Source organism: Cyanobium sp. ATX-6F1, from assembly GCF_047395825.1.
Classification (GTDB): domain Bacteria; phylum Cyanobacteriota; class Cyanobacteriia; order PCC-6307; family Cyanobiaceae; genus ATX-6F1.
Genome location: NZ_JBCEBF010000003.1, coordinates 1 through 111,763, shown reverse-complemented (window position 1 = coordinate 111,763; position 111,763 = coordinate 1). Strand labels below are relative to the sequence as shown.

The following is a 111,763-nucleotide window of genomic DNA, read 5'->3' as shown; positions in this document are numbered from 1 at the left end:
CACGGCCATCTGGAAGGGGCCATCGCTGCGGCCCTTGAGCAGACCGTTGGCGATGCCCTGGGCGGGCAACTGGGTGCGGAACAGCACCATGCGGCTGCGTGCAGGCACCACCACTTCGGTCGGAACACGGGCGTCGAGCTTTCCGCGCAACATCATCACCGCCGTGGCATCTCCTGGCCCGGTGTTCCAGGGACGGGGACCCAGGGGCTTGACCCCCATCAGGTAGCTGGGGCGGTAGGGAGCCTCAAAGCTGTTGCTGACGGCGCCACGATCAAAGCGGATGCGTACCGGCGCGTAGCCGGAGTTGATCAGAATCGTGGCCAGGGTGAGCTCGGCGCGGTAACGCCCGGCACTGGCCTGGGCTCCCTCCTGGGGGGTGTATTTGTGGTGCACATGCAACCCGAAATCACCGTTGAAGGTGAAGGCGGCATTGGCGAGGGGCTGACCGGTTTCAGCGGTCAGCGCCGAGCCTGGGGCCGTGTTGACCAGGATTCCAGCTCCGAGGACCTCCTCGGGCTGATTGGAGTGCAACACCGGCACGTTGTTGAAGTTGCCCTGCAAGGGCCGAGCCGACTGCCCGGCCATCAGGGGCACATAGGCCCAGGCCATGGGCGCGTGCAGAAGGGCCCCGCCGATGAAGACCACGAAAAAGCAGCGCCTGAGACCCGTGGGACCAACAATTCTCAAAACTTGTCTGATCTAAGAAAAACTACTGGTGAGGCCCGCAGTCATCGCCCTGACCATGGCGTCACTCGGCAGGGGAGGAATGGCTGTTGGGGCCGGCTCGGGCCGATCTCACCAGCGATGGAATCGGAACGCATCCTCGGTTGGAAAACCGTTAGAAGCGTTCTGAGTTGCATCATTTTCCCATGTTCCCCCCTTTCCCTTGTCATTCCACCCCAGAAGAGGCACGGGAGGCGCGGCGGCGCCATCTGCAGCGCAAGCTCCAGGCCCTGAGCTTCTGGCGGGATGGGGTGGAGCGGCAGCTGGCGGCGCTCCAGGCGGCCATCAGCACGCTGGAGCAACAAATCGCCCGTGATTGATGGGGGCAGCTTCCGCCCCCAACAGCTGCCGCATCCTGTCTGAGACCCCTGCGCAGCAAGCGGTGGGCGGTCATCGGGCTCACCTCGAGCTCCCGGGCCACCTGACGCAGGCTGGCGCCACCGAGCACCACCCTCTTCACCACCTGACCCTGGCGGGATTCCAGCTGCGCCATCGCCGCCAACGCCGCGATCGGCGGCTCCAGCTCGATGGGAGCCTCCGGCTCGACCGCAATGGCCGGATCGTGCTCAAGCGCCTCGATCCGCCTGAAGCGACTGGCCTGCTCGAAGCGCTGCCATTGCAGAGGGCTGAGGCCAAGGGCAGCGCGCAGCTCGCGATCAGCGGGAGCCCGGCCCAGATCCTGGCTCAGCTGCCGGCTGGTGGCCCGCACCCTGTCCGCCAGTTCCTGCTGACGGCGGGGCAAGCGCACGGTGGGGGCGCAATCACGGAGGTAATGAAGGATCGCTCCACGGATGTGGTGGCGGGCAAAGGCCTCGAAGGGGATCTCCCGGGCGTTCTGGTACAGCTCCGCCGCCCGGATCAGCCCCAGCAGCCCCACCTGTTGCAGATCCTCCGCCTGCTCACGGCAGATCCCGGCGTAGTGAAAGGCAATCGGGCGAACGACGGCGCGGTACTGCTCCACGCGGCGGTTGCGCTCTCGCACCGCCTTGGGCAGCGATCGAACGCTGCCAGGGGAACGTGAGGGGGAAGGGGTCGGATCGAAGTCATAGAGCGAGTCGCTTTGGTCGAAGGCAGGGCTGGTGATGGCGCCCTTCTTTCAACAGAGGCCCGGCTCCCCCTGATCCGACAACCGTGAAATCACGGAATCTTCATCCAGCCGCTGGGGCCGCCACCTCCTGCAGCAGGCGCAGGGGGCCGTGGCGCTGCAGCCAGTCGAGATCGGAGTGACCGGTCAGCAGCAGGTACCCGGCGAATCCCAGAGCATTGACACTGAAGCCGGCCCCATGCTCCCGGCTGCGCCGGATCGTCAGGAACCAGTCATCGTCAAACAGCAGGTTGTAGGGGTGCAGGGGCTGGGGATCACGGGCAGGACGGCCGAGACCAAGACTGGCGCAATGGTGCGCGTACAGATCCGCCAGATCGTTGCCATCGCCGGGGCCGCGCCGATCCAACCGGTACGCCCATGGCCAGAGCGCGGCTCGCCCGTCGAGCTGGGCGAGCAGATCGGCGGCCAGCGGGCAGCTGGGCTCGCCGCTGGCCCGGGGCAGCAACTGCAGATGGCGATGGGGCTGACTGGCGCCGGCGGTCGGGGAGTTGTTGAAGAACCACAGGCCGCCCGTGTCGGCCCCCACCTCAGCCACCGCCTGCCAGTCACTGACGCTCAGCCAGCCGCTCTGGGGTAGCCAGCGCTGGGTGATCAGCAGAAGGTGGCCATCCTGGACAGGATATTTATTGAGCAGCAGCAGGTGGTCGGGCCCCAGGGGGCCCACTTCCAGGGGCCGATCCCAGGGGAGGAAGGGATTGGGACGGGGCCCCGGTTCACGCAGATGGCGCGGTGGCGCCCCTGCAGGCGCCTGAGGATGAACGGGGCACAGTTGGGAAGCTCCAACCGTTCGGTGCTCAGGGGGATCAGGGCACCGCTGCTGGCGGCCGTGCGGCTGACCTCCAGCGCCGCCCGCCAGAACCGTTCAGCCCGCACCCGCCCTGAGCCGGGCCAGGGAGGCCCCCTGGTAGTAACGGCCGAGGATGGCGTTGTAGCGAAGGCCCTGGGAGGCGAGTTGCTGGGCCCCCTCCTGGCTCATGCTGGCCCCCAGATGCCCGTGGGCCTCCAGAACGATCTGCTGGTTGGCCGCATAGAGGCTTTCCACGATGCCGCCCTGATAACTCAGGATCACGCCGGCGGTGCTGGCGGCGGCCCGCAGGGTGCGTTGATTGACCGATTCCAGACCGCGGTAGGCCTGCCAGCGGGTGGTGTTGCCCAGGTGCCAATGGGCACTGGCGGGGCGGGCCATGTGCGCCAGGGCATAGGAACGGGCGGCGACCGCCTGGGCCCGAAGCGCCTCGATGTTCCAGGAGCTGGGCATTTCCGAGCCCACCACCGAGGCGATGTAGCGCTCCAGCGACAGGTGATTGACCACGGTGTAGCTCCCACCTTGACGAACCACGCGCAGGCGACCGTCGTAGAGGCGACCCTGCACGCTCACCGGTTCGCCGCCAGGGGTCTCGAACCAGAGTTCAGCAGGCAGATCAGACCACCCAGACACCTCCAGGCCACTGCCGGCCCCTCCCTGACGTAGCACCTGGCCAGAGCGGTCGCGCAGCAGCCAAGGGCCCTGGGCCCCAAGCTGCAAACTGGCGGGCTGATTCAACAGCGCCACCCGGATCTCCAGATCGAGTGGTGAGCCGGCCTCGGGTTCCGCCAGGCTGAGCTGGCCTGAACCGCCGGCGGCAGCGGTGGCTTTGCGTGACTGCACCCCGCGCAGGGGATCAGGCTGGTCGCCCCCGGCGACGGGAGTGGAAGGGGAAGCGCGGGGCGGCGACGGCGGCGGTGCCTGAAGCATGGCGTCGATCAACGGAGCATCGACCATGGGGGTGCTGGGCACCAGCCCCTGGGCCATGAAGCCGATCCCCAGGGCCCCGAATCCAACCGGTGCCGTCAGCAGAATGGTTTTCAGCCGCGCCTGGCGCGAAAAACCGGAGCGCCATCGACGCCCGAGGGCAAGCCAGTGACGACGGCTCCTGAGCAAGACCAACGGTTCCTTTGGTAACAGGCGGATCATGCCGGAAAACGGGGCCCTTGGCCGATCAGGGTTCATTCACCTTTGAGGGCGCGATCCATCAGTGACCGCACACTCTCCTCGGGTCTGGCCCGCTCCTGGACCAGGTCCGCCACCTGCTCACAAATCGGAAGGTGCCAGAGCCGCTGGTCGGCCAGGCGGGTCACCGCCAGCGCCGTGGCGGCGCCTTCCACCGTGGCTCCCACCTTGGCCAGGGCCTGCTGGTGGGCAAGCCCATCCGCCCGCAGCGCTCCGTAGCGGTAGTTGCGACTGAGCGGACTGTTGGCCGTCGCGAGCAGATCACCCAGGCCCGCCAGGCCGTAGAGGGTGCTGATCTGTCCCCCCAGGCCTTCGATCACCACCCCCATCTCCGCCAGCCCCCGGGTCAGCAGGGAGGCCTTGGCATTGGCCCCGAGCCCCAGGCCATCACAGACCCCGGCAGCGACCGCCATCACGTTCTTGAGCGCACCCGCCACCTCCGTCCCAAGAGGATCGTTGTTGGTGTAGAGCCGCAGGCCATCGCCGCTCAATTGCCGTTGCAGGGCCGTGGCAAGGTCCCGATGGCGGGAGGCCAGCACGCTGGCGGCGGGCAAGCCTTGATCCAGCTCAGTGGCCAGATTCGGACCGCTGAGCACCACCAGCGGCAGTCCGGCAATCGCGTCCTCCCAGAGCTGGGAAGGGGTGCTGAGGCGCTCCGGGTCCAATCCTTTGCTGCAGCTCAACAGAGGCAGTCCCTGGGGCCATTGGGGGGCCAGCCGCAGGGCCAGATCGCCCACCCCCGCCATCGCCACCGCCGCCAGCACCAGCTCCTGCTGGGCCAACAGCAGGCCTGGATCCCCACCACCGCTGCGTGACCAGGCCTGCACCCGATGGCCCTGGCGCTCCAGCAGCGTCACCAAGGTTCGTCCCCAAGCCCCCTTGCCCAGCACCAAGACGCGCATACTCATGGCCGCGGTCGGTGCCGCTCACACGTCGGCGGCATTCTCCTCCAGCAGCTTCAGGGGAATCAGACCCAGGGTCGAGGCCTCGCTGGCCTTGAGCAGCACCGGTGGAGCCATGCCGTCTTCATGGGCTTCCAGCCAGCGGGCGGCGCAGACACACCAATGATCTCCAGGCTGGAGCCCCGGAAAGCGGTAGGCGGGCATCGGGGTGGAGAGATCGTTGCCCTGGGCCTTGCTGTAGCTCAGGAACGATTCGGTGATCACACAGCAGACCGTATGCAGGCCGTGGTCCCCCGGACCGGTGCTGCAACTGCCGTCCCGGGTCCACCCGGTCAGAGGCTCACAACTGCAGAGCTCCAGGGGCTGGCCGAGCACGTTCAGGGCCTGGGTTTGGGGAGTGGAAGAGCCCATGGATCGGGGGGTGCGACGGCGAGGCCGGCAGGAGTCTGGCGAAGGACTGGCACAAATTCGTGCCAAGAGGTTGACGGATTCGGGGGGGCAGGCGTTAGAGGTCATTCAGCAGTTGCCCCTTCATGAGCTGGGACTTCACGGAAGACGCGGCCTTTTTGGCACTTTGCGATGCCTTCAAGGAGAGCGGTGAAAGCTCCGCGATTGAGTTCCTGGCCACTGGGGAGGGGGCGTTCCATTTCCAGGAACTCACCCAGAATGCCGCCGGAGAGGGCCTCGACCTGAGCGATTCGAGCGATCTGGAGGACTTCCAGCAGGGGGTGATCGACACCCTCGAAGATCTCTGCAGCTAGGCCAGCCCCCCCCTCAGAGACGCTGTGACGGCCTCAGCCGTAGAAGAAGGCGATCTCCTTGGCTTTCAGGCCCTCCCAGCCCGCTGCCAGCAGCCTTGCGTCCAGGCTGGCCTGATCGAGGTGTTTGGCACCGGTACGCACGATCCGGTTGCGCATCGACTTGCGCACACCGCTGCGGGCCCGCTGGGCCTCCAGCGCCATCACCTCGTTGTAGAGCTCCAGCATCGCGGCAGGCAAGGGCGTGCCATCGAGATCAAGGCCGGAGGCAATCGCCTCATCAACTCCGGCGGGTCCTGCGATGGCCATGGGAGGGTTCAGACAAACACCGAACAAGCCTGCCATCCGAGCGCTCTGGGCTCTCAGGAAGCATGGAGGCCTGGCCCACGCCCGAAGCTGAGCCGCTCAGGCGCTCAGACGCTGAAGTAACGGGCACGGCTGTGGAGCGCCACCAAGGCCGTGGTGCTCTGCTCGGGCTCCAGCTGATCGCTCTCGTCCATCCGCAGGCCGACACGCTCAGCCCCCAGCCAAGCCAGCTGCTGGCGCGAATCAGCCACGTTGGGGCAGGCGGGATAGCCGAAGGAATAGCGGCTGCCGCGGTAGCGCTGGGCCAGCACATCCCGCAGGGCCACGGGCTCTTCGGCCCCGAAGCCGAGCTCCCGGCGGATGCGGGCGTGGGTCCACTCGGCCAGGGCTTCCGCCAGCTGCACCCCCAGGCCATGGAAGTAGAGGTAATCGCTGTAGCGATCGGCCGCGAACAGGTCGCGGGCGAGGGCCGTGGCCTTTTCGCCCATGGTGACCGCCTGCATCGGCAGCACGTCGACGGGCTGGCCATCCACCAGATCCCGGTAAAAATCAGCGATGCAGTAACGGTTGCCGCCCCGCTGCCGGGGTAGATCGAAGTGGCCAAGGGCCTGGGTGGGGTCAGCGGGATCGAACACCCGCAGGGCGTTGCCGGCGCGGCCAGCGGGGAAATAGCCGTAGGCCACCCGCGGGGTCAGCAGTTCCTCCTCCAGGCAGCGCTGGGTCCATTCCGCCAGCACCGGCTCAGCCTTCTCCGCCAGCAGGGCCTCGTAGTCCTCACGGCTCTGGTCCTTGGCCTTGCGCAGCTGCCACTGGCCGGCGAACAGGGCTTGGCGATCGAGGTAGGCAAAGACCTCCTCCAGGGGAATCTCCTGCTCCTGAAGCACCTGGCTGCCCCAGAACGGGGGTGTCAGGGCCGGCTCTTCGGGGACCACCGCGGATCGATCCTGCGTCGGCAACGGGTGGGCCTCGAACGCTTCGTCAGGGTCACTGAGCGCGGCCGTGGATGAGCTGGAGGCATCGCCGCCATCCCCGTTGGCATCGGACTCGTCGCTGGCGGCGGCCTCGAGCCCCAGACCGGTGGGGGCCCCAGCCAGAAATCCGCTCTTCGCCTCCCACTGGCCGGCCTCGCGGGCCTCAACGTAGGCCTCCATGAAGCGCAGGTCGGCGAACGCGTCTCGGCCGTAGATCACCTGGCCGTGGTACACCGAACGGCAATCCTTGTTGACGAATTTGGGTGTGAGGGCGGCACCCCCAGGATCACCGGCACATCGATGCCGGCCTCATTGAACGCCTTCAGATTGTCCTTCATGAAGGCTGTGGATTTGACCAACAGGCCACTCATGGCAATGCAATCAGCCTGATGAGTCTTCTGGGCTTCGATGATCACTTCCACCGGCTGTTTGATGCCAAGATTGATCACTTCATAGCCGTTGTTGGTGAGGATGATGTCCACCAGGTTCTTGCCGATGTCATGGACATCACCCTTGACCGTGGCGATCAGGAATTTGGCCTTGGCCCGGCGTTGGCTGGAGCCATCCGCTCCCTCGATGCGATCCATCAGCGGCTCGAGGAAGGCCACCGCCGACTTCATCGTCTCGGCGCTCTGGAGCACGAAGGGCAGCTGCATCTGACCGGAGCCGAACAGTTCCCCGACCACCTTCATGCCATCCAGCAGAAAGGTGTTGATGATGTGAAGCGGTTCGTAGCTCAGCAACCCCTCCTGGAGGGCAACCTCCAGGCCGATGCGCTCCCCATCGATGATGTGTTGCTTGAGGCGCTCCTCCACCGGCAGATCAGCCAGGCTGGGTCCTGAGGCGCGGGCCTCCCGGGCACTGACACCTTCGAACAGCTTCGTCAGCTCGGTGAGCGGGTCATAGACGCACACACCCCCTCGAAACGGCGGGCGTCGTTGATCAGATCGCGGCAGACCTGCTGGTGCTCGGGGCTGATCTTGGCCAGGGGCAGGATCTTCGCCGGGCTGATGATCGCCGCATCCATCCCGGCGGCACAACAATCGCTGAGGAACACCGAATTAAGCACGATTCGGGCGGCCGGCGAAAGCCCGAAACTCACATTGCTCACCCCCAGCACCACATGAACACCAGGCAAGCGCTCACGGATCAGTCGGATGGCCTCGATCGTGGCCGAGGCGTTCTTGCGGTCTTCCTCGATGCCCGTCGAAATGGGTAGGGCCAGGGGGTCATAGAAGAGTTCGTGGGCGGGAATGCCATATTCCAGGGCATCCCTGTAGGCCCGCTGGGCGATGGCGAACTTGCGCTCCGCCGTGCGTGCCATCCCTTCCTCATCGATGGTGCCCACCACCACCCCGGCGCCGTAGGCCTTGGCCAGTTCGAGAACCTTGAAGTAGCGCTCGTCGCCGTCTTCGTAGTTGGTGGAATTGAGCAGACATTTCCCACCGGCCACCTTCAGACCGACCTCCATCTTCTGCCACTCAGTTGAATCGAGCATCAGTGGCAGGTTCACATTGGTGACCAGGCGGCTCACCAACTCGTGCATGTCACGCTCGCCATCACGACCCACGTAGTCGACATTCACATCGAGCACATGGGCGTTCTCCTTCACCTGGCCCCGGGCCACCGCCACCAGGCCATCCCAGTCTTCGGCGTTGAGCAGCTCGCGCACCTTCTTGGAGCCGCTCGCATTCAGCCGCTCACCGATGATCAAAAAGGAGTTGTCCTGTAGATAAGGGGTGACGCCGTAGATCGAAGCCACGGCCGGTTCATAGGCCAGGGGAGGCCGCTGCTGCTGCTGGTCAGGGGTACGCACGCGCCGGGGATGGGGTTTCAAGCCCTTCGCCAACTCCGAGAGGGCCCCGATGTGGGCCGGGGTGGTGCCGCAGCAGCCACCGATCACCTGCACCCCCAGATCCTCGACGAAATGCAGCAGCTGCAGGCGCAACTCCAGGGGGTGAGGCGGTAATGGGCCACGCCACCCACGTTCTCCGGCAGACCGGCGTTGGGAATGCAGCTGATCACAAACGGACAGTGCTCGCTCAGGTAGCGCACGTGCTCCTTCATCTGCTCTGGGCCCGTAGCGCAGTTGAGACCGAGCACATCGATCGGGAACGGCTCGAGAATCGCCACCACGGCGGCGATGTCGGAGCCAACGAGCATGGTGCCCGTTGTCTCCATCGTCACCGAGACCATCAGCGGCCGACGGACACCGGTGGACGTGAAGGCCTCCTCGATCCCCTGCAGGGCCGCCTTGATCTGGAGCACGTCCTGGCAGGTCTCGACGATGAACAGATCGACATCACCGGCGATCAGCCCTTCGGCCTGCTCCCGGTAGGACGCCTTCATCGTGTCGAAGTCGATGTGGCCCAGGGTGGGCAACTTGGTGGTGGGGCCCATGGAACCGGCCACGAAACGCGGCTGATCGGGGGTGCTGTACTCCGCCGCCACCTCCCGGGCCAGTTCGGCCGCCCGTTTGTTCATGGCGAAGGCCTGATCCTGCAGGTCGTACTCCGCCAGCACGATCGAGGCGGCGCCGAAGGTGTCGGTCTCGATCACATCGCATCCCACCTCCAGGAACTGGCGGTGCACCGCCTGGACCACATCCGGACGGGTGAAAACCAGGTTCTCGTTGCAACCCTCCAGGGCCGGACCACCGAAATCCTCGGCGCTGAGATTCATCTGCTGGAGCGAGGTGCCCGTGGCGCCATCGAACACCAGCACCGGGTGCTCGGGGCTGTGCAGCCGCTCCAGGAAGCCCATCCGCCCCGTGGCGGGGGCCACACCCACGCTCGCTTCAACCATCAATCGCTCAGGCGCACACGGGTGACCCAGTGGTCATAGGCGGAATCGCGACCCTCCGTGATCGCGGTGAGACGATCTCGCAGGCGCTCCATCACCGGCCGATCGGTGGCCAGATCGGTGCTTTCGATGCGGCGCACGGGGGTGACGCGGGCGGCCGTGCCGGTGAGGAACACCTCGTCGGCCACGAACAGCTCGGTCTTGTCGACGGCCCGCTCCAGGGTGGGAATGCCCAGATCCCTCGCCAACTCCAACACGCTGGCGCGGGTGATGCCCTCGAGGATGTCCTGATCAACGCCCGGTGTGATCAGCACCCCGTCGCGCACCATGAACAGGTTCATGCCGCTGGCCTCGCTCACCTTGCCGCGGCTGTTGAGCAGCAGCGCTTCGTCGAAACCACTCTTGAAGGCTTCGGTCTTGGCCAGGGAACTGGTGATGTAGGCACCACTGATCTTGCCCCGCAGGGGCAGAGAGCGGTCCTCCTGACGGGTCCAGCTGCTGATGCGACAGCTCACCCCGTCGGGGGAGAGGTAATCCCCCAGTTCAATCCCATAGATCAGGAAATCGGTCTGGATGTCGTGGAGGCGGGGGGCGATGCCCAGATCGCTGGTGTAGACGAAGGGCCGCAGGTACACCGGTGTGGTGGGGCGGTTGGCCTGAAGAAACAGGCGGATCGACTCATGAATGCGTTGCTCACTGAGCTCGGTGAGCAGCAGCCGGGCGCTCTGGCTCAGGCGCCTGGCGTGGCGGTCGGCGCGGAACAGCAGGATCTCGTTCGCATCGGCCGGATTGGGCAGGGCACGCATGCCCCCGAAGGCCCCGGTGCCGTAGTGCAGGGCATGGGTGGCCACCGACAGGGTCGCTTCCGGAAAGGGAACGATCTGACCGCCGAACCAGGCAGAAGGGAAGGAACTGATGCATCGGGTGGCGGTGCGGGGCGGCGGCCCGGGGGCTCGACGTGCCCCGATCTTCTCACTGTCAGGCCCCAGGATGGGGTGATGCATCGGCTCGCGGCGGTCCCAGGCCTTGACGACAGCTCCGGCGGCCCCGCCTACGTGGAGCAGCCGCCGGCCCCGGTGGTGGTGCTCAGCAGCGCCGACACCGATCTGGCGACCCTCGCCGCGCTGCTGGAGCAGGAGCCGGATCTGCTGGGGGATGAGCTGCGCGGTCTCAACCTGGCGGCCCTGGAACACCCGGCGGTGATCGACCACTACATCGCCCGAACCCTGCGTCCGGCGCGGCTGGTGCTGGTGCGGCTGCTGGGGGGCGAGGGCACTGGAGCTACGGCCTTGAGCAGCTGCAGCTGTGGTCGGCCGAGCCGAATCACCAGCTGATCGTGGTGGCCGGCACCGCCGACCAGGCCGAGGAGCTGGCCGCCCTGGGCAACGTCGATCCAGCCCTGACGATCGCCCTGGGCCAGTGCCTGCGGGAAGGGGAAGCGCCAACTGGCGATCGATGCTGCTCAGCCTGCGCAGCCTGCTCTCAGGTGTGCGGCCCAGCCCCCCGAACCCGTTCCCCTGCCGGACCCCCTCGCCCATGACTGGCGCGACGACACCGGTGCGCGGGTAGGGGTGGTGCTCTACCGCGCCCTGCTGCAGGCGGACGACCTGGCCCTGGCGGAGGCCCTGCTCACTGCTCTACGGGGCCAGGGGCTCTGTCCGAGGGCTCTGTGGGTGAGTGGCCTGCGGGAGCTGGCGGTGCAGCGGGGGGTGGCCGATCTGCTGGGGCGTGAGCAGGTGCAGGCGGTGGTCTGCACCACCTCGTTTGCCTCGGTTCAGTTCGAAGAGGCCGGACTGGGGGCACCGCTGTGGGAGGCCCTGGCGGTGCCGGTGCTGCAGCTGCTCTGCAGCACCCAGAGCCGGGCCCGCTGGCAGGCCAGCAGCATTGGCCTGGGTCCCCTCGACCTCAGCCTCCAGGTGGCCCTACCAGAGCTCGATGGCCGCCTCACCACCCGGGTGGGGGCCTTCAAGGAGCTGGCACGAGCCGATGGACGTCTGGCCAGCGCCGCGATGCACTACGTCCCCGACCTCGAACGGCTCGACTGGGTGAGCCGACTGGTGAAGGGCTGGACCGATCTGCGGCAGACCCCCACCCATGAACGGCGCCTGGCGCTCGTTCTGGCCAATTACCCCACCCGCAACGGCCGCCTCGCCAACGGCGTGGGCCTCGACACCCCGACCAGTTGCGCCCGCATGCTGGGCTGGCTGCGCGCCAGTGGCCACGACCTGGGCACGGCTCCCCTGCCGGCCGATGGTGATGCCCTGATCCACCGGTTGCTGGAGGGGCGCACCAACGATCCGGAGAGCGGCCACCGGCCGCCCCTGAGCCATCTCGATCTGGAGCTCTACCGGCGCTGGTACAACACGCTGCCGGAGCAGGGACGGCAGCTGCTGGAGGCGCGCTGGGGGCCGCCGGAGGCGGACCCGTCACTGGAGCCGGGCGGCTTTCCGATCCGGGGGCTGCGTTTCGGCGAAGTGGTGGTGCTGGTGCAGCCGGAACGCGGCTACGACCGTGACCCCAGCCTCAGCTACCACGCCCCCGACCTGCCGCCCCCCACGCCTACCTGGCCCAATACCTCTGGCTGCGCCAGCAGGCCCGCTGCCAGGTGGTGGTGCACGTGGGCAAGCACGGCAACCTGGAGTGGCTGCCGGGCAAAGGCCTGGGCCTCTCAGCCTCCTGCTTCCCCGAGTGGGCCCTGGGGCCGATGCCCCACGTCTATCCGTTCATCGTCAACGATCCGGGGGAAGGCTCCCAGGCCAAGCGTCGCGCCCAGGCGGTGATCCTCGACCACCTCACCCCTCCCCTGGCTCGGGCGGGGCTCCACGGGCCGCTGCTGGAACTCGAAGCCCTGCTGGATGAGCACTGGGAGGCCCGCCAACTGGGCAGCGCGCGGCTGGTGGGTCTGCGGGAGCGCCTGGAGCGTTGCCTCCAGGCGCTCCACCTGCCCCTGGATCTGGAGATCGCCGACGGCTACCTCTGTGAACTCAAGGAAGCTCAGATCCGCACGGGCCTGCACATCTTCGGGGAACTGCCGGCGGCGGCCCCTGGCGGAGCTGCTGCTGGCCATGGCCAGGCCGCCCGTCCCCGGGGGAAGGCCTCACCCAGGCGCTGGCCCGGGACCAGCGCCTGGAGTTCGATCCCTGGGCCGATCAGGAAGAGAAGCTGCTCAGCGACTCTGACCAAACGCGCCTGGGAGGCGGCCCGCGCCGGGTGGGGGATGGGGTGGCGCTGTTGGAGCAGCAGGCGCTCGAACTGATGGAGAAATTGCTTGATCGGCGCGAGGGTCCTCTTCCCAGCGCCGGAGAGGCCACCACAGCCGTGCTGGAGAGGGTGCGCGACGGCTTACTGCCCAACCTGCTCGCCTGCGGCGAGGCCGAACGCAGTGCCTTCCTGGAGGCCCTGGCCGGGGAGCGCATCGCCGCCGGACCCTCAGGAGCGCCCACCCGCGGCCGCCCCGACCTGCTGCCCACGGGCCGCAACTTCTACAGCGTGGATCTGCGCGGGCTGCCCACCGAGGCCGCCTGGGACCTGGGACGCCGCAGCGCCGAATTGCTGATCGAGCTGCATCTGCAGGAGGAGGGCGACGACCTGCGTCAGCTCGCTCTTTCGGTCTGGGGCACGGCCACCATGCGCAACGGCGGCGAGGACATCGCCCAGGCCCTGGCCTTGATGGGGGTCCGGCCGGTGTGGGATGGTCCCACGCGCCGCCTGGTGGACCTGGAGCTGATTCCGCTCACCCTGCTGGGGCGCCCCCGGGTGGATGTGACCCTGCGCATCTCCGGTCTGTTCCGTGATGCCTTCCCCCAGCTGGTCACCTGGTTCAACCGGGCCACGGAGCTGGTGGCCTCCCTGGATGAATCTGAGTCGGACAACCCCCTGGCGGCGGCGGCCCGCTTGGAGGGCCAGGCCGCCCGGGTCTATGGCTCAGCGCCCGGGGCCTACGGAGCGGGGCTCCAGGGGCTGATCGACAGCGGCCAGTGGGAGAACCGCAGCGATCTGGGCGAGGCCTATCTGAACTGGAGCGGCTGGCGCTACGGGGGGACCGATTCAGCGGGCACCGAAGCGGTGGCGGACCGGGCGGGGCTGGAGCAGCGGCTGCGCAGCGTTCAGGTGGTACTTCACAACCAGGACAACCGTGAGCACGACCTGCTCGATTCCGACGACTACTACCAGTTCCAGGGGGCCTGAGCGCCGCCACTGAAGCGGTGCGCGGCAGCGCCCCGCCCTTTGGTTCGCCGACCATTCCAGGTCCCAGCGGCCGCGCGTACACCGGCTGGAAAAGGAACTGGACAAGGTGCTGCGCTCCCGGGTGCTGAACCCGCGCTGGATCGAGGGCATGACCCGCCATGGCTACAAGGGGGCTTCGAGCTGGCCGCCAGCCTCGATTATCTCTTTGCCTACGACGCCAGCACCGGCCGGGTGCCGGATTGGAGCTATGGCGCCATCTGCGACCAGTGGTTGAGCGACGAAACCGTGCTGGAGTTTCTGCGCAACTCCAACCCCTGGGCTCTGCGGGACATGGCCGAGCGCCTGCTGGAGTCCCACAACCGGAGGCTATGGGAGGGCGCCAGCTTGGGGCAACTGGCGCACCTGCGGGAACTGGTGCTCAGCAGCGAACGGATGGTGGAAGGCTGAGCCGTCGGGTTGCCGAGACCCTCAGGGGGATCAGAGGTTGAGATCCCTGGCCGCGTTCAGCCAGTCATCGGTGGAGCCGGGCTTGGACGTGGGCGCGGAGCTGGAGGGCTGGATCTCCTGACCCTCCCTCGTGGCCCGGCGGGGAGGGGGAGCGCCCACCTGGTTCGTGCCGGTGACGGCCGATCCCTTCATTCGCTTGGCGAGCTCGGAAGCGCTCAGTCGCTCGGCGAAGGTTTTCTTGACCGGCTTGGGAATGCCACCGGTGAGGTCGATGTTGACATCGGCCCTGGCGGTCCCGGGCAGACCATCACTGGCCATCTCCACCCGAGCAGCCATGGAGTCGACCTCCTGGATGAATTCCTTGCCGCCGGGGTTGTCGGCATTGCCGGGAAAGGTGCGGCGGATGGTGTTCGGTTTGCGCATGAACTCCACGTTGCCGAGGCTGCTGGAGGAGTCAGGGTCGAGGTAGTAGGAGGTTGTTTCCTTCTTGGTCTTCTCTTCGCTGCTCTTGCTCCAGGAACGGTTGCCCAGCAAACGGTCGAAGAGTCCCATCGATTGGTCAGGAAAGCGTGATCAAACCCTAGCGGCCGTCGAGGGCCGATCCATGGGTATCGGTACCGCAACTACGCAAAAGTCCGAGATCAGCCAACTGACGATCGATGGCGTTGCAGACCACGGGCGTGGGCGACCAGCGGCCCTCCATGCCGTAGTCGTACCAGGCCTCCGCCCCATCGAATCCGAGGGCGGCGGCAGCGGCGATCAGGCGCTGGTGGGGCAGCCGATAGCGGGCTGGGTGGGCCAGAAGGGCCAGGCCGCCGGCGGCGGTGATCGCTTCGCGCACGGCCTCAGCCCTAAGGGCCTGGCCCACCACGGCCGTCCCCTGGAGGTAGGGCTCCAGCGCGCCGTGGCCCGCCTCGAAACCCAGGGCGAGCACGTGCACGAGACAACCCCTCCAACAGACAGCTGATCTCCACCCCCGTCCACAGCACCGGCACCGCCTGACCGGACTGCCGATGCTGCTCCAACTGACGCTGAATCGGGCCATGGGCCCCAAGGCTGTGGTGGTCGGTGACGGCGAAATGCTCCAGCCCACGGTCGATCGCCTGGCGCGCCAGGGCTTCGGGTCGCAGGCTGCCGTCACTGCAGGTGGTGTGGCAGTGGAAGTTGAACCGCGCCGGGCAACTCTCGGCCGTGACCTGCTCGAGCACTGCCGCCAGGGGATGGGGAGCGCCCGGGCGCCGGGGGCCACTCAACGCAACCGTGGGGCGGGGCTCAACCACCGGCGGCCAGGGTTTCCCGCTCGGCCCTCAGGCGCCGCCAGCGGGCATAGAACTGGATCGAGGCGGCCATCGCCAGCACCAACGCCACCAGGAACCAGGTGGCCGCGCCCGTGGGGAACTGGCCCTTGAACACCACCAGCATCACCACCAGCACCAGCATCAAGGTGGGCAGCTCGTTGAGGGCGCGCAGTTGCTTGCCCCCAGCGGCAGGTCCCGGCCCTGAGCTGGCCCATAAGGCGATAACAGAAGGCGTGATAGGCCAGCAAGGCCACCACCAACGCAAGCTTGGCGTGCATCCAGCTCTGGTGCAGCCAGGCCGGCTGCACCACCAGCAACCCCACCGCCATCGCCACGGCCACCACCATGCCCGGGGTGGTGATGATGTTGGCCAGCCGCCGCTCCATCAGGGCGTACTGGGCCTTGAACGCACCCCTCACAGGGTCCTGCAGCTCCTCGGCCTCGACGTGATAGATGAACAGTCGCACCAGGTAGAACAGCCCCGCAAACCAGACCACCACGCCAACGATGTGGAGCGTTTTGAACCACAGGTAGGCCTCGGGGGAGGGCCAGCGGCATGGTCAGGGCATGTTGAACAGGCCATCAAGGTAAAGCTCCCGCACCACGGGCTGGGCTGCGCCCTGCTGCACCAGGAACTGGGCCAGGGCGGTCTGAAGCAGCTGATTGGTGTCAAGGCCAGGTCGCCTGTGCAGGAACCCCTCCATGGCGGCGAGCAGATCGGCGGGGAGATCCAGCACCAGCCCCCACTCCCCGCCGGCGCGGCCATTGGCACGATCAGCACTACCCGTGGTGGCAGGGGAGGCCATGGCCTGGACATCTGGTGGAAGGAGGCCAAAGATCCAGCCGAGAAGGCGTCCTGTCAAGGGGGCCACTCCCCTTGTTGAGCCGTGACATGCTCGGCCCAGAGACGGAGGCTGCCGCCATGGCCGAACACTGGGATCTGGTCGTGATCGGGGCGGGCTCCGGGGGGCTGGCCGCCAGCAAGCGGGCGGCGGCCCATGGGGCCCGGGTGGCCCTGATCGAAGGCGACCGCGTTGGCGGCACCTGCGTGATCCGTGGCTGCGTCCCCAAGAAGCTGCTGGTGTACGGATCGGCCTACCGCGAGACCCTGGCCAATGCCGCCAGCTTCGGCTGGGAATTGAGGAGGTGCGCTGCCACCCCGCCAAGCTGCTGGCCAGCGTGCGCGCCGAGGTGGACCGCCTCGATGCCCTGCATGTGGGTTTTCTGGAGAAGGCCGGGGTGGAACTGATGCGCGGCTTTGCCCACTTCGAAGACCCCCATCACCTGCTGGTGGCGGGCGCTGGCGGAGAGCAGCGCATCGAGGCCGAGCGGATCCTGATCGCCGTCGGCGGGCGGCCACGGCGGCCGCTGATTCCGGGGGCGGAGCTGGCCTGGGTCAGCGACGACCTGTTTCTGCAGGAGGACCTGCCAGCCTCGGTGCTGATCGTGGGCGCCGGCTTCATCGCCTGCGAATTCGCCTGCATCCTTGTGGGTCTCGGGGTCCAGGTGACCCAGCTGGTGCGCCGGGACCACCTGCTGGCGGGCTTCGATCGGGAGCTCAGTGATGCCGTGCGGGAGGGCATGGAGGAACTGGGGGTGGAGCTGCTCTTTGGACTGGAGCCCATGAGGATCGACGGCCAGCCGGGCGACCTGACCGTGGTCGACTCCGCCGGTGGTTCCCATCCGGCCGCCGCCGTGTTGATGGCCACCGGCCGCGACCCCAACACCCAAAGCCTGCAGCTGCAGGTCGCTGGCGTTCACCAGGAAGGGGCCCGCATCCCCGTCGACGCCGACCAGCGCACCAACGTGCCCCACATCTATGCGGTGGGGGATGTGACCGACCGCATCAATCTCACTCCGGTGGCGATCGATGAGGGGCGCGCCTTCGCTGATTCCGTCTTCGGTGGCAAGCCCCGGCGCACCGACCACCGCCTGGTGGCCAGCGCCGTGTTCTCGCAGCCGGAACTGGCCAGCGTTGGCCTGAGCGAGGAGGAGGCCAAGCGGCTCCACGGGGAGAGCGCGATACGCGTGCACCGGGCGCGGTTTCGCAGCCTGGCCCTGGCCCTGCCCAAGCGCGGCCCCCGCTGCCTGCTCAAGTTAGTGGTGGAGGCCGCCAGCGACCGCGTGCTGGGGGCCCACATGGTCGGGGAGCACAGCGCCGAGATCATCCAGATGGCGGCGATCGCCCTGGGAATGGGGGCCACCAAGGCCGATTTCGATCGCACCATGGGCCTGCACCCGAGCGTGGCCGAGGAATTCGTGACCATGGGCTGACTCCCTGCACTAGCTGGCCTCGGCCTCCTGCCCCGCCTCCTCTTCGGGGTGGAAGTAGCCCCGGATCTGAAGGGCCAGGGCCGGCCCCACTCCAGGTGCGGCGGCGATCTGCTCGAGGCTGGCGAGCTGAATCGCATCGATCGAGCGGAAGTGGGCCAGCAGGTCCTTGACCCGCCGTGGACCGAGCCCCGGGATCTCGCTCAACCGCGAGCGCTTCATGCGCTCACCGCGCTGCTGACGGTGATAGCTGACCGCGAAGCGGTGGGCCTCATCGCGCAGACGACGCAGCAGCAGCACCCCCAGCTGTTCGGCTTCGCTCTCCAGGGGCTGGCTGGCCCCGGGCAGGAACACCTCTTCCCGCTGTTTGGCCAGCGAGCAGACCACCAGCTCCTCGTGGAGGTCAAGCTCGCGCAGGGCCTCCATCACGGCGGAGAGCTGACCCTTGCCGCCGTCGATCATCACCAGATCGGGCCAGTCATTGAGGCCGCCGGTGTGGAGGGCGCTCTGGCTGGATCGCCGCAGTTCCGCCAGGTTGGCTCCCTCGGCCTTGGCCTGGGCCCAGCGGCGGAAGCGGCGCCGCATGATCTCGGCCATGGCCATGAAGTCGTCGCTGTGGCCGGCCGTGATGCTGGTGCTCTGGATCTTGTACTTGCGGTAGTGCTGGCGGGCCGGCAGCCCATCGATGAACACCACCTGTGACGCAACCGCATCGCTGCCCTGGATGTGGCTGATGTCGTAGCCCTCGATGCGCCGGGGCGGCACGGGCAACTCCAGCAACTGCGCCAGATCTTCCGTGGCCAGCTGATGCTGCTCGGCCGTGCGCTGGGCCCGGGCCAGCTCGAAGCCGGCGTTGCGCTCCACCAGCTCCACCAGGTCGGCCTTCTGCTGGCGTTTGGGGTGCTGCAGGCTCACCTTGCGGCCGCGCCGTTCCCCGAGCCAGTCAGCGATCAGCTGGTGCTGGGGGAGGGCATGCTGCACCAGCACCTCGGGCGGAATCTCCACCGGCTCCACCTGGCCGTAGTGCTCCTCGATCACCCGCTGCAGGATCTCCCCAACCGTGGCGATGCTGGCGTCGGCGGTGTAGCCCAGCCGGCCCACCAACTTGCCGGCGCGCATCTGAAACAGCTGCACAGCCGCCACGCGCTCATCGGAGGCCAGGGCAATCACATCCCGTGAGACGGAACTATCTCCCAGGCTCATCTTCTGGTCGGCCGTGAGGTTTTCAAGGCCCTGCAGCTGGTCACGCACCATGGCCGCCTGCTCGAAGTCAAGGCGCTCGGCGTAGCGCTCCATCTGGGCCGTGAGCAGCTCCAGCAACTCATCGTTGCGGCCCTGGAAGATCATCGCCACCTTGCGCAGCAGACGCTGATAGTCGTCGGGGCTGATCTTCTGCTGGCAGACCCCCGGGCAACGGCCGATGTCGTAGTTGAGGCAGGTGCGCTCCCGGTAGAGGGGCTGGGGTCGCTGGCGCATCGGAAACACACGCTTGACCAGGGCCAGGGTGCGGCGCAGCAGACCCACATCCACATAGGGTCCATAGAAACGGTCCAGGGGCTTGCGGAAACGCCGCTGGCGGGTGATGAAGATGCGGGGGTAGGGCTCGCTCCAGGTGATGCAGAGGTAGGGGTACTTTTTGTCGTCCTTCAGCAGCACGTTGAAGTGGGGCTGATGGGCCTTGATCAGATTCGACTCCAGGGCCAGCGCTTCCGCCTCGCTGTCGGTGACGATGAACTCGATCTCCACCACCTGCCGCACCATCAGAGCGATGCGCGGGCTGAGATCGTGGGAGTCGCGGAAGTAGCTGCGCACGCGGCTGCGCAGGCTCTTCGATTTACCGATGTAAAGGATGCGGTCGTCGCCATCGCGCATCAGATAGCAACCGGGTTCAGCCGGCAACTCCTTGAGCCTCAGCTCCAGCCGCTCGGGGTGCTGGAGCAGCGGCCGCAGCGTGCCGGCCACACTCAACCGCCGTAGGACCAGCCCGTGGCCGACAGCTCCAGGGCCTCGCCCTCGCGGTGCAACAGGGCGCTTTTCACCTCGCCCACGAACACCGTGTGATCACCGTGGGCCACCTGACCCACCAGCTCGCATTCCACGGCGCCGAGGGCGTCATCGAGGATTGGCATCCCCAGCTCCCCCAGTTGGAACGGGGCCGCCTCGAAGCGGCCGCCGATGCCCTGCTGGGGCTTGAAGAACACAGCCGCCAGGTCCTTCTGATCGGCCGCCAGCACATTCAAGGAAAAGCGGCCGGTGCGCTGGATGATGCCGTTGCTGGTGGAGTCGGAACGCACGGCCACCACCACCAGCGGCGGCTCGAAGGAGCCCTGGGTCACCCAGCTGGCGGTGAAGCCGTTGACCTGCTCCCCTTCGGCGACGCCGCAGATGAACAGCCCGTGGGGAATCTTGCGCAGCAGGGTTTTCTTGGCGGCGGCATCAAGGGCCATGGCTGCGGCAGCAGATCTCCCTCAACTCTAGGCAGAAGACCCCTGCGGCCTGTCTGCCGGGGCTCCATAGGATCAGCGCCATGAAGGTGCTCTATCCCGGAAGTTTCGATCCGCTCACCCTGGGGCACCTCGATCTGATCGAGCGCTCCGTGCGTCTGTTTGGTGGCGTGGTGGTGGCGGTGCTCCAGAACCCCGGCAAGACCCCAAGCTTCCCCCTCGACCAGCGGCTGGGGCAGATCCGCCTGGCCACCGCCCACCTGCGGGGGTGGAGGTGAGCAGCTTCGATGGCCTCACCGTGGAGTTCGCCCGCCGCTGCGACGCCATGGTGATTTTGCGGGGCCTGCGGGCGCTGAGCGACTTCGAGTTCGAGCTTCAGATCGCCCACACCAACCACAGCCTCGCCCCGGAGGTGGAAACCCTGTTCATGGCCACCTCAGCCCAGCACAGCTTCCTGAGCAGCTCGGTGGTCAAGGAGGTGGCGCGTTTCGGTGGCAACGTGCGCCACATGGTGCCGGCGGGAGTGGCGGATGATCTCGCCAGGCTCTTTAATCGAACAACCCCGAGCGCCTGAGATGACCGAGACCAGGTTGACCGTGCTGGATCAGCTTGATCAGCTCGAAGAGGTGGTGCTTGATGGCAACCGGATCCCCTTCAGTGGAGGGCGACTGGTGAACGAGCAGGAGGCGATCGAGGTGATCGATGCCCTGCGGGAAGCGCTGCCGGTGCAGCTCACCCAGGCCAATGAGCTGATCCGCCAGCGGGACACGTTCATCAGTCAGGCCCGCCAGCAGGCCGAAGAGATCCTCAGCCAGGCACGGCTGCAGCGGGAGCAGCTGATCAGTGCGGCCTCCGTGCGCCAGGAAGCCGAGCGCCAGGTGGGTGAGCTGCGGGAGCAGGCCCGCCAGCAATGCGAACAGTTGCTGCTCCAGACCCGCCAGCAGGTGGCCCAGGCCGAACAGGAACACCAGGCCCGGCTCGCCCAGATGGAGCAGCTGTTCAGTGCCCGGCGTCAGCAGCTGGAACAGGAGTCGCTGCAGCGGCGTCAGCAACTTGACCAGGATTACGTCGAAATCAAGCGCCAGCTGGTGGAACAGCACGAGCGCTCCCGCCAGCAGAGCCTGCAGGAACTTGACCAGGTTCGTCAGGAATGCCTGCGCGTTCAGCGTGAGAGCCAGGCGGAGGCGGAGCGCCTCCACGCCGATGCCCTGCAATTCCGTCAGCAGAGCCAGCAGCAGTGCGAGGCCTTGATCAGCCGCTCCCGCCAGGAGGCCGCCGCGGTGCAGGAGGGCGCCAACCGCTACGCCGAACAGGTGCTGGGGGAACTGGAAGGACGCCTCCAGGATCTCGGCAAGGTGGTTTCAGGTGGCCGCCGTGAACTGGTGCGGCTGCAGTCCGTCGATCCCGCCGCCGTTTCCGAGCCCGTGGTCGAGCCGCGCGGCACCAAGGGCAACACCGTGCCGATCAGCCGGGCCCGCCGGGCCGCCGAGCGTCTCCAGGCAGGCGGCTGGCAGAGGCTGACGTTCTGCACCTGGGTGAGGATCCGCCCGATGGTGGTGTTCGGCGCCGAGGCACCGTTGGAGATCATGCTCACGTAGCGGGGTCCATCAACGGTGTCGAGCACACCGGAGATGGAGCGCACCCCTGAAATCGTGCCGGTCTTGCCACGGAATCGGCCCTCGATCGGGGTGCCGATGAACAGGTGACGCAGGGTCCCCCGGCGCCCGGCAATCGCCATCGAGGCCTGGTAGTTGGCGCCATAGGGGTGCTGGGCCATGCGCACCAGCAGGGCCGCCAGCAACCGGCTGGTGACACGGTTGGCGCGGTCGAGGCCGCTGCCATCGGCCACGGAGACACCGGCCATGGGCAGACCCTGCTGGTACAGCCACTGCATCTCCAGCTGCCGGGCCGTGGCCAGGTTCCAGGTGCCGCTGGCGGAACGAAGCAGGACTTCGGCCGTGAAATTGTGGCTTTCGGTGTTGGCCAGGCTGAGCAGATCGTGCATGGGCGCCGAGGGCTCCTCGTGCAGCAGCACCATGTCGCCCGTGGCGCTGGCCTGGGCGGGCACGAGTGAAATCTGCACGGCCTTGCCCCCTGACGGGCCATCTCCTGCTGCAGCAGGCGCTGCAGCCGTCCGACCGGATTCGGGATCGCCATCTCGATCGCATTGCTGGTCAGGGCCAGGCGGGTGATCGGCGCCCCGTAGGCCTCGGCGCGATCACCCATCTGCCAACCCTGGGGCCACCAGTTGGGAGTGGGCTCCTCAGCCAGCTGCAGCCGCACCAGGGAAGGCGCCGGGCTGGAGCTACCGCCAGAACCGAGAGCAAGTTTGGCAAAACGCTGCAGCTGGGAGAGGCCGAGATCGGGGTCGCCCGATCCCGTGAGGCGCAGGGTGCCATCGCCCAGGCGCCAGAGCTGGGTCTTTAGGCGGAAATCGGGGCCCAGCCGATCGAGGGCATAGGCCGTGCTGATCAGTTTCTGATTGGAGGCGGGGATGCGCGGCCGCTGGCCGTTGAGATCGGCCAGAAGGCGACCGCCGCCATCGGCCACGGTCACACTCCAGACCGACGACTCCCCGCCGACGGTGGCCAGAAGACGCTGCTGGAGACCCGGGCAACTGGCCAGGCTCTGCAGCTGGGGAAGCCCCACCGGCGGTGGGGCGGGAGGCAGTGACGCCAGGGGAATGGCCTGGTCCTGGGCCCGCATCGGGGGGCAGGAAGGGTGATCAGCGCCGTGGCGAGGGTCGCGAGCAGGGCCGGCCGAGGGGAGGTCACCATCTTCAGGACCCCACCTTCAGGCTGGTCACCGTGCCGGAGACCCGGAACTGGTTGTCATCCAGTTCGATCGGGGTTCCCACCTTGATGCCCTGCCCCCGAACTCCACACCCTCCTTGGTGATCTGACCCTGGCCCTGGAGCAGGAAACGGGCATCAAGGGTGCTGAACACCCTCTGGTTGGGGTCATCCACCGTGATCACCCGACCAGCCGGGGTGATCGTGGAAATGCGGCGGGGCAGGGGGTGACATCCTTGACCGTGACGCTGCCGTGGGGCTGGTTGCGAATCACGATGTTGAGGCTGCCCTTCTGCTTGGCGGCGGCGATCAAGGCGGCGGGGTCGGCGGCTGGGATGCCCCGCACATCGACGGTCACCGTGATCGGCTTGAGCGCTCCGGTGGCCTTGGCGACCGCACCGCTGAGTTTGGGGCTCCAGATCACCCCCACCGCGGCGAGTACCACGGCGAGCGCAGCGCCGATGTCCACCAAACCGATGGAACGGCGGTTCGATTGCTGGGCAGCCATGGCGCTTGAGCAGACGCTGAAGTGTACGGAGACTCCCCCGACCACACCAGGGGGCCAGATGGCCCCCGCTCAGTTGCGCAGGCCCTCGATGAAACGATCGAGGGCCCCCAGGCCGGCGGCCACATCGAGGCCTTGACCCTCCGCGGCCAGGGCCTGATCGATCTCCTCCGGGTCGGGTTTGGTCTCGAATCGGCTGGCCAGCCGGAACCCGTCGGGGTCCTGGCGGTAGAGCTCCCAGGAGTCCGGGAAGCTGCGCCGCAGGGCGGAGGCGCCGCGGGGGATCAGGGCGTAGGCCGACTCCCACGTGGCCAGGAAGCCACGGCGGCGCTCCCGGGCCACACTGCCGATGCCGATGGCGGCATCCTCCAGACGGCCGTTGAGCAACACCACGGCGCCACGGTGCGCCTGACAGATCTCCTCCACCTCGCTGTACTCGGCCTGGGATGGGGCCGCCAGCACCAGCACCCCATCGTCAGCCGCTGCGTCACCGGTCTCGGCGGCCCGCCTCTGCAGGCGTTGGCGGTCACTGAGGCTGGTCAGCCGATCGGCCTGATCCGGAGCATCCCGGCGGGCCAGGGCAGCGGCGCCGGCATCGGTGAACACGAGGGTGGCCCTGGGTTCCACCCTATTGAGTGCATTCAGCAGCCGCAGAGCCACGGGCAGCAGCCGCAGTCCCTCGAAGCGCAGTTCCACGGTCCAGCGACCGCCGGCGCGGGCGCCCAGAGCCTGGACCAGGGCGGCCAGGGCCTGGGCCTCGGCGGCGCGCAGATCGGCGGGAAGCACCATGAAACGAGGCTCGACGGAATGGGGGCGCCAAGGCGATGCCCTGACGGGGACCTTACCCAGCGGCCACGGCCGCCTGGGCCCGCCCCAGGGCCAGCGCGAAACCCGACAGATCCTCGTCCCGCAGCCAGGGCCCGAGGCTGATGCGCAGGGCCGAGGCGGCCCGGGCCGGTTCCACACCCATGGCCATCAGCACGGGGCTGGCGCTCGCCAGACCACTGCTGCAGGCGGTGCCGCTGCTGACCGCATAACCCTCACGCCAGAGCTCCTCCACCAGGCGACGACCTGGCAGTGGCTCGCCTCCTGGAAATGACACCAACAGACTGATGTGATGGGGCAGCCGCTCGCTAGGGCAGCCGGAGAGCTCGAGGCCAGGGATCGCCAGCAGCTCCGCCAGCAGGCGATCCCGCAGCGGTTGGATCGGATCACCTCCATGGCTGGCCAGGCGAGCGTTCGCCAGGGCCATCGCCTCGGCAAAGCCCGCCGCCAGGGCCACGGCTTCGGTGCCGCCGCGCCGTCCGGCCTCCTGTCTGCCGCCATCGACGAGCGGTGCGAAGCGCAGGCCAGGGGAAGCGACGAGCGCGCCGATGCCCCGGGGGCCCTGGAACTTGTGGGCCGTGAAACTGAACAGATCCACCGGCAGTGTCTTGAGATTGATCGGCCGGTGACCCACCACCTGCACCGCATCGGTATGGAACAACACGCCCGCCGCGCGGCAGCGCTCACCGATGGCCTCGATCGGCTGCAGGGTGCCCACCTCGCTCTGACCCCAGATCACCGACACCAGCCGGGTGGGGGGCTCCAGAAGGGTTTCCAGGGCGCTCAGGTCAACCCGGCCGAAACGATCCACCGGCAAGAACGCCAGCTCCCATCCCTGGCGCTCCAGCCGCCGGGCGGCGGCGGCAACGGCGGGGTGCTCCACGGCCGAGATCACCAGCCGCCCAGGGTTCAGATGGGCCGTTGCCCCCAGCAGGGCGGCCTGGGCCGCTTCGGTGCCACCGGAGCAGAAGGTGAGCTCAGCTGGGTCGCAGCCGAGCCCAGTGGCGATGGCCAGCCGACTGCGCTCCAGGCGATCGGCAGCCGCCAGACCGAAACCATGCAGGCTCGATGGATTCGCCCAGGCCTCCTGGTGGGCCTTGGCGATCGCCTCCAGCACCGAGTCCGCCGGTGGCGCCGTGGCGCAGGCATCCAGATAGACACTGGCCCGATCAACCAAGGGGGCGCTCAAGGGCCTTCAAGGGGTGCCCCGCCGGGCCCCTGACGGGAGCGGCTGCGGGACTCCAGGGAGCTGCTGGCCAAGGCGACCAGATCATCGAGGGAACGCTCACTCAGCAGGGCGGCCACCCGCGAGCGGGCCTCGGCACTGGCGCAGGCCTCCGGGCGGACGCAGCCCTGCACGCAGACCACGGCACATTGAATGTCGGGTGGAGCAACGACCGAGGCCGGATCTTGGCAGGGAGCATCCGCGGCTGAGACGGGAGAAGGAGCAGCAGAGTCAACCGACGGGGGCTCCGGGAGTTCAGAGATCGCTGGGGCTTCCCACAGGGGCCGCATCTCGTGCTCTTCGGTGGCCAGTACGCCATCGAAGACCAGCTCCGCCGGACCGGTCATGAACAGGTGGTTGCTGGAGGGATCCCAGGAGATCTGCAATGGACCGCCGGGCAGATCAAGACGGGCGGCGGCCTCACACAGCCCGAGCCGATGCATCACCACGAGAGCGGCGCAGGCTCCGGTGCCACAGGCCAGGGTGGGACCCGCCCCCGCTCCCACACCCGCAGGCGCAGGTGGGTGGGGCTCAGCACCTGGACGAAATGAACGTTGGTGCGGGCCGGGAAACTGGGATGGTGCTCAAGCAGCGGACCGAAACGCTCCAGCGGGATGGCCGCCACATCGGCCACGGGCACGACCACGTGGGGATTGCCCATGCCGGCGGCCGCCGCCGCGAACCGCTCACCCTCCAGCTCAAATTCCCCCTGGGGCAGGCCGGCCGCTCCCACCGAGAGCAGGGTGGGCACCTCCGAGGGCACCAGGAACGGCTCGCCCATGTCGACGCGCACGCCGCCATCGCCCTGAAGCTCGGGCACGATCCGACCGGCCAGGGTCTCCACCTGCCAGGTACGCCCCGGGGCGTCACCGTCGCTGTCAGCCAGGAACCGGGCCAGGCAGCGGATGCCGTTGCCGCACATCTCAGGCTCGGTGCCATCGGCGTTGAAGATGCGCATGCGCAGCTCGCCGCCCTCCCTGGGCGGCAAGGCCAGGATGATCCCATCGCCTCCAACACCGAAGCGGCGATCACAGAGCTGCCGCACCAACTCAGGGGTGAGGCCGAAGCAGAAGGCGGGATCGGTTTCCGTGCGGCCATCCAGCAGCAGAAAATCGTTGCCCAATCCCTGGTATTTGCTGAACTGGAGCACCGAACTCGCCCTTTCTGCCAAGGGATGGCATCTTAGGAAGGTGCCGATTGAACCAGCCTTGGCCCTCCTGGACACCTCCCTACCGGGTGTAAGGCAACTGCAGAATTGGATTCGCGCCAAGACGGCGGTGCAGGTGCAGCTCCACGACGGCACCAAACTCGACGGCCTCCTGGATTGGCAGGACGTGGAATTTCTTGCCCTGCGCCTCCCCAACGACAGCGATCCGGTGCTGATCCAGCGCCTCTCCGTGACCGTGATCCGTTCCTTGGGCTGATCCCAGGGCCAACATGGGGCGCATCGGGTTGTGGCACCATCACGGGCGTGAGCTGTGGCCCAATCCTGGCGGCCTCGGCCGAGCGATGGCCGTGACCGACCCTTCCCGCTACCAGCCCCAGGCGATCGAGGAGCGCTGGCAGGCCCGCTGGCAGGAGCAGCGGCTGCACGCCACGCCGGAACCGGGAGAGAGCCCGTACTACGCCCTCTCGATGTTTCCCTACCCGTCGGGGAACCTGCACATGGGCCATGTGCGCAATTACGTGATCACCGATGTGATCGCCCGGGTGCAGCGGCTGCGGGGTCGCCAGGTGCTCCACCCGATGGGCTGGGATGCCTTCGGCCTGCCGGCGGAGAACGCCGCGATCGAACGGGGCATCGACCCGGGGGATTGGACCGACAGCAACATCGCCCAGATGCGCCGCCAGCTGCAGCGGCTGGGACTCTCGATTGACTGGGATCGGGAGCTGGCCACCTGCCACAGCACGTACTACCGCTGGACCCAGTGGCTGTTCCTGCAGTTCCTCGATGGGGGCCTGGCCTACCAGAAGGACGCCACGGTCAACTGGGATCCGATCGATCAGACCGTGCTCGCCAACGAGCAGGTGGACGGGGAGGGGCGCTCCTGGCGCTCCGGTGCCCTGGTGGAGAAACGCAAGCTGCGCCAGTGGTTCTTGAAGATCACCGACTACGCCGATGCCCTGCTCGACGACCTCAAACTGCTGGAGGGCTGGCCGGAGCGTGTGCGCACCATGCAGGCCAACTGGATCGGCCGCTCCGTGGGGGCCGAACTGCGTTTCCCCGTACTGGATGGGGAAGGTGCCGAAACCGGCGAGGCGATCACGGTGTTCACCACCCGCCCCGACACGGTGTTTGGCGTGAGCTACCTGGTGCTAGCGCCCGAGCATTCCCTGGTGGCAGCACTCACCATCCCTGAACAGGAGCCTGCCGTGGCCGCCTTCCAAGACCGTGTGAGCCGACAGAGCGAACAGGAGCGCACCGCCGAGGACAAGCCCAAACAGGGGATCCCCCTGGGGACCTCGGTGCGCAACCCCTTCAACGGCGAGACGATCCCCCTCTGGATCGCCGACTACGTGCTCGCCGACTACGGCACCGGGGCGGTGATGGGAGTGCCGGCCCACGACCAGCGGGATTTTGTGTTTTCCCGCCGCTACGAGCTGCCGGTGCGGCAGGTGATCGTGCCCGCCGGCGCGGATGAACACGCCTTCGAGGGCGGTGCCTGGACCGAAGCCGGTGTGCTGATCCACTCCGGTGCCTTCGATGGAGTGCCCTCAAAGGAGGCCAAGGCCGGGATCATCGCCCTGGCGGAACAGCAGGGCTGGGGCCAGGGCCGGGTGCAGTTCCGACTGCGCGACTGGCTGATCTCCCGTCAGCGCTACTGGGGCTGCCCGATCCCAGTGATCCACTGCGACCACTGCGGTGTGGTGCCCGTGCCCGAGGAGCAGCTGCCGGTGGAGCTTCCGCGGAACGTCGCCTTCAGCGGCAAGGGCGCCTCACCCCTGGCCCAGCTCAAGGACTGGGCCGAGGTGCCCTGCCCCAGCTGTGGGGCCCCTGCCCGGCGCGAAAGCGACACCATGGACACCTTCATCTGCTCGTCCTGGTACTACCTGCGCTACTGCGACCCCCACAACACGTCCCTGCCCTTCGGGCGTGAGGCCGCCGACCGCTGGCTGCCCGTGGATCAGTACGTGGGCGGCATCGAGCACGCCATCCTGCACCTGCTCTATTCCCGCTTCTTCACCAAGGTGCTGCGGGACCGGGGCCTGCTGGGCTTCGACGAGCCCTTCCTGCGCCTGCTCACCCAGGGCATGGTGCAGGGGATCACCTACAAGAATCCCCACACCGGCAAGTACATCCCTCCGGCGGAGGTGGCCGACCCCAGCGACCCCCGCGACCCGCTCACGGGCGAGGTGCTGGAAGTGTTCTACGAAAAGATGTCGAAGTCGAAGCACAACGGCGTCGATCCAGCCGTGGTGATCGACCGCTACGGCGCCGACACGGCCCGCATGTTCATTCTGTTCAAAGCCCCTCCCGAGAAGGATCTGGAGTGGGATGACGCCGACGTGGAGGGTCAGTTCCGCTTTCTGCAACGGCTCTGGCGGTTGGTGGAGGGGGCCGTGGAACGAGGCCTGAGCCTGGAGGCTGCACCCCGTCCGTCGGGTCCAGGCTTGCTCGGATCAGCCGATCTGACCCCCAGGAACAGGAGCTCCGCCGGGCGGTCCACACCGCCATTGCCGCCATCGACCACGACCTGGCTGATGGCGCCTACCAGCTGAACACCGCCGTCTCGGAGCTGATGAAGCTCAGCAATGCCATGGCGGGGGGCCTGGAAAGCGTGGGTGAACCCGTGGCCCAGGAAGCCCTCCACGCCCTGGTGGTGCTGCTGGCCCCCTTCGCCCCCCACCTGGCCGAGGAGCTGTGGTTGAAGCTGGGGGCGGCGGCAGCGTGCACCAGCAACGCTGGCCCAGCGCCGATGGCAGCGCCCTGGTGCGCGACAGCCTTGAACTGGTGATTCAGGTGAAGGGCAAGGTGCGCGGCAGCCTCACCGTGCCGGCCGATGCCGATGCCGCCACCCTGGAACGGCTGGCCCTCGGCAGCGACGTGGCCCTCAAGTGGCTGGAGGGCCAGCCCCCCGTCGGGTGATCGTGGTGCCCGGCAAACTCGTGAACCTGGTGCCCTGAGGGTCCAGGGACGTCTCCTGGTTCAGAGGTCGTAGCGGATCACCGTGCGGATGCTCTGGCCGGAGTGCATCAGCTCGAAGGCCTCATTGATCGCCCCCAGCCCCAGGGTGTGGGTGATGAACAGCTCCAGGGGGATCTCCCCCGCTGGGCCATCTCCACGTAACCCGGCAATTCCGTGCGCCCACGCACCCCACCGAAGGCCGAGCCGCGCCAGACACGTCCCGTCACCAGCTGGAACGGCCGCGTGGAGATCTCCTGGCCGGCGCCGGCCACGCCGATGATCGTGGATTCGCCCCATCCCTTGTGACAGCTCTCCAAGGCGGCGCGCATCACCTCGACGCTGCCGATGCACTCAAACGAGTAATCGACACCGCCATCGGTGAGATCGATCAACACCTGCTGGATCGGAGCGTCGTAATCGCGGGGATTGAGGCAATCGGTGGCCCCCAGCTGGCGGGCGATCGCGAACTTCTCGGGGTTGGTGTCGATGGCGATGATCCGTGAGGCCTGGGCCATCACCGCACCGATCACCACCGCCAGCCCGATGCCCCCCAGGCCGAACACGGCCACGGTGCTGCCGGGTTCCACCTTGGCGGTGTTGCGCACGGCGCCGATGCCGGTGGTGACCCCACAACCGAGCAGACAAACCTGGTCGAGGGGCGCCTGGGGATTGATCTTGGCCACGGCAATCTCCGGCACCACCGTGTATTCGGAGAAGGTGGACGTACCCATGTAATGGAAGATCGGCTGGCCGTTCTTCGAGAAGCGGCTGCTGCCATCGGGCATCAGCCCTTGGCCCTGGGTGGTGCGGATCGCCTGACAGAGATTGGTTTTTCCCGAAAGGCAGAACGTGCAGCGCCGGCATTCCGGCGTGTAGAGGGGGATCACGTGGTCGCCCACCGCCACCGAGCTCACCTCGGCTCCGATCGCCTCCACCACGGCGCCGCCCTCGTGGCCGAGGATCGCTGGAAACACTCCTTCGGGGTCGGCGCCGGAGAGGGTGAAGGCATCGGTGTGGCAGACCCCCGTGGCCACCACCCGCAGCAACACCTCACCGGGCGCCGGTGGGGCGACCTCGATGTCGGTGATCTCCAGGGGCTGGCCCGGGGCCCAGGCCACGGCGGCACGGGATCGAATCATCGCGACTCAGTTCCGTTGGAAGGTCAAGGTGGTGGGATTGGACCAATCACCCGTCGCGCCGTACCCCCGACCGGCGGCGCTCAGACGGCGCAGGATCCAGAACGGCTGCTCCGGACTGTGCAGATCCAGGCTGGCCGCGATCGCCTCCAGGTTGCGGGGCACCCCATCGGCCAGCAGCTCTTCCAGCTGGGCCTGGAGCGCCAGCACCTCGGCGGCGGCCTGCTTGCCGGCTTCCACCCCGGGCTGGTGGTAGGCGTTCACATCGATCAGTTCGCCGTAGAGCCCGACCGCCCGCTCGAACAGGGCGATCAGGGCCCCCAGGCTGCGTTCATCGAAGCGGCGCAGGGTCAGGGTGAGGCTCTGGCGACCGCCTTCGCTCAGGGCGGCGCGGGTCCCCTGGAAAAAGCCATCCAGGAAGTCGCCCGGGTGCTCGCCGCCGATCGGAGCGATGTCGGCGGGATCTTCGAGCACCTCGATGAAGGTGACAAAGAAGTTGTCGAGGCCATCACGCAACTGCTGCACATAGGCGTGCTGGTCGGTGGAGCCCTTGTTGCCGTAGACCGCCAGCCCCTGGTGCACCACCTCGCCCTGGCGGTTGAGGCGCTTGCCCAGCGATTCCATCACCAACTGCTGCAGGTAGCGACTGAACACCTCCAGCCGGTCGCGGTAGGGCAGCACCACCATGTCGCGGCGGCCCCGGCCCTCCCCGGCCGCGTACCAGGCGGCCGCCAGCAGGGCGGCGGGGTTGCGGCGCAGGTCGGGCACCCGGGTGGCCTCATCCATGCGGGCCGCACCCTCCAGGAAGGCGCGCAGATCAGCGCCGATCAGGGCCGCTGGCAGCAGCCCCACGACGCTGGTGATGCTGGTGCGGCCACCCACCCAGTCGAACAGATCGAAGCGCTCCAGCCAGCCCTCGGCGACCGCCTTGCGGTCCAGGGCGCTGCCGGCCATGGTCACCGCCACCGCCTGGGCGGCCCATTGGCCCCCGAGGGCCTCCAGCCGCGCCTGGGCCTGTTCCTGGCCGATGCGGGGCTCGGGGGTGCCGCCGGATTTGCTGACCACGATCACCAGGCTGGTGCGCAGCTTCTCCCCGAGGCCCGCGAGCACGCGGCTGAAGCCCTCAGGATCGACATTGTCGAAGAAGTGGAACGGCAGCCCCCGCCCCTGGCGTTGAAGCGCCCGGAGGATCAGCAGCGGCCCCAGGCCCGAGCCACCGATGCCGATCCAGAGCACGTCGGTGAACGCGGCCCCGCCTGGGGCCTGGAGACGGCCCTCAAGCACGGCCTGGCCAAAGGCTTCGATGCGATCGATCTCGCCAGTGATCTGGGCGGCCGTGGCCGCGTCGGGCGCCAGGGCGGGAGCGCGCAGCCAGTAGTGACCCACCTGGCGGCCTTCATCTGGGTTGGCGATGGAACCCGCCTCCAGGGCGGCCAGGGCTGCGAAGGCGCGGCCGAAGGCGGGCTCCAGGGCACCAAGATCGGATTCCCCCAAGGCCATGCGGCTGGGATCGAGCCAGAGGCCCAGGTCGTCGTGGTGCCAGAGCAGGGAGCAGAAGCGGTGCCAAGGCGTCAGCGGTGACGTGGAGGCGGTATCCGGGGGCAAGGTCATGTCGACGGAACGACGTCCTGATCGGCGCACCCCTGAACCTATCCACGGACCCCGCCCGTGAACGGCTCAAGCAAGAGCCGCTGGAACTGGACCCATGACCCCGGCACCCTGGTGGCTCGAGGAAAAGGCACAGGGAACGGGGACGCAGGTAGCAAGCTTTTTCAAAAGTTGTCTAGAGTTTCCTTGCAATTCATACGCCTTTGACCCAGCGACTCCCCATGGACCCTGCTCCGCTGGTGCGGCGACGGTTTTTGGTGGGCCTCAGCCTGGCCATCGGCCTGGCCATCGGCCTGGATGTGGCTCCCCGGGTCAATCGTTGGTCCAGCTCCGTGATCGTGAGCGAACCGGGTCTCAGCGCCAGCGTCGGCACCGACAACAGCCGCAGCCAGGCCCTGATCAACGAGGGCCAGCGGCCCGATCCCACGGCCTTCAGCCCCCAAGAGCTGCAGGAGCTCCAGCGCCGCTTCGGGGTGCATGGCCCCCAAACACCTCTGGCGCAACTGTTCACCAAGGGGCTTGATGAGCTCACCCCCTGCGCTCGATCACGGTGACCCGACTGGAGGAACTGCGGCCCACGATCCTGGTCGAGAGCCGCCGCCGGGGCGTCAACCCGATGCTGGTGGCGGCGATTCTCTTCGATGAGATGCAGCACGCCAAGCCCGGTGAAGACCTGCCCCTGGCCGCCCATTCCGGCCTGTTCAGCACCCATGGGCCCGCCCAGCTGGGGTTGAGCGAGATGGTGAAGCAGGGGCTCCTGAGCCCTCAGGCCAGCCAGGCAGAGATTCAGGCCGCCCGCGATCAGCTCCTGGATCCCCGGCGCAACGTGCAGTTGCTGGTGGGGCAGCTGGCCCGCCAGAAGAAACTGCTCGGCATCTCCACCGAGCGCCCGCTCAATGCCAGCACCCGCCCCCGGGACGCCAAGGCCATCGCCACGTTGGCCTACCTCCACAACGGCAAACTCGACTACTCCACCCGCATCCTGCGTTACATGCAGGACCCTGAACTGCACGCCCTGATCTATTCCGTCCGCAAGGCGCCGGTCTCAACCCTGATCTGAGCGGCTTTCAGCAGAGTCGGCCCAGGGCCGCCAGGCGCATCTGAAGGGCGCTCCAATCGAAGCTGCGGGGATCCTGGCGTTCCCCTCCGAGATCCACCGCCCGGTGGGTGGTGATCGACTGGGGGGAATGGGAAAGCGCTTCATCCAGTCGGCCAGCACCACGGCGGTCGCATCCAGCTGGGCGGCGGTGTAGCCGCTGTGCTCGGAGTCATCGTTTTCGCCATCCAAGGGCGTTTCCAGGCTGAGGTGCAGAGCGAAGTTGTTGACCGAGCCATTGAGCTTCGGGTTGGTGACCACCCACTGGCCGTTGAAGGCCGAGTTGCCCGCCCCGAAGGCCCGCCGGGAGGGGTCGAGCACCTGGACTACCTCGCCCTGGAGCCCGATCAGCGTGTGGTAGCTCACCTGATCCTCATCGCTGGGATGGGGGTGACGAAGGTGTTGATCGCCGAGGACAACCCATAAACGGTTTCATGCAGGACGATCAGCCGAGGGGTTGGATCGACCGGTTGGCCGAAGGCGTCCTGGTTGAAGCGCTCGCCGTAGTTGGTGGGATCGGTGTCCAGATGGAAGGTGCGTTGCTGAAGCACGGCACTCAACCGCTGCAACCGCTGCTTGAGGGCCGCATCGGTGCCGCGGCACTGGCGGCGCAGGGGGCTGCTCCAGGCCTGGACCGGTGGCGGGGTGGGGGCCCGGCGGGGAAGCCCCTCATTCGTGGAGGAACCCTGCACCCCGTCGCGCAGGAAGCTCAGCAGGCTGGAATCGCGACGCTCAGGGGGCGCTCGCCGATCGCCCGAGCCAGCCAGCCCAACCCCAGTAGGCAGGCCATCCCCCCAACCCGATCGCCAGCACCAGGGGCCGGGAGCTCCGCCTTCGGGCCCAGAGAAGTCGCTCCGGGGGTCTCAACATCGAACCGTCTCAGGGTCCGGCAGCCGGGCGGGCTCCGGCTCCAGGGCCAGCCAACGTCGGCGCCGCTCCTCGGCATCAGCCGGTGCCTGGGGATCGATCCTGAGCGTCCAGCGCTCGATCGCGGGCGCTGAACTGGTGAACGCCAGCTCCATCACCTGGCCACGCCGGGCCAGCAGCAACCGCTGGCCGCGATCCTTCCGCAGCAAGGGAGGAAGATCCTCCGCCTGGCGCAGCCGCACCCCATCGAGGGCCAACAGCTCGTCGCCCAGCTCGAGACCCGAGCGTTCCCCCGGTCCATGGCGCGGCAGCTTGCGCACCACCAGGACCTGGTGGGGATCGATCTGGCAGACGATGCCGCTCTCGGGGTGGCTGGCGGGTTCCGCCACCAGCTCCAGACCCATATCGGCGAGGTAAGCCGCAAAGGGCGGATCCTCCGTGGAGCCCAGCCAGGCGGGCAGCAAGGCCTCCAGGTCAGAAGAGCGCCGGGCAAAGGCGGCGATCAGGTCCGCCTCGCGATAGCCCCGCCCGACCCGCCCCAGCCGCCGCCAGAGATCCCGCACCACCACGAACAGGGCCGATCCGGCCCGTCGCAGGTGCAGATCGAGCACCAAGGCCAGCAGCGCCCCTTTCAGGTAGTAGCTGATCTGGTTGTCGTCGCTTGAGGCATCGCGTTTGTAGAGCTTCACCCAGGCCTGCTCGCTGCTCTGGCGCAGGCTCTGCACCCGTCGGCCAGGGGTGAGCAGGTAGCGGCTGAAATCGGCGCCGAGATCCTCCAGGGCCGCTGCCTCATCACTGAGCCCTGCGGCGAAGGGCAGCAATTGATCGACGTAGCTGGTGATCCCTTCGGCGAACCAGAGGCTGGGCACCACGACGCTCTGGTGGTAATCGATCGGCGTGAGTTCGGCGGGCCGCAGCCTGCGGACGTTCCACTGGTGCAGGTATTCATGGCCCACCAACTGCAGCAACTTGCGCAGGCCATCAGGCCGGCCCAGCGCCTTGCGACCGAACTGGAGCACCGTGCTGGCATCGTGCTCCAAGCCGCCATAGCCCTCATCGAGCAGATGCAGGACGAACAGATAGTTGTCGGCTGCCGGGGCTGGTTCACCCATGAACAGACAACAACGGCGGCAGATCGCCGCCACCTGCTCCAGCAGCTCGGAATGGAGCTCCAGCAGGGGACGGCCCGTCTCCCAGGTGACCCAGCGGTGGGGCACCCCGTGCACCTCGAAACGGTGCTCCCGGTGGGGGCCCGCCTCCACTGGCGCATCGACGAGGGCATCGAAATCAGCAGCGATCCAGCTGCCATCCGCCTCCCGGGGCAGGGGCACGAAGGCCTCCCAGCCTTCCGGCAGCTCCAGGCGCAGGCGGTGGGGGTTCCAGCGCTCGCCCTCCACCTCCAGGGCGAGCGCCGCCAGGGCCAGAAAGCCGTGCTGGCCATTGAGATGGCAGGTGCGCACACTGAGGTCGGTGGCCAGCGTCTCGGTGCGGATCTCAATGGGCTGATGCCCTGAAGGCTCCACTTCCCAGGCGGCCGGCGCCAGCTGGCGCAGCGGCAGGACTTGCCCCCTGCCACACCTCCAGCCGCTCCAGATGGCGCACGTAGTCGCGGATCAGGTACGACCCCGGCGTCCAGCCCGGCAACCGAAAGCGCAGCACCCGGTTGGGGGCAGCCAGGGAGAGGGTGGCCCGCACCAGAGGCTGGTGAGGAGCAGTCAGATTCAAGGTCAGCTCAGGCACCGGCGCCGGGCTCAGCGATCGAGGTGAACGCTGCCCGTCGGGAGCAGCAGGGCGGCATCCCGAAGCGCGGCGCGGGCGGCGTAGCTGCGGGTAAGGCGGCCCAGCAACGGCGCCACCTGATGGCTGCGGCTGAGTCGCTGCAGGTCACCCACCAGGGCCAGTTCACCGCTGGGTTGACGCCGCCAGCCCAGGGCCAGATCGGAGGAGAGCCGCACCTGCAACTCCACCGGCTCGGCTTCCACCGGCAAATCCAGGAAGCTTCCCCCCAGCGGGGCTCCAAGCCCAGATCAGCCAGACTCGCTGCCAGCACATCGGTGTCCCGAAGCACAGTGGGCAGGATGGAGAGATGGGACATGGATCCGATGCCCGTTCCGGCCGACCCTAGCGAGCCCATCCCGGGGATCCAGTGGCCGTTGCCACAGGCCTGGCCCCGTTTGAGGGCGCCCCTGCGGCTGGGGGTGATGGCCTCGGGGGCGGGAAGCAACTTCGAAGCCCTGGTCAACGCCACTCGCCAGGGGCCCCTCGACGCAAGCGTGGAGCTGCTGGTGGTCAACAACCCCGGTTGCGGCGCCCAGAACCGCGCCACGCGCCTGCAGGTGCCCTGGCAACTGCGCGACCATCGCCTCCACAGCAGCCGCGCCGACCTGGACCAGGCCCTCGTCAAGGCCTTTGAAGGTGCCCGCGTGGATTTGGTGGTGATGGCCGGCTGGATGCGGATCGTCACGCCCGCCCTGATTGACGCCTACCCCCAGCGCCTGGTGAACATCCACCCCTCCCTGCTGCCCAGCTTCCGCGGCCTGGATGCCGTCGGCCAGGCCCTGGCGGCCGGGGTCGCCCTGAGCGGCTGCAGCGCCCACCTGGTCACGGCGGAGGTGGATGCGGGGCCGATCCTGGCCCAGGCGGCCGTGCCCGTGCTCAGCGATGACGACCATGGGCGGCTGGCGGCCAGGATCCAACGGCAGGAGCACCGGATCCTGCCCCTGGCGGTCGCCCTGGCCGCCCAGCGGCTGGAGCGGACGGCCCGATTCGATCAGGGGTAGAAGGGCAGCAGCGGCAGGCCGGTGGTGGCGCCCAGGCCCGCCAGCAGATTCAGGCACTGCACGCCCTGGCCCGCCTGGCCCTTGATCAGGTTGTCGATGGCGCTCATCACGATCAACTGACCGTTGCGGGAATCCACCTGCACCGACAGCAGGGCGCGGTTGGTCTGGCGCACCCACTTGGTGGAGGGATAGGTGCCCACCGGCAGCACGTCCACGCAGGGGCTGTGGCGGTAAGCCGCCTTCAGCAAGGTGGTGCAGTCTTCGGCCGTGAGGCCAGGATCCCGCAGGCGGCCGTAGACCGTGGCCAGGAGCCCACGCACCATCGGCATCAGGTGGGGGGTGAACTGGAGCTGGATGGAACGCCCCAGGGCCTGACTGGCCGCCTGCTCAATCTCACTGGTGTGGCGATGGCCCAGCACGCCGTAGGGAACCACGGCCTCGGAGGCCTCCGCCAGGAGCAGATTTTCCTTGGCGGCGCGGCCACCGCCGGAGGTGCCTGTCTTGGCGTCGATCACGATGCCACTGGCCTCGATCAGACCTTGCTGCAGGAAGGGCAACAGGGCCAGCAGGCTGGCGGTGGGAAAGCAACCGGGAGCGGCCACCAGGCGGGCTTTGGCGATGCGTTCGGCCTCCCACTCCACCAGCCCATAGGCGGCCTCCTGACAGAGCGCCTCATCGGAGCGTGGAAATTGGCGGGCCTCACTGGCATACACCTCCTTCCACTGGGCCAGGGAGCGGTAGCGGTAGTCGGCGGAGAGGTCGACCACCTTGACGCCCCGCTCCAGCAGATCGGGCACGAGCGTGGAGGCCAGGCCATTGGGCAGGCTGAGCACCGCCAGGTCAGCGGCGGCGGCGATCGCCTCCGGATCGGGACGCTGGATCACCAGATCCTCGGCAAGGGGAAGGAACGGCACCAGCTCGCTCCAGCGCTTGCCCGAACTGCGCTCGCCCCCCAGGAACGTCACCGCCAGGGCGGGATGGTCCTGGAGCAGCCGCACGGTCTGAAGGCCCCCATACCCCGTGGCCCCGATGACCGCCACACCCCGCACGGCCGCGCTGGGATCGGGTGCGGATGGGCTCGCCATGCCAGTGGAACGGGAACGCCAGATCGTACCGGGCTCTATAAAAGTGGATTGAACCAGGGCCATCGGCCTGACCTGCCCTGAGCCAGCTCGCTGCGATCCGCTTCGATTCCATCGCCGATGGCCTTGCCGCCATCCGCAACGGCGACATGGTCGTGGTCGTCGACGATGAGAACCGGGAAAACGAGGGCGACCTGATCTGTGCCGCCCAGTTCGCGACACCAGCCCAGATCAATTTCATGGCCACCGAAGCCCGCGGCCTGATCTGCCTGGCGATGGAGGGCGAGCGGCTCGACGCCCTCGATCTGCCGCTGATGGTGGACCGCAACACCGACAGCAACCAGACCGCCTTCACCGTCAGCGTCGATGCCGGCCCTGAAAACGGCGTCAGCACAGGCATCTCAGCGGAGGATCGGGCGCGCACGATCCAGGTGGCGATCCACTCGGGCAGCCGCCCCGGCGACCTGCGCCGGCCCGGACACGTCTTTCCCCTGCGCGCCCGCCAGGGGTGTGCTCAAACGCGCCGGCCACACCGAGGCGGCCGTGGATCTGGCCCGCCTGGCGGGGCTCTATCCCTCCGGGGTGATCTGCGAGATCCAGAACCCCGACGGGTCCATGGCCCGCCTGCCCCAGCTGGCGGACTATGCCCGCCAGCACGGCCTGCGGCTGATCAGCATCGCCGACCTGATCCGCTACCGCCTCGACACCGAGCGCTTCGTCAGACGGTTGGCGGAAGCTCGCCTACCCAGCAGCTTCGGCAGCTTCCGGGCGATCGGCTTCCGCAACGAACTCGATGGCAGCGAGCACATCGCCATCGTCAAAGGCCAGCCCGAAACCGCCAGCGGCCCGGTGCTGGTCCGCGTGCACTCCGAGTGCCTCACCGGCGATGCCTTCGGCTCCCTGCGCTGCGACTGCCGTCCCCAGCTGGAGGCGGCCCTGCGCATGATCGAAGCGGCCGGCGAGGGGCTGGTGATCTACCTCCGCCAGGAGGGCCGCGGCATCGGCCTGATCAACAAGCTGCGCGCCTACAGCCTCCAGGACGGCGGCCTCGACACGGTGGAAGCCAACGAGCGCCTGGGCTTCGGCGCTGACCTGCGCAACTACGGCATCGGCGCCCAGATCCTCAGCGACCTGGGGGTGCAGCGGTTGCGCCTGATCACCAACAACCCCCGCAAGATCGCCGGCCTGGGCGGTTACGGCCTGCAGGTGGAAGACCGGGTGCCACTGGTGATCGAAGCGGGCGAATACAACGCCGGCTACCTCCAGACCAAGCAAGACAAGCTGGGCCATCTGCTGGACGCCCCCCGGGGCCCCTCGGTGGTGCTGGCCTGGCGGGGATCCGAAGCGCAGCGCACCGAGCTCTGGCAGAGCTTGCAGCAGTGGGCCCAGCAGCTCCAGCTGGGGATCCAACTGGAGGAACATCCGCGCCTGCTGGCCCTGTTGGACCAGCCCGAGCTCGCGGTGCTGCTGGGACCGCTGACAGGTTCGATGGAAGCCAAGGGAGTGAACGGAGCGATCGACGCCGCTGGAGACCTGCCCCTGGAGCGCCTGGGTGAAGGCCTCCAGACCCTGGCCCGCTGGCCCGGTACCCAGGCGGTCAGCCTGCTGCTGGCACCCGATGCCCAGCGCAGTGCCCACCCCAGCGTCACCCTGGAGGCCGAGCTGCGGCCCCTGGTTGAACTGCGGCAGGACCATCCCAGGCTGCGGCTGCAGCCAGGCTCCCTGCTGCGCTGGAGCTGAGGCCCAGAGGGCCAGAGCCAGAGGGTCAGCGCAGCGGTGTCACAGCAGCCGGATCAGGCACTGATCGTCACCTTGTTGATCTTGGTGCCCTTCTGAATCGCCAGCACCACATCCACGTTGGCCGCCTGGCCGAACACCGTGTGCACCCCATCGAGGTGGGGCTGGGCGTCATGGCAGAGGAAGAACTGACTGCCGCCGGTGTTCTTGCCGGCGTGGGCCATCGAGAGGGAGCCGGCCTGGTGCTTGCGGCTGTTGATCTCACAGGGAATCGTGTAGCCGGGGCCGCCGGTGCCCGGCGCGCCCTTGGCCCCGGCGCGGGTGTTGGGGCAGCCGCCCTGGGCCATGAACCCACCGATCACCCGGTGGAAGGCCAGGCCGTCGTAGTAGCCGTCGTTGGCCAACTTGACGAAGTTGGCCACGGTGCCGGGGGCGTCGGCGTCGAACAGCTCCAGTTCGACGGTGCCGGCATCGGTGTCCATCAGGGCTTTGGTCACGGGCAAGGGGGAGGGAAAGGCGGACTGTATCCGCTCGGGTAGAACGGTCGCGCACGATCACGATGGCAATGAGCAGCCCCACCGGCCTCGATCTGGCCACCGCCCGTCTCGGCGTGCTGGGCGGCAGCGGTCTCTATGCCATGGAGGGGCTCGAAGACATCCAGGAGCTGCAGGTGGAGACCCCCTTCGGCGCTCCCTCCGATGCCCTGCGCCTGGGTCGGATCGGCGATCTGGAGGTGGTGTTCCTGGCTCGCCATGGCCGCCACCACACCTTCACCCCCACGGAGGTGCCCTACCGGGCCAACATCTGGGCCCTGCGCTCGCTCGGGGTGCGCTGGATCGTCTCCTGCTCCGCCGTGGGCTCGCTGCTCGAGGAGGTGCGCCCCCTGGACATGGTGGTGCCCGATCAATTCATCGACCGCACCCACCAGCGGCCCCTGACGTTTTTCGGGGAGGGGGCCGTGGCCCACGTGGGCTTTGCCGATCCCTTCTGCCCCGCCCTCAGCCGCCTGCTGGCCGATGTGGCCGACAGCCTGATGCCCGAAGGGCGCCGTCTGCACCGGGGCGGCACCTACCTGTGCATGGAAGGCCCGGCCTTCTCCACCCGGGCTGAATCGCGCTTTTATCAGAGCCTCGACTGCGCGGTGATCGGCATGACCAACCACACCGAAGCGCGCCTGGCGCGGGAGGCGGAGATCGCCTACACCACCCTGGCCATGGCCACCGACTACGACTGCTGGCATGCCGATCACGACGCCGTGAGCGTGGAGATGGTGATCGACAACCTCCGGGCCAATGCGGCCCTGGCCCAGGACATCATCAAAACGGCGGCCGAGCGCATCGCCGCCCAACGCCCCCTGAGCAGCGCCCACCAGGCCCTGCGCCACGCCCTGATGACCCCCAAGGAGCAGGTGCCCGCCAGCACGCGGGCCAAGCTCGACCTGTTCACCACCCCCTACTGGGGAGCGGTGGCTACCGAGCAGCGTTGAGCCGAAGTGCCTCCCGCAACCGGCCGCCCGATTGCTCCAGTCGGGAAGCGGCCTCGGTGGCCGACACCCCCGCTGGGCCATCAGCAACGCCCGCTTCCACCGAACCCCCCGATTCCTCCAGCAACCTGGTGCCCTCTGGGCGCTCCACTCCGGCCAGATCCCGCAGGATGCGCAGGGCCCGGTCTTCCAGCTTGCTGTTGGTGACGGCCACATCGACCATGCGGTTGCCGTGCACCTTGCCCAGGCGCACCATCACTCCCGTGGAGAGGATATTGAGCGCCATTTTTGTGGCGGTGCCGGCCTTGAGCCGGGTGGAGCCGGTGAGCAGCTCGGGGCCCGTCAAGAGACGGATGTCGATGTCGCAGGGCATCGGTGCCTGGTCGGCCGGGACGCAGGCCAGGGCAATCGCCAGGGCGCCGAGCTCCTGCGCCAGCTCCAGGGCCCCGAGCACGTAGGGGGTGGTGCCCCCGGCAGCGATCCCCACCAGGGCATCTGCTTCCGAAAACCCGCGCTCAAGCAGATCGGCGCGGCCGGCCTCCCGCAGGTCTTCGAGGCCCTCGGAGCTGCGCAGCAGGGCCGCTGCCCCCGGCCAGCACCCCCTGCACGAGCTCCGGCGGCGAGCAGAACGTGGGCGGACACTCGGCCGCATCCAGCACCCCCAGGCGCCCCGAGGTGCCGGCACCGAGGTAGAACAAGCGGCCCCCATGGCCGAGGCGAGCGCTGATGGCATCGATCGCCTGGGTCAGCTGGGGGGCAGCGGCGGCCACCGCCTGCTGGGGCCGCCGGTCCTCGTCGCAGAACAGCTGCACCAGCGCAGCGGTGGCCAGCTGATCGAGTTCGGCGCTGGCGGGATTGGGCTGCTCGGTGAGCAAGGCGCCGCGATCGGACGCTGGGCTGGTGAGGGCGCTCACAGCAAGCCCTCCAGCCGGCGGCGGAAGTTTTCGAGTTCTGGATCGCCGGAACTGAGCGACTCCCCTGGGGAGCGAGGGTCCCCTTCCCCTGAACGATCGGCCTGCTCCTGCCAGCTCGAGACATCCATGTTGGCTTCAGGAGGGGCGATCAACAGCCGATCCTCCGCCGACTGGGGCAGAAAACCGCTGGGCACCACCCGCGCCTGGTAGCCCGATTCAGCGCAGAACAGCTCCATCTCCTCACGGTCGAGGGCCTCGACGGAGGGGGTGGGGAAATCCTGGGCTTCCAGCAGGCCGGCGTAACGCTCGGCGTCATCGCGATCCTCGAACAGGAGCACCACCGTGGTGCCGTTCAGCTCCAGGGAATGGATTCCCTCGTTTTCGCTGCCGGCGTCGAAGAGGAGCACATGAACCGGCATCGAGCGGAGATGAAGCGCGACTGACAGTTTCTCACTCCAGTTCATGGCCGAGCTGCTGAAGCCTGCGGTAGAGGGCTTCCTCGGCCTCGCTGAGCTCGTCGGGCACCATGATCCGGATCTCCACCAGTTGATCGCCCCGCTGCTGATCCAGCTCCAGGCCCCGGCCACGCAGGCGCAGCAAACGCCCACTGGAGGAGCCGGGCGGCACGCGCAGCTTCCACCGGCCCGGCCAGGGTGGGCACCACCACCGAACAACCCAGGGCGGCATCGGCCGGCATCAACTCCAGGGGGAAGGTCACCCGCAGGCCGTCGATGCGCAGGCCCTCGGCGGTGCGCACCCGGAGCTGCAGGAAATGATCACCGCCCCCGGGGGTCACCCCCGCAAGCCGCAGGCGCCAGCCATCCCCCGCCAGCGGAGGCGTCCAGACCTCCACGGTGGTGCCATCACTGAGCACCAGTTCGATCCGTTCGCCCGCCAGGGCCTGCTCCGGGGTGAGCTCCACCAGGGATTCCTGGTCGGAGGCTGCCTGCACCGGCGCTGGCGGCGCCGGGGAAGGGGTGACCGAGCCAGGGGCGGCCTGCTCCAGGTCTGGGGCCCCCTGCTCCCAGGCCGCTGCCGCCGTTGCGGGAGGTTCAGGCTCCGGCTCGCGGCGGCGGCCAAACAGGGTGTCCAGGTAGGTGTCGAAGTCGGGGAATCCCGTGGCGAAGGGGTCAGCGGCAGCGCCCGAGGCCGGATCGAAGCCCAGCTCAAAGGCCTGGCGCCGCTTCGGATCGGTGAGCACCGCATAGGCCTCATTGAGAAGCTTGAAACGCTCCTCGGCCACCGGATCGTTGCCGTTGAGATCCGGATGCCAGCGACGGGCCAACTGACGGAAGGCGCGTTTGAGGGTGGGGCCATCGGCACCGGGCTCCAGGCCCAGCACCGCCCAGTAATCCGAGCCGGCGGTGGTGCTGCTGCGGGTCACGCTGCTCAGACCTCCGACCAGGGGTCGTCGTCATAGGAGCGGCTGAGGGGCAGGGGCGCACTGGTGCGGCGCGCGGGGGCGTCGCGTTCGTAGCGGCGGGGCGCTGCCGGTGTGCGCTCCCGGCCGTAGGAGGGCTCCAACCAGGGGTCGCGGCCATAGCGGGGGAACCGCCAGGGCGATCCCAGTCATCCCACTCGTCGTCGGAGAACAGCTCGTCCTTGAGAGAGCCCAGTGTGTTCTTGAGGCCCTGCAGCGGATTGGATTCCTGCTTGCGTTCGTTGCTCAGGCGCCGATTGAGCCCATAGATCGCCTCCTGCAGCTGACTCACCGCCAGGTCCAGGTCCTGCAGGTCAGCGGCATCGCCTGGAGCGAGCAGATCATGAACCTCCCTCAGGGCCATCTCCACCGCCCGCTGCTGACGTTCGGCGCCGTAGGGCCCCAGCTCCAGGGCGGCGTCCCGGAGCCGCCGCTCCGCCTGGGCCACCAGGGTCTGGGCCCGGTTGCGGCGGTCGATCTCCACGCGCTTGCGGCGGTCTTCCCCGGCCTTGCGCTCCGCCTCCTCAAGCAGGGTGGCAATCTCCTCTTCGCTGAGGTTGGAGCCCCCTGAATCGAGACGCTCTGCTGCCGGCCGGTGGTGCGATCGGTGGCCGACACCTGCAGCAGACCATTGGCGTCGATGTCGAAGGAGACCTGCACCTGGGGAACGCCCCGAGGGGCCGGAGGGATGCCCGCCAGCCGGAATCGGCCGAGCGACTTGTTGCCCTCGGCCATCTGGCGCTCCCCTGGAGCACATGCACCTCCACGGAGCTCTGGTTGGCCTCCGAGGTGCTGAACAGATCCGATTTCCGCACCGGGATCGGGGTGTTGCGCGGAATCAGCACCTTCATCACCCCGCCGATGGTCTCCAATCCAAGCGAGAGAGGGGTGACATCGTTGAGCATCAGATCGCGGAGCTCGCCGGTGAGGATGCCGGCCTGAACGGCCGCGCCGATCGCCACCACCTCATCGGGGTTCACCGACTGGCAGGGCTCCAGGGGGATCAAGGTGCGCACCATCTCCTGCACCATCGGCATGCGCGTGCTGCCCCCACCAGCACCACATCGTCGATGTCCTCAGCGGCCAGGGCTGAATCCCGCAGAGCGCGTTGCACGGGCCGCAGCAAGCGGTCGAGCAGGTCGGGGCAGAGCCCCTCGAAGACCCGCCGCTCCAAGGTGGTCTCGATGTGCAGCGGACCCTCCGGGCCGGTGGTGATGAAGGGCAGGGAAATCGGGGTGCTGGTGACGCCGGAGAGCTCCTGCTTGGCCTTTTCGGCCGCCTCGGTGAGCCGCTGCAGGGCCTGGCGGTCCCGGCGCAGATCGATGCTGTGCTCGGCCAGAAACGCCTCCGCCAGCCAGTCGACGACGCGCCGGTCCCAGTCATTGCCCCCCAGCTGGGTGTCGCCGCTGGTGGCCTTGACATCAAAGACGCCATTGGCGATCCGCAGCACCGAGACATCGAAGGTGCCGCCCCCCAGGTCGAACACCAGCACCCGTTTGACCGTGCTGCGGTCGAAGCCATAGGCCAGGGCGGCGGCCGTGGGCTCGTTGAGGATGCGCTCGACGCTGATCCCCGCCAGCCGGCCGGCATCGCGGGTCGCCTGGCGCTGGGCGTCGTCGAAATAGGCCGGAACGGTGATCACCGCCGCCTCCACCGGCTCGCCGAGGTAGGTGGAGGCGTCATCGACGAGCTTGCGCAGCACGCTGGCCACCAGCTCCTCGGGGGCATACTCCCGCTCGGTGGCCGGGCAGACCACCCGCACATTGCCCTGGTCGTTGGCCCGCACGGTGTAGGGCACCGATAGGCTGCCCTCCTCCAGTTCGCTCCAGTTGCGGCCCACGAACCGCTTCAGATTGGCAAAGGTGTTGCGGGGGTTCAGCACCATCTGGCGGCGGGCCAGTTGGCCCACCAGCAGGTCCTGATCACGGCTGAAGCCCACCACCGAGGGGGTGGTGCGCCCCCCTCGGCATTGGCAATCACCTGCGGCCGGCCACCTTCAAGAACCGCCACCACCGAATTGGTGGTGCCCAGGTCGATGCCGACGATTCGCCCCATACAACCCGCCGCCCCAGGAATCCGCCAACGGAGCACCCAAGGTAACGGGGCCAGCGGCCGCCCCCAAGGGGAGGCCTTAATCGATTCTTAGTGACGGGCGATGCCTGCCACACCTAGGTTTCGGCTGAAAGCTGAGTTTGCATGACGATCAGTTCGAACGGGGACCTGTTCACGCTGAAGCGCAGGCCCCCCAGCGAAAAACTCCTCGATCTCGGCTTCCGCCAACTGGTGATCGTGCTGGCTTCCCTGGTGGCGATCGTGCTGCTGGGAATCCTGCTCACCGTGATGCATGGTTCCGAGGAAGCCATCAAGCAATTCGGTCTCGGCTTTCTGGTGAACTCCGCCTGGAACCCCGTCAAGGAGGAATACGGGGCGTTCACGGCCATCTACGGCACGATCGTCAGCTCCCTGCTCTCGCTGCTGATTGCCGTGCCCCTTGGGGTGGGAACGGCGATCTTCATCACCGAGAACCTGATTCCACTCAAACTCCGCACCCTGATCGGGCTGATGGTGGAGTTGCTGGCGGCGATTCCATCGGTGGTGCTCGGCCTCTGGGCCATCTTCGTGATGGAGCCCTTCCTGCGGCCCCTGCTGACCTGGCTCTATGACGCCCTTGGTTGGCTACCGATCTTCAGCACCCAGCCCCAGGGCCCTGGCATGGCACCGGCGGTCCTGATTCTGGTGGTGATGATCCTGCCGATCATCACGGCGATCTCCAGGGATTCTCTCAATCAGGTGCCTCCTGAGCTGCGTCAGGCGGCCTACGGCATCGGCACCACCCGCTGGGGGGCGATTCTTCAGGTGATCCTTCCAGCGGCGGTGTCGGGCATCACCGGTGGCGTGATGCTGGCCCTCGGGCGGGCCATGGGTGAAACCATGGCGGTGACGATGATCATCGGCAATTCCAACAACTTCAGCGTCTCGTTGCTGGCTCCGGGCAACACAATCGCCTCAATGTTGGCGAACCAGTTCGGTGAAGCCGACGGTTCCCAGGTCTCCTCCTTGATGTACGCGGCCCTGGTGCTGATGGTGCTCACCTTGGTGGTGAACATCTTTGCCCAGTGGGTCGTCAAACGCCTCAGCCTGAAGTACTGAACCAACCCATGGCCTACGCCTCCACCGAAAAGCTGTTCGACCGGCAGTCGCTGCACAAGCAGCCAGAACTCGGGCGCAACCGCTGGAACCTCTTTTCACCTTTCTCACCGGCCTGTTCTCCCTGATCGCCGTTTTGCCTCTGGTGCTGGTGCTTTTGTACGTGCTGATCAAAGGCGGCTCACTTATCAGCATTGGTCTGCTCACGCAGCTCCTCCCGCCCCCGGCACCGAGGGCGGCGGCATCGGCAACGCCATCCTCGGCACCTTCCTGGTCACCCTGGTGGCCTCGTTGATCGCCATTCCTGTCGGCGTCGGCGGTGGGATCTACCTGGCGGAGTACTCCAAGGGCGGCTGGTTCCAGAGCTTCGTGCGTTTCGGCACCAACGTGCTGGCTGGCGTGCCCTCGATCATCTGCGGGGTGTTCATCTACGGCCTGATCGTCTCGACCCGAATCCTCTTCGGCGAGAGTTACAGCGCTGTGGCCGGAGGCATTGCTCTCTCGGTACTGATGCTGCCCACGGTGATCAAGACCACCGACGAGGGCCTCAAGCTGGTGCCCCAGGAGCTGCGCATGGGCGCCATCGGCGTGGGTGCTTCCAAGTTCGTCACCATCACCCGGATCACCCTGCCCACTGCCTTCACCCCGATTGCCACCGGTGTGGTGCTGGGCATTGCCAGGGCGGCGGGTGAAACCGCTCCGTTGATCTTCACGGCCCTGTTCTCTCCCTTCTGGGCTGAGGGTCTGCTCAAGCCGATCGCCACCATGTCGGTGCTGATCTTCAACTTCGCGATCATGCCTTACGAGGCCCAGAACGCCCTGGCCTGGGCTGCTTCCTTCGTGCTGGTGGTCCTGATCCTGGCGGCCAATCTGCTTGCCCGCTGGTTGAGCCGCTTCGCCTCCTCAACCTAAAGGCCGCTCCCCGTTCACCGCTCCCCACACTTCCATTCCTCTGTGTCATGACCGCCACCTCCCTCAGCCCCCAGTCGACGGCCAATTCGGACATCTGCATGTCCCTGGAGAACGTCTCGATCAGTTACGGCAGCTTCGAGGCCGTGCGCAACGTCTTCATGGAGATCCCCAAGGGCCAGGTGACGGCCTTCATCGGGCCCTCAGGCTGCGGGAAATCGACGGTGCTGCGCGGTCTCAACCGCATGAATGATCTGATCGAGGGTTGCAGCCTCAAGGGCCGAGTGGTGTTCGAGGGCCACGATCTCTATGCCCCCAACGTCGATCCCGTCGAGGTGCGGCGGCGCATCGGCATGGTGTTTCAGCGTCCGAACCCCTTCCCCAAATCGATCTACGAAAACATCGCCTTCGGCGCCCGCATCCATGGCTACCGCGGCGACATGGACGAACTGGTGGAGCGTTCCCTGCGCAAAGCGGCGATCTGGGATGAAACCAAGGACAAGCTCAAAGAGAGTGGCTATTCCCTCTCCGGCGGCCAGCAACAGCGTCTCTGCATCGCCCGGGCGATTTCCGTAGAGCCCGAAGTGATTCTGATGGATGAACCCTGCTCGGCCCTTGATCCGATTTCCACCTTGAAGATCGAGGAGATGATGCACGAGCTCAAGAAGAACTACACGATTGTGATCGTGACCCACAACATGCAGCAGGCCGTGCGTGTGTCGGATCAAACGGCCTTCTTCAACGCCGAAGCGGTGGAAGGCGGCAGCGGCAAGATCGGTTATCTGGTGGAGTTCGCCGAAACGGAAGCGATCTTCAACTCCCCCGCCCAGCAAGCCACCCTGGACTACGTCAGCGGCCGCTTCGGCTGACGGCCCCGCGTCCTACCGATGACCAGGCCAGGCAGGCGAGATGAGCGCTGATCGGCCATCCAGGGAAGCTGACAGAGGCCAGGGCACAATCAATAACTTAAAGCCACTCACAACAGTCGCGATTCATCAACGGCTCTTGATGATCGGGCTGCGGTGATCATGAAGGCGCAACAAGACGCCGCTCTCCTTGATACCCATGGGGCCAAGTTCCAGCCTTCAACAGGCTCCACCCTTGGCCCGGATGCCAACAGTGATCGCCATAAAAAAACCGGCCCTTGGGCCGGTTTTCAACGGAGAGGAGGGATTCGAACCCTCGATAGAGTTGCCCCTATACAGCATTTCCAGTGCTGCGCCTTCGACCACTCGGCCACCTCTCCAGGGGCTTAAATGGGGCAGAAGGCAATCTAGCAGCAGGCCTTCTCACCACTCGGGCGCCATCGGCGCTTCCCAGCCCATGTTCGAGGTCCAGACCGTGCGGCGATTCCCGATCACCGTGCATCACCGCCAGGCCGGGCGCACGATTGTGCTGGAGGTGCCGGAAGGGGAGTACATCCTGCGCAGCTTCGAGTCCCAGGGCGAACCGCTGCCCTTCAGCTGCCGTAACGGCTGCTGCACCGCCTGCGCGGTGCGGGTGCTCAGCGGCAGCATCGACCAGCGGGAGTCACTCGGCATCTCCCAGGCGCTGCGCAACAGGGGCTACGGCCTGCTCTGCGTGGCCAGGGCCCTGGGCCCCCTGGAGGTGGAGACCACCGACGAAGACGAGGTCTACGAGCTCCAGTTCGGGCGCCATTTCGGCCGGGGCAAGGTGCGGGCCGGCCTGCCCCTCGACGACGAATGAGACTTTCAGATCAGGCCGCTGCAGCGGCGGGACTGACGGCACTGGAAATCGAGCGCCTGGCGGAGGTGGCCCGCGCCGCCGCCCAGGCAGGTTCGCTGGCCCTTCGGGAGCACCTCGGCCGGCTGGAGCGCATCCGTGAGAAGGGCCGGGCCGGGGATCTGGTCACCGAAGCCGATGAGGCCGCCGAGACGGCCGTTCTGGAGTTACTGAGCGCCCAGACCCCTGAACTGGGGGTACTCGCGGAAGAAACCGGCCAAAGCGCGTTGAAAAGCGATCTACAGTGGTGCGTTGATCCCCTCGATGGCACCACCAACTTCGCCCACGGCTTCCCCTTTTCGCCACCTCGGTAGGTCTCACCTGGAGGGGTCAGCCCCTGTTGGGGGCCCTGGCGGCCCCGGCCCTGGAGCAGTTCTTCTGGGCCGCCCCGGGCCTGGGGGCATGGTGCAACGACAACCGCCTGGCGGTGAGCGGTTGCGAAGAACTGGGGTCGTCCCTGCTGGCCACGGGCTTCGCCTACGACCGGCACACACGGCTGGACAACAACTACGCCGAGTTCTGCTGGTTCACCCACCGCAGCCGCGGCGTACGCCGGGCCGGTGCCGCCGCCCTCGATCTGGCCTACGTGGCCGCCGGGCGTCTTGATGGCTACTGGGAGCGCGGCCTCTCCCCCTGGGACCTCGCCGCCGGAGTGGCGCTGGTGGAGCAGGCCGGCGGCATCGTCAGCCGCTACGACGGCAGCCCCCTGGAGCTGGGCGAAGGCCGCCTGATCGCCTGCGCCCCAGGGCTCCATAGAGCCCTGGTGGAGGGGCTTTCCGCCATCAGACCCCTGGACGGGGCCAGCTTCGGCGCCCCGGAACTGGACGCTCCATAGGATCGCCAACACAGCCCCCTCCCCCTTGTCCCATGGCCCTGCAACCTGCCGCCGGAGCCAGGGATCTCAACCCATGGGAGGTGGATGGCAACCGCCGCCTGCGCGAGCGGCTCGCGGCGGTCTACCGCTTGTGGGGGTACCAGGAGGTGGCCCCCCCAGCATCGAGCGGCTCGAAACCTTCGCGGCGGGCGGCGCCATCGATGGCCGGGAGGTGGTGCGGCTGGTGAGCGACGAGCCCCTGGGGCTGCGTCCGGAGATGACCGCCTCGATCGCCCGTGCCGCCTCCACTCGGCTGGCGGGCCGGCCCCGGCCCCTGCGCCTCTGGGCCAGCGGCGCCACCTTCCGCAGCTTCATCGGCGATTCCGGCAGCCAGCGGGTGCAGGAACAGCTGCAGAGCGGCGTGGAACTGCTGGGGGTTGCCGCCGCCGCCGCCGATGCCGAACTGCTGAGGCTGCTGCTGGCCTGCATCGAAGCCCTGGGCCTTGACGAGCGCCATCAATCCCGGCTGCTGCTGGGCCACCATGGCCTGCTCACGACCCTGCTGGCGCGCGTCCCAGCCGAGCAGCGCACCGCCGCCCGCAAAGCCCTGACCGGCTTCGATCCCCTCGCCCTGGCGGCCCTGCCGCTCGAGGCGAGCGACCGCCAGGCCCTGCAGCAGCTCATGCGCCTGCGGGGGAGCCCACGGCGGTGCTCTACCAACTGGAGCAACTGCTGGGGCCCAGTCCGCTGCTCAGGGATCTGGGCGCTGTGATCGGCAGCATCGCTCCGATGGCGGAACGGCTCGGGGTGTGCCTGCAGCTCGACCCCAGCTTCCAGCCTCAGTTCGATCTCTATGACGGGCTGGTGCTCCAGCTGGTCTGCCGCGGCACCGAAGCGCCGGTGGCGATCGCCAGCGGTGGCCGCTACGACGCCCTGGTGAGTCGTTTCGGGGGCAGCCCGGCCGCGGGGGTGGGCTTCAGTTTCCAGATCGAGGACATCCGCGAATTGCTGACGGGCCATGGCCCTGAGCCCAGCGCCGGCGGCCCGCTGCTGGTGGCCTACGCCGATGCCGACCTGCTGAGCGCCGCCCTCGACCGGCTGCAGCAGCTTCACAGCGAAGGCACGGCGGCCGAACTGCTGAGCGAACCCTGCCCGAGCCAGGCGGAGGCCGAACGGCTGGCGGCCTCCCGGGGGGCCCGTTCAGCGCTCTGGCTGGCTGCCTAGGATCGACGGCCTTTGCCGTCTGTTCATGGCCCACACGATCCTCACCGATGTCTGCGAGGGTGTGGCCGACTGCGTGGACGCCTGCCCGGTGGCCTGCATCCACCCCGGCAGTGGCGCCAACCGCAAGGGGACGGGCTTTTTCTGGATCGATTTCGACACCTGCATCGACTGCGGCATCTGCTTGCAGGTGTGTCCGGTGGAGGGGGCGATCGTGCCCGAGGAACAACCGCAGCTGCAGCGCCGGGGCTGAGGCGGCCGAGGCCGACCGCGGGTGGTCACGGGGGTGGTTCGGTGACCCGTCCCTGGCCGCCCTTGAGCGCCAGCGCGGCCGCTCCGTAAGGTCGCCTCACCACAGAGCGGAAACGCTGCAGCCATGGCCGTTCTCCAGGAACAGGGTCAGATCCAGATCCACACCGAGAACATCTTCCCGATCATCAAAAAGGCCGTCTATTCGGGCCATGAGGTGTTCCTGCGGGAGCTGGTGAGCAACGGGATGGATGCGATCAGCAAGCGGCGCATGGCCGCCATGGCCGGCGACTGCAGCGAGGGCGATGAGGGCCGCATCGCCATCAGCATCGATCGCGAGGCGAAGACGCTCACCATCAGCGACAACGGCATCGGCATGAGCGCCGATGAGGTGAAGCGTTACATCAACCAGGTAGCTTTCTCCAGCGCCGAGGAGTTCCTCGAGAAGTACAAGCGCGAAGACGACGCGATCATCGGCCACTTCGGCCTGGGCTTCTACTCCAGTTTCATGGTGGCCGCCCGGGTGGAGTTGGTGAGCCTGAGCGCCAAACCAGGCGCCGAGGCCGTGCGCTGGAGCTGCGACGGCTCCCCCAACTTCAGCCTCGATGCGGGCGAGCGCAGCGCAGCGGGCACCGACGTGATCCTGCACCTGCAGGAGGAGGAGCTGGAGTACATCGAGCCGGCCCGGATCCGCGCCTTGATCACCACCTACTGCGACTTCATGCCCGTGGAGGTGCAGCTCGAGGGGAAACCGTCAACAAGCGCCTGGCTCCGTGGCGCCAGAGCCCCCGCGACCTCACTGACAACGACTACATCGAGCTCTACCGCTACCTCTACCCATTCCAGGGGGACCCACTGCTCTGGGTGCACCTGAACACCGACTACCCCTACACCCTGCAGGGCATCCTGTTTTTCCCCAAACTCACCGGGCGCGGTGACTGGGAGAAGGGCGAGATCCGTCTGTATTGCAATCAGGTGTTCGTCAGCGATTCGATCAAGGAGGTGGTGCCCCGCTACCTGCTCCCCCTGCGCGGCGTGATCGATTCCCCCGACATCCCGCTCAACGTGAGCCGCAGCGCCCTGCAGACCGACCGCCGGGTGCGCTCAATCGGCGGTTTCGTGGCCAAGAAGGTGGGTGACCGGCTCAAGGAGCTGCACCGCGATGATCCCAGGCGCTACGCCGAGATCTGGGAGGGCCTGGCCCCGTTCATCAAGATCGGCGCCCTGGAAGACGACAAATTCGCCGAGCAGGTGGCGGATCTTGTGCTGTTCGGCACCACCGCTCCGCTGCAGGAACAGCCCGCCCAGCCCGAGGCCAGCGGCGACGCCGAAGGCGCCCCAGACAGCACAGGCGATGCCTGGGCCGATCAGGCGGACCAGCCCATCGATCCGATCCCGGACGGCCGCGGCAAGGCCTACACCACCCTGGCCGGCTACCGCAGCCGGCTCCCTGAGGCCAACGCCCAGCGCATCCTTTACTGCACCGATGAGGCGGGCCAGGCCGGTGCCCTGGCGCTCTGGAAGGGCCAGGGGGCCGAGGTGCTCCTGGCGGACACGGTGATTGACGCCCAGTTCATCCCCTGGCTGGAAGACCGCCACAACGAGCTCAAGTTCCAGCGGGTGGACGCCGAGCTCGACAGCAGCATCCAGGAGCAGGACAGCGAGCTGGCCGATGCCGAAGGCAAGGAGGGCTCCGAGAAGCTGCGCGATCTGTTCAAAGCGGCCCTGGCCAACGACAAGGTGACCATCCAGGTGCAGGCCCTCAAGGGCGAGACGGCCCCGGCGGCCCTGATCCTGCTGCCGGAGCAGATGCGCCGCCTCAACGACATCGGCGCCCTGATGGAGCAGCGTCTGCCTGGCCTGCCCGAGCACCACGTGCTGGTGGTCAATCGCCGTCACCCGCTGGTGGCCGGCCTGCTCAAGCTCTCCAGCGGCGCCGTGCTCACGGGCAGCGGCGGCAGCTCCCCCAGCCAGCAGCTGGCCGATGACCTGGGCCGCCACATCTACGAACTGGCCCGCCTGGCGGTGGGGGGCCTGGAGCCCAACCAACTGGCGGGCTTCCAGCAACGCAGCGCCGATCTGATGGGCCGGCTGATGGAACGGGGCTTCTAAGCGCCCCTGGCCCCAACGACGGGCCCAGAGGCCCCGCCGGTCAGTTGTTAAGATCCCAGTTCGGGTTTTTCTGCCCAGTCCAGTTGTATCGGTTGAAGTCATGTCCCGGGTTTGTCAGCTCACCGGCAAGCGCGCCAACAACGGCATGGCTGTCAGCCATTCCCACGTGCGCACCAAGAAACTCCAGCAGGTGAACCTGCAGGAACGCCGCCTCTGGTGGGCCGAGGGCAACCGTTGGGTGAAGCTGCGGGTTGCCACCCGCACCCTGCGCACCATCCAGAAGAAGGGCCTGGGTGCCTACGCCAAGGAGCTGGGCATCAACCTCGCCAAGATCTGAGCAGCGCCGGCTGCCATCGGCATCTCGCCTGATCTGAACGCCATGAACCGTCGTCAGCTGCTTGGCAGCCTCGGCCTCACCACCCTGGGCCTGCTGGCGTTTCCGCCGCAGGCCCTTTCCCTTGGCGGCCTATGGCCGGAGCTGGATCAACCAGCCCCCGACTTTGACCTGGCCGGAGTGGTGCCCGAGGCCGGTGAGGCGGTGGAGGCCCACAGGAGCTTGGGGGAGTTCGCCGGCCGCTGGCTGGTTCTCTACTTCTACCCCAAGGATTTCACCTCCGGTTGCACGCTCGAAGCCCGTGGTTTCCAGCGGGATCTGGCGGCCTTCCATGCCGCAGGCGCTGAGGTGGTGGGCGTCAGCGCCGATGACCCCGACTCCCATGCCGCCTTCTGCGGCAGTGAGAAGCTCGCCTACCCCCTGCTGTCCGACCCTGGCGGAACGCTGAGCTCGGCCTACGGCAGCTGGATCGCCCCCTTCTCCCAGCGCCACACCTTTCTGATTGATCCCCAAGGGGTGCTGCGGGCCAGCTGGCGGGCGGTGCGGCCCAGCGGCCACAGCCAGGAGGTGCTCGCTGCCCTCCAGCAACTGCAGGCCAATAGCTGAGCGGATCGCCCGCCAGTCCACACCGATAGCGTGGAGGCCCCTGCACTCATCGCGTGGAACCCAGGCTCATCAGCCGCCGAAACCTTTGCGGCTGCTCCTGGGCGGCGGGCTGACCGCTGGGCTGCTGCTGCGGCGAGGCGCCGGCAGCGAGGACGCCCTGGCGATCCCGGTTGGTGCGCCCACAGACTCCAGCTCCAGCGCCGCTGAACTGCGCTGGCTCGCCGTGGCTGATACCGGCGGCGGCAACTCGGCGCAGCGGGCCGTGGGGGCCCGGATGGCGGCGGTGCACCGCCAGCGGCCGGTGGATCTGGTGGTGCTCGGCGGCGACAACATTTACCCGAACGGTGACATCGCCCAGATCAAGGACATGTTCACCATCCCCTACAAATCTCTTTTGGAGGCCGGTGTGCCCTTCCATGCGGTGCTCGGCAACCACGACATCCGCACCGGCAACGGCAATCCCCAGGTGGCCTATCCGCCCTTCGGGATGAAGGGCCGCTGGTACAACCTGCGCCGGGGGCCGGTGGAGTTCTTCATGCTCGACACCAATGTCAACGCCGACTGGGGCCGCCAGTTGCCCTGGCTCCAGCAGGCCCTGGCCGCCAGCGCCGCTCCCTGGAAAGTGGTGGTCGGCCACCACCCGATCTATTCCTCGGGCTACTACGGCAACGACGGGGCGGCCCAGGCTCGACTCGGCCCCCTGTTCCGCCGCCACGGCGTGCAGCTCTACATCAACGGCCATGACCACAACTACGAGCGCACCAAGCCGATCGCCGGCACCACCTACCTGGTGGTCGGCGGCGGCGGGGCCTACCTGCGCGATGTGAACCCCAATGGGAACACGGCCCGGGCGATCAGCGTGCACAGCTTCGCGGAGCTGAGTGCCCGTGGGAACCAGCTCGAGATCCAGGCCTGGGACAGCAGCGGCAGCTCGATCGACCGGGCTGTGCTCGATCGCAGCGGCCAGCTGGTGGGCTGAGCTCCGCCGAGTTCAGGCCAGGGAGCGGCCCCGCCAGGTCCAGCCCCGACCCGTGACCGTCTTCCAGATCGAGGCCGGCACAATCAGGGCGATCAGCAGCCCCCCAGGGCGGCAAGCCACCAGTAGGTGATCGGTGTGCCGAAACGGAGCCGGCTCCAAACGCGCAAGGACAGTTGCAGGGCGATCGCGAGGCCACAGGGTGCCGCCAGGGCAGGGTCCATCACGGTCAGGGGAAGGAGCGCCCAGGGCACCGTGTACAACAGCAGCACCAGTCCCGCACTGCCAAGGGCTGCGGCGGGGTTGCGATCAAGGCCCAGGTACCAGTTCTTGGTCCAGCCCTCCCAGAGGGCCGCCAGGTTGCGGTACATCCGCACCGCCACCAGCTCGGTACCGATCAGATAGCGCAGCCGGTGGCCGCTGGTCTTGATCGCCCTGGCCAGGGCCAGGTCTTCAACCACCTCTGCGGCCACGGCGCCATGGCCACCGATCGCCTCATAGGCCCTGCGACGAAACAGCATGAAGGGGCCAGCCGCGAAGGCGGTGGTCTCGGAGGGATCGTTGCTCTCTTCCAACGAAAATGCCAGACCGAGCAGGCTGGCCACAATCGGCTGCACCAGCCACTCGGCCAGGCAGCCACAGACGAGCCGAGGTGCCAGGGTGAGCAGATCGGCGCCCGACCTCTCCCCAGGGCTCCGGCTGAACCTGAAGCCTCAAAGAGAGCAGCCGCCAGGGCCTCGGGATCCAGGCGCACATCGGCGTCCAGGAACAGCAACCACTGGCCGGAGGGATCTCCGGGGGCCAAGGCAACGCCGCCGCCCTGCTGGCGGGCCAGTTCTTGCCACACCAGCGCTCCCCTGGGGGACGGGGTCCAGCCTCAAGGATCCGCACCAGGGGAAGAGGCTCCGTACGCAGGCGGATCGCTTCGGAGGCCAGATCAACGGTGCCATCGCTGGAACCGTCGTCCATCACCACCAACTCCCAGGGCAGACCGGGATCCCGGTTGGCAAGAATGGCTTCGAGGCAATCAACGACATTGTCCCGTTCGTTGAACACCGGTACAACGACGCGCAGGAAGGTTCCGCATTGCACAGCCGGCTCAGTGGTGCCCTCGGCCGGCAGGGCCTGGAGGCGTGGGGCGTTGCCAAAGCGAATTTCCAGCAGAAGCAGAAGCAGGGCCAGCCCCAGGGCAGCCGACCAACCGAGAGGCTCAAGAATTTGAATCAACAATCGAGGGTGTGCTCCCGCTCCAAGGAGCTGACCTCACTGTTGAACTGCTGCCACTGGCGCCCCCGCAGACGCTCGTAGGCCCGGCAGAAGGGTTCACCGAGGCTCTGGCGCAGGCGGCCGTCGGCGGCGAAGGCCGCCAGGGCTTCTCCGAGGTTGCCGGGCAGGGGGCGCTGCACGGGGCCGGCGCCGGGGTCGGCGTAGCTGTCGTTGTCGGAGCGGGGGCCTGGATCCAGCTGGCGCTCGATGCCATCGAGGCCTGCCGCCAGGATCACCGCCTGCAGCAGGTAGGGGTTGGCGGCCCCATCGGGCAGGCGCAGCTCCAGGCGCTGGTCATCGGGGATGCGCACCATGTGGGTGCGGTTGTTGCCGCTGTAGCTGATGCCCCCGGCGACCAGGTGGCGCCGGAGCTGGTGGGGGGCGCCGCCAGGCGGCGGTAACTGTTGACCGTGGGGTTGGTGAGACAGCTGAGGGCGGGGGAATGATCCATCAGGCCCGCCAGGAAGTGGTAGGCCAGGGCCGAGAGCCCCAGTTCACCGGCCGGGTCATGGAACAGGTTGCGGCCCTGGGCATCCCAAAGGGAGATGTGGCAGTGGCAGCCGTTGCCGGTGAGGCCACCGAAGGGCTTGGGCATGAACGTCGCCCGGCCCCCATGGCGCTCCGCCAGGGTCTTCACCATCACCTTGAAGAAGGCGTGGCGATCGGCCGTGACCAGGCCGTGGTCGAAGGTCCAGTTCAGCTCGAACTGGCCGTTGGCATCCTCGTGGTCGGCCTGATAGGGCCCCCATCCGAGGGTCTCCATCGACCCCAGTAATTCGGCCACCAAAGGCAGCTGACGCATCAGCGCCAGCTGGTCGTAGCAGGGCTTGCTCTGGCGATCGCCCGCATCGAGGAGGGCCTCGCCGCTGGAATCGAGCAGAAAGAACTCAGCCTCCACGCCACTGCGGAGGCTGAAGCCCAGCCGTTCGGCCCGCTCCAGCTGTCGCTTGAGCACCTGGCGCGGCGATTGCTCCATCGCCACCCCATCGAGCGCCAGATCACCCGCCACCCAGGCCACATCCGGCTGCCAGGGCAGGGGCATCAGGCTGCTGGGATCCGGGATGGCGAGCACATCGCCATCGGCGGGGAGAGATCCAGCCAGGCGGCGAAGCCCGCAAAACCGGCCCCACCGCGCTCCATCGCCGCCATGGCGCTGGCGGGCACCAACTTGGCCCGCTGCACCCCGAACAAATCGGTGAACGACACCAGGAAGTGGGCGATGCCGTTGGTGTGGGCGTAGGCCTGAAGGCTCATGACGGAAAAGCGGCGGAGATGAAGGAAAGGGGAAAAAGCTCAGAGCGGTGAGGGCAGAGCCCACAGCCGCTCCACGGCCGCCCGCAGCTGGGCCTGCTCAGGCGGGCTGTCGCGGGGTTGCCGGCCCGGTGGCCCAGCACCGACTCGATCACCTCGAACTGGGCGCCGGGGATCAGGGCCGCCTCGGTGGCCATGTCATCCACCGTGAAATAGAGGTCGTGACGGCCGGCCACCACGGCGGTGCGGGCACGGATTGAGCCCAGGGCGGCGGCCAGATCGCCCTGGTGGGGCGCTCCAGCGGCCACGTCATGGGCGAGCCAGGTGTCGAGCATGGCGATCAGGTTGCGGGGGTCATGGCGCCGGTAGGCGGGCAGCCAGCGGGTCTCGACGTAGTCGCCCAGGCTGATCGGACCTTCCGCCAGGTGATGGCCTTCGCCGTAGAAACGCTGGCTGGCGGCCCAGCTGGCATAGATCAGGGCAAAGGTGCATAGCCCCTGGAGCGGTTCGCCATCGAAGCCCTCACCCGTCCAGTGGGGATCGGCGGTGAGGGCCTGGCGCAGGCTGAGCAGGAACAGCTGGTTGTGGGGGAGGTGCGGGCCGTGCCGCAGAGGCAGCAGAGCCTCTCCACCGCCTCGGGATGGTCCACCGCCCATTGGTAGCCCTGCTGGGCCCCATGGACCAGCCGTAGATCATCGCCAGCCGCTCAATCCCGAACTGCTCCCTCAGCAGGCGCCGTTGGGCGCTCACATTGTCGCGGTGGGAGACCACCCATCCGGTTTCCGCCAGGCCCATGACCCCATCGCTTGGGCTGCTGGACAGCCCGTTGCCCAGCATGTTGACGATCACAATGAAGTGACGATCCGGATTCAGCACCGGCCCCACCACCCAATCGATGTCACCGGGATGGGCGCCGTAGGAGGTGGGATACAGCACGGCGTTGCTGCGTTCTCCGTTCAGGGTGCCGAAGCTGCAGTAGCTCAGCTGGGCCTGCGGGATCGTGCGGCCGCACTGGAGCTCAACGTCACCGAGGGCAAAGCTGCCGGAGCTGACACTCACGCCTGGACGCCCGATCCAGGCAAGCCGAGGCTGGGCAAACGGCCGAGTAACCAGCGGTGCACCGCCAGATAGCCCCGGTCCAGGTGTTTCAGGTGGGGACCGATGAGTACGTGGGCCGCCGGCAGGGCGTGGAACGGCAGCGAGGGATAGAGGTGGTGCTCGGCATGGAAGGGCATGTTCCACATCAGCCAGCGCACGGGCGCCAGGGTGAGTGTGGTGCGGGTGTTGGTGGTGCCGTCGCGATCGAAGCTGCAGCCCCCGTGCTCGGCCAGCAACAGGAACCGCAGGAACGGCTGACCCACCAGCAGCGGCAGCAGCCAGTACCAGAGCAGAAAACCATTGCCTCCCGGCAGCGAGAGCAGGGCCAGGGCGCCATAGACGGCAAACTGCCAGCGCACCGAGCGGCGCACCTGGGGGATCACCTCAGGGCTCAGGTACGGCATGGCCGAGAGATCGGCCCCCAGCAACTGGCGACCGTGGCTGCGGAGCTTGCCGGTCCACCAGTTCCAGCCGCTGATCTCGAGCACGTAGCCCCAGAGGCTGGTGGGCGCAGGATCCTCCAGCTCCGGGTCGAGCCCAGGGAGGTGGGTGTAGCGGTGGTGCCACTGGTGGTAGCGGCGGTAGAAGGTGGCGTTGTAGAAGCTCAGCAGCCCCGCCAGCCAGGCGGCGCCGTCGTTGAGGCGACGATCGGCGAAGGCGGTGCGGTGGCCGCATTCGTGCATCGGCGCGAAGCAGGTGGCCAGGCCCACCCCCAGGGCCACAAGAGCGATCAAACGCAGGGGCAGGGGAGGCCGACCTGGCCCCAGAGCAGGCCCGCCACAACGATGAAGGCCAGATGGCTGGCGGCCCGCACGGCGGCGGCGCCATTGCTGCCCACGTTGAGTTGGGCCAGCTGCTCCTTGTTCAGCAGGGAGCCGGCCGGGGTCAGGGGTTCAGGTACGGAAACGGTGCGCGTCATGAGGACAGTTCACCAGAGCGCCGGGGGGCCTTTGGTAAGCATCATCACCAATGGCGCCCATGGGTTGGGCTCTGGGCGGGGCTCAGGGCGCCGATGGGGGCAGGCCCTCGAGGAGCAACTGCTGGTGCACGGCAGTGGCCTGGCGCAGGGTCTCGATCCGGGCCGGATCCGTGGGCCGATCCAGCAGCGGTTGCCACCGGCCCAGCAGCTCAACGACCTGCAAGGGACCATCGAGATCCAAACAGGGGCAATCAAATCCATCGGCGGCCGACCGCACCTTGGGGTCATAGCTGAGGGCGGCAGTGGGGGCCCCCGAGAGAGCCGCCAGGATCAGGGCATGGAGACGCATCGCAATCACCAGCGACGCCCCCTCGAACAGCGCCATGGCCTCAGCCGGGCTGCCCGCCATCACGGTTTGGCTCCGGCGGGCCAGCGCCGGCGGCAGCCAGTCCCTGCGCTTCAGCTCCTCCAGCAGAGCAGCGTCCTGATCCTGATGAAAGGGAAGCCAGTGCACCGGCCGATCCGCCTGCTCCGCCAGCTGGTCGAGGGCCTCCAGCAGCCGGCGCCACTGGGCTTTCTCCAGCAGCGGGCTGAATCGCCAGCAGAGCAGGATCGGTCCACCGTCCCCCTGCCACTGGCCGAGGGGCAGCGCCCAGACCGGGTCGCTGCCGCTGGCGGCGCGCACCCCCCAGCGGGCCGCCAGGGCCGCCGAGGCAGGATCGCGCCAGCTGATCCCCGAGGCGAGGGGCAACACCAGCCGCACCAGCAGGCGGCTGCAGCGCCGATGGAGCGGGCCCAACCCCTGCGCCCAGAGCAGCACGGGCCGTCCCCGCAGGCGGGCGGCCGCGATCAGCAACGCGTAATAGACGAGGCTCCGGAAACTGGTGGCGTCCTGGAGCAGGCTGCCACCGCCAAGCACCAGGGCATCGCAACCGCTCAGGGCTGACAACACCGCCCTCAGGCGGCGGCGGGGGCAGGTGTCCACCCCGAAGCGGGATTGCACCTGGGCCTGGTCGTGGGCGGTGACCAGGGGCCGCTGATCGGGCGGAAGCTGGGCCAGCAGGGCCGCCAGCAGGGCGTCATCGCCAAGGTTGTGCTCGCCGTAATAGCCACAGAGCAGGGGCCGCATCAACAGGGGCGCATCAAAGCCGGGGCCGCAGCAGCCCCTCCGGCTCCGTACATTACGAACCACGGTCGGTGCGGGGCACCATGCACGCCCTTTCGGTACCCACCTGGTGGATCCACATCACTTCGGTGCTGGAGTGGGCCCTGGCGATGCTGGCGGTGCAGCACTGGGGGCGTCAGCGTCAGGAACCTGAGTGGACCTGGCTGGCCCTGGCGATGGTGCCGGCCCTGGTCAGCGCCATGGCCGCCTGCACCTGGCACCTGTTCGACAACGCCGCCGAACTCCAGGGGCTGGTGGTGTTCCAGGCGGCCACCACCTTGGTGGGCAATGGGGCCATGGCCGGTGCCGCCTGGCAGCTGATGCGGACCCGATGAATGAGCTTCTCAGCGGCCTGCTGCGCGACTGGGCCCGCTTCGATCCAGCCCCGCTGTTCGTGCTCTCCCTGGTGCCCTACCTGGCGTTCCTGTGGTGGGCCAGCCGCAGCGGCCGCTTTCCGCCCCTGGCCCTGCGGGGCTTTCAGATGACCCTGGTGTTCGTGGCGGTCACGATCGTGGCCGCCGTGGTGGCCCAGCAGACGTACGGCGCCCAGCTGGCCGATGTGGACCCCCTCCATGGCGGGGCTGAGGCCTTTTTGACCCTCAGCAACCTGCTGGTGCTGCTGGGGTTCAGTGCCCGCGCCAAATCCTGATCGATCCATGAACCGCCTTCGCTGCTTGGTGGTGGCCCTGACGGCCACGGGGCTGATGCTGACCCCAGCGGGCACGGGCGCGGGGGCCGCCTCAGTGCTGCGCGTGGGGGTGACCGATGGCTCCCAGCCCTGCAGCTACAGGCAGGACGACGTCTGGAAGGGGTTCGCGGTGGAGTTGTGGCAACAGCTGGCAAGCCGAGAAGGCCTGCCGTACGTGTTCAGCGCCTGGCCCTCCACTGCGGCCCTGCTGCAGGCCACCGATCGCGGTGTCATCGATGTGGCCGTGGGCTGTCTGAACATCTCCTCAGAACGGCTCAAGCGCTACCGCTTCAGCTTGCCGATCCAGGAAGGTGGCCAGTCGTTGCTGGTGCGCCGCGATCGACTGGCCCTCGGCCAGGCGATCGCGGCCGCCCTGTTGGCGCCGGACCTCCTGCAGCTTCTGGGTGGTTTTCTGGCGGCCATCCTGCTTGTCACCGTGGCCCTGTGGTGGGTCGAAGGGCACCGGTCCAACCCCGAAACCAAACGCAGGGGATGGCGGCGCAGTTTCGCCAAGGATTTCCAGATCCTGGCCACCGGGCCCGGCACCAACACCGTGGCCACCACCACGAGGGGCCACAGTTTGGTGCTGCTGAGTTATCTGATCCGCATCGTCGCGGCCTCGCTGCTGGTGAGCTATGTCACCGTGAACGTCGTGCGTGCCCCCTTTCGGCCGGTGACGGGACCATCCGCACGTTTCGGGATCTGGGAGGCAAACGGGTGGCGGCCCGGCCCGGCAGCATTAGTGAGCAACTCCTGGTGGAGATCAATCAACTCGGTGCCCAGCCAACGATCAGGATCGTGCCCCTGTCGCGGGTGAGCGATGCAGGGCGACTGATCACGGGCGGGCTCGCCGATGCCGTACTGGCCGACGACCTGCAATTGGAGTATGTGCTCCAGGGACTGGATCGGAGCCGTCTCGAGTTGGTGATGCGGGGCATCCGTCCCGAGTCTCAGGCCTTTGCCTACAGCCCGGAGCTCCCAGGGTCGATCACCGACCGCATCGACCTGGCGATCAGCGCGCTCAAGGGGAGCGGCGCCGTGGCCAACCTGCGCCGCAGCGCCATCGCACCGGCCGGAAGTGCTCCTGGGCGATGAACAAGTCTTAAGCGCGCTTCACCACGCTGGGGAAGACCCGGAAGATGGGGCGTCGCTCCCCAATCCATGATCACACCTCTCCTGGCTATCGCCCCCGCCTCGCTTTCCTGGTCGCCGAAAGTGGCCCTGGTGATGATCGTCGCCAACGTGATCGCGATCGGCATCGGCAAGGCCACCATCCAGCAACCCAACGTGGGCGCCAAACTGCCCAACTCCGCCTTCTTCGGCGGCATGAGCCACGCTTCTCTGCTGGCCACCACCAGCCTGGGGCACATCTTCGGCATTGGCGCCATCCAGGGCCTGGCCGCCCGCGGCGTGCTCTGAATCCGGGCTCCCCGGCTGGCCTCAGCGCCAGCCCAATAGATCAGGCAGCGCCCGCAGCCCATAGCGCTCGAAGCGGTAATCAAACAGCAGGGCAGAGAGATCCTCTGCCCTGTTTTTGCGTTCAAGACCCCTCAGCAGCCCGTCGAGACGCCGGTCGGCCTGGGAATTCCTCAGGCCCAGCCAGGTGCGTCGCGCCAGGCGGCCGCTCAGACCCCAGCGCCAGCCCAGGGCCCGGCGCAGGCGTTTCGGATAGAGATCCATCAGATGGTCGGCCCGAGTCGGGTGCCGCAGGGCCTCGGCCAGCAACGGCGCCAGCACCTGGCTGCTGGTCATGGCGTGGCGAATGCCCTCGCCCCCCAACAGATTGGCGGTGCTGACGGCATCCCCCAGGGCCATCAGACGGCCGCGACGATGGCTCTCCCGGCGGCCGATGGTGCTGCGGATCAGGCCGCCATGGCGATCCAGCACCCGGTGGTCGCCCAGGCCCAATCGGCTGATCAGCCGCGCCAACAAGGGCCCCAGGGCCGGCTGGGGGCTCGCCGGATCCATCAAGCGGCACACACCCACCTTGAGCTGGCCCGGTTGCATTGGAAACACCCAGCCGTAGCCCTGGGGAACCCAGTCGGAGCCGAGGCAGAAGCTGAGCCGATCGGCCCAGGGCTGCCAGCGTTCCGGTGGCAGCTCAATCAGCCACTCCACCCCCAGCCCCTCCACCAGTGGATCGCGGCCGGGGGCTGGATCGCCGATCAGCCCTCGCTCCTGACCGGTGGCATCGACCACCCAATCACTGATCACCTCGGTGCGGCCTCCTCCAGGGAGACGCAGGCGCGTGCACATCCCGGCGGCGACGGGCTGGCAGCCCTGGGCGGTGGCTCCCAGCAGCAGATCAGCGCCCCAGCCGCGGGCTTCATCCGCGAGCCACTGGCGCAGGGCGCCGAACTCCAGCACCACCCCCAAAGGACGATCGGAAGCCCATCCGCGCCGCTGCTCTCCAGGCCCCAGCAGCTGCCACTGGCTCCAGCGACTCGCCACCACCTGGGCCGGAAGCTCCAGCCGTTCGATGGCCGCCAGGGGAGGGCGGCGCTGCTGAAGGCCGCCTGGCTGAGGTCCGGCAAGCGGTCCACCAGCAACACCTCCACCTGGGCACGGGCCAGGCGCCGGGCCAGATCAGCTCCCCCTGGTCCGGATCCCACCACCAGCACCTGGCAGCGGAACGCTGGAGCCAGGTTCAAACGGCGAGAGGCTGACGGCGGATTGCGGCCCCGAAGCGCTCCAGGATGCGGTCGGCCATCTGCGGCGGTGTGAGCCCCAGGGCCTGCTTGCTCTGGTCCGGGCTGGCGTGGTCGACGAGTTGATCAGGGATACCGATGCGCAAGGTGGGCACAAGCACCTCCAGATCACTGAGAGCCTCCACCACCGCGGCACCGAAACCACCGGCCAGGGCGCCTTCTTCCATGGTCACCAGCCGACCGATGCGCCGGGCCATGGGAGCGATCAGGGCCTCATCGAGGGGCCGCAGGAAACGGGCATTGATCACCGAGGCCCTCACCCCCTGCTCCTGGAGGAGCCCAGCAGTGGCCATGGCCGGCGCCACCATGGACCCGTAGGCCACGATCAAGAGATCATCACCATCGGCGAGCTGCTCAGCCCGGCCGATCTCCAGGGGCTCCCAACCCTCCTCCATGAGCGGAACCCCTTCGCCCTCGCCGCGGGGGAAGCGGATCGCGCAGGGGCCGCTGTGCTGAATGGACGTCACCAACATGCGCTGCAGCTCGGCCTCGTCCTTGGGGGCCATGACCGTGAAGTTGGGGATGGCCCGCAGGTAGCTGATGTCGTACTGGCCCTGGTGGGTGGGGCCATCGGCCCCGACGATGCCCGCCCGATCGAGCACGAAGGTGACCGGCAGCTTCTGAATCCCCACATCGTGGATGAGCTGGTCGAAAGCACGCTGCAGGAAGGTGCTGTAGATCGCCACCACGGGCTTGAGGCCGGCGGTGGCCATGCCGGCGGCCATGGTGACGGCGTGCTGCTCGGCGATGCCCACGTCGAAGTACTGCTTCGGCAGGGACTTCTCCAGCAGATCGAGGCCCGTGCCGGTGGCCATGGCGGCGGTGATGCCGACCACAGTGGGGTCCTGCTCGCAGATCTTGACCAGGGTCTGGCCGAAGACCTTGCTGTAGCTCGGGGGCTTGGGCTTGCTGGAGGGGAAGGCCTTGCCGGTTTTCAGATCGAAGGCCGACTGGGCGTGGTAGCCCACCTGATCGGCCTCGGCGTAGGGGTAGCCCTTGCCCTTGGTGGTGGCCACATGCACCAGCACCGGCCCCTCGCTGCGATGGGCCGCCTGGAAGGTGCGCACCATCTCGGCGATGTTGTGACCATCGATCGGGCCCATGTAGGTGAAGCCCAGCTCCTCGAACACCGCGCCAACCTTCGGCACCGCTAACCGCTTCATGCTCTCTTTGAGGGTCTTGAGCTCGCTGGGGAGCTCCCCGTGCAGGAAGGGAAGGTGCTTGATCGCCTCCTCGGCGTTCCCGGAGAGGAATTGCACCGGCGGACTCAGCCGCATGCGGTTGAGGTAAGTGGAAAGGGCCCCCACCGGTGGGCTGATCGACATGTCGTTGTCGTTGAGGACCACCAGCAACCTGGTGTGGGGCAGGTGACCGGCGTGGTTGATCGCCTCGAGGGCCATGCCGCCGGTGAGGGCCCCATCGCCGATCACAGCCACGCACTTGAACTCCTCGCCCCGGCGGTCGCGGGCCAGGGCCATGCCCAGGGCGGCCGAAATGCTGGTGGAGGCGTGGCCGGCGCCGAAATGATCGAAACGACTCTCGGAGCGTTTGAGATAGCCCGCCACACCCGAGCGCTGGCGCAGGGTGTGGAATTGGTTGTAGCGGCCGGTGATCAGCTTGTGGGGGTAAGCCTGGTGCCCCACATCCCAGACCACCCGGTCGTGGTCGAGGTCAAGGGTTTGGTAGAGGGCCAAGGTGAGCTCCACCACCCCCAGACCAGGGCCCAGGTGACCGCCGCTGGTGGAGACCACCTCCAGATGTTTCTCGCGAATCTGGCGGGCGATCGCCTCGAGTTCAGCAACGCTGAGCCCATGCAACTGATTCGGATGGCTCAGCTCACTGAGATGCATGCGCGACCGTTCCGATTCAGTCAATCTAGGGCCTCTCTCAGGGGCCTCGGGAGCAAGAGTCACCGTTTCGAGAGGGAGTGACGGGCCCTTGGCACACTGGCGTGATGAGCGACTACCTGCAGCGGATCCTGAGGGCCAGGGTCTACGACGTGGCGATCGAATCTCCCCTCGATCCCGCCCCCAACCTCTCCGCCCGACTGGCCAACAAGGTGCTGCTGAAACGGGAAGACCTCCAGCCGGTCTTCTCGTTCAAGCTGCGCGGCGCCTACAACAAGATGGTGGGCCTCTCGGCGACCGAGCGCGCCCGGGGTGTGATTGCCGCCAGCGCCGGCAACCATGCCCAGGGGGTGGCCCTGGCGGCCCAGAAACTCGGCTGCACGGCCGTGATCGTGATGCCGGTCACCACACCGGAAATGAAGGTGCGTTCCGTGGCCGCCCGCGGCGCCGAGGTGGTGCTGCACGGCGACACCTATGACGCGGCCTACACCGAGGCCAGGCGCCTGGAGCTGGAGCGAGGCCTCAGCTTCATCCACCCCTTCGATGACCCCGAGGTGATCGCCGGCCAGGGCACGATTGGGCTGGAAATTCTTCGCCAGTGCTCCACCCCCGATGCCATCTACGTGGCTGTGGGCGGCGGCGGGCTGATCGCCGGCATCGCCGCCTATGTGAAAAGCCTCTGGCCCCAGGTGGAGGTGATCGGGGTGGAACCCGTCGACGCCGATGCCATGACCCGCTCCCTGGCGGCGGGCGAGCGGGTCAGTCTTGAGCAGGTGGGCCTGTTCGCCGATGGCGTGGCCGTTCACCGGGTGGGGGAGCACACCTTCGCCCTGGCCCAGAAGTACGTGGACGCCATGGTGACGGTGAACACCGATGAGATCTGCGCAGCCATCAAGGACGTCTTTGAAGACACCCGTTCGATCCTCGAACCCGCCGGTGCCCTGTCGGTGGCGGGGCTGAAGGCGGATGTGCTGCGGCGGGGGCTCTTGGGCAAGACCCTGGTGGCCGTGGCCTGTGGCGCCAACATGAACTTCGACCGCCTGCGCTTCGTGGCCGAACGGGCCGAGCTGGGGGAGGAACGCGAGGCCATGCTGGCGGTGGAAATCCCCGAGCAGCCCGGCAGCCTGAGGCGCCTCTGCGAGGTGCTGGGTTCCCGCAGTCTCACGGAATTCAGCTATCGCATGGCCGATTCCCGGACCGCCCACATCTTCATGGGGGTGCAGATCAAGGGCCACGACGACAACCAACGCCTGGCGGCGGAGCTGGAGGCAGCCGGGTTCCCCTGCCTCGACCTGAGCGGCAACGAACTGGCCAAGCTGCACCTGCGCCACATGGTGGGGGGCCGGTTGCCGGTGGCGGAGGGGGCAGGCTCCGCAGGTGGGCAGGTCCAGGAACTTCTTTACCGTTTTGAGTTCCCTGAGCGACCCGGGGCCCTGATGGCCTTCGTCAACGCCCTGCACCCCAACTGGACGATCAGCATTTTCCATTACCGCAACCACGGTGCGGATGTGGGCCGGATCGTGGTGGGAGTGCAGGTGAGCGCCCTGGATCGCCAGGCCTGGGGCAGCTTCCTGGAGGGCCTCGCCTACCGCCACTGGGATGAGACCAACAACCCCGCCTACCGGTTGTTCCTCGGACCGAACTCCGCGCCCAGGCCCGCACTGGCCTGAGTCGGTTCGCCTGCGGTACGGTGCGGACCAGCCCTGCTGGCGCTGACCCATGCCCAGCGAATTCCTCTCCCTCCCGGCCCACCTCGAGGCGATCCTCTATCTGAAGGGGCGACCGTTGAGCCCCGGGGAACTGGCGGAGATCGCCGGCGTCGGCCGTGGGGACGTGGAGCTGGCCCTGATCACCTTGATGGCCGACTACGCCCACCGGGACACGGCCCTGGAGATCCGCCAGGAGGGCCCGCGCTTCAGCCTGCAGCTGCGCGAAAGCCTCGGGGATCTGGTGCAGAACCTGCTGCCGGTGGATCTCTCCACCGCCTCCCTGCGCACCCTGGCCACGATCGCCCTCAAGAAACGCCTGCTGCAATCGGAGCTGGTGGAACTCAGGGGCTCTGGGGCCTACGACCACATCAAGGAGCTGCTGGCCCAGGGGTTCATCGAGCGCCGTCGGCAGAGCGACGGTCGCTCCTCCTGGCTCACATTGAGCGAAAAATTTCACCGCACCTTCGCCATCAAGGCCGACGACCCCAAAGGCCAGGCCCCTGCGGCCCCAGAAGCCTCGGTGTCCGCTGAACAGGGCCAACCCCAGACCCTGGACGCCGAAGCCGTCCAGGAAAGGCTTGAGGGCCTGCACGATTGGGCGAAGGCTGCATAGAGTCGGATGACATTGGATCGCGCCCCATGGAAGCCCTGAGCCTTTTGCTCAACGTGCTGGCCCAGACATTGAGCATCTACACCTTGATCCTCTTGGTTCGGGTACTGCTCAGTTGGTTCCCGAATCTCGATTGGAGCAACCCGGTGCTCTCGACGGTGAGCTCGATCACCGACCCTTACTTGAATGCGTTCCGGGGCCTGATCCCGCCCCTGGGGGGACTTGATCTCTCGGCGATCATCGCCTTCATTGCCCTCAACGTGGCGCAGTCCTTGTTGGGGGGGCTGAGTGCCTCCCTGATCGGCGGCGGCCTCGGCTAGTTCTCATGTCCGATCAGGCTGCCCAGCCGCGAGCCGCAGGATGGGGCTCCCCCGTTCTGTGGATAGCAAAGTCTTTGACATCGACCCTTTCCTCATCAGCGGCTGAGATTCAAGCCGCCTGATCGAGTTGACGAACAGCCATGCGATCCACCCAGGATCCGCGCATGTAATCATCGAGGAAAGTGCCCTTTTTCAGAGGACCTTCGCTGAAGACCAGTCCAAAAAAGGTGATGCTTGAACTGGACTGCGTCCAGCATGCATGAGCCAGAAGTTTCACGCCTTCATGCTGAAAGGGATGTTGAATGAACAGCAACCCCGGCGAATCGATCTGAATGAGCTTCCTGCCAGGCAGGGTCAGGCAAGCTCCACCGGCACTGAGGTCCCAGACCTCTCCGTGATGAACCCCACCTCTTTGGAGATGGAACTCATAAGCCAGGCCCACTGAACTGGGCATCGGATTGCGCTTGTGACGCCTTGGGTGGCGCTGACTGGAATCAGTCATGGGGACCAACCGATGGTCAAATCTTGATGGTCCATCCTGCTCTCAAGATCCTCTCCGTCATTATTTGCCCCCAGAAGGCCTTGCGCAAGGGCACATCAGATGATGTCGGGCCTCCTTGGATTTAAGGCGCGCCCGTTCCAACTGCATCGTTGAGCTGCGCTGGTTGTGGTTCTGCGCCAGAGCTTTCGACTTGTGATCGGCACAGCTGGATCCAGCCTGGGAACTGTGCCTGGACAAGGGCCTCACCACGAACTAAGCAACGCCTTGGCCGGGAGTGCGGCAGCGAAGGTTGCATCGCTTTGATTGGCTTCAAGGACCTGCTGAGCCTGACGGGCTCAGCGCGAATCGTCAGCTGAACAGTCTCCTGGCCAATCACAACTAAGTCGGTGGAGCCTCGATCGCTCCGCCCATCAGCTGCTCCTCGAGCGGCAGCAGCTCATCATCGGCGCCCGCCCTGCGGCGCACCGGGGCGCTGAAACCCCGGGCTTTGACGTTGCTGAAGCGGAACGGCCCCGGGGTGCCAGGGGGCACCGCCAGCCGCAGGGCGAATTCCGATTCGCCGGGGGGCACATCACCGATGGAGCCCACCCGTGAGCGGTTGGGCAGCACGGGTTCGCCGCTGGCATCAAGGATCAAGGCAAAGACATCGGTGTCGACCACCGGGCGAGAGCCTGGGTTGAACACCTGCCCGCGCAGGGCATAACAGCGGGCCTCCGTCTCGCGGCGAAGCTCCGGCTGGGTCCCCACATCGTTGGCCGGACAAGGCTCCAGGGTGACACCGCTCACCCGGAGATCGGCGGCAGCCACTGGCGCCGCCTGCCCCAGGACCACCATCAAGACAAGGCTCAGGGTCACCAGCCAAGCCAGGGTGGACAGGTGCAAGCTCCTGAGGCGGGCCAGGAGCGCGGCGGGGGCGACCGAGAGCATGGGGTCGATCAGAACAGGGGCCGCTCTGCCCCGCCACTGGCGCGCTCGCCAGCGGAATTGCTCGAATCCGACGATTCCGGATTCAGGTAGGAGGGAAACGATTCCGGGAAGGCATAGTCCTTATCGAGGAAGAGCCGACAGCAGGCTTCGACCACTTTGGAATCGAACAATCGATGTTTCCCCTGTTCGATCAAATCAAGCGCCGCGTCCAGGCCTGGGGCGTCCCGATAGGGCCGCTCGCTGACCATCGCCTCCACCGTGTCGGCCACCGCCAGGATGCGGGCGGCCTGGCAGATGGCCTGGCCCTTGAGCCCATGGGGATAGCCACTGCCGTCGAGCCGCTCATGGTGCTGGAGCACGGCCAGGTTCATCGACAGCGGCAGGGGGATGTTGCGCAGCACCGCATAGCCGGTGAGGGGATGGCCGGTGACGGCGGCGAGTTCAGAGATCGACAATTCCCGGGGCTTGCTGAGGATGTCGATGGGAAGGGCGATCATGCCGATGTCGTGGAGTAATGCTCCAACACGGATGCTCAAAGCATCCTGGGAATTGAGCCCTAGTTCGATCGCGAGGGCGGCTGAAAGATCCGCCATCCGCTGCGAATGAACGTAGGTGACGCTGTCGCGCGCTTCCAGGACCGCCAACAGGGCGCATAACGTACCTTCGAGTCCTCCGAGGACATCGAAACCTCGCTCAGAGGGGAGCGCCAGCAGCGGTTCCAAGAAATCAATACGTAGTGCCAATCCTAAGTGTCAACGGTGATCGCCGCTACCGGAGATGGCGTCGCGGGCGGCGCGATCGGCCAGTTTGCTCAGGTTGGCCTGGCCGATCTCCTCGAGGCTGAAGCCCAGCTCGCTCGCCAATTGGGCCACATACCAAAGGACATCCCCCAGCTCCAGCTTGAGTCCGTCGAGCACCGAGGCATCGAACACCCCCTGTCGATCCCGCAGCACCTTCTTGACCTTATCGGCCACCTCACCCGCCTCACCGCAAAGGCCGAGGGTGGGGTAGATGGGGTTGGAGCCCACCTCGGGGTAACGGGCGGTCTGGCGCGCCTGGCGCTGATAGGCGTCAAGATCCATAGGGAGGTGATGGCAGCAAAGGCCTCGCCGGATGGTAGTTTCCGCAAAATCCTTTGGCCCTTCTGATGGCCCAGCCCGATCTGACGCGGCGCACAAAGATCGTGGCCACCATCGGCCCCGCCACCGAGTCCGCCGAGCGGCTCAAGCAACTGGTTCTGGCGGGCGCCACCACCTTCCGGCTGAACTTCTCCCATGGCGACCACGCCGACCACGCGGCCCGGATCGTCACCATCCGCCAGGTGGCGGCCGAGCTGGGGATCCATATCGGCATCCTTCAGGATCTCCAGGGCCCGAAGATCCGCCTGGGGCGCTTCGAATCCGGCCCGATCACCCTGGCCAGCGGCGACCCTTTCAGCCTCACCTCCCGTGAGGTGGCCTGCAACCAGTCGATTGCCACGGTCACCTACGACAAGCTGGCCGAAGAAGTGGTGGAAGGCTGCCGGATCCTCCTCGATGACGGCCGGGTGGAAATGGTGGTGGAGTCGATCGACCAGCCCCAGCAGACACTCCACTGCCGCGTCACCGTTGGCGGGGTGCTCTCCAATAACAAAGGCGTCAACTTCCCCGACGTTCAGCTCTCGATCCGGGCGATGACCCCCAAGGATCGTGAGGATCTGGCCTTCGGTCTGGCCCAGGGCGTGGACTGGGTGGCACTCAGCTTCGTGCGCAATCCCTCCGACATGGAGGAGATCCGTGATCTGATCCGCAGCCATGGCCACACCACCCCGGTGATCGCCAAGATCGAGAAATTCGAAGCGATCGATCAGATCGACGCGATCCTCCCGCTCTGTGACGGCGTGATGGTGGCCCGGGGCGATCTGGGGGTGGAGATGCCCGCCGAAGAGGTGCCGCTGCTGCAGAAGGAACTGATCCGCAAGTCCAACAGCCTGGGGATCCCGATCATCACGGCAACCCAGATGCTCGACAGCATGGCGAGCTGCCCCCGGCCCACCCGCGCCGAGGTGAGCGATGTGGCCAACGCCATCCTCGATGGCACCGACGCCGTGATGCTCTCCAACGAGACCGCCGTCGGCGACTACCCGGTGGAGGCGGTGGCGACCATGGCCCAGATCGCCCGGAGAATCGAGCGTGATTACCCCCTGCGCACCCTCGACAGTCACATCGCCAGCACCATTCCCAATGCCATCAGCCAGGCCGTCAGCAGCATCGCCCGCCAGCTCGGTGCGGCGGCGATCCTGCCCCTCACCAAGAGCGGCTCCACCGCCCGTAATGTGAGTAAGTTCCGGCCGGCCACCCCGATCCTGGCGATCACCAGTGAGGAGAAAGTGGCGCGGCAATTGCAGCTTGTCTGGGGGGTGAACCCGTTGTTGATCCTCGCCCAGGACTCCACCAGCGGCACCTTCTCCCAGGCCATGGATGTGGCGCAGGACCTGGGCCTGCTGCAGGAAGGGGATCTGGTGGTTCAGACCGCCGGCACCCTTACCGGCGTCAGCGGCTCCACCGATCTGGTCAAGGTGGGCATCGTCGCGTCGGACAACAGCGCCACCTGGGCCTAGCCCGTGGCCGTCCAACTCCCCCTGCGGGAAACGGTGTCCATGGCCCTCAGCACCCTGAGGGCCAATCGGCTGCGAAGCCTGCTCACCATGCTGGGCATCGTGATCGGCAACGCCTCGGTGATCACCTTGGTGGGGGTGGGCACCGGGGCCCAGAACCTGGCTGAGGGTCAGCTCAACACCCTTGGCGCGAACGTGCTGTTCATCGTGCCCGGCAACAACGACACGCGCCGCCAGGGGATCGACACCCCCAAGACCCTGGTGTTGGAAGACGCGGAGGCGATTGCCCAGCAGGTGCCGAGCATTCGGCGGGTGGCACCGCAGGTGACCCTCAACGAGGTGGTGCAGGCCGGCTCCAACACCGCCAATGCCACCATTTCCGGAATCACCCCTGATTTCCTGAGTGTGCGGCGTTTCGACGTCGCCCAAGGCCGATTCCTGACTGAGAAAGACCTTCAGTCGGCCCGCAACGTGGCCGTGATCGGCCCCGATCTCCGCGACAAGCTGCTGCCCTCCGGAGGCTCCTCCATCGGCCGCAGCATCCGCATCCGCGATCAGGCCTTCGAGGTGATCGGCGTCATGGCGCCAAAAGGTGGCGCCTTCGGCTCCAACCCCGATGAGGCCGCTTACATCCCTCTCACCACCATGGTGAGCAAGCTCAGTGGCCGCGACCCCAGCTTCGGGGTGACCCTGAGTTTCATCAGTGTGGAAGCCCGCGACGAAGCCAGCACCAACGCGGCCAAATTTCAGATCACCAACCTGCTGCGCCAGCGGCACAAGATTCTTCGCGAAGACGACTTCGCCGTACGTTCTCAAAAGGACGCCCTGGCGATCGTGGGCACCATCACCGGCGGCCTGACCCTGATGCTGGCGGCCATCGGTGGGGTGTCGCTGCTGGTGGGCGGTATTGGAATCATGAACATCATGTTGGTATCGGTGAGCGAACGCACCGAGGAGATCGGGTTGCGCAAGGCGGTGGGGGCGCGCAGCAGCGATGTGCTGCTGCAGTTCCTGGTGGAGTCCTTGGTGCTGGCGGTCCTCGGTGGGGTCATCGGCAGCGCGGTGGGCCTGACGGCCATAGCTGGCGTCAGCCGTTTCACGGCGCTGCCCGCGGCAATCAGTGCCGGCAGTGTTCTGTTCACCGTCGGGCTTTCCGGATCGATCGGCCTGTTCTTCGGTGTGGTGCCCGCCCGCCGGGCGGCCCGGCTGGATCCGATCACGGCTCTGCGCAGCCTCTGATCGGAGCTCGGGCCTGGTGTGACGCCGCGCTGCCGGAATCCCTTGAGAAACCCTTAAGAAGTTGAAACCGTCAAACTCGTCACCAAGCATGTTCAGCCTTGGTGGCTAGATGGTCGAACCCTGATGAGGATCATCCCTTGGCGCTGCTTTCGTGCGGTTATCGCAACTCCAGCGACCGCATGGTGATCATCCGCTGCTGCGGGCCCCAGGAGTTCTACCTGGAACGGGTGGTCTTTCCCTTCGAACTGCTGAGCTTCAATGCACCCGAAGGCTGCGTGGTGGAAATCTGGACCTACGACCTGGGAGGGCCCAGCCTGCTGGAATCCCTCGAGGCGGTGGATCTGACGATCGAAGCACCGGAGAGCGAAGCCCCCAGCCTTGAAGAGAGTGTCAGTGGCAGAAGTGGTGGGCGGACTGCGGAGCTGATCGAGACCAGCCCACCACAGCGGCGGCGGAGGGGCTCTTAAAGTTCAGCAAAATCAGCCCTCTCCATGAACCAGCGCTGGCGCCTGATCGCCCTTTGGCTGCTCCCGCTCGCCGTAGCGGTCTTTCTCGGTTGGCAGCTGCTGGGCCAGGGGGACTCGCTCGATTCACTCCCGGTGGCAATCCCAGCGCCGGCAGTGCCCGAGTGGCCGCCCGCAACACCGCCGTGGCTCGGATGAGTTACGGACGCTTCCTTGACTACATCGAGGCCGGCCGGGTCACCGCGGTGGATGTCTACGAGGGAGGCCGCAGCGCCGTCGTGGAGGCGATCGATCCCGACCTGGACAATCGCGTGCAGCGACTGCGCGTAGATCTACCCGGCCTCTCCCCCGATCTGATCAACCAGTTCAAGGATCAAGGCATCAGTTTCGACGTGCACCCGCCCCGCACCACGCCGCCCCTATTGGGGATCGCCGGCAACCTGCTCTTCCCCCTGCTGCTGATCGGTGCGTTGATCTTCCTGGCCCGCCGCTCCTCCGGCATGCCCGGGGGCCCCGGCCAGGCTATGCAATTCGGCAAGACCAAGGCCCGTTTCGCCATGGAGGCGGACACCGGGGTCAAATTCGACGATGTGGCCGGCGTGGAGGAGGCCAAACAGGATCTGCAGGAGGTGGTCACGTTCCTGAAGACCCCCGAGCGTTTCACCTCCGTGGGCGCCAAGATCCCCAAGGGTGTGCTGCTGGTGGGCCCGCCGGGTACGGGCAAAACACTGCTGGCCAAAGCGATTGCCGGAGAGGCCGGGGTGCCTTTCTTCTCCTTGTCGGGCTCCGAATTCGTGGAGATGTTCGTTGGCGTCGGCGCCAGCCGCGTGCGCGATCTGTTCAAGCGGGCCAAGGAGAACAGCCCCTGCCTGATCTTCATCGATGAAATCGACGCCGTGGGCCGCCAGCGGGGTGCTGGCATCGGTGGCGGCAACGACGAGCGCGAGCAGACCCTCAACCAACTTCTCACCGAGATGGATGGCTTTGAGGGGAACAGCGGCATCATCATCATTGCCGCCACCAACCGCGCCGACGTGCTCGATTCGGCGCTGATGCGTCCAGGCCGCTTCGACCGTCAGGTGGGCGTGGATGCCCCGGACATCAAAGGACGGCTTTCGATTCTCAACGTGCACGCGCGCAACAAGAAGCTGGCCGCCGACGTATCACTCGAAGCGGTGGCCCGCCGCACCCCTGGGTTCACCGGCGCCGACCTGGCGAACCTGCTGAACGAGGCGGCGATCCTCACCGCCCGCCGGCGCAAGGAGGCCACGACCCTTGCCGAAATTGACGACGCCGTGGATCGAGTGATCGCCGGCATGGAGGGCAAGCCCCTCACCGACGGTCGCAGCAAGCGCCTGATCGCGTATCACGAGGTCGGCCATGCCCTGGTGGGAACCCTGGTCAAGCACCACGACCCGGTGCAGAAGGTCACCTTGATTCCCCGTGGCCAGGCCCAGGGTCTCACCTGGTTCTCCCCTGACGAGGAGCAGATGCTGGTGAGCCGTGCCCAACTGAAGGCCCGGATCATGGGGGCCCTGGGGGGCCGAGCCGCCGAGGATGTGGTCTTCGGTCACGCTGAAGTGACCACCGGAGCCGGCGGCGACATCCAGCAGGTGGCTTCAATGGCACGCCAGATGGTGACCCGTTTCGGCATGAGCGATCTAGGCCCGGTCTCCCTTGAGGCCGGTAATCAGGAGGTGTTTCTGGGACGCGATCTGATGACCCGCAGCGATGCCTCCGATTCGATCACCAGCAAGATCGACGAGGCGGTGCGTGGCATCGTTCAAGAGTCCTACCAAGCAACCCTGAAACTTGTGGCCGAGCACCGCGAAGCCATGGACCGGCTGGTGGAGCTGCTAATCGAAAAGGAAACCCTCGATGGCGATGAGTTCAGGGCCATCGTCTCCGAGTTCGCCGACATCCCCGAAAAGGATCGTTACTCCCCGTTGATCGGCAGCTCAGCCAGCTGAGCCTGTAAGAAGCACAAAACCTTTCAATAAAGAACGTTCAATTCAATGTTGAACGTTCTTTAGATTATTTGAATTTGCTGCTCAGACCGGGCGGATCGGCCGCTTTTCGATCACCTTGTCGATCAGACCGTAGGCCTGAGCTTCATGGGGAGACATGAAGAAATCCCGGTCCGTGTCCTGTTGGATGCGCTCCAGGTCCTGGCCGGTGCGCTCGGATAGCTCCCTGTTGAGCTTGTCCTTGAGATAAAGAATTTCATCGGCCTGGATGCGGATGTCGCTGGCCTGGCCGCGGGCCCCACCCAGGGGTTGGTGGATCATGATCCGCGAGTGGTGCAGGCTGCTGCGCTTGCCCTTGGCACCGGCATTGAGCAGGAAAGCACCCATGCTGGCCGCCAGGCCGACGCAGACGGTCTGCACATCAGGCTTGATGTGCTGCATGGTGTCGAAGATGCCCAGGCCGTCGTAGACGGAGCCGCCGGGTGAATTGATGTAGAGGAAGATGTCCTTGTCGGGGTCTTCCGCCTCAAGGAACAGCAGCTGGGCCACGATCCGGTTCGCCGACTCAGCGGTGACCGGTTCCCCCAGGAAGATGATCCGCTCCCGGAGCAGCCGTGAGTAGATGTCGAACGCGCGCTCGCCCCGGCCGGACTCTTCGATCACGATCGGGATCATGGGCAGGGAGGCAACAGCAGGATCGATCCTAACGAGCCCCGTGAGCGCTAGGGTCCAACAACCACTAGCCCGAGAAGTGTGAGCGCAAGTCTCACCGTGTCCGACAGCAAGCGCGCCTTCCATGGCGCCTTCCCCCATGTGATTGCTCCCCTCTACCGGCGTCTCGTCGATGAGTTGCTGGTGGAGCTGCATCTGCTCAGCCACCAGAAGGGATTCCAGCCGGATGCCCTGTTCGCCTCCGGGCTGGTCCAGGTGTTCGACGAATTCGCCCGGGGGTACCGCCCCCGGAACAGATGGAACCCCTGTTTCAGGCCATCTGCGCCTCCTCCGGCTTCGACGCCAGCCACCTGCGCCGGCAGCGGCAGGCGGCGGTGGCGGCCATCGGTGACCACGACCTGGAAACGGTGACCTCATGGCTGGATCACCAGGGGGAAGGGGCCCCCGAGCCGCTGGGGAGCGCCCTCGCCAGTATTCAGAGGCCGGATTTTCACTACTCACGTCTGGTGGCCGTGGGGCTGCTCAGCCTGCTGGAGCAGGCCAAGGGGTCTGAGGCTCTGGAGCCGGAAGCCCTGCGCCAGGCAGCCCACGGGGTGGCCGAAGCGATGGGCCTGATCCGTGGCCGTGTCGATAAGGATCTGGGGCTCTACAGCTCCAACCTTGAGCGCATGGCCCAGGCGGTGGAAATGATGGAGGAGACCCTGGCCGCCGAGCGCCGCCGCCGTGAACGGGCCGCCAGCGCCGAAGCGGAACTCCCTGATCTCGCCGATGGCCCCACAGGCACCTCGAACGCAGCTGAAGCCCCTGCGGGAGAGGATATCAGCGAAAGCGAGACGGCAGCCGCAGAGAGCCGCTGAGGCTGGCTGAGCGGCCGCCGCCACGGCCAACCCCTCCCACAGCGCCGCTGATCAGGCTCAACTGATCAGAACGGCGCACCAGCAGCGGCAGATCCGCGGGCAGCAGGCCCAGGGCCTCCAGGGCGGCGGGGCGGAGACGAAGGTCCAGAGCCACGTCACCCTGGGGCCGGGCATCAGGCCAGGGGAGGCTGCTTCCAGCCAGCGCTGGTTCGGGGCCCAGGAAAAACAGCAGTTGGGGCTGACGGCTCGTCGCCGGGCTCAGCCAGCGCCAGCCCCCACCACCGTGCCGTCATCCCGCTTCCAGGAACTGGTGGGCAGCACCGACGGGCTGCTGGCGGAGCGGATCTGGGGGCTGGACTCCCCGAGCCCCTGATCAAGCAGTGCCTTGCGCAGCGGGGCCAGCAGTGCCGCCCATTGGGAGCGTTGGTCCCCCACGGCCAGCTGCAGTTCAAGGGAGGCCTGGAACGGACCTGTGGCCTGGGGTTTGAGGCGCAACAGGAACGGCGTGCCCCGCAGCAGGGTCAGCTGGCGATCGCCGATGCCATAGCGACTGGCCAGGGGCTCACGGATCATCTGGCGATTGAGCAGATCCGCCAGCAGTAGATCAAGCCGCTCGCCGCGAATCTCGAGCAACAGGTTCTCCGCCAGGGGGCGGGTGGTTGGATCGCGCCCAGGGGGCCGGCTGGCGACTCCCGAGGCCAGGGGCGGAGGAGGTCTCCCCTTGCCAGCTGAGCGTGGCGCCCTGACCGCCAAGTTGCAGGCAGCCTTGCTGAAAGCTTTGCAGCAGCGAGGACAGTGGCCCCAGCATCTGTCCCAGGGCCGTGTCGGTCCAGTAGACGGCTTGCTGGCTCTGCAACTCGCCCACGCAGCGTTGCTCCAGGCCCCGGGGCTGGCGTCGTTTCAAGGCCAGGGGTTCCTTGAGCAAGCCGGCCGCCAGCGGGTCCGGGGCCAGCACCACCAGATCATCCACGCGCAAACTGCCGGCGGGAACCTCAACGGCGGCGGCCCTGAAGCTGTCGGCGGGCAGAACCAGGTAGAGCCCTTCGTCGCCATGGCGCCCCCAGAACTGCCACCAATTGCCCCGCTGCCGCTTCCAGAGCCGCCGGGACGCATCAGGTCCCAGGCGCTGGACCCACAGCCCTGGGGCCGGGCGCCGCGCATCGGCCGGAAAGCTCTGCAGCAAGGCCGCAGCGCCCAGGATCCGCTCCAGACCCTGGGCCTGGGGACGGGGGTGATGGCCGAGCCAAAGTCCCGGAGCCAACAGCAGCAGTGCCGTGACCGTGGCCGTGAGGGCGGCGGGAAAAGGCGGAGAGGAACGACGGAGGCGGCCGGCCAGGCCGGCCACCGAGGGTTGAACCATGGCGGGCCTCAGGAGCGCCGCTTGGCATCAGGGCGATTGCGGCGGCGCCGGTCACGCCACTCGACCGTGGAGAGGTAGATCACGCCACCGCTGACAAAGATCAGCAGAAGGGCGGCCAGGCTGGCGAGAACTGTGTTGAACTGCAGCTCGCTCATCGGCATCCTCGATGCGGGCGCAGCCCTCGTTGGCGAAACTCAGAAATTGATGCTGCCGTCACCGTTGCGGCCCCAGACCACGAAGGCAATCGAGAGGGTGAACACCGCCGCCAGAGAAGCCCAGCCCAGGGAGATCAACATGGCGCCATCGGATCGATCAACCTTGCCATTGTACCTAGGCTTGGTGGCGGTGCGAACCGAGTCATGATCCAGCAGAGCGCCTCCCCCAGCCGCGGCCAACCGGTGCTGGAGCGCCGCCGACTGCAGGAGCCCTACCCCACCTACAACGTGGTGGTGCTGGATGACGACGTCAACACCTTCCAGCACGTGGTCGACTGCCTCGTGCGCTACATCCCCGCCATGGGGCCCGACCAGGCCTGGAAACTGGCCCAGAGGATTGATTCCCAGGGGTCGGCGGTGGTGTGGAGCGGGCCGATGGAGCAGGCCGAGCTGTACCACCAGCAACTCAGCCTGGAGGGACTGACCATGGCCCCCCTCGAGCGGGCCTAAGCCGCCTCGCGGCTGCGGCGGGTGAGCTGAAGCAAGTTGCGGGTGGCCACGGTGCGGGCCTGGGCATCGATGACGTAGCTCAGCACCTTCCCGGAGCAGACCGCCAGACCACTGACGCGATGACGCACGGGGTCCCGACGGCTCACCACCTCCACGGGCACTCCCAGAACGTTGCTGAGGCGCTCGGCAATGGCCCGCCGATCGAGCGTTCCTGCAACATCAGCGCAACTCCTGGGGCCTTCGGAACGCCGCTTCGCTGGATCTTGCTCAGCAGCGCCAGGACCGGTGCTCGGGCGGTCGGCTGGAGAGTGATCGGCTGAACCCTGGCCATCTGCAGGCATCACGGTGCGGCAGGGGGAACCATGTTGGCAGACTTTCTAGGCTGGGAGCCTGCTGAGGCAAACCAATGGGGCGGGTGGTGATCACCCACAGCACCTACATCGAGGGTCTCATCCCGGTGCTCAAGGCCTTGGCCTCCGAACCGGGCATCGACACGATCACCCCTGCCGTGATCGCTCGGGTGAAGGGACGCTCGGATCAGTTGCGACTTCGGGTTTCAACAACGATTCAAGGGGGCCACAAGCTCATCGCCCGCCGCGGTCATTCAGCCCAGGAAGTGTTCGTGATCGGCTCCTGGAGCGCCGAGCAGTTGGAGGAAGGCCTGGCTCGGCTGTTGAACCGGCCCTAGCGGAGAAGGACAACAACAGCCCCAGTCAGTCAAGAGATCATCCGCTAAAACAGGTACTTGCTGGAACGTCCCCACGGGTCGGCTCGGCCTCCCGGCAGAACCATGGCAACGAGCCCACCCCATCCACCCAATCGCTGGCGCACGGCGCCAGGCCAGTTGCTGCTGGTGGTGGTCCTGGGATTGGTGAGTTTCGGCCTCAACCTTCAGCCGATTCCGCTGCTATTCGGCGTTCATCTGCTGCTCGGCTCCATTGTTCCGGTGCTGGTGTTGCTGCTGGGTGGGGGGGCGGGCGATCCCGATCGCTGTGATCGCCTCCCTTGCCACGATCACGTTGTGGGGCCACGGCTGGGCCGTGCTCACTTTCACCGCCGAAATCATCTGGCTCACCGTGGCGGTGAACACGATCCTGCGACGGGACGGCCACAGCCGCTATGGCCATGTCGTGGTGGGCGACGTTCTCTACTGGCTGGTGCTGGGGGCCCCGCTGGTGTTCCTGCTGTACCACCAGGTGATCGGCATCGACCTGGCGAACACGACCCTGGCCGCCCTCAAGCAGGGGGTGAATGGGGTGCTCAACACCGCGATCGCTTTTGCCATCTTTTTGGCGATCAAGACCATGGCTCCCGTGGGCGAGGAACGGGGACTCTCCTTAAAAGATCTGATTCTGGCGATCACCTTTCTGTCGATTGCCGTGCCGAGCCTGATCATCACGGTGATGAGCAGCCACGAACTGGTGAGCAGCGTTCAGGACGGTGTCCTGGAGAGGCTCAATATTGCCTCGGATGTAATCATCAAGAATGTGAAAAGCAATGAGCGCTTGGTCGATAATCCGATCAGTACACAGCACGATATCAACTTTGAAGTGAACTCAAACGAAGGAGTTCATTACAGCTCCAATCGAGAACTGTTCAAGGATCTTCGCAGCGACTACAAGCAACCTGTTTTGAGCACAGCCAGGGCTGATGGACTTCAACTGATCTCCCCGCGCCAACCGATGCCGGAGATGAAGCGGTGGGTGCAGAGCTACTGGGCCCGCAGGCAGAGCTTCAACGCCTATGAGATCAATGGTGTGGTCAAGGAGTTCACTGTTTTCGTGGTGGAAACTGCCGCCAACAATGTGCTCGAATTGCAAATGGCCAGTGCCCGCTTCCTTGGCACTCTGGCTTGGATTCTGATACTTGGCTCCTTCCTCAGTGAGGTATTTGCACGCTTCATCGACAACCAGTTCACACTGATGCTCAGCCCCTTGATCGACATCGGCAGTGGTGGGCCTCTCAACACGCAACACCTGCCCGAGCTGAAGCTCTCCCTGGTGACTGAACTTCAGGACCTCGCGCTGATCGTGAACCAGCGTGGCGAAGACATCAATCGACTGACCAACAGCCTGCAGAGCACCAACAAGGCCCTGGAAGCCAGGGAGCAGGAATTGGAGCGGCTCACCACGATTGATCCCTTGACCGGCTGCTTCAACCGCCGCGAATTGTTCCGTCGCCTCAACGAAGAGATCCTGCGCGGCAAACGCTCTGGAGCCGGGATCTGTGCCATCGCCATGGACATCGATTTCTTCAAGACCGTCAACGACACCTACGGCCACGACGTGGGTGATCAGGTGCTGGTCGCCCTGGTGGAGGTGGTGCGCTCGCGGCTGCGCGGAACCGACATGCTCTGCCGCACCGGGGGAGGAATTCGTTGTGCTGCTCTTCGGCTCCACCATCAGCGCCGGCCTGCGGGTGGCCGAGTCCATCCGCGCCATGGTCAAGGACGTGCGCATCCCCGCTGAAAAGGGCATGGTGAAGATCACGATCAGCCTGGGGGTGGCGGAGTGGCGCCGGGAGGAAGACACCAGCGAATCCCTGCTGATCCGCAGTGATCTGGCCCTGCTTGAGGCCAAACGCCAGGGGCGAGATCAGGTGATCAAGGCCTGATCCTCTGCGCACAGGCAACGGTCCAACCGGGCCTGCGGTCGATGGCCATCAACCTGCCAACGGCTCAGGCCTTGAACTGTTCCCAGGCCTCGAGCAGGGTGTAGGCGGCGGTCTTGCGCAACCAGACCTCGTGGTCTCCCCCTGGTCGGGGTGCCAGCTCTGGAGCTTTCGGCGCCAGATTGCCCGAATCACCATCCAATCGGTGCCGGGCTCGACCCCCAATTCCGCGCAGGCCTGGCGGTAACGATCATCAAGGGGAATCTCCCTTGCCTCTGGCGCCGCCGCCGGGGGAGGTGAGCTTCTGGATGCCGCTTCAGTGGCCTCCGCTTCGGCCGTTTCTGCTCGGGCGGCGGCCGGCTTGGCTTGCCGCCTGCGGCCTCGCTCGGAAGGGGGATCAGCCTTCGGCCGAGGCTTGAACAACTGCGGCCGCCGGGGCCGCCTGAAAGTGGGTAGGTGCTTGAGGGAGTTCTCGAGCGCCAGTCCCCGAGCGATGAACACCACCCCCGCCACGGCAAAGATGGCCGGTGACCAGAGCATCCACAGGCTGTCATCAGCAATCTGGGTGTTGCCCACGCGCCGTTCGTGCGCCGCGTTGGCCACGATCAGAACGGTGAGCAGCGCCCCGATCAGCAGACTGATCCAGCCGTAGCGGAATCGCTCGGAGCGGAGCTTCGAACGGCTGGTCGGCATCAGCGAATCATGCCTGCAGCACGTGCCTACGACCTTAGTGGGGTGGCTGCGAAGCGATCAGCGCTGTCAGGTAGCGGCCCATCAGGCACCTTCTGCGGGCTGATTCAAGAAAGGGGTGGACCGCCATGCCGTTCTGCCCCAGATTCCGACCTGGATGAACCAGAAGGGGGGTCAAAGCGGGGTTTCGTTTCCGGCTCAAGGCCGGCCTACGTCGCCGTCGCGACAGACCCCCCAAGTCGAAAAGGGAGTCAGATCAGAAAACTGTAGAAGGCAGTGACCAACACAGCAGTCCGAGCACATCCTAGGGGGCTTAAGCTGGAGGCAAGGGCCAGATCGAACGAATCTCCGCCAAACGCCGATCGGCCTCGAGCTCCAGTTCGGCCGGGGTGGCGGCCTGCAGCAGCACGGTCAGGTGCCCCAGCTTGCGCCCGGGCCTGGGCTCCCGCTTCCCGTACCAGTGCAGGTGGGCACCGTTCAGCATCGCCAGGGCCGTTCGCCGCTCGGCCTCCTCTTCTGCGCTCTGCTCGATGCCGAGCAGGTTGACCATCAGGGCTCCGGGCCCATCGAAGTCGATGTCTGCCACGTTGTCACCGCTGACGATTCGCACCTGCTGGGCGAACTGACTGGTCCGGCAGGCCTCGATCGTGAAGTGGCCGGAATTGTGGGTGCGAGGCGCCAGCTCGTTCACCACCAGTCCACCCGGCCCATAGAAGAACTCGATCGAGAGCACACCGACATAGTCGAGGCTGGCCAGGATCGAAGCGGCCACATTGCGGGCCAGGGCCTCAACAGCCTGGTCCACCGAGGCGGGTGCCAGCACCCAGTCGCACACGTGCTGGTGCTGATGGGTGCGGGCCAAGGGGAACCAGGCCACCTGACCCTGGCCATCCCGGCAGGCCACCAGGGCAAGCTCCTGGTCGAAGCTGACGAACTCCTCGAGGATCCACTCGGTGGGATCCACCCGCTCCAGCAACTCCTCCAGTGCCGCGGGATCAGGGATCACCAGGGTGCCCTTGCCGTCGTAGCCACCGGTGGAGGCCTTCGCCATCAATGGAAAGCCAAGGTCGAAGACCGGCCGCGGCTCCACTGGGTCGGCGGTGATCGGTGGGGGGATGTCTTCCAACGGCAGGGGTTCGATCAGGCGCTCCAACGGCAGCCAGCGGGGGGAAGGCAGATGCAGGCGTTCCAGCAGCTCCCGCTGACGACGCTTGTTCACCAGGGGCTCCAGCGCCGCCAGGCTGGGGCGAAACACCAGACCCTCGGCCGCCAGGGGGGCCAGGGCCTCCAGGTCCACCCATTCGTTCTCGAAGCTGATCGCCCGGCAGTGCGCCCCCAGCCGGCGGGTCGCCGCCGCATCCCCGCAATCGGCCTGCACCACGACAGCCGCCAGGGCGGCGGCAGGATCGTCCGCCGAGGGGTCTGCACATGCAGCTCCACCCCCAGTTCGGCGGCGGCCTCGGCGAGCATCAGGGCCAGCTGGCCGCCCCCCACAATCCCGATGGCCACGGGGGCATGGAACACTGGATCGCTGGATGGGGTGCCGGATTCAGCGCTCAACGCCCCACCTCAGTCGCCACGCTTGAAGTGGCCCAGCTTGCCATCCGATGCCGCTCACTCCCCTGACCCACGCCCCTGGCCTCCTGGGCCCTGGCCCCTGGCATCAGGTGAGCCCCTTCTCTCCTGCGGCCAGGAAACGCACCAGGCTCAGCAGCAGAACGATCACGAACAGGGCAAGCCCAACGGTGCAGGCATAGCTGATCTCCAATTCGGAGAACGCCTGGTCGTAGACGTAATAGACGAGGGTTCGGGTGCCATCGGCCGGGCCGCCTTGGGTCATCAGGAAAACCTCCTCGAACACCTTGGTGGCCGAAATCGCCGAGATCACCGCCACCAGGGTGATGTAGGGGCGCAGCAACGGCAGGGTGATGTCCAGGTGGCGGCGCCAACCCTCGCTGCCATCGAGGGAGGCGGCTTCGTACAACTCCGGAGAGATGCCCTGGAGGCCCGCCAGGAAGATCACCATGAAATAGCCCAGACCCTTCCAGAGGGTCACCAGCATCACCGAGGGCAGGGCCAGACGTGGATCGCTGAGAAAACCGATCGGATGGAAGCGCTCCCCCAGCAGGGCGCTGAGCCAGCCGTTGAGGAGACCGTTTTCGGCGTAGAGCCAACGGAAAGCGATCGCCGCCACCACGATCGACACCAGCACGGGTGTGTAGAAGGCCCCACGAAACAGATGAATGCCGGGGAGCTGTCGGTTGACCAGCACCGCCAGGGCGAGGGAACCGAGCACGATCGGCGGCACCACCCCGACCAGATAGAGGAACGTTGTTCCCAGCACCCGGAAGAACATCGGGTCGTGGGCCAGCCGGCGAAGGTTGGCCAGGCCCACGAACCGCAGGGGCTCGCTCACATCGAGACCGCTCTGGCTGAAGCTCATCACCAGCGCCATCAGCGCCGGGAGCAGCACCGAGAGACCGATCAGCACCAGGCCCGGAGCCAGAAAACCCCAGGCGGTGAGGGTGGCTCGGGCCGGGGCCATGGGAAAAGACGACTTCGGGCAGGCTATCTACCCTGACGGCGTGAACGCCCCCCGACAGATCCAGCTCAGCCGCTTCACCCGTGCCATGGCGGCCCTGGTGGTGCCCTTGGCCCTGGCGGCCTGCTCGGCCCCAAACAGCCCAGGCAGCGGTGAGCTGGCGGGAACGGTGTACCTCTACATCGGTCTCAGCTCCGGTAACCAGACCAAACAAGGGCCGGACGGACACCTCCGTTCCCAGCTGGGCCAATTCATCAAGGATTTCCGGCTGATCCATCCGAAGGTGGGGGTGCAGCTGCTGTTCTTCCCTGAAACCCAGGTGCAGGCTGAGGTCACCCGTCGCGACCGCACGGGTCTGGGCCCCGACCTGATGCTGGTGAACGGCAGCTCGGCCCTGGCCATGCACAGCGCCGGCATGACCCGGACGGTGCAGCTGCCGCAGGCCGTCAGCTCCCAGGTGGAGCCAACGATGCTGCGCGGCTTCCGGACCAAGGGAGGCTGGGCGGCGCTCCCCGTTTTCAGCCAGCCCCAGGTGGCTTGCTACGACCGCAAAGTGCTGAAAAAGGCTCCCCAGACCCTTGAGGAGTTGTTGAAGGTCAGCGCCCGGGGCATCCCGATCGGACTGTCCCTTGAACCGGTCGACCTCTACTGGAGCGCCGGCGGCCTCGGGGCGACCACGGCCCTGCAACGCCTGCTGGCCCCGGAGAAGACCTCGGTCACACCGGCCAAGCTGCTTCCCGCCGATCGAGCGGGGCTGCTGCGCTGGCTCAGCTGGCTTGACCAGGCCAGTGACCAGCAACGGGTCACCTTCTACGGCAGCACCGACGATCTGCTGGGCGCTCTGGTCAAGGGGGATCTGGCCTGGATCGCCTGCCGCAGCCGCCATCTGGCGCGCCTGCAGAGGGAGATGGGCCCACGGCTCGGGGTGGCCCCGCTGCCATCGGGGCCCGAGGGGCAGGCCAGTCCGATCGCCCGGCTGCGGGTCTGGGCCTTCGGACGGGACTCCAGCCCGGAGCAGCGCCGCATCAGCCAGGCCCTGGCGGAGTTCAGCGTCAATCCCCTGGTGCAGCGGGCCGCCACCTTGAGCAGCGACGATGCCCTGCCGGTGAACCGCTATGTGAATGTGCCGGTCACCAGCTCCCGGGTGCTGGCTGCCCTGGAGAAGGGCATGGCCCAGTCGCAGGCCTACGACCTCTTCAACGTCAACCTGATCGAGGGGGATCCGCGCGAGGCCCTGCTCCGTGAGGTGCTCACCTCAATGATCTTCGGCGCCGCCGATGGCCCCCAGGCGATCGAGATGCTGACGCAGCGCCTGGCCCAGCGCCCATGAACCAGTTCCTCTACGAGATCAGCGGCTGGTTCGGCTACCTGCAGCGCCTCTCGGTGGTGCTGCAGCTGGCGGGCTGGCTGGGGATCGTGATCTCCCTGCATCTGGCCCTGCTGCCCCGCTGGCGGCGCTCGATCATCCAGTTCGATCTGCTCAAGCTGGCGCTGATCCTGCTCCTGGCCGCCCTGCTGGCGCTGCTGGGCCAACCCTTCGGCCTGGTGCTGTTCTTCGCCGGGCTTCAGGCGCTCTGGATCCTGCTGGAGGTGCTGCGGGTGCTGCTGCTGCGGCGGTTGGAGCGGCGCGTGGTACAGAGCCTGTACACCCAGGTGATCAAGCCGGCCTTCTTCATCGCCGCCGCCCTGGGCTTGATCCGGCGGCTCGACAGCGTCAACGACCTCGGCGTGATTCCCCTGGGTGTCTTCTTCGGAGCCCCGATCAATCTGGGGCAACTGTTTGCGGCCACGGCCACCCTGTATCTGCTCGTCACCGCCTCGGGACTGCCGGCGATCTGGCTGGCGTGGGTGGTGCAGCGCAGCATCGGCATCAGCGAGAGCGGCCGGCGGGCGATGGAGCTGATGATCCGCTACCTGCTGGTGGGCTTCGGCATCCTGCTGGTGATTGATCACCTGGGAATCAGAGGCAACGCGATCCTGGCCATCGCCGGGGGCCTCTCGGTGGGCCTGGGCTTCGGCATCAAGGAGGTGTTCTCCAACTTCGTCAGTGGCCTGTGGCTCCTGGTGGAGGGGTCCGTTCGCCCCGGGGAGGTGCTGATCATCGACGGCGACTCCTGCGAGGTGCGCAGCCTGGGGCTGCGGGCGGCGGTGCTCTGGCGCAACCGTGACAACGCCGAGCTGGTGATCCCCAACCAGACCTTCTTCACCACTACCACCACCACCTACACCGGCAGCGACAGCCTGCGCCGCAGCCAGGTGCTGGTATCGGCGGCCTACCACCAGGATCCGGAGGCGGTGATCGGGCTGCTGGAGGCCACCGCCAGCGGTTGCAGCCGCGTGCTGGCCGACCCGGCGCCCAAGGGGCTGTTGCTGAGCTACGGCGACTCCTCGATCAATTACGCCGTGCGCTTCTGGATCGACGCTCCGATGGACAACGTCGGCATCTGCAGCGAGGTCGCTAACGCCATCTGGCATGGCTTCAAGCAGCAGGGCATCGAGATTCCCTTCCCGCAACTGGTGCTGCACCCGCAAGCGGAGCACCAATGGCCGCCAGGGCGTGAGCAGACTGGCCCGCAAGCGACCAGCCCCGAACGTCCGTGACCCGCACCGCCTCCGCCCCCCTGCGCACGATCCCCGTGGCCCTGGCGGCCAACCCCTACCCGATCCATCTGGGGGCCGGGGGGCTGGATCAGCTGGGTGCCCGGATGGCGGAAGCGGGCCTGAAGGTGGGCACCAAGGTGCTGCTGGTGAGCAATCCGCTGGTGGAGGGCTTCTACGGCGATCCGGTGCGCGCCAGCCTCGAGCGGGCCGGCTTCCAGGTGAGCACCACAGTGGTGGAGGCCGGCGAGGAGCAGAAAACCCCCGCCACCGTGGGGCTGATCCACGACGCCGCCTTTGGCGCCCATCTGGAGCGCAGCTCGGCGATCGTCGCCTTAGGCGGCGGCGTGGTGGGCGACATGGCGGGATTTGCCGCCGCCACCTGGCTGCGGGGCATCGCCGTGGTGCAGGTGCCCACCACCTTGCTGGCGATGGTGGATGCGGCCATCGGCGGCAAGACCGGGGTGAACCACCCCGGCGGCAAGAACCTGATCGGCGCCTTCCATCAGCCCCGCCTGGTGCTGATCGACACAGGCACCCTCGCCACCCTGCCGGAGCGGGAATTCCGCTCGGGCATGGCGGAGGTGATCAAGTACGGGGTGATCGGCGATCCGGAGCTGTTCAGCGAGTTGGAGGCGGCTACCGACCTCTCCCGACTGGAGGCCGTCGAGCCCGCCCTGCTCCAGCGGCTGCTGGAGCGCTCCGCCGCCGCCAAGGCCCGGGTGGTGGCCGCCGATGAGCGGGAAGGCGGTCTGCGGGCGGTCCTCAACTACGGCCACACCCTCGGCCATGCGATCGAAAACCTCAGCGGCTACGGCACCTTCCGGCACGGGGAAGCCGTGGGGCTGGGGATGCTGGCGGCCGGCGCCATCGCCGTGGCCTCGGGCCTCTGGAGCCACGCTGATCAGGAACGCCAACGGGCCCTGATCGCCAAGGCGGGGCTGCCCCTCGCCTTGCCGCGCCTGGATCCAGAAGCCGTGCTCAGCAGCTTGCAGAGCGACAAGAAGGTGCGCGACGGACAGGTGCGCTTCGTGCTGCCCACGGCGATCGGCCAGGTCGAGATCCGCGATGATGTGGACCCTGCCCTGATCCGTCAGGTGCTGAGCTCGTTCAGCTGAGGGGCGGCTCCCGCAGAAACAACGGCGGGGCCGACTGGGAGTCGCGCTCCGCAGGCAGGTCTCGGCCATAGGCCAGCCAGCGGAAGTCCCCCAGGGCGGCGGGATCCACCAGCCGCAGCAGCGCCTCCCGTCGAGCCAGGCGCTCGGCCAAGGCCAGGCCTTCATCAGCTGTGGATAGGCCGTGGAGGGCCTGGGCCAACCCCAGCGCCAACAGCGCTTCCCCTGGCGGCATTGGCCCAGGGGCTGCCATCCGGCTCCCAGCGCCGCCCGCTCGAGGCTGTCGGTGCAGAGGTGGGCGGTGAGGTCCCAGGCGCCTGGATCCAGCAGGGGATCGGCCTGGGCGCGCTGGCCCCGGTAGGCCATCAAGGTGCCGGCCGAGCGCGCGGGCGCGTAGTAACGCCAGGCCTCCAGGGCGTAATCGATCACCAGCAACCAACCGCTGGCCAGGGCGGACCCGCAGCCGGCCATCCAGGGGCCCAGGCCGCTGTGCAACTCACTGCACCAACCCTCGGGGCGCCCGGCGCCCGGCTCGGCAAGGCCCAGATCGGCCAGGGCTTCCAGCTCAACGGGGCTGAGGGGTTCGGACGCCAGCAGCTCCAGGCCGCCGCCGGCAAGCCGCACCCGCTGGCGGCACCAGTGGCCCTGGTGGTGCTCAAAGCGCTCCACCGCCAGGGCGTCGAGCACCTCATGGGCCAGCACCACCCCGCGTACGGGCCGCTCCGCCAACTGCTCGAAGGAGCTCCAGCGCACCGGCAGCGGGCAGGCCGCCAGCCGCTGGCGCTGGCGGCTGGCCATGCCTGGATTGGGCTCCACCAGCACAAGCTCCAGCCGCTCCGTCAAGCCCGGCCAGCGCTGGGCCAGCGCGCCCGCAAGATCCAGGGCCAGCTGGCCCTCGCCGGGTCCCGCCTCCACCAGGGCCAGGGGTCCAGTTGGCACCGCCCGGGCCAGACCCTCCAGCCAGTCGGCCAGTTGGGGGGCCAGCAGTTCAGCGAAGGCCGGCCCCAGGGAGGGCGCGGTGGCAAAATCACCCCCGGGGCCGATCCGCAACCTGCCAGCGCCGTAGGCCCCGTGCTCCGGATCGTGGAGCACCCAGGCCATGTAGGAGCTGAAGGGCACGTCCGAACCGGCTGCGGTCAGACGCTGGCGCAGCCAGTCCGGGACGGTCTCCTCGGTGGTGCCCTCGGGGGGACGCGCTCGGGCAGGGGGGTCAGAGAGAATGCAGGATCATCGCAGCAGGCGCATGGGCCAATCCCTCCGAGCCAGTCATCCCTGGCTCGCTCGCCTGATGGCCCTGGTGGCCCCTGCCCTGCTGAGCCTGGCCCTGGTGCTGCTGGCGCCTGTGCTCACGCCGGCTGCCCTGGCCGCCGATAACCCCCAACTGCTGCCGGATCACCCCACACCGGTGATTGACCTGGCCCGGGCCCTGAGCGAGGCCGAGCGCGCCAGCCTCGAGGACCAGCTCACGGCCTTCGAGCAGGCCAACGGCTGGAAGCTCCGGGTGCTGACCCAGTACGAGCGCACCCCAGGACTGGCGGTGAAGGATTTCTGGAACCTCGATGAGCGCAGCCTGCTGGTGGTGGCCGACCCCCGCGGCGGCAACCTGCTCAATTTCAATGTGGGCGATGCCCTGTTCGCCCTGATGCCGCGCACCTTCTGGGTGGAACTTCAGACCCGCTACGGCAACCAGTACTACGTGCGCGACCACGGCGAGGACGGAGCGATCGTCGCGGCCCTGACGGCCGTGGAGACCTGCCTGGAGCGGGGCGGCTGCCAGGTGGTGCCGGGCCTGCCACGGGAGCAGTGGATCCTCACCTTCTGCTCCTCGTTGCTGGGGGGCGTGGTGGCGGGCATCGCCGCCTTCCCGCGCAAGCCAGGGGAGCGGATCGCCTGGGCCTGGATGCTGCTGCTCTCGCCCCTGTGGGGGATCCTGTTCGTCGCCCTGGGACTTGGCCCTGTGATCACCCGAACCCCTGAGCTGCTGCCGGTGCTGCGCAACTCCCTGGGCTTCGTGACGGCGGCCGTGGTGGCCTACCTGATTGCCCAGCGAACGGTCGGAACCAGCAGGCCAAGCGAAAGCTGAGCGTTGCCGGCGAGCGAAACCGAAGCAGTGGCCTCAGAGGCCGCTGCGGGATTGGGCGGCGCTCTCCAACAGACACTCCAGCTGGTTGGTGGCGCAGGCGCGACTGGGGGGCACGCTGGCCACCGGCTCAGGGGGTGCCACAAGCTGGCCGCGGAGCTGGGCGAGGTTCCACTCGTAGAAGCGCTTGAGATCAGCAAAGCGCTTCACGGGCTGGCCGTAAAAACTGCTGCCGCGCAGGGTTGGGAACGAGGCCCATTCGGGCGCCAGGCGGGCGGTCAGATGGGGGTGAGCTGGCCCTGATCAGCGAGCTCCAAGGCACCACGGCGCTGGATCAACAGCAGCGCTGCCTGGTCCTGGGCGAAGGGCCCGAAACCGGGCAGACCCAGAATCCGGCTGGTCATGGCCCAGGTGAAGGGCATGAACTGGTAGGCGCCTGCGGCAGCGCTGGCATAGCGGGAACTGCGGATCACCCGGTCGGGGTGGCGCTCCAGGGAATCCATGAGACCGCCACCAAACATCACCCGATAACCGATGTCTTCGCCATTGGCCCAGGTGCCTTCGGCGTAGCGGATCGTGTTGAGCAGGGCCCGCCTCTCCGGGGTGATGGCGAACATGCGGGGCACGGCCGCGGTGGAGGTGGCGGTGCCGATGAGCTGAACATTGCCTTCGTCACCAACGGCTGCCCGGGCGGGAAGGGCAAGCGGAAGGCTGAGCAGGGCCAGGGAGGCTCCCACCAGCAGCTGGCGGACTCGGGAGGCTCTTGAGGGGGAGTGGATCGCTGCAAACCGACGGATTCGAAGGACATTACGGCCATTGCCATACAACTGATTCACCGAAATCGATGGCTTGTGATCCGATCGATGGGCGGGTGGATTCAGGACGTGAATGGGAGAACGAGCTGAATGAGCGGAAAACTCAGCTGATCTGATCTGATTGGACGAAACGGAAGTGAATGGGCTGATGAGCGAATCAAGTTGCTGTGACGCGAAATTGGATGACGAGCTGCAGAGACGGAAAGATCTGAATGGCTCGATCAGGAATCGCGAAGCAATAGCAATAGAAATTCGACTGCGCCAATTTGTCGAAAGATCGCCCCAAACGAGTTCTTGATAGTGCCAGTCGAATAACCGTCCACTTGTTATCACGACTACAGAAATGAATTCAAAACACGACCCTCACTGGATTGCACCATGAATTCAGTTCAGAATTCACGAACACCCATTCACTCAATCATCGGCACTGCTGATCAATCGCTTGACAGCCCAACTGTCCCTGTGCCGATCAACATGGCTGGCTGCCCAGAGGCCAGTGCCACCAGTGCTTTTGCGGCCTGAGCGCTGCCATCGTTCTGCAGCCTCGGCCCGCTGGGGGCCAGCAGCGGCTGATCCAGTTGCCAGTCGCCCCGCTGGAGCTGCGTCTGGCTCAAGAGCCGGTGGCGCCCATGGTGCACCAGGGCCCGCTCGAGCACGGCGGCCTCGGCAAACCCCTCCCGGCGGACCACATGCAGGCCCACATCCTGGCTGAGGGCTTCGCAGAAACTGCTGTAGCCGGGCTTGGTGATCAGGCGGTCGCAGAGCGGCATCAGCTCCAGGGGCCGCACCCCCGCCGGCAGGGCGCGGACGTTGGCCGGCGCCGCGGCGGGATCGAAGCCTGGGTCCGCCACCACGAACTCGTGTTCGCCCCAGGTGGCGAAAACCTGCGGATCAAGCTGAAAGCCCAGGCCCCCGAAGCTCACCAGCACGCAGCGGCCTGGGTCCTCCGGCAACCCCAGCTGGCGACGCAGGGCGCCGGCGTCCAGATGCGGCGTGCCGCAGGTGAGCCCCAGGGCCAGCGCCGGCAGGTCCCAGTCCATCGGCATCGCCAGGGGCAGCGCAGCAGCAGATCCCCCTGGCGGTAGAGGCCCAGGGCCGCCTCCGCCCAGGGGGCAAAGGCGGGACCCATGGCGCCGTAGATCGCCTCCCAGCCGAAATTCGCCAGCCAGGCCAGGGGCGCCCCCAGGGCCCGGGCCAGCTGCGCCGCCGCCGGGGGCACATCAGCCAGCACCAGCACCGCCTCCCCCTGATCGCTCAGCCAGGCAACCTCCGCCGCGAGTGTGGCGCTCAGCTGCCGTTCCAGCGCCTCGAGGGCCACCAGGGTGGCCGGTGCATCGGCCCCGAGGGCATCGGCCTGCACCACCCCCACATCCCAGCGGCAGAGGCGGCGCCCGATCCGCCCGGCACCGGGGATGGCCCGGGCCGCCTCCAGGGCCGTGGTCAGGAACGCCTCCGGCAGGGTGGAGGAAACCACCAGGTGCCAATCGGGCCGAAGCGCGCGCAGGGCAATGAGCACCGAAGCGGTGCGTGAGCCGTGGCCAAACCCATGGCCGCTCACGCAGGCGTAGATCAGCACCGCACCGCGGCTTGAAGGGCTGGTTCTGGATGGGGCGCCCGCTGGTAGAGCCGCTGCTGGTAGAGAAGCCGGCCATCGAGCCCATACCAGCGGTGGCTGGCATGCAGCAGGGCGCCATCACTGAGTTCGACCCAGGAGAAGTGCCGCAACCGCCGCCCCTGCTCATCGGTGCCGTGGCGGGGTACCGAGGCCGCATTGAGGTAAGCGGTGCCGCCCCGATCGATCTGGAAACTGCGGCGCTCCCCCTGGCCCAGCCAGAGGCGGTGGTGCATGTGGCCGAAGACCACCAGCGGCAGGGGGCGATGGCGGCGCACCTGGGCAATCGCCTCGGACAGATCCTGATCACCCCAGTCGCGGGCGGGGCTCTTCCAATCACGGCCGCAGAGGTCGGTGGCCAGACTCCCCAGCCCGCTGGGGCCGGCATGGCTCAGAAACACCAGAGGCGCCTCCAGCGGGGCGGCGAGGGCCGCCGAGAGGATCCTCTCGGTGGACTCCTCCCGGCTCACGGGCCCCCAGATCGCCCGCACCGGATCGGAGAGGTGGTAGCCGCCCCCGGGGCTGCAGGGGCGGCCCCCACCACGGCCAGGCCGGGCGGATTCAGCTGGCAACGCCCCCAGCCGCAGTGTCGATCCCCCAGATGGTCAAGCTGGCGCTGCAGAGTGCGGCCGCTAGCATCGCGGCCAGTGTCGTGGTTGCCGAGGATGCAGGCCAACGGCAGGGAAAGTTTGCCGAGGCTGGCGGCGATGCGTTGCTGGCCGTTGTGGAGGTCACCGACCACCAGCAGGGCATCGGGCGCCAACTGGGCCAGCAGCTCGACATCGCTGCCATCCCACTGCCCATGCAGGTCTCCGGCGATGGCGAGGCGTTGGACGGGCAACCCGTTTTCCTAGGCTGGGGTCATCCTGGCCTAATTGAGGTCGACCTTGGTACTGACGGCAGCCATCGCCGCGCGGCCCCCGCCGATCTGACAGCGGCCATCGATGGGCTGCGGAAGCGCCGCAACGCCGTGATCCTGGCGCACTACTACCAGTCGCCCGAGATTCAGGACATCGCCGACCTGGTGGGCGACTCCCTGGAACTGGCCCGCCGGGCCGCCAGCACCGACGCCGATGTGATCGCCTTCTGCGGCGTTCACTTCATGGCCGAAACCGCCAAGATCCTCAATCCCAGCAAGACCGTGGTGCTGCCGGATCTGGAGGCGGGCTGCTCCCTGGCGGACGCCTGCCCCGCCGACGGCTTTGCCGCCTTCCGCGCCCAGCACCCGGACCACATCGTGGTGAGCTACATCAATTGTTCGGCGGCGGTGAAGGCCCAGAGCGACCTGATCTGCACCAGCAGCAACGCCGTCGAGCTGGTGCGTCAGCTGCCCGCCGATCGGCCGATCCTGTTCGCCCCCGACCAGAACCTGGGTCGCTGGGTGGCGCGCAACAGCGGCCGCGAGCTCACCCTCTGGCCCGGCAGCTGCCTGGTGCACGAAGCCTTCAGCGAAGAGGCATTGCTGCGCCTGAAGCTGGAGCACCCCGAGGCGGAGGTGATCGCCCACCCGGAATGTCAGCAGCACCTGCTGGATCTGGCCGATTTCATCGGATCCACCAGCAAGTTGCTGCAGCGGGCCGAAACCAGCGGGGCCAGCAGCTTCATCGTGCTGACCGAGCCGGGGATCCTGCACCGCATGCGTGGCCGCGTGCCCCACAAGCCATTCTTTGAAGTGCCCGGCGCCGATGGCTGCAGCTGCAATGCCTGCCCCTACATGCGGCTCAACACCCTTGAGAAACTCTGGCGCTGCCTGGAGACCCTCTCCCCGGCGATCGAACTCGACGAAGCCCTGCGTTTGCGGGCGCTCGCACCGATCGAGCGGATGCTGGCGATGAGCCGTTGAGCCGATTCAGTCGGCATAAACGATCAGATAGCTCCCCAACAGGGTGAGCAGGCCCACCATGGCGCCGATGGCCAGCAGGGCATGGTTCTGGGCATCAAGGTTGGTTTCACCGATCAGGGTCATTCCCTCATCGGCGTAGAGGTTGTCGTGGTTCTCCAGGTCGTGGGTGTGCATGGCAAAGCCCATTCAGGGATCACCACCACGCTAGAAAAAGCCCAGGCACTTGAAGCCGACCCCTTCATCCACAGCCATGGGCTGAATCCGTCAGCCGCGCTCCAGCCGGCGCACGATGAAGCCCATCAGCACCAGCGAACCGGCCAGGGCGATCAACAGGGCGATGGTCATCAATGGGGTTGCCGCGATGTGCTGATTATCCCTGCCGTGGCCCTGCCGCTGGCCAGGATGGGGCGATGGCACAACTCCCCCGACCCAGGCACGGCCCAAGACCCTGGGTGCCCGCAGCCCTGATCGCCCCAGCCCTGCTCGCCGGGGCGCTGTGCGCAGCCAGCGCCGCCCGGGCCGACGCCAACCTGCAGACCTGCCTGCGCTGGCGCAGCAGCAGCGGTCTGGAGCACATCCAGCTGGGCAACCGCCTCGGCGAGGCCAACCTGCTCACCAAAAACCAGAAGCTGGATCCCGGCGCCCCCGACGGCAGCCGGCCCCTCTACCGAGACTCCGACATCGCCCGGCTCTGCCGCAGCTACTGAGCCACCAGCCAACGGCCCGAGGCCCCCAGCAGCAGCGCCGCCGCCGAGCCCCACCAGAAGGCCCGGGCCACCGGCAGCAAGCGCCGCAGCAGCGCCAGGGAGCCCAACACCCCGGTGAGCAGGGCCACGGACTGGCAGAAGCCGATCACGTGCGGATCGGCGCTCCAGGCGGGAAGCTGGCCCGCCCAATCCCCCAGGGGCGAGAACGTCACGGGCAGCAGTTGGCCGGCTTCGGCCATCCCCAGGGGCAGAAAGCGGGCCAGCATCAGCCCCCAGAGCAGGGGCAACAGGCCGTAGAGGGCCAGCTTGCGCCGCTCCCATGGCACCAGCGGAGCCAGCAGCAGCTGCAGGAGGGCCGGCAGCGCCAGGGCGAGGCCGGCGAAGGCCAGCCGCGGCAGCCAGGGGCCGGTCTGCAGGCTTTCCGGCGCCAGGGGCAACCAGCCCAGCAGCCGCTGCCAATGGTGCAGGCAGACTCCGCCCGCGAGCACCAGCATCAGGCCCGGCTCACCGACCGGGGGCGCCATCTCCTTGTGCAGGTCGGCGGCGGGGGGCCGCAGGCTCAGTTGCACCGAGCGATGCGGGCAGGCCTGGGCGCAGGTGAGGCAAAGCACGCAGTTGCGGTTATCGGCCAGGTGGGCCGGGTGGGTGCCCAGCGGACAGCCGGCGGTGGCCAGGCCCTCGCCGTCGGCGGGACCGCCCTTGAAGCAGGCGTAGGTGCTGCAGCTGCCGCTGCAGGTGCCCACCTGGGCGCGCAACTCCAGGATCGAGAGCTTCGCGAACAGCCCGTTCATGCCCCCCACCGGGCAGAGGAAGCGGCACCAGAAACGCTTCTCGAAGCTCAGCGAGCCCAGTACCGCCCCGGCGGTGATCAGCAGCAGCAGGGTGCTGCTGGCCCAGGCGGTGTTGGCCAGGTCACCCAGCTCCTCCCAGAGCAGGATCGCGGCGAACAGGGCCGCCAGCACGGGTGAGGCCCAGGCATCGCTGTTGCCCCGGGGCCAGCGGGCCGGTTCCCAGCCCAGAAGCCGTGCCAGCCGCTGGACGATCTCCCCCCAGACCATGAATGGGCAGAAGGAGCACCAAAGCCGCCCCACCAGCGGGTAGGCCAGCAGGATCAGGGGCCACCACCAGGCCCAGAACAGATTGAGCCCACCGTTGTGGGCGCGATCCTGCGGGCCGAGCCAGAGCCAGAGGTTCACGAGCACGAACACCCAGCTGACAACGCCGAACAGCAGCGCGTTCCAGAGCCTGGGCGAACGCATCCACTCCCGCAGCGCTGGCTTCCAGCGCCAGAGGTCGAAGCGCAACCGCGGGCTGCGGCCGGCGGTCCAGAAGACGTCTTCGGGCAGCACGGCGGGACGCGTGGCCTGGGCCTGGCGCAGGGCCCGATCCAGCACGATCTCCAACTCGCGCAGGTTGTTGGGAAAGTCGTAGCTCTGCAGCCGCTTGATCACCGCCTCCGGCACCAGCGGCGGCTGGCTCCAACCCAGCACCCGGCTGCGCTGGCGGATGCCGTAGCGCAACCATTCGCCCAGGTCCTGGCGGCGCACGCGCAGGGGCGGCACCCGGATCAGGGTGCAGACCCGATCAAAGGCCGGCATCGCCGACTCGGTGGTGAAGAAGACCCGGCCCCTGAACAGCCGCTCGCTGGACCCCTCCCCCGGCGCCCGCCACCGGCCCGAGCGCGCCAGCTCCAGCAGCGCCGGCAACAGGGCGGTGTCCACCCGATCGAGCTTGTCGATCAGCAGGGCGCCGGCCCCGAGGCTCATCAGCAGCGAACCCTCGCCATCGCTGCTGGCGCTGCCGAACAGCTCCACGCCATCGCCCCGCAGCAGGCCGCCATCGAGGCGCACCATCAGCTGCTTGCGGGCGGCGGAGCCGAAATGGATCAGTGCCGCCAGGTTGTCTTTTTCCAGGCCCGGTTCCCCGGAGAGCAGCACGGCGCGGGCGGTGGGATCGCTGGCTGCCTGGCGCAGGGTGTCCCGCAGGGCCAGCGCGTAGCGACTGCTGCCCACCACCCCCCGACGGGCGCGCCCCACCAGGTAGGGGGCCAGGCGCAGGAAGGGTTCGCTCGCCCCTGTGGCGGTCAGCGTGTCATCCGTCACCGATGCTCCCCGGATGCAGGGATTCTGGGCGTCAGGATGGGGGTTGGCCCCTTCTCTTGCCATGAGCCTCACCCTCTACGGCGGCGCCCGTTCGCGGGCCACGATGGTCGCCTGGTACCTGGAAGAGAAGGGCCTTCCTTACCACTGGCAGCAGCTGGACATGGCGGCCGGTGAGCACCGCCAGGAACCGTTCTTGAGCCTCAACCCCTTCGGCAAGGTGCCCGTGCTCGTCGATGACGCCGCCGTTGGAGCAGCAGGCGGTCGGCTGCAGCTGTTCGAGAGCGGCGCGATCCTGCTCTACCTTGCCGACCGTTACGGCCACGAATTCGCCAGCCCCGAGCAGCGGGCCCTGGCGGAGCAGTGGGTGCTGTTCGCCAACGCCACGCTGTCCTCGGCCCTGTTTGTGACCAGCAACAGGGAAACGGAATTTCCACGGCTGATGGGGGTGCTCGATCGGCTGCTGGCGGCGGGCACCCCCTGGTCGGGGAGGCCTGGGGCGTGGCTGACTGCGCCCTGGAGTCGCACCTGGCCTACCTGCCGGTGTTTTTCCCGCAACTCGACCTGAGCCCCTATCCCCACGTGGCCGCCCGCATCGCCGCCACCCGGGAGCGGCCGGCCTATCTCAAGGTGATGACTTGACGCGGCAGCTCCGCTCACCGGAACACGCCTCGGCCCACGCTTCGGATCAGAGTCGGCAAACGGCGGGCGCGGCACGGCGCCGCGCACGGGTCCGCAAGCGTTGGCTGGTGATCGGCCTGCCCCTGGCCGCCCTGCTGGGATTGATCGCGATCGCCCCGCCACTGCCGACGGACAAGCCCGCCGCGAGCAGCCAACGGAACCCCGTCGGGGGCGGTGGGGCCTTCCGCTACAAGCCTGACAAGGAGGCCTTCGCCCTCGATTTCGACCCACGCCGGGTGCGCATCGACGTGCTCGAGGGCTGGGACCGCGAACAGGAGGCCTTCGCCGACAGCTCGGCCCTGGCCTACATCTCCGGGCCGATGTACGAGCGGCACGTGAACGAGAGCGGCCGGGAGATCACCGTGCCCCTGGGCGATCTCAAGCTGGGGGAGCGGGTCTGGCGCGGCCGCAACCGCACCGCCTCCCGCCAGCGGGCCTTCATCGGCATCGGCCACGACGGCCACGTGGATTTCGGCTACGGCGAGCTGACCCCGGAGCGGGCCAACCGCTACGACACCTTCATCGGCGGATTGCACAGCCTCTACAACGACCTGGAGTCGCCGCCAGAGGCCTACAAGGGCGCCTACAGCATCAGCATGGGTCAGCAGATCCGCTACTACCTGCCGCGCATCCGCATGGTGATCGGCCTGCGCAGGGACGGTCGGCTGGAGGTGCTGATGAGCCGCGACGGGCTCACCCTGGAGCAGACCCGCGCCGTGGCCAGGGATCGGGGGCTGGTGGCGGCCTACTTGCCCGATCACGCCTCCAAGAGCCGCTTCATCATTCCGGGCGTGAAGGGCTTCTCCGAGCAGGACGCCAACTGGATCAGCGGCGGTGCCACCAGCTTCGTTCACGTGCCCTTCATGCTGCGTCTGAGCGAGCGCGGGCAGCCGCTGCAGGGCAACCTGCTCGCCAGCCTCACCCCCCACCCGGGATCCCAGGACTGCGGCAATCCACTGGACTGCGGCAAGACCCTCGGCGGCCAGCTGCTGGATCGCGCCCTGGCGGGCTTCAACCGGCTGGTGGAGCAGGGAATCGAACCCCTGGCGCGGCTGATCTGGGCGCCGCGGGTGCCCAAAGGTGGCAAGGCCCCCAGCCAGGGGCTCCCCTGCGGGAGCCGCCGATCACCGCCGACCCGACGGCCCTCCGGGAACGGCAGCAGCAGGACAGCCCCAGCCTCGGTCAACCGGCGGCGACGGAGTTGCCGCTGCCCCCCGATCTGCCCCCACCGTTGGTGCTGCAGGAGGGCCAGCAGCTGCCCAGCGACCCGGAGGCGGTGCGCCCGGAAACCAGCGAGCCAACCATGCCGGAGGAGCCTCGCCAGGAATCCCCCACTGGGACGAACTCCCCTGGGTCCGAACCCACCACGCCGGCGCCGCAGGCCCAGCCCCCGCAAGCCAGAGCGCTACAACGGCGCCCCAGGCACCGCCGCCGGTGCAGCTGCCGCCGCCCCAGTGATCAACGCCCTGAGCCGATGCTCAAGGAAACCAAGACCACTCACTCCGCCGCCAGGGCCCGCACCACATCGCCGCGGGTGAGCACGCCTTCGAGGCGCCCGCCGGCATCGAGCACGAACAAGCGCTGGGTGCTGCGGCCATGGAGCAGGCGGGCGGCCTCGCTCAAGCTCAGATCGGCGCCACAGGAGTGGGGATGGGTTCCCGTCATCACTTCCCCCACGGTGCTGCCCAGCACCTGGTGCACTTGCTTGTCCCACTGCAGGGGGTTGCGCAGATAGATCACGCTGTCGAGCAGCATCACGTAGGGGCCGGCATCAAAACCGCTCTCGCGCACCATCAGATCCTGTTCGCTGAGTTCGCCCACCAACTGACCCTCGCCATCGAGCACCGGCAGCCCGCTGAAATGGCGCTCGCTCATCAGGGTCAGCGCCTCCTGTAAGGGGGTGTCGGTGCGCACGCTGAGGGCCGGGGTACTCATCACATCACGCACCCGCTGGGTGGTGGGGGTCTCGGTGGCCATGGGCAGCAACGGTGGCTGTGCTGTTTCTAGGTCAGCGCCCCGCCCAGGAGACGTCCCGGCCAGGTGTGAACCGGCTCAGGTTGCAGACTCGCAGGAAGCGACCTCAGCTCCGATGGCCTCCTTACAGCGGCGAGCGGCCAATGGCCTCACGGTGGCGCGGGCCGTGGTGGGGCTGCCCCTGCTGCTGGCGCTGCTGGCCGGCCAACTCTGGCTGGGCTGGCTGCTGCTGCTGCTGGGGGCCTGAGCGACTGGGCCGACGGCTGGCTGGCCCGCCGCAGTGGTGGCGGCTCGGTCTGGGGGCGCGGCTGGATCCGCTCACCGACAAGATCCTGATCAGCGCCCCGCTGTTGTGGCTGGGCAGCACCGGGGCGCTGCCCCTGTGGGCGGTGTGGCTGCTGCTGGCGCGGGAGCTGCTGATCTCCGGCTGGCGTGCCGGCCAGGGTGACGGCGCACCGGCCTCGTGGAGCGGCAAGACCAAGACCGTGCTGCAGTTCAGCTCGCTGCTGCTGCTGCTCTGGCCGGGGCCGGCGGCGACGCTGCTCCATGGCGCGGGCTGGTGGTTGTTCTGGCCCTCGCTGCTGCTGGCGCTGAGCTCGGCCCTGGGCTACCTGCGTGGGGCGTAGCGCAGGCCCAGGATCGTGACGTCGTCAGATTGGGGGGCCGAGCGGGCGAAGGCGAACACCGCCTGGTTCAGGGCCTCCACGCTGGCCTCGGCCGAGAGCTCGGGGTCGAGGCCATCGAGCACCTCCAGCGTGCGCTCGACGGAGAAGAAACCACCGTCGGGATCCTCCGCCTCGCTCACCCCATCGGTGTAGATCACCAGCCGATCACCGGGAGTGAGGCTGCACTCGGAGGCCACGAAGCTGGCCCGTTCGTTGAGGCCCAGGGCGACGCCCTTGTGGGAGTTGATCAAGGGTTCAAAGGCTCCCCGCTCGGAGGCCAGAAAGGGTGGGTTGTGACCGCCGTTGACGTAGGTGAGCTGGCCGGAGCTCACATCAAACAGGGCGATGAACACGGTGGCGAACATGAAATCGTCGTTGCCGCTGCAGAGGTGGCGGTTGACCGACTCGATGCAGGCCCCGAGCGGCAGTGGCTGGGTAAGCATCAGCCGGATCAAGGTGACGACCCGGACCATGAACAGCCCCGCTGGCATGCCCTTGCCGGACACATCACCCACGGTCAGACAGATGGTGCTCTCATCGAGGGGGAAGGCATCGAAGAAATCACCGCCCACTTCCTTGGCCGGAATGATGATCGCCGCCACATCCACCTGCGGGTGGTTGGGCAGCAGGGGTTTCTCATGGGGAAGGATGTTGGCCTGAATCTGACTGGCGGCCTTGAGGTCTTTCTGGAGGTATTCGAGCTTCAGGCTCTCCTCGAGGTTCTTCTGGAACACCTCGCGGTAGTTCTCCTCAGCGATGCGCAGATCTTCTTCCGCCTGCTTGCGCTCGCTGATGTCGAAGATGGCACCATCCATGGAGGCAGGTTTGCCCTTGGCGTTGTAGATCGCGCGGCCTTTTTCGTACACCCAGCGCTGGCTGCCATTCCTGTGGGAGATCCGGTATTCCAGGGAGAAGGGTTGGTGCATGAACAGGGCATGGTTCCTGGCCGATTCCAGCCAATGTTGATCCTCGGGATGGATGAGGCTGCCGTAGGAACGCACCTCATTGCCAATAAAGTCAGAAACGGGATACCCCGAAATCACTTCAATGTTGTCACTGATAAATTGCATGGTGTAGTGCTCATCCACCAGACAGCGATAAACCGCGCCAGGGATATTGGCAACCAGTCCGCGGAATTTCTCCTCGCTGGTGCGTAAATCGAGGCGGCGCTGGTGGTCGGCGCTGATGTCGCGGATCAAGAGCAGGGCGGCCTGACGATCACAGCGGCTGATGCGCACCTCATGCCAACGCGCCTCCTCCGCCGGCTCCAGGGCCAACTCCAGATTCAAGCCCTCGCCATGGTCCAGCACCTGAAGAATTCCCTCCTGCAGCTTGGCCACCGCGGCGGCGGGGAGCAGGCCTTCGAGGCGATGGCCCACGGGCTGCGCCGGCAACCAGGAAATCGCGGAATCCTGGCCGCCGAGGCAAGCGAGCAGACAACCCTCGCGATCCACCAGCAGGATCAGATCGGGGATGGCCTTGAGCAGAGAAAGGTTGGGACGCTTCTTGCTCACCATGGCCTCAGGGTATCCAATGCAGGACCGATCACCGGCAGTCCCAATAAACCCAACTCTGCACCACCAAAAATGTCACCACAACACATTCAGGCTTCTTTTACCGTATCGAGAAGACGCAGTCTGACCTCATTTCTGTCGGCTTCGCGCTCATAGGTGAATGATTCGCAATAGCGCTTGACCAGGTGAACACCCAATCCACCGATCGGCGCATCGGAGAGCTGGCTCGGCAGCTGAACTTCCTCATTCGCCGTCGGATCGTAGGCCTCACCGTCATCGGCAACGGTGACATCGATGCCCCCATCGCCAGCCTGCAGCGTGAGCGCGATCACATGGTCACCGCCAGCTGGAAAGGCGTAGTCAATGATGTTGGTGACCAGCTCGGTGAGCACCAATTCAAGGGCAAACACACTGCGATCGCTGAACGCATGCCTCTCACCGCACTCAGCGACCCAGACGCTCAGGCGCTCCAGCTCATCGAGATGGTTGTTAAGGCGTAGCTCGTCCAAGGCACTCGCGCAAAGGCTGCTGGAGCGAACGGGTCAGGCCGCCGAAAGGGCCAACGAGGCGGATTCAAGATCGTCGTGGATGGGGATCAGGGCGTCGAAGCCAGCGGTGACGAGGGCTTCACGCACCAGGGGCTGGGGGCTCAAGAGCACCAACAGCTTGTTCTTGGCCGTGATGCCCCGGGCCGCGGAGATCAGCAGCCGCATGCCGATCGAGGCGAGGAAGGTCACATCGGAGAGATCGATGATCGCGGATTTACCCGCCGCCACCAGGCTCACGGTGAGGTCCTGATCAATCTCGGTGATCCCCTTGGCATCCAGTCGGCCGGTCAGTTTGACCAACTGAACGCTGTCGTTGAGGGGGCTGATCACGAGTTCCATGGAAGGGACAGAAGTCCATCGGCTCTCCAAGTCTTATCACGCGGCTGCGGGATACGCCGGTAGCGATCCATGCGCTCGCCCCAACCCCTGCCCCGGGGGTTGGCGGCCTCAGACCCCGATCAGGGCCGCATCGGCGGAACAATCCGGCGGCTCACCCGAACGCAGGGCGTAGTCGTTGGCATAGCTGTCGGCCAGGCCTTGCTCGAGATCGAAGCGCGGACTCCAGGCCAGCTCCCGCTCCAGCCGGTGCACATCGGTGAGGAAATGGGAGAGCCGCAGGGGAAAGGCCTTGCGCGCCTTGGACTCGAGCCCGGCGGGATCGAAGCTGCGAATCTGCACCGATTCAGGATCACGCCCGCAGGCGCGGGCCGCCGCCTCCACCAGCCCACGGAAGGTGACCCCTGGGCGCCGCTGCAGTTGTAGATCCGGTTGGCCGCCGCCTCCACATCAATCGAGCGCGCCATCGCCGTGGCCAGATCCTCCACGTGGCCCAGCTGGGTGATCGTGCGGCCATCGCCGGGCAGGGGCACGGGAAGGTTGTGCACGATGCGATCGAAGAACCAGCGCTCCACAGGGTTGTAGTTGCCGGGTCCGTAGATGTAGGTGGGCCGGAAGCTGGTGAAGGGAATGCCCTCGGCCCGCAGCCAGGCCTCGGTGTCGGCCTTGCCGGCATGGCGGCTGGCGGGGTCGATGGGGGCGTTTTCATCGAGGGGCCAGAGCTCGCTGTCGGCGTAGACCCCGGCCGAACTCACATACACGAAGCGATGGCTGGGGGCACCCGTGCGCTCCACCACCGCGAAGCTGTCGGGCAGGGTGCGGCCGCTGCTGTCGATGATCACCTCGAACGATCGCCCCTTGAGTTGATCGAGGTCGGCGGGGTTGGCGCGATCGCCGCTGAGGTGCTCCAGGCCCGAAGGCACCGGGTTCCGGCCGCGGGTGAACAGGGTGAGCTCGTGGCCGGCTTCGGCCAGCAGGGTCACCAGGGGCTTGCCGATGAAGCGCGTGCCCCCATCACCAGGATCTTCATCGGGCCGCGCGCGCAGGGGGTGTCATTCAAGCGGCCCGCCCAACCGGGCCAGCCCGAGCAGACCAGCCCAGCGCGCCTGCAGCATGGACGTCACGCTTCCCACTGCTCCCCCTTGCCAGGCCCCGTCCGCTTGCCCCGCGCCTGGACCGCCATGGCGCCTGTGCTGGGCTGCCGCCACTTCGAGCAGGTGGGGGAACGCGGCCGCGGAGCCGCGCGGGCCCTGGAGCTGGCGGCGCTGCTGGACCGCAGCCGCCGGCTCTGGGTGCCGCTGGCGGAGCTGAAGGATCCCGAGCGCTGGCGGCCGGGCTGGTTGCGGCTTGAGCAGGAGCCCGAGCCGGGGCCCCTGGCCCCCGCCGGGGAAGATGGGGCCAGAGGACGCCCCCGCATGCAGATCATTCCCGCCATCGACCTGCTGGAGGGCAGCTGCGTGCGCCTGCACCAGGGCGACTACGACCAGGTGACCCGCTTCAGCGACGACCCCGTCGCCCAGGCCCTCGAATGGCAGCGCCAGGGGGCCGAGCGCCTCCACCTGGTGGATCTCGATGGCGCCCGCAGCGGCGAACCCGTCAATGACGCCGCCATCAAGGCGATCACCGCCGCCCTATCGATCCCCGTGCAACTGGGGGCGGGGTGCGCAGCGCCGAACGGGCCGAGGAACTGCTGGCCTGCGGCCTCGATCGCGTGATCCTGGGCACGGTGGCCCTGGAGCAACCCCAGCTGGTGCGTGAGCTGGCGGCCCGCCATCCCGGCCGCATCGTCGTGGGCATCGATGCCAAAGACGGCAAGGTGGCCACCAGGGGCTGGCTCGAAGCGAGCACGGTGGAGGCCACCGAGCTGGCCGAGAGCTTGGCGGGCAGCGGCATCGCCGCGATCATCAGCACCGACATCGCCACCGACGGCACCCTGGCGGGCCCCAACCTGGAGGCCCTCGCCGGCATGGCCCGCGCCAGCTCCGTGCCGATGATCGCCTCCGGCGGCGTGGGCGATCTGGCCGACCTGCTCTCCCTGCTCAGCCTGGAGCCCTTGGGGGTGGTGGGGGTGATCGTGGGCCGGGCGCTCTACGACGGCCGCGTCGATCTGGGCGAAGCCCTGGCGGCGATCGGCCCGGCGAGGCTGCAGGATCCGATCCCGCCGTCGATCGCCTGAACGACCCGGCCTGGTGCGGCCTATAACATACGGAGATTGGCTCCAGCGCTCCGCTGTTTCTCCGTGACGGCCCTCCTCGCCGAACCATCCAGCCATACCGCCCCTGGGGTGGAGGGGCCTACCAGCGCTGCCGCGACCTGGGCATGCGCCTGAGCCGCCAGCGGCGCATGGTGCTGGATCTGCTCTGGCAGGAGAAAAGCCACCTGAGCGCCCGGGACATCTTCGAGAAACTCAACACCCTGGGCCGCAACATCGGCCACACCTCCGTCTATCAGAACCTCGAAGCCCTGCAGTCGTCGGGGGTGATCGAGTGCCTGGATCGGGCGACGGGGCGCCTGTATGGCTACCGCAGCGACCCCCACAGCCACCTGACCTGCAACGAATCGGGTGAGATCCACGACCTCGACGTGGTGCTGCCGCCGGATCTGGTGGCGCGGATCGAGTCGCTCACGGGCTTCACGATCGAGTCCTACACGCTCCAACTCAATGGTCGCCGTCGGGCCTAGAAGCCCTGGAAGTTCGGCGCCGCACTCGGTACCTTGAGCCCTACGGAGCGAGTTCCCGCGTGATCCAAGCCGCGAGCGAGCCAAGCCCCCAACTGCTGGTCTTCGCCGAGCCCCTGTGGGTCGAGGGGCTGCGCAGCCGCCTGGAGCGCGAACGCCCCGGCGGCTACCGGCTGCTGGAGCGGCCCGAGCAGCTGGAGGGTTGTCCGCAACTGGTGATCTGGCAGCTGGTGGCCCCGGTGGAGCCGGCGAATCTGCTGGCGGAGCTGCGGCGGCTGGAGGAACGCTGGCAACCGAGCCCGCGCCTGCTGTTGCTGCCCAGCCCCCTGAGCTGCCCCAGCGACTGGCTGCTGCAACTGCCGGTGCAGGGTCTGCTGCAGGACCCTGAACCCAGTGAATTGGTTGAAGCGATCGCCACCCTGCTGGGGGGTGGCCGGGTGGTGGCCCTGCATCCATCCGCCAGCCGGCCGGCCCCGGTGGCGGCGCCCCTGGGTCTGGGCCAATGGCTGCTGCAGAGCGGCCTGCAGCAGATCGAAATCGAGCGGGTGCGCTGCGTTCTCGCCCTCGATCCGCCGCCTGATTCGGTGCTGGTGCAGTTGCTGGTGGAGGGGCGGCTGCGGGAGCTGGCGGCGGCGCGGCAGCTGCTGCTCTGGATCTGGGGCCCGGTGGTACTGGCCTGGGGGGATGGCCGTGGCGAGGGCGGCGGCCCAACCCAGCCAGGCCCTGCTGCCGCTCACATCAGCCAGGACGTCCCCCTGGGGGCACGGCGATCACCCTGCGGGAGCGCACGGCGATCGGCGTGTGGCGGGCGATCCAGGAGCGGCTCAACAGCGCCGCTGAAGCCGGCCTGGCCAACCGCACCGGCCAGCTGCTGGCGCTCGAAGGGCTCAGCCCCGAGCGTCGCCGCGACCTGCTGGTGGGGCTGATCAAGCAATTCGATCAGCTGCTGGAGCGCCTGCGCCAGGGCGAGGCCGGCGAGCCGGAGCTGCTGAGCCACTGGCATCAGTTGCAGCCGGAACTGCGCCGCAGCGCCCTGCGCCAGATGGCCGGCTCCTACGTGCAGCTTCCGCGGCTGGGGGAACTGCTGGCGGTGGCCGACACGCTCGAGGCCAGCAGTGAACTGGCCAGCGCCGATCCGGAACTGCCGGAGGCCCAACCGATGCTCGGCGCCCTGCTCAGGGCCCAGCCGCTGCTGGTGGGCGGCCGCCTGCTGGCCCCGGATGAACCCCAGGCGCTGCTGCAACTGGAAATGCTGGTGAGCAACTGGCTGATCCGCAACGCCGAACTGATCAGCGCTGAGGTGCTGGCCTGCTGCGGGAGCTGGCCTGAACTGCGCCGTTACCTGCTCACCACCGACCTGCTGGCCACCCGCAACCTGGAGCGCCTGCGCAACCAGTTGAACGCCCAGCAACGCTGGGCCTCCTGGTTCCAGCGGCCGGTGCAGCTCTACGAGAGCCAGCGGCTGCTCTACCGGCTGGAGCAGGGGGCGATCGCGCCGCTGCTGCTCACCGAACCACGGGATCAGGAGCTGGCTCAACTGGGCTGGCTGCAGCAGGCCGTCACCCTGGCGCTGGAAACCCGCGACGCCGTGGCCCCCCAGTTGCAGGCCGTCGTCCAGCGCCTGGGGAATCTGGTGGTGGTGGTGCTCACCCAGGTGATCGGCCGGGCCATCGGCCTGGTGGGGCGGGGCATCCTCCAGGGCCTCGGCCGCAGCGTCGGCCGGGGCTGAAGCGGGGCAGCAGCGGAAGAGCTGGGGGGTCACAATGGCGCCAGCCCTTCCACCGACCCCGTTGTTGCGCCTGCTCGCTCCGATCCGCCCGTCCCTGCGCCGCCTGCTGGCCCTCGGGGCCGCCCTTGCCCTGCTGCTGGCGCTCGTGATCGGCCCTGGTGCAGCGGCCGCCTTCGCCGCCCGCGACACGGACAGCTTCGATGGCAACATCTTCTCGCTCTACGCCGGCAACGGCTCCCTGGTGCCACCGCGCACCAGCCTGGAGCAGGCCCTGGCGGACCAGCGCACGGTGGTGCTGGCCTTCTACCTCGATGACAGCAGTGCCAGCAAAACCTTCTCCCCGGTGCTCTCGGAGCTGCAGCGCACCTGGGGGACCAACGCCGAGCTGATCTACCTCACCACCGACAACCTCCAGAACCGACCCGACACCGGTCCCAACGATCCGGCCCACTACTGGAAGGGCACAATTCCCCAGGTGGTGGTGATCGATGCCCAAGGGAAGGTGGTGTTCGATGCGGCCGGCCAGGTCAACACCGACGCCATCGACGCCGCCCTGGCCAAGGCCACGGGCCGGGCGGCCGCGCAGGGGCCCAAGGGGACGATGGAGCGCAGCTTCAACGAGTTCAACAGCGAAATCATTCCGGCGCGCTGATGGCGACCCGCCTTGAAAGCGACAGCCTCGGGCCGGTGGAGGTGCCGGCGGAGCACTACTGGGGCGCCCAGACCCAGCGCTCGCTGCACTTCTTCTCCTACGGCGCCGTGATGCCCCTGGCGCTTATCCACGCCTTCGCCCAGCTCAAGGCCGCCTGCGCCGAGGTGAACCAGGCCCAAGGCCTGCTCGAGCAAAAGCTTGCGGCGCTGATCATCGCCGCCGCCGAGGAGGTGGCCGCCGGAGTGCTCGATGGGGAGTTTCCGCTGCGCATCTGGCAGACGGGCTCCGGCACCCAGACGAACATGAACCTCAACGAGGTGATCGCCAACCGGGCGATCGAGCGCAGCGGCGGCGTGCTCGGCAGCAAGGCGCCGGTCCATCCCAACGACCATGTGAACCTGAGCCAATCGAGCAACGACACCTTCCCGGCGGCCTTGCACGTGGCGGTGGCCCTTGAGCTGGAGCAGCGCCTGATCCCGGCTGTGGCGGCGCTGCGGGAGGCGCTGAACACCAAGGCCGAGGCATTTGCAACGATCATCAAGATCGGCCGCACCCACCTCCAGGACGCCGTGCCCCTGAGCCTCGGGCAGGAGTTTTCCGGTTACGTGGCCCAGTTGGATCTGGGGCTCGAGAGCCTGCGCCTGAGCCTGCCGCGCCTGCGCGAACTGGCGATCGGCGGCACGGCCGTGGGCACGGGCCTCAATGCCCCACGGGGCTTCGGGGAGGCGGTGGCAACGCGGCTGAGCGAGCGCCTGGGGCTTCCGTTCACCAGTGCCGCGAACAAGTTCCAGGCGTTGGCGGGCCAGGAGGCCCTGGCGGCAACGCACGGGGCGCTCACGGTGCTGGCGGGCAGCCTGATGAAGATCGCCAACGACCTGCGCTGGCTCGCCAGCGGGCCCCGCTGCGGGCTGGGGGAGCTGATCCTGCCCGAGAACGAACCGGGATCGAGCATCATGCCGGGCAAGGTGAATCCCACCCAGTGCGAGAGCCTGACGATGGTGGCGGTGCAGGTGATGGGCAACAACACCGCCGTGCAGTTGGCCGCCAGCCAGGGCAACTTCGAGCTCAACGTGTTCAAACCCCTGATCGCCGCCAACGTGCTCGAGAGCATCGAACTGCTGCGGGGCGCCTGCACGGGCTTCCGCAGCTTCTGTGTGGAGGGGCTGGAGGCGAACAGCTCCCGCATCGAGGAGTTGCTCGACCGCAGTCTGATGCTGGTGACGGCGCTCACGCCGGCGATCGGCTACGACCGCGCCTGCTCAATCGCCAAGCACGCCCACCAGCACGGCCTCAACCTCAAGGAGGCGGCCCTGGTGTTGGGGGAGATCAGCGCCGAGGAGTTCGAGCGCTGGGTGCAGCCCGAGGAGATGATCTAAAGGGCCCGGCGCAGCGTGCTGGCCAGCAGGGGGGACAGGCTGAGCACAATCACCCCCAGCAACAGCAGGTTGCCATGGGCGGGGTTGAAGTCCTGGAGCACCGAGCGCCAGGAGCGATGAAAGACCCAACGGCCAAGGGCCGCGTCGTAGGCAGCCA

Annotated in this window: 96 protein-coding genes, 1 tRNA gene, 1 other RNA gene and 34 pseudogenes (1 of these 132 cut by a window edge); 55 read left to right on the top strand and 77 right to left on the bottom strand. The window is 67.4% G+C overall.

Annotated elements, in window-relative coordinates:
* From AAF143_RS11975 to AAF143_RS11950, 6 genes are all read right to left on the bottom strand, one after another.
* Nucleotides 1–609, bottom strand: the 5' portion of a protein-coding gene (locus AAF143_RS11975) for a DUF3370 family protein (protein WP_414027089.1). 207 nt of this gene lie to the left of the window's left edge; the window shows 609 of its 816 coding nt (coding positions 1–609); it begins with the start codon at nucleotides 607–609; its stop codon lies beyond the left edge, outside the window.
* A gap of 280 nt (nucleotides 610–889) precedes the next feature.
* Entirely contained in the window at nucleotides 890–1,705 is an 816-nt protein-coding gene (locus AAF143_RS11970; RefSeq protein WP_414027088.1) for a sigma-70 family RNA polymerase sigma factor, read from the bottom strand.
* Nucleotides 1,706–1,871: 166 nt separating this feature from the next.
* Nucleotides 1,872–2,492 carry an ATP adenylyltransferase gene (locus AAF143_RS11965; protein ID WP_414027087.1) on the bottom strand — a complete coding sequence of 207 codons (621 nt, stop codon included), beginning with the start codon at nucleotides 2,490–2,492 and terminating at the stop codon, nucleotides 1,872–1,874.
* Nucleotides 2,493–2,690: 198 nt separating this feature from the next.
* The gene (locus tag AAF143_RS11960; RefSeq protein ID WP_255007480.1) at nucleotides 2,691–3,755 is read right to left on the bottom strand and encodes a SpoIID/LytB domain-containing protein; all 1,065 of its coding nucleotides are present in this window, start codon (nucleotides 3,753–3,755) and stop codon (nucleotides 2,691–2,693) included.
* A 59-nt stretch (nucleotides 3,756–3,814) separates the two neighbouring features.
* Complete coding sequence (locus AAF143_RS11955) at nucleotides 3,815–4,720, bottom strand: NAD(P)H-dependent glycerol-3-phosphate dehydrogenase (protein WP_414027086.1); 906 nt, start codon at nucleotides 4,718–4,720, stop codon at nucleotides 3,815–3,817.
* Between the two features lie 24 nt (nucleotides 4,721–4,744).
* Nucleotides 4,745–5,131: a DUF2237 family protein gene (locus tag AAF143_RS11950; RefSeq protein WP_255007476.1), complete on the bottom strand. Its 387-nt coding sequence runs from the start codon at nucleotides 5,129–5,131 to the stop codon at nucleotides 4,745–4,747.
* A 122-nt stretch (nucleotides 5,132–5,253) separates the two neighbouring features.
* Between AAF143_RS11950 and AAF143_RS11945 the strand changes: the two genes are divergently transcribed.
* Nucleotides 5,254–5,481, top strand: coding sequence for a hypothetical protein (locus AAF143_RS11945; RefSeq protein WP_255007474.1), 228 nt, complete (start codon nucleotides 5,254–5,256; stop codon nucleotides 5,479–5,481).
* 33 nt (nucleotides 5,482–5,514) lie between these two features.
* On the opposite strand, the gene AAF143_RS11940 is transcribed toward AAF143_RS11945, so the two are convergent.
* The 3 genes and pseudogenes from AAF143_RS11940 to AAF143_RS11930 form a co-directional block, all read right to left on the bottom strand.
* On the bottom strand, nucleotides 5,515–5,787 hold the full coding sequence (locus AAF143_RS11940; RefSeq protein WP_255007473.1) for a DUF4090 family protein: 273 nt from the start codon (nucleotides 5,785–5,787) through the stop codon (nucleotides 5,515–5,517).
* A 104-nt stretch (nucleotides 5,788–5,891) separates the two neighbouring features.
* Nucleotides 5,892–9,518 (bottom strand): annotated as a pseudogene (gene metH / locus AAF143_RS11935) (methionine synthase).
* A 41-nt stretch (nucleotides 9,519–9,559) separates the two neighbouring features.
* Nucleotides 9,560–10,478: pseudogene (locus tag AAF143_RS11930) on the bottom strand (branched-chain amino acid transaminase).
* Between the two features lie 77 nt (nucleotides 10,479–10,555).
* Here AAF143_RS11930 and cobN point away from each other — a divergent pair.
* Nucleotides 10,556–14,192: pseudogene (gene cobN / locus AAF143_RS11925) on the top strand (cobaltochelatase subunit CobN).
* Between the two features lie 30 nt (nucleotides 14,193–14,222).
* On the opposite strand, the gene AAF143_RS11920 reads toward cobN, so the two are convergent.
* From AAF143_RS11920 to AAF143_RS11905, 4 genes and pseudogenes are all read right to left on the bottom strand, one after another.
* Entirely contained in the window at nucleotides 14,223–14,744 is a 522-nt protein-coding gene (locus AAF143_RS11920; RefSeq protein WP_255007466.1) for a hypothetical protein, read from the bottom strand.
* A 28-nt stretch (nucleotides 14,745–14,772) separates the two neighbouring features.
* Nucleotides 14,773–15,445, bottom strand: a pseudogene (locus tag AAF143_RS11915) (PHP domain-containing protein).
* Between the two features lie 19 nt (nucleotides 15,446–15,464).
* Nucleotides 15,465–16,020 (bottom strand): annotated as a pseudogene (gene hemJ / locus AAF143_RS11910) (protoporphyrinogen oxidase HemJ).
* Nucleotides 16,021–16,050: 30 nt separating this feature from the next.
* Entirely contained in the window at nucleotides 16,051–16,296 is a 246-nt protein-coding gene (locus tag AAF143_RS11905) for a DUF2811 domain-containing protein (RefSeq protein ID WP_255007461.1), read from the bottom strand.
* A 116-nt stretch (nucleotides 16,297–16,412) separates the two neighbouring features.
* Here AAF143_RS11905 and gorA point away from each other — a divergent pair.
* Nucleotides 16,413–17,764 (top strand): annotated as a pseudogene (gorA, locus tag AAF143_RS11900) (glutathione-disulfide reductase).
* A 9-nt stretch (nucleotides 17,765–17,773) separates the two neighbouring features.
* On the opposite strand, the gene uvrC reads toward gorA, so the two are convergent.
* The gene (uvrC, locus tag AAF143_RS11895; protein ID WP_409995618.1) at nucleotides 17,774–19,729 is read right to left on the bottom strand and encodes an excinuclease ABC subunit UvrC; all 1,956 of its coding nucleotides are present in this window, start codon (nucleotides 19,727–19,729) and stop codon (nucleotides 17,774–17,776) included.
* Nucleotides 19,726–20,208, bottom strand: coding sequence for a flavin reductase family protein (locus tag AAF143_RS11890; protein WP_255007457.1), 483 nt, complete (start codon nucleotides 20,206–20,208; stop codon nucleotides 19,726–19,728). Before AAF143_RS11890 ends, uvrC begins: the two co-directional genes overlap by 4 nt.
* A gap of 80 nt (nucleotides 20,209–20,288) precedes the next feature.
* On the opposite strand from AAF143_RS11890, the pseudogene coaD reads away from it, so the two are divergent.
* Both coaD and AAF143_RS11880 read left to right on the top strand, forming a co-directional pair.
* Nucleotides 20,289–20,779 (top strand): annotated as a pseudogene (coaD, locus tag AAF143_RS11885) (pantetheine-phosphate adenylyltransferase).
* Nucleotide 20,780: 1 nt separating this feature from the next.
* Entirely contained in the window at nucleotides 20,781–21,803 is a 1,023-nt protein-coding gene (locus tag AAF143_RS11880; RefSeq protein WP_414027085.1) for a hypothetical protein, read from the top strand.
* A 23-nt stretch (nucleotides 21,804–21,826) separates the two neighbouring features.
* Here the strand turns inward: AAF143_RS11880 and AAF143_RS11875 are convergent.
* From AAF143_RS11875 to dapF, 7 genes and pseudogenes are all read right to left on the bottom strand, one after another.
* Nucleotides 21,827–22,243, bottom strand: a pseudogene (locus AAF143_RS11875) (D-alanyl-D-alanine carboxypeptidase); the annotation flags it as partial.
* A 170-nt stretch (nucleotides 22,244–22,413) separates the two neighbouring features.
* Nucleotides 22,414–22,911 (bottom strand): annotated as a pseudogene (locus tag AAF143_RS11870) (D-alanyl-D-alanine carboxypeptidase); the annotation flags it as partial.
* A gap of 96 nt (nucleotides 22,912–23,007) precedes the next feature.
* On the bottom strand, nucleotides 23,008–23,181 hold the full coding sequence (locus AAF143_RS11865) for a hypothetical protein (protein WP_414027084.1): 174 nt from the start codon (nucleotides 23,179–23,181) through the stop codon (nucleotides 23,008–23,010).
* Nucleotides 23,178–23,504, bottom strand: a complete 327-nt coding sequence (locus AAF143_RS11860) for a DUF4330 family protein (protein ID WP_414027083.1) — start codon at nucleotides 23,502–23,504, stop codon at nucleotides 23,178–23,180. The genes AAF143_RS11865 and AAF143_RS11860 overlap by 4 nt, the downstream gene beginning before the upstream one ends.
* 69 nt (nucleotides 23,505–23,573) lie before the next feature.
* On the bottom strand, nucleotides 23,574–24,290 hold the full coding sequence (locus tag AAF143_RS11855; RefSeq protein ID WP_255007450.1) for a DUF1995 family protein: 717 nt from the start codon (nucleotides 24,288–24,290) through the stop codon (nucleotides 23,574–23,576).
* Nucleotides 24,291–24,342: 52 nt separating this feature from the next.
* Nucleotides 24,343–25,515 carry a cysteine desulfurase family protein gene (locus AAF143_RS11850; RefSeq protein WP_255007448.1) on the bottom strand — a complete coding sequence of 391 codons (1,173 nt, stop codon included), beginning with the start codon at nucleotides 25,513–25,515 and terminating at the stop codon, nucleotides 24,343–24,345.
* Nucleotides 25,512–26,701, bottom strand: a pseudogene (dapF, locus tag AAF143_RS11845) (diaminopimelate epimerase). The gene AAF143_RS11850 and the pseudogene dapF overlap by 4 nt, the downstream one beginning before the upstream one ends.
* Nucleotides 26,702–26,759: 58 nt before the next feature.
* On the opposite strand from dapF, the gene AAF143_RS11840 reads away from it, so the two are divergent.
* Both AAF143_RS11840 and leuS read left to right on the top strand, forming a co-directional pair.
* Entirely contained in the window at nucleotides 26,760–26,975 is a 216-nt protein-coding gene (locus AAF143_RS11840) for an Hfq-related RNA-binding protein (protein WP_255007444.1), read from the top strand.
* Nucleotides 26,976–27,060: 85 nt separating this feature from the next.
* Nucleotides 27,061–29,676 (top strand): annotated as a pseudogene (gene leuS, locus AAF143_RS11835) (leucine--tRNA ligase).
* Nucleotides 29,677–29,698: 22 nt separating this feature from the next.
* On the opposite strand, the pseudogene AAF143_RS11830 reads toward leuS, so the two are convergent.
* Both AAF143_RS11830 and AAF143_RS11825 read right to left on the bottom strand, forming a co-directional pair.
* Nucleotides 29,699–30,816, bottom strand: a pseudogene (locus AAF143_RS11830) (S-(hydroxymethyl)glutathione dehydrogenase/class III alcohol dehydrogenase).
* 6 nt (nucleotides 30,817–30,822) lie between these two features.
* Nucleotides 30,823–32,424 carry a glucose-6-phosphate isomerase gene (locus AAF143_RS11825; RefSeq protein WP_255007737.1) on the bottom strand — a complete coding sequence of 534 codons (1,602 nt, stop codon included), beginning with the start codon at nucleotides 32,422–32,424 and terminating at the stop codon, nucleotides 30,823–30,825.
* Nucleotides 32,425–32,642: 218 nt separating this feature from the next.
* On the opposite strand from AAF143_RS11825, the pseudogene AAF143_RS11820 reads away from it, so the two are divergent.
* Nucleotides 32,643–33,481 (top strand): annotated as a pseudogene (locus tag AAF143_RS11820) (helicase DnaB).
* Here AAF143_RS11820 and AAF143_RS11815 read toward each other — a convergent pair.
* The 5 genes from AAF143_RS11815 to AAF143_RS11795 form a co-directional block, all read right to left on the bottom strand.
* Nucleotides 33,467–33,883, bottom strand: a complete 417-nt coding sequence (locus AAF143_RS11815; RefSeq protein ID WP_414027082.1) for an N-acetylmuramoyl-L-alanine amidase — start codon at nucleotides 33,881–33,883, stop codon at nucleotides 33,467–33,469. The pseudogene AAF143_RS11820 and the gene AAF143_RS11815 sit on opposite strands and share 15 nt — an antisense overlap.
* Nucleotides 33,880–34,209 carry a hypothetical protein gene (locus tag AAF143_RS11810; protein ID WP_414027081.1) on the bottom strand — a complete coding sequence of 110 codons (330 nt, stop codon included), beginning with the start codon at nucleotides 34,207–34,209 and terminating at the stop codon, nucleotides 33,880–33,882. Before AAF143_RS11810 ends, AAF143_RS11815 begins: the two co-directional genes overlap by 4 nt.
* A gap of 171 nt (nucleotides 34,210–34,380) precedes the next feature.
* Nucleotides 34,381–35,907 (bottom strand): M61 family peptidase, encoded by a 1,527-nt coding sequence (locus AAF143_RS11805; RefSeq protein WP_414027080.1) that lies wholly within the window; start codon nucleotides 35,905–35,907, stop codon nucleotides 34,381–34,383.
* Nucleotides 35,879–36,124, bottom strand: a complete 246-nt coding sequence (locus tag AAF143_RS11800) for a hypothetical protein (RefSeq protein ID WP_414027079.1) — start codon at nucleotides 36,122–36,124, stop codon at nucleotides 35,879–35,881. Before AAF143_RS11800 ends, AAF143_RS11805 begins: the two co-directional genes overlap by 29 nt.
* An 11-nt stretch (nucleotides 36,125–36,135) precedes the next feature.
* A complete protein-coding gene (locus AAF143_RS11795; protein ID WP_414027078.1) occupies nucleotides 36,136–36,366 on the bottom strand; it encodes a DUF1257 domain-containing protein in 231 nt (76 codons plus the stop codon).
* Nucleotides 36,367–36,486: 120 nt separating this feature from the next.
* Between AAF143_RS11795 and purN the strand changes: the two genes are divergently transcribed.
* Nucleotides 36,487–37,164 carry a phosphoribosylglycinamide formyltransferase gene (gene purN / locus AAF143_RS11790; RefSeq protein ID WP_255007433.1) on the top strand — a complete coding sequence of 226 codons (678 nt, stop codon included), beginning with the start codon at nucleotides 36,487–36,489 and terminating at the stop codon, nucleotides 37,162–37,164.
* On the opposite strand, the gene argC is transcribed toward purN, so the two are convergent.
* Nucleotides 37,155–38,249 carry an N-acetyl-gamma-glutamyl-phosphate reductase gene (argC, locus tag AAF143_RS11785; RefSeq protein WP_255007431.1) on the bottom strand — a complete coding sequence of 365 codons (1,095 nt, stop codon included), beginning with the start codon at nucleotides 38,247–38,249 and terminating at the stop codon, nucleotides 37,155–37,157. The genes purN and argC overlap by 10 nt on opposite strands.
* Before the next feature lie 146 nt (nucleotides 38,250–38,395).
* Between argC and ribB the strand changes: the two are divergent.
* Together ribB and ribA are read left to right on the top strand one after the other, a co-directional pair.
* Nucleotides 38,396–38,882: pseudogene (gene ribB, locus AAF143_RS11780) on the top strand (3,4-dihydroxy-2-butanone-4-phosphate synthase); the annotation flags it as partial.
* Nucleotides 38,862–39,986, top strand: coding sequence for a GTP cyclohydrolase II (gene ribA, locus AAF143_RS11775; protein WP_414027497.1), 1,125 nt, complete (start codon nucleotides 38,862–38,864; stop codon nucleotides 39,984–39,986). The pseudogene ribB and the gene ribA, both read left to right, overlap by 21 nt.
* 53 nt (nucleotides 39,987–40,039) lie before the next feature.
* Here ribA and AAF143_RS11770 read toward each other — a convergent pair whose 3' ends face one another.
* Complete coding sequence (locus tag AAF143_RS11770) at nucleotides 40,040–40,480, bottom strand: peptidylprolyl isomerase (RefSeq protein WP_255007429.1); 441 nt, start codon at nucleotides 40,478–40,480, stop codon at nucleotides 40,040–40,042.
* Between the two features lie 68 nt (nucleotides 40,481–40,548).
* On the opposite strand from AAF143_RS11770, the gene mtnP reads away from it, so the two are divergent.
* Nucleotides 40,549–41,469, top strand: coding sequence for an S-methyl-5'-thioadenosine phosphorylase (mtnP, locus tag AAF143_RS11765; RefSeq protein WP_255007427.1), 921 nt, complete (start codon nucleotides 40,549–40,551; stop codon nucleotides 41,467–41,469).
* On the opposite strand, the pseudogene murQ reads toward mtnP, so the two are convergent.
* The 4 genes and pseudogenes from murQ to dnaK form a co-directional block, all read right to left on the bottom strand.
* Nucleotides 41,453–42,380, bottom strand: a pseudogene (gene murQ, locus AAF143_RS11760) (N-acetylmuramic acid 6-phosphate etherase). The gene mtnP and the pseudogene murQ overlap by 17 nt on opposite strands.
* Nucleotides 42,377–42,799, bottom strand: coding sequence for a DUF3110 domain-containing protein (locus tag AAF143_RS11755; protein WP_255007423.1), 423 nt, complete (start codon nucleotides 42,797–42,799; stop codon nucleotides 42,377–42,379). The pseudogene murQ and the gene AAF143_RS11755 overlap by 4 nt, the downstream one beginning before the upstream one ends.
* Before the next feature lie 31 nt (nucleotides 42,800–42,830).
* A pseudogene (locus tag AAF143_RS11750) lies at nucleotides 42,831–43,764 on the bottom strand (DnaJ domain-containing protein).
* A gap of 5 nt (nucleotides 43,765–43,769) precedes the next feature.
* Nucleotides 43,770–45,855, bottom strand: a pseudogene (gene dnaK / locus AAF143_RS11745) (molecular chaperone DnaK).
* Nucleotides 45,856–45,996: 141 nt separating this feature from the next.
* Between dnaK and pstC the strand changes: the two are divergent.
* The 3 genes and pseudogenes from pstC to pstB all read left to right on the top strand — a co-directional run bounded on the left by pstC (nucleotide 45,997) and on the right by pstB (nucleotide 48,725).
* On the top strand, nucleotides 45,997–46,950 hold the full coding sequence (gene pstC, locus AAF143_RS11740) for a phosphate ABC transporter permease subunit PstC (protein ID WP_255007417.1): 954 nt from the start codon (nucleotides 45,997–45,999) through the stop codon (nucleotides 46,948–46,950).
* Between the two features lie 8 nt (nucleotides 46,951–46,958).
* Nucleotides 46,959–47,859 (top strand): annotated as a pseudogene (gene pstA / locus AAF143_RS11735) (phosphate ABC transporter permease PstA).
* A 47-nt stretch (nucleotides 47,860–47,906) separates the two neighbouring features.
* The gene (pstB, locus tag AAF143_RS11730; protein ID WP_255007412.1) at nucleotides 47,907–48,725 is read left to right on the top strand and encodes a phosphate ABC transporter ATP-binding protein PstB; all 819 of its coding nucleotides are present in this window, start codon (nucleotides 47,907–47,909) and stop codon (nucleotides 48,723–48,725) included.
* 291 nt (nucleotides 48,726–49,016) lie between these two features.
* Here the strand turns inward: pstB and AAF143_RS11725 are convergent.
* Nucleotides 49,017–49,102: transfer RNA gene (locus tag AAF143_RS11725), tRNA-Ser, on the bottom strand.
* A gap of 77 nt (nucleotides 49,103–49,179) precedes the next feature.
* Between AAF143_RS11725 and AAF143_RS11720 the strand changes: the two genes are divergently transcribed.
* The 8 genes and pseudogenes from AAF143_RS11720 to AAF143_RS11685 all read left to right on the top strand — a co-directional run bounded on the left by AAF143_RS11720 (nucleotide 49,180) and on the right by AAF143_RS11685 (nucleotide 55,914).
* Nucleotides 49,180–49,563, top strand: coding sequence for a 2Fe-2S iron-sulfur cluster-binding protein (locus AAF143_RS11720; RefSeq protein WP_255007411.1), 384 nt, complete (start codon nucleotides 49,180–49,182; stop codon nucleotides 49,561–49,563).
* Nucleotides 49,560–50,434 (top strand): annotated as a pseudogene (locus AAF143_RS11715) (inositol monophosphatase family protein). The gene AAF143_RS11720 and the pseudogene AAF143_RS11715 overlap by 4 nt, the downstream one beginning before the upstream one ends.
* A 32-nt stretch (nucleotides 50,435–50,466) precedes the next feature.
* Nucleotides 50,467–51,637, top strand: a pseudogene (locus tag AAF143_RS11710) (ATP phosphoribosyltransferase regulatory subunit).
* A gap of 25 nt (nucleotides 51,638–51,662) precedes the next feature.
* Nucleotides 51,663–51,887: an indolepyruvate ferredoxin oxidoreductase subunit alpha gene (locus tag AAF143_RS11705; RefSeq protein WP_255007405.1), complete on the top strand. Its 225-nt coding sequence runs from the start codon at nucleotides 51,663–51,665 to the stop codon at nucleotides 51,885–51,887.
* Between the two features lie 123 nt (nucleotides 51,888–52,010).
* Nucleotides 52,011–53,995, top strand: a pseudogene (gene htpG / locus AAF143_RS11700) (molecular chaperone HtpG).
* A 100-nt stretch (nucleotides 53,996–54,095) separates the two neighbouring features.
* Nucleotides 54,096–54,332 carry a 50S ribosomal protein L28 gene (gene rpmB / locus AAF143_RS11695; protein WP_254939771.1) on the top strand — a complete coding sequence of 79 codons (237 nt, stop codon included), beginning with the start codon at nucleotides 54,096–54,098 and terminating at the stop codon, nucleotides 54,330–54,332.
* A 42-nt stretch (nucleotides 54,333–54,374) separates the two neighbouring features.
* Nucleotides 54,375–54,935 carry a peroxiredoxin gene (locus tag AAF143_RS11690; RefSeq protein WP_255007403.1) on the top strand — a complete coding sequence of 187 codons (561 nt, stop codon included), beginning with the start codon at nucleotides 54,375–54,377 and terminating at the stop codon, nucleotides 54,933–54,935.
* Between the two features lie 85 nt (nucleotides 54,936–55,020).
* Nucleotides 55,021–55,914 (top strand): metallophosphoesterase, encoded by an 894-nt coding sequence (locus tag AAF143_RS11685; RefSeq protein WP_261358878.1) that lies wholly within the window; start codon nucleotides 55,021–55,023, stop codon nucleotides 55,912–55,914.
* 92 nt (nucleotides 55,915–56,006) lie between these two features.
* Here AAF143_RS11685 and AAF143_RS11680 read toward each other — a convergent pair whose 3' ends face one another.
* The 7 genes and pseudogenes from AAF143_RS11680 to csaB all read right to left on the bottom strand — a co-directional run bounded on the left by AAF143_RS11680 (nucleotide 56,007) and on the right by csaB (nucleotide 61,637).
* The gene (locus tag AAF143_RS11680; RefSeq protein ID WP_414027496.1) at nucleotides 56,007–56,519 is read right to left on the bottom strand and encodes a glycosyltransferase; all 513 of its coding nucleotides are present in this window, start codon (nucleotides 56,517–56,519) and stop codon (nucleotides 56,007–56,009) included.
* Complete coding sequence (locus tag AAF143_RS11675) at nucleotides 56,407–56,967, bottom strand: glycosyltransferase (protein WP_414027495.1); 561 nt, start codon at nucleotides 56,965–56,967, stop codon at nucleotides 56,407–56,409. The genes AAF143_RS11680 and AAF143_RS11675 overlap by 113 nt, the downstream gene beginning before the upstream one ends.
* Nucleotides 56,968–57,134: 167 nt before the next feature.
* A pseudogene (gene glnT / locus AAF143_RS11670) lies at nucleotides 57,135–58,431 on the bottom strand (type III glutamate--ammonia ligase).
* On the bottom strand, nucleotides 58,428–59,084 hold the full coding sequence (locus AAF143_RS11665; protein WP_414027077.1) for a hypothetical protein: 657 nt from the start codon (nucleotides 59,082–59,084) through the stop codon (nucleotides 58,428–58,430). The pseudogene glnT and the gene AAF143_RS11665 overlap by 4 nt, the downstream one beginning before the upstream one ends.
* 399 nt (nucleotides 59,085–59,483) lie before the next feature.
* The gene (locus AAF143_RS11660; protein WP_414027076.1) at nucleotides 59,484–60,260 is read right to left on the bottom strand and encodes a fatty acid desaturase; all 777 of its coding nucleotides are present in this window, start codon (nucleotides 60,258–60,260) and stop codon (nucleotides 59,484–59,486) included.
* Entirely contained in the window at nucleotides 60,257–60,445 is a 189-nt protein-coding gene (locus AAF143_RS11655) for a hypothetical protein (RefSeq protein ID WP_414027075.1), read from the bottom strand. Before AAF143_RS11655 ends, AAF143_RS11660 begins: the two co-directional genes overlap by 4 nt.
* 82 nt (nucleotides 60,446–60,527) lie before the next feature.
* The gene (gene csaB, locus AAF143_RS11650) at nucleotides 60,528–61,637 is read right to left on the bottom strand and encodes a polysaccharide pyruvyl transferase CsaB (protein ID WP_414027074.1); all 1,110 of its coding nucleotides are present in this window, start codon (nucleotides 61,635–61,637) and stop codon (nucleotides 60,528–60,530) included.
* 17 nt (nucleotides 61,638–61,654) lie between these two features.
* Between csaB and AAF143_RS11645 the strand changes: the two genes are divergently transcribed.
* The 5 genes from AAF143_RS11645 (at nucleotide 61,655) to psaK (ending at nucleotide 63,717) form a co-directional block, all read left to right on the top strand.
* Nucleotides 61,655–61,945 carry a DUF2499 domain-containing protein gene (locus AAF143_RS11645; protein WP_255007393.1) on the top strand — a complete coding sequence of 97 codons (291 nt, stop codon included), beginning with the start codon at nucleotides 61,655–61,657 and terminating at the stop codon, nucleotides 61,943–61,945.
* A complete protein-coding gene (locus AAF143_RS11640) occupies nucleotides 61,942–62,259 on the top strand; it encodes a DUF3593 domain-containing protein (protein WP_255007392.1) in 318 nt (105 codons plus the stop codon). Before AAF143_RS11645 ends, AAF143_RS11640 begins: the two co-directional genes overlap by 4 nt.
* Before the next feature lie 7 nt (nucleotides 62,260–62,266).
* The gene (locus tag AAF143_RS11635) at nucleotides 62,267–63,115 is read left to right on the top strand and encodes a transporter substrate-binding domain-containing protein (RefSeq protein ID WP_414027073.1); all 849 of its coding nucleotides are present in this window, start codon (nucleotides 62,267–62,269) and stop codon (nucleotides 63,113–63,115) included.
* Nucleotides 63,097–63,393: a hypothetical protein gene (locus tag AAF143_RS11630; protein WP_414027072.1), complete on the top strand. Its 297-nt coding sequence runs from the start codon at nucleotides 63,097–63,099 to the stop codon at nucleotides 63,391–63,393. The genes AAF143_RS11635 and AAF143_RS11630 overlap by 19 nt, the downstream gene beginning before the upstream one ends.
* Nucleotides 63,394–63,459: 66 nt before the next feature.
* Nucleotides 63,460–63,717: a photosystem I reaction center subunit PsaK gene (psaK, locus tag AAF143_RS11625; protein WP_255007389.1), complete on the top strand. Its 258-nt coding sequence runs from the start codon at nucleotides 63,460–63,462 to the stop codon at nucleotides 63,715–63,717.
* 21 nt (nucleotides 63,718–63,738) lie between these two features.
* Here the strand turns inward: psaK and AAF143_RS11620 are convergent, their stop codons facing one another.
* From AAF143_RS11620 to dxs, 3 genes and pseudogenes are all read right to left on the bottom strand, one after another.
* A complete protein-coding gene (locus AAF143_RS11620) occupies nucleotides 63,739–64,752 on the bottom strand; it encodes an NAD(P)/FAD-dependent oxidoreductase (protein WP_414027538.1) in 1,014 nt (337 codons plus the stop codon).
* A gap of 98 nt (nucleotides 64,753–64,850) precedes the next feature.
* Nucleotides 64,851–64,910, bottom strand: a pseudogene (locus AAF143_RS11615) (hypothetical protein); the annotation flags it as partial.
* 35 nt (nucleotides 64,911–64,945) lie between these two features.
* The gene (dxs, locus tag AAF143_RS11610) at nucleotides 64,946–66,856 is read right to left on the bottom strand and encodes a 1-deoxy-D-xylulose-5-phosphate synthase (RefSeq protein ID WP_255007386.1); all 1,911 of its coding nucleotides are present in this window, start codon (nucleotides 66,854–66,856) and stop codon (nucleotides 64,946–64,948) included.
* Nucleotides 66,857–66,960: 104 nt separating this feature from the next.
* On the opposite strand from dxs, the gene ilvA reads away from it, so the two are divergent.
* The 3 genes from ilvA to AAF143_RS11595 are packed head-to-tail and all read left to right on the top strand — an operon-like array spanning nucleotide 66,961 to nucleotide 69,492.
* Entirely contained in the window at nucleotides 66,961–68,523 is a 1,563-nt protein-coding gene (gene ilvA / locus AAF143_RS11605) for a threonine ammonia-lyase, biosynthetic (RefSeq protein WP_414027071.1), read from the top strand.
* 49 nt (nucleotides 68,524–68,572) lie between these two features.
* On the top strand, nucleotides 68,573–69,175 hold the full coding sequence (gene scpB, locus AAF143_RS11600) for an SMC-Scp complex subunit ScpB (protein ID WP_255007383.1): 603 nt from the start codon (nucleotides 68,573–68,575) through the stop codon (nucleotides 69,173–69,175).
* 26 nt (nucleotides 69,176–69,201) lie between these two features.
* The gene (locus tag AAF143_RS11595) at nucleotides 69,202–69,492 is read left to right on the top strand and encodes a YggT family protein (protein WP_255007382.1); all 291 of its coding nucleotides are present in this window, start codon (nucleotides 69,202–69,204) and stop codon (nucleotides 69,490–69,492) included.
* 109 nt (nucleotides 69,493–69,601) lie between these two features.
* Here AAF143_RS11595 and AAF143_RS11590 read toward each other — a convergent pair whose 3' ends face one another.
* The 4 genes from AAF143_RS11590 to AAF143_RS11575 form a co-directional block, all read right to left on the bottom strand.
* A complete protein-coding gene (locus tag AAF143_RS11590) occupies nucleotides 69,602–69,994 on the bottom strand; it encodes a PilZ domain-containing protein (protein WP_255007381.1) in 393 nt (130 codons plus the stop codon).
* Between the two features lie 378 nt (nucleotides 69,995–70,372).
* Nucleotides 70,373–70,828: a hypothetical protein gene (locus tag AAF143_RS11585; RefSeq protein WP_409995623.1), complete on the bottom strand. Its 456-nt coding sequence runs from the start codon at nucleotides 70,826–70,828 to the stop codon at nucleotides 70,373–70,375.
* A gap of 101 nt (nucleotides 70,829–70,929) precedes the next feature.
* Entirely contained in the window at nucleotides 70,930–71,565 is a 636-nt protein-coding gene (locus AAF143_RS11580; protein ID WP_255007734.1) for an HD-GYP domain-containing protein, read from the bottom strand.
* A gap of 108 nt (nucleotides 71,566–71,673) precedes the next feature.
* Nucleotides 71,674–72,003 carry a nucleoside triphosphate pyrophosphohydrolase family protein gene (locus tag AAF143_RS11575; RefSeq protein WP_255007379.1) on the bottom strand — a complete coding sequence of 110 codons (330 nt, stop codon included), beginning with the start codon at nucleotides 72,001–72,003 and terminating at the stop codon, nucleotides 71,674–71,676.
* A gap of 65 nt (nucleotides 72,004–72,068) precedes the next feature.
* On the opposite strand from AAF143_RS11575, the pseudogene pyk reads away from it, so the two are divergent.
* The 4 genes and pseudogenes from pyk to ftsH all read left to right on the top strand — a co-directional run.
* A pseudogene (gene pyk, locus AAF143_RS11570) lies at nucleotides 72,069–73,496 on the top strand (pyruvate kinase); the annotation flags it as partial.
* A gap of 27 nt (nucleotides 73,497–73,523) precedes the next feature.
* The gene (locus AAF143_RS11565) at nucleotides 73,524–74,756 is read left to right on the top strand and encodes an ABC transporter permease (protein ID WP_255007377.1); all 1,233 of its coding nucleotides are present in this window, start codon (nucleotides 73,524–73,526) and stop codon (nucleotides 74,754–74,756) included.
* Between the two features lie 137 nt (nucleotides 74,757–74,893).
* On the top strand, nucleotides 74,894–75,223 hold the full coding sequence (locus tag AAF143_RS11560) for a DUF1830 domain-containing protein (protein WP_414027070.1): 330 nt from the start codon (nucleotides 74,894–74,896) through the stop codon (nucleotides 75,221–75,223).
* 24 nt (nucleotides 75,224–75,247) lie between these two features.
* Nucleotides 75,248–77,190, top strand: a pseudogene (gene ftsH / locus AAF143_RS11555) (ATP-dependent zinc metalloprotease FtsH).
* 81 nt (nucleotides 77,191–77,271) lie between these two features.
* Here ftsH and clpP read toward each other — a convergent pair.
* Nucleotides 77,272–77,862 (bottom strand): ATP-dependent Clp endopeptidase proteolytic subunit ClpP, encoded by a 591-nt coding sequence (gene clpP, locus AAF143_RS11550; protein WP_255007374.1) that lies wholly within the window; start codon nucleotides 77,860–77,862, stop codon nucleotides 77,272–77,274.
* 78 nt (nucleotides 77,863–77,940) lie between these two features.
* Here clpP and psb29 point away from each other — a divergent pair.
* Nucleotides 77,941–78,716 (top strand): annotated as a pseudogene (gene psb29, locus AAF143_RS11545) (photosystem II biogenesis protein Psp29).
* On the opposite strand, the gene AAF143_RS11540 reads toward psb29, so the two are convergent.
* The 5 genes from AAF143_RS11540 to petN form a co-directional block, all read right to left on the bottom strand.
* On the bottom strand, nucleotides 78,679–78,870 hold the full coding sequence (locus AAF143_RS11540) for a hypothetical protein (RefSeq protein ID WP_414027069.1): 192 nt from the start codon (nucleotides 78,868–78,870) through the stop codon (nucleotides 78,679–78,681). The pseudogene psb29 and the gene AAF143_RS11540 sit on opposite strands and share 38 nt — an antisense overlap.
* Before the next feature lie 104 nt (nucleotides 78,871–78,974).
* The gene (locus AAF143_RS11535) at nucleotides 78,975–79,349 is read right to left on the bottom strand and encodes a hypothetical protein (protein ID WP_414027068.1); all 375 of its coding nucleotides are present in this window, start codon (nucleotides 79,347–79,349) and stop codon (nucleotides 78,975–78,977) included.
* Nucleotides 79,321–80,076, bottom strand: a complete 756-nt coding sequence (locus AAF143_RS11530) for a hypothetical protein (RefSeq protein ID WP_414027067.1) — start codon at nucleotides 80,074–80,076, stop codon at nucleotides 79,321–79,323. The genes AAF143_RS11535 and AAF143_RS11530 overlap by 29 nt, the downstream gene beginning before the upstream one ends.
* A gap of 8 nt (nucleotides 80,077–80,084) precedes the next feature.
* On the bottom strand, nucleotides 80,085–80,231 hold the full coding sequence (locus AAF143_RS11525; RefSeq protein ID WP_255007362.1) for a hypothetical protein: 147 nt from the start codon (nucleotides 80,229–80,231) through the stop codon (nucleotides 80,085–80,087).
* Nucleotides 80,232–80,270: 39 nt separating this feature from the next.
* Nucleotides 80,271–80,372, bottom strand: coding sequence for a cytochrome b6-f complex subunit PetN (gene petN / locus AAF143_RS11520; protein ID WP_255007360.1), 102 nt, complete (start codon nucleotides 80,370–80,372; stop codon nucleotides 80,271–80,273).
* A 63-nt stretch (nucleotides 80,373–80,435) separates the two neighbouring features.
* Here petN and clpS point away from each other — a divergent pair, with 63 nt between their 5' ends.
* Entirely contained in the window at nucleotides 80,436–80,741 is a 306-nt protein-coding gene (gene clpS, locus AAF143_RS11515) for an ATP-dependent Clp protease adapter ClpS (RefSeq protein WP_255007358.1), read from the top strand.
* Here the strand turns inward: clpS and AAF143_RS11510 are convergent.
* Nucleotides 80,738–81,082, bottom strand: coding sequence for a hypothetical protein (locus AAF143_RS11510; protein ID WP_255007356.1), 345 nt, complete (start codon nucleotides 81,080–81,082; stop codon nucleotides 80,738–80,740). The two genes, clpS and AAF143_RS11510, sit on opposite strands and share 4 nt — an antisense overlap.
* Before the next feature lie 65 nt (nucleotides 81,083–81,147).
* Here AAF143_RS11510 and AAF143_RS11505 point away from each other — a divergent pair, with 65 nt between their 5' ends.
* On the top strand, nucleotides 81,148–81,429 hold the full coding sequence (locus AAF143_RS11505) for a DUF2103 domain-containing protein (RefSeq protein ID WP_255007354.1): 282 nt from the start codon (nucleotides 81,148–81,150) through the stop codon (nucleotides 81,427–81,429).
* 219 nt (nucleotides 81,430–81,648) lie between these two features.
* Here AAF143_RS11505 and AAF143_RS11500 read toward each other — a convergent pair whose 3' ends face one another.
* Complete coding sequence (locus AAF143_RS11500; RefSeq protein WP_414027066.1) at nucleotides 81,649–81,789, bottom strand: hypothetical protein; 141 nt, start codon at nucleotides 81,787–81,789, stop codon at nucleotides 81,649–81,651.
* Between the two features lie 256 nt (nucleotides 81,790–82,045).
* Here AAF143_RS11500 and AAF143_RS11495 point away from each other — a divergent pair.
* Nucleotides 82,046–83,354: pseudogene (locus tag AAF143_RS11495) on the top strand (GGDEF domain-containing protein).
* A 48-nt stretch (nucleotides 83,355–83,402) separates the two neighbouring features.
* On the opposite strand, the gene AAF143_RS11490 reads toward AAF143_RS11495, so the two are convergent.
* The 4 genes from AAF143_RS11490 to AAF143_RS11475 form a co-directional block, all read right to left on the bottom strand.
* Nucleotides 83,403–84,044, bottom strand: coding sequence for a hypothetical protein (locus AAF143_RS11490; RefSeq protein WP_414027065.1), 642 nt, complete (start codon nucleotides 84,042–84,044; stop codon nucleotides 83,403–83,405).
* 113 nt (nucleotides 84,045–84,157) lie between these two features.
* A non-coding RNA gene (gene ssrS, locus AAF143_RS11485) (6S RNA) lies at nucleotides 84,158–84,339 on the bottom strand.
* 15 nt (nucleotides 84,340–84,354) lie between these two features.
* Nucleotides 84,355–85,422, bottom strand: a complete 1,068-nt coding sequence (locus AAF143_RS11480; RefSeq protein WP_414027064.1) for a 5-(carboxyamino)imidazole ribonucleotide synthase — start codon at nucleotides 85,420–85,422, stop codon at nucleotides 84,355–84,357.
* Nucleotides 85,423–85,704: 282 nt separating this feature from the next.
* Nucleotides 85,705–86,586 carry a carbohydrate ABC transporter permease gene (locus AAF143_RS11475; RefSeq protein ID WP_255007346.1) on the bottom strand — a complete coding sequence of 294 codons (882 nt, stop codon included), beginning with the start codon at nucleotides 86,584–86,586 and terminating at the stop codon, nucleotides 85,705–85,707.
* A gap of 40 nt (nucleotides 86,587–86,626) precedes the next feature.
* Between AAF143_RS11475 and AAF143_RS11470 the strand changes: the two genes are divergently transcribed.
* Genes AAF143_RS11470 through aroB form a run of 3 tightly spaced genes read left to right on the top strand, consistent with a single transcriptional unit; the run spans nucleotide 86,627 to nucleotide 90,299 of the window.
* A complete protein-coding gene (locus AAF143_RS11470) occupies nucleotides 86,627–87,913 on the top strand; it encodes an ABC transporter substrate-binding protein (protein ID WP_255007345.1) in 1,287 nt (428 codons plus the stop codon).
* Nucleotides 87,910–89,184, top strand: coding sequence for a mechanosensitive ion channel family protein (locus AAF143_RS11465; RefSeq protein WP_255007343.1), 1,275 nt, complete (start codon nucleotides 87,910–87,912; stop codon nucleotides 89,182–89,184). The genes AAF143_RS11470 and AAF143_RS11465 overlap by 4 nt, the downstream gene beginning before the upstream one ends.
* Nucleotides 89,181–90,299, top strand: coding sequence for a 3-dehydroquinate synthase (gene aroB, locus AAF143_RS11460; RefSeq protein ID WP_255007341.1), 1,119 nt, complete (start codon nucleotides 89,181–89,183; stop codon nucleotides 90,297–90,299). The genes AAF143_RS11465 and aroB overlap by 4 nt, the downstream gene beginning before the upstream one ends.
* Here the strand turns inward: aroB and AAF143_RS11455 are convergent.
* Nucleotides 90,292–90,498 (bottom strand): hypothetical protein, encoded by a 207-nt coding sequence (locus tag AAF143_RS11455; RefSeq protein ID WP_414027063.1) that lies wholly within the window; start codon nucleotides 90,496–90,498, stop codon nucleotides 90,292–90,294. The two genes, aroB and AAF143_RS11455, sit on opposite strands and share 8 nt — an antisense overlap.
* A 95-nt stretch (nucleotides 90,499–90,593) precedes the next feature.
* Nucleotides 90,594–91,397 (bottom strand): annotated as a pseudogene (locus AAF143_RS11450) (SAM-dependent methyltransferase); the annotation flags it as partial.
* 187 nt (nucleotides 91,398–91,584) lie between these two features.
* Between AAF143_RS11450 and AAF143_RS11445 the strand changes: the two are divergent.
* Nucleotides 91,585–92,379: a TPM domain-containing protein gene (locus AAF143_RS11445; RefSeq protein WP_255007733.1), complete on the top strand. Its 795-nt coding sequence runs from the start codon at nucleotides 91,585–91,587 to the stop codon at nucleotides 92,377–92,379.
* Between the two features lie 33 nt (nucleotides 92,380–92,412).
* On the opposite strand, the pseudogene AAF143_RS11440 reads toward AAF143_RS11445, so the two are convergent.
* From AAF143_RS11440 to AAF143_RS11420, 5 genes and pseudogenes are all read right to left on the bottom strand, one after another.
* Nucleotides 92,413–93,155, bottom strand: a pseudogene (locus AAF143_RS11440) (endolysin).
* Nucleotides 93,156–93,625: 470 nt separating this feature from the next.
* Nucleotides 93,626–94,144 (bottom strand): hypothetical protein, encoded by a 519-nt coding sequence (locus tag AAF143_RS11435; RefSeq protein WP_414027062.1) that lies wholly within the window; start codon nucleotides 94,142–94,144, stop codon nucleotides 93,626–93,628.
* Nucleotides 94,111–94,767: a hypothetical protein gene (locus tag AAF143_RS11430; protein ID WP_414027061.1), complete on the bottom strand. Its 657-nt coding sequence runs from the start codon at nucleotides 94,765–94,767 to the stop codon at nucleotides 94,111–94,113. Before AAF143_RS11430 ends, AAF143_RS11435 begins: the two co-directional genes overlap by 34 nt.
* Nucleotides 94,761–95,294, bottom strand: a complete 534-nt coding sequence (locus AAF143_RS11425) for a TIGR04168 family protein (protein WP_414027060.1) — start codon at nucleotides 95,292–95,294, stop codon at nucleotides 94,761–94,763. The genes AAF143_RS11430 and AAF143_RS11425 overlap by 7 nt, the downstream gene beginning before the upstream one ends.
* Nucleotides 95,270–95,644: a metallophosphoesterase gene (locus AAF143_RS11420; protein WP_414027059.1), complete on the bottom strand. Its 375-nt coding sequence runs from the start codon at nucleotides 95,642–95,644 to the stop codon at nucleotides 95,270–95,272. The genes AAF143_RS11425 and AAF143_RS11420 overlap by 25 nt, the downstream gene beginning before the upstream one ends.
* A gap of 33 nt (nucleotides 95,645–95,677) precedes the next feature.
* On the opposite strand from AAF143_RS11420, the gene nadA reads away from it, so the two are divergent.
* Nucleotides 95,678–96,646, top strand: coding sequence for a quinolinate synthase NadA (gene nadA, locus AAF143_RS11415; RefSeq protein ID WP_414027494.1), 969 nt, complete (start codon nucleotides 95,678–95,680; stop codon nucleotides 96,644–96,646).
* Between the two features lie 6 nt (nucleotides 96,647–96,652).
* Here the strand turns inward: nadA and AAF143_RS11410 are convergent, their stop codons facing one another.
* Nucleotides 96,653–96,820 (bottom strand): hypothetical protein, encoded by a 168-nt coding sequence (locus AAF143_RS11410; protein WP_255007332.1) that lies wholly within the window; start codon nucleotides 96,818–96,820, stop codon nucleotides 96,653–96,655.
* Between the two features lie 90 nt (nucleotides 96,821–96,910).
* On the bottom strand, nucleotides 96,911–97,090 hold the full coding sequence (locus tag AAF143_RS11405; RefSeq protein ID WP_414027058.1) for a hypothetical protein: 180 nt from the start codon (nucleotides 97,088–97,090) through the stop codon (nucleotides 96,911–96,913).
* An 8-nt stretch (nucleotides 97,091–97,098) separates the two neighbouring features.
* Between AAF143_RS11405 and AAF143_RS11400 the strand changes: the two genes are divergently transcribed.
* Nucleotides 97,099–97,353: a hypothetical protein gene (locus AAF143_RS11400; protein WP_414027057.1), complete on the top strand. Its 255-nt coding sequence runs from the start codon at nucleotides 97,099–97,101 to the stop codon at nucleotides 97,351–97,353.
* Here AAF143_RS11400 and AAF143_RS11395 read toward each other — a convergent pair.
* A complete protein-coding gene (locus tag AAF143_RS11395) occupies nucleotides 97,347–99,455 on the bottom strand; it encodes a 4Fe-4S binding protein (RefSeq protein WP_255007327.1) in 2,109 nt (702 codons plus the stop codon). The genes AAF143_RS11400 and AAF143_RS11395 overlap by 7 nt on opposite strands.
* 61 nt (nucleotides 99,456–99,516) lie before the next feature.
* Between AAF143_RS11395 and AAF143_RS11390 the strand changes: the two are divergent.
* Together AAF143_RS11390 and AAF143_RS11385 are read left to right on the top strand one after the other, a co-directional pair.
* Nucleotides 99,517–100,094 (top strand): annotated as a pseudogene (locus AAF143_RS11390) (glutathione S-transferase family protein).
* On the top strand, nucleotides 100,091–101,671 hold the full coding sequence (locus AAF143_RS11385; protein ID WP_414027056.1) for a hypothetical protein: 1,581 nt from the start codon (nucleotides 100,091–100,093) through the stop codon (nucleotides 101,669–101,671). The pseudogene AAF143_RS11390 and the gene AAF143_RS11385 overlap by 4 nt, the downstream one beginning before the upstream one ends.
* Here the strand turns inward: AAF143_RS11385 and AAF143_RS11380 are convergent.
* A complete protein-coding gene (locus AAF143_RS11380) occupies nucleotides 101,631–102,110 on the bottom strand; it encodes a CBS domain-containing protein (RefSeq protein ID WP_255007324.1) in 480 nt (159 codons plus the stop codon). The genes AAF143_RS11385 and AAF143_RS11380 overlap by 41 nt on opposite strands.
* Before the next feature lie 112 nt (nucleotides 102,111–102,222).
* On the opposite strand from AAF143_RS11380, the pseudogene AAF143_RS11375 reads away from it, so the two are divergent.
* A pseudogene (locus tag AAF143_RS11375) lies at nucleotides 102,223–102,733 on the top strand (CDP-alcohol phosphatidyltransferase family protein).
* Here AAF143_RS11375 and AAF143_RS11370 read toward each other — a convergent pair.
* The 4 genes and pseudogenes from AAF143_RS11370 to AAF143_RS11355 all read right to left on the bottom strand — a co-directional run bounded on the left by AAF143_RS11370 (nucleotide 102,715) and on the right by AAF143_RS11355 (nucleotide 106,216).
* Nucleotides 102,715–104,289 (bottom strand): SpoIIE family protein phosphatase, encoded by a 1,575-nt coding sequence (locus AAF143_RS11370; RefSeq protein WP_255007320.1) that lies wholly within the window; start codon nucleotides 104,287–104,289, stop codon nucleotides 102,715–102,717. The pseudogene AAF143_RS11375 and the gene AAF143_RS11370 overlap by 19 nt on opposite strands.
* Nucleotides 104,290–104,375: 86 nt before the next feature.
* Entirely contained in the window at nucleotides 104,376–104,795 is a 420-nt protein-coding gene (locus AAF143_RS11365) for an ATP-binding protein (RefSeq protein WP_255007317.1), read from the bottom strand.
* A 33-nt stretch (nucleotides 104,796–104,828) separates the two neighbouring features.
* The gene (locus AAF143_RS11360; protein WP_255007316.1) at nucleotides 104,829–105,173 is read right to left on the bottom strand and encodes an STAS domain-containing protein; all 345 of its coding nucleotides are present in this window, start codon (nucleotides 105,171–105,173) and stop codon (nucleotides 104,829–104,831) included.
* Between the two features lie 108 nt (nucleotides 105,174–105,281).
* A pseudogene (locus AAF143_RS11355) lies at nucleotides 105,282–106,216 on the bottom strand (NAD-dependent epimerase/dehydratase family protein).
* A 135-nt stretch (nucleotides 106,217–106,351) separates the two neighbouring features.
* Here AAF143_RS11355 and AAF143_RS11350 point away from each other — a divergent pair.
* From AAF143_RS11350 to fumC, 7 genes and pseudogenes are all read left to right on the top strand, one after another.
* Nucleotides 106,352–106,450, top strand: a pseudogene (locus tag AAF143_RS11350) (hypothetical protein); the annotation flags it as partial.
* A 135-nt stretch (nucleotides 106,451–106,585) separates the two neighbouring features.
* Nucleotides 106,586–107,346, top strand: a pseudogene (gene hisA / locus AAF143_RS11345) (1-(5-phosphoribosyl)-5-[(5-phosphoribosylamino)methylideneamino]imidazole-4-carboxamide isomerase).
* Between the two features lie 143 nt (nucleotides 107,347–107,489).
* Nucleotides 107,490–107,852 carry a Fur family transcriptional regulator gene (locus AAF143_RS11340; protein WP_255007726.1) on the top strand — a complete coding sequence of 121 codons (363 nt, stop codon included), beginning with the start codon at nucleotides 107,490–107,492 and terminating at the stop codon, nucleotides 107,850–107,852.
* A 59-nt stretch (nucleotides 107,853–107,911) separates the two neighbouring features.
* Nucleotides 107,912–108,775: a hypothetical protein gene (locus AAF143_RS11335; RefSeq protein ID WP_414027055.1), complete on the top strand. Its 864-nt coding sequence runs from the start codon at nucleotides 107,912–107,914 to the stop codon at nucleotides 108,773–108,775.
* A 116-nt stretch (nucleotides 108,776–108,891) separates the two neighbouring features.
* A complete protein-coding gene (locus tag AAF143_RS11330; protein ID WP_414027493.1) occupies nucleotides 108,892–109,578 on the top strand; it encodes a DUF3685 domain-containing protein in 687 nt (228 codons plus the stop codon).
* A gap of 64 nt (nucleotides 109,579–109,642) precedes the next feature.
* The gene (locus AAF143_RS11325) at nucleotides 109,643–110,230 is read left to right on the top strand and encodes a thylakoid membrane photosystem I accumulation factor (RefSeq protein ID WP_414027054.1); all 588 of its coding nucleotides are present in this window, start codon (nucleotides 109,643–109,645) and stop codon (nucleotides 110,228–110,230) included.
* Nucleotides 110,230–111,606, top strand: a complete 1,377-nt coding sequence (fumC, locus tag AAF143_RS11320) for a class II fumarate hydratase (RefSeq protein WP_255007309.1) — start codon at nucleotides 110,230–110,232, stop codon at nucleotides 111,604–111,606. The genes AAF143_RS11325 and fumC overlap by 1 nt, the downstream gene beginning before the upstream one ends.
* Nucleotides 111,607–111,763 lie beyond the last annotated feature (157 nt).

Coding starts and splice junctions, on each gene's coding strand:
- AAF143_RS11635 (WP_414027073.1), top strand. CDS start 62,267: ATGAACCGCCTTCGCTGCTTGGTGGTGGCCCTGACGGCCACGGGGCTG.
- AAF143_RS11665 (WP_414027077.1), bottom strand. CDS start 59,084: ATGGGCGGTGGACCATCCCGAGGCGGTGGAGAGGCTCTGCTGCCTCTG.
- AAF143_RS11880 (WP_414027085.1), top strand. CDS start 20,781: ATGACCGAGACCAGGTTGACCGTGCTGGATCAGCTTGATCAGCTCGAA.
- AAF143_RS11690 (WP_255007403.1), top strand. CDS start 54,375: ATGAACCGTCGTCAGCTGCTTGGCAGCCTCGGCCTCACCACCCTGGGC.
- AAF143_RS11825 (WP_255007737.1), bottom strand. CDS start 32,424: ATGACCTTGCCCCCGGATACCGCCTCCACGTCACCGCTGACGCCTTGG.
- AAF143_RS11585 (WP_409995623.1), bottom strand. CDS start 70,828: ATGGTGGTCCTGGGGCAGGCGGCGCCAGTGGCTGCCGCCGATCTCCGG.
- clpP (WP_255007374.1), bottom strand. CDS start 77,862: ATGATCCCGATCGTGATCGAAGAGTCCGGCCGGGGCGAGCGCGCGTTC.
- AAF143_RS11705 (WP_255007405.1), top strand. CDS start 51,663: ATGGCCCACACGATCCTCACCGATGTCTGCGAGGGTGTGGCCGACTGC.
- AAF143_RS11955 (WP_414027086.1), bottom strand. CDS start 4,720: ATGCGCGTCTTGGTGCTGGGCAAGGGGGCTTGGGGACGAACCTTGGTG.
- petN (WP_255007360.1), bottom strand. CDS start 80,372: ATGTTGATCTCCCTGGGCTGGGCTTCTCTGGCGGCGGTGTTCACCCTC.
- AAF143_RS11945 (WP_255007474.1), top strand. CDS start 5,254: ATGAGCTGGGACTTCACGGAAGACGCGGCCTTTTTGGCACTTTGCGAT.
- AAF143_RS11720 (WP_255007411.1), top strand. CDS start 49,180: ATGTTCGAGGTCCAGACCGTGCGGCGATTCCCGATCACCGTGCATCAC.
- AAF143_RS11330 (WP_414027493.1), top strand. CDS start 108,892: ATGGCCGGCTCCTACGTGCAGCTTCCGCGGCTGGGGGAACTGCTGGCG.
- AAF143_RS11465 (WP_255007343.1), top strand. CDS start 87,910: ATGAACCAGTTCCTCTACGAGATCAGCGGCTGGTTCGGCTACCTGCAG.
- AAF143_RS11370 (WP_255007320.1), bottom strand. CDS start 104,289: ATGGTGAGCAAGAAGCGTCCCAACCTTTCTCTGCTCAAGGCCATCCCC.
- pstC (WP_255007417.1), top strand. CDS start 45,997: ATGACGATCAGTTCGAACGGGGACCTGTTCACGCTGAAGCGCAGGCCC.
- AAF143_RS11920 (WP_255007466.1), bottom strand. CDS start 14,744: ATGGGACTCTTCGACCGTTTGCTGGGCAACCGTTCCTGGAGCAAGAGC.
- AAF143_RS11655 (WP_414027075.1), bottom strand. CDS start 60,445: ATGACGCGCACCGTTTCCGTACCTGAACCCCTGACCCCGGCCGGCTCC.
- AAF143_RS11755 (WP_255007423.1), bottom strand. CDS start 42,799: ATGCCGGTTCATGTGCTCCTCTTCGACGCCGGCAGCGAAAACGAGGGA.
- AAF143_RS11410 (WP_255007332.1), bottom strand. CDS start 96,820: ATGCACACCCACGACCTGGAGAACCACGACAACCTCTACGCCGATGAG.
- AAF143_RS11510 (WP_255007356.1), bottom strand. CDS start 81,082: ATGCCTGCAGATGGCCAGGGTTCAGCCGATCACTCTCCAGCCGACCGC.
- clpS (WP_255007358.1), top strand. CDS start 80,436: ATGATCCAGCAGAGCGCCTCCCCCAGCCGCGGCCAACCGGTGCTGGAG.
- AAF143_RS11940 (WP_255007473.1), bottom strand. CDS start 5,787: ATGGCCATCGCAGGACCCGCCGGAGTTGATGAGGCGATTGCCTCCGGC.
- AAF143_RS11645 (WP_255007393.1), top strand. CDS start 61,655: ATGCACGCCCTTTCGGTACCCACCTGGTGGATCCACATCACTTCGGTG.
- AAF143_RS11855 (WP_255007450.1), bottom strand. CDS start 24,290: ATGGTGCTTCCCGCCGATCTGCGCGCCGCCGAGGCCCAGGCCCTGGCC.
- AAF143_RS11595 (WP_255007382.1), top strand. CDS start 69,202: ATGGAAGCCCTGAGCCTTTTGCTCAACGTGCTGGCCCAGACATTGAGC.
- pstB (WP_255007412.1), top strand. CDS start 47,907: ATGACCGCCACCTCCCTCAGCCCCCAGTCGACGGCCAATTCGGACATC.
- dxs (WP_255007386.1), bottom strand. CDS start 66,856: ATGCATCTCAGTGAGCTGAGCCATCCGAATCAGTTGCATGGGCTCAGC.
- AAF143_RS11530 (WP_414027067.1), bottom strand. CDS start 80,076: ATGGTTCAACCCTCGGTGGCCGGCCTGGCCGGCCGCCTCCGTCGTTCC.
- AAF143_RS11575 (WP_255007379.1), bottom strand. CDS start 72,003: ATGGATCTTGACGCCTATCAGCGCCAGGCGCGCCAGACCGCCCGTTAC.
- rpmB (WP_254939771.1), top strand. CDS start 54,096: ATGTCCCGGGTTTGTCAGCTCACCGGCAAGCGCGCCAACAACGGCATG.
- AAF143_RS11590 (WP_255007381.1), bottom strand. CDS start 69,994: ATGACTGATTCCAGTCAGCGCCACCCAAGGCGTCACAAGCGCAATCCG.
- AAF143_RS11490 (WP_414027065.1), bottom strand. CDS start 84,044: ATGCCGACCAGCCGTTCGAAGCTCCGCTCCGAGCGATTCCGCTACGGC.
- mtnP (WP_255007427.1), top strand. CDS start 40,549: ATGAGCAGCCCCACCGGCCTCGATCTGGCCACCGCCCGTCTCGGCGTG.
- AAF143_RS11860 (WP_414027083.1), bottom strand. CDS start 23,504: ATGGCTGCCCAGCAATCGAACCGCCGTTCCATCGGTTTGGTGGACATC.
- argC (WP_255007431.1), bottom strand. CDS start 38,249: ATGGCGAGCCCATCCGCACCCGATCCCAGCGCGGCCGTGCGGGGTGTG.
- fumC (WP_255007309.1), top strand. CDS start 110,230: ATGGCGACCCGCCTTGAAAGCGACAGCCTCGGGCCGGTGGAGGTGCCG.
- ribA (WP_414027497.1), top strand. CDS start 38,862: ATGGCCCGCCTGCCCCAGCTGGCGGACTATGCCCGCCAGCACGGCCTG.
- AAF143_RS11525 (WP_255007362.1), bottom strand. CDS start 80,231: ATGAGCGAGCTGCAGTTCAACACAGTTCTCGCCAGCCTGGCCGCCCTT.
- AAF143_RS11445 (WP_255007733.1), top strand. CDS start 91,585: ATGGCCCTGGTGGCCCCTGCCCTGCTGAGCCTGGCCCTGGTGCTGCTG.
- ilvA (WP_414027071.1), top strand. CDS start 66,961: ATGAGCGACTACCTGCAGCGGATCCTGAGGGCCAGGGTCTACGACGTG.
- AAF143_RS11505 (WP_255007354.1), top strand. CDS start 81,148: ATGGGGCGGGTGGTGATCACCCACAGCACCTACATCGAGGGTCTCATC.
- psaK (WP_255007389.1), top strand. CDS start 63,460: ATGATCACACCTCTCCTGGCTATCGCCCCCGCCTCGCTTTCCTGGTCG.
- scpB (WP_255007383.1), top strand. CDS start 68,573: ATGCCCAGCGAATTCCTCTCCCTCCCGGCCCACCTCGAGGCGATCCTC.
- AAF143_RS11380 (WP_255007324.1), bottom strand. CDS start 102,110: ATGGCCACCGAGACCCCCACCACCCAGCGGGTGCGTGATGTGATGAGT.
- AAF143_RS11950 (WP_255007476.1), bottom strand. CDS start 5,131: ATGGGCTCTTCCACTCCCCAAACCCAGGCCCTGAACGTGCTCGGCCAG.
- AAF143_RS11475 (WP_255007346.1), bottom strand. CDS start 86,586: ATGGCCCCGGCCCGAGCCACCCTCACCGCCTGGGGTTTTCTGGCTCCG.
- AAF143_RS11640 (WP_255007392.1), top strand. CDS start 61,942: ATGAATGAGCTTCTCAGCGGCCTGCTGCGCGACTGGGCCCGCTTCGAT.
- AAF143_RS11890 (WP_255007457.1), bottom strand. CDS start 20,208: ATGGCCCTTGATGCCGCCGCCAAGAAAACCCTGCTGCGCAAGATTCCC.
- AAF143_RS11340 (WP_255007726.1), top strand. CDS start 107,490: ATGCGCCTGAGCCGCCAGCGGCGCATGGTGCTGGATCTGCTCTGGCAG.
- purN (WP_255007433.1), top strand. CDS start 36,487: ATGCCCGTTCCGGCCGACCCTAGCGAGCCCATCCCGGGGATCCAGTGG.
- AAF143_RS11360 (WP_255007316.1), bottom strand. CDS start 105,173: ATGGAACTCGTGATCAGCCCCCTCAACGACAGCGTTCAGTTGGTCAAA.
- AAF143_RS11905 (WP_255007461.1), bottom strand. CDS start 16,296: ATGGCCTCCCCTGCCACCACGGGTAGTGCTGATCGTGCCAATGGCCGC.